Annotated in this window: 87 protein-coding genes and 3 pseudogenes; 61 read left to right on the top strand and 29 right to left on the bottom strand. The window is 42.6% G+C overall.

Annotated features, from left to right (window positions below; genetic code table 11):
- From Aba26S_RS07060 to ribF, 5 genes are all read right to left on the bottom strand, one after another.
- On the bottom strand, positions 1-206 hold a 206-nt coding region (locus Aba26S_RS07060; RefSeq protein WP_043970995.1), incomplete at its 3' end, for an NADPH-dependent FMN reductase.
- Positions 207-311: 105 nt separating this feature from the next.
- Entirely contained in the window at positions 312-794 is a 483-nt protein-coding gene (locus Aba26S_RS07055; RefSeq protein WP_043970993.1) for a peptidylprolyl isomerase, read from the bottom strand.
- A gap of 1 nt (position 795) precedes the next feature.
- Complete coding sequence (lspA, locus tag Aba26S_RS07050; protein WP_162130233.1) at positions 796-1,326, bottom strand: signal peptidase II; 531 nt, start codon at positions 1,324-1,326, stop codon at positions 796-798.
- A gap of 4 nt (positions 1,327-1,330) precedes the next feature.
- A complete protein-coding gene (ileS, locus tag Aba26S_RS07045; RefSeq protein WP_043970990.1) occupies positions 1,331-4,168 on the bottom strand; it encodes an isoleucine--tRNA ligase in 2,838 nt (945 codons plus the stop codon).
- Between the two features lie 62 nt (positions 4,169-4,230).
- On the bottom strand, positions 4,231-5,232 hold the full coding sequence (gene ribF, locus Aba26S_RS07040) for a bifunctional riboflavin kinase/FAD synthetase (RefSeq protein WP_043970988.1): 1,002 nt from the start codon (positions 5,230-5,232) through the stop codon (positions 4,231-4,233).
- Between the two features lie 207 nt (positions 5,233-5,439).
- Here ribF and Aba26S_RS07035 point away from each other — a divergent pair, with 207 nt between their 5' ends.
- Entirely contained in the window at positions 5,440-6,573 is a 1,134-nt protein-coding gene (locus Aba26S_RS07035) for a TDT family transporter (protein ID WP_043970986.1), read from the top strand.
- A 62-nt stretch (positions 6,574-6,635) separates the two neighbouring features.
- Positions 6,636-7,202, top strand: a complete 567-nt coding sequence (locus tag Aba26S_RS07030) for a hypothetical protein (RefSeq protein WP_005277756.1) — start codon at positions 6,636-6,638, stop codon at positions 7,200-7,202.
- A 50-nt stretch (positions 7,203-7,252) separates the two neighbouring features.
- On the opposite strand, the gene Aba26S_RS07025 is transcribed toward Aba26S_RS07030, so the two are convergent.
- The 11 genes from Aba26S_RS07025 to ubiG all read right to left on the bottom strand — a co-directional run bounded on the left by Aba26S_RS07025 (position 7,253) and on the right by ubiG (position 17,450).
- Entirely contained in the window at positions 7,253-7,864 is a 612-nt protein-coding gene (locus tag Aba26S_RS07025; RefSeq protein WP_032862454.1) for a TetR/AcrR family transcriptional regulator, read from the bottom strand.
- A gap of 243 nt (positions 7,865-8,107) precedes the next feature.
- Positions 8,108-8,908 carry an ABC transporter ATP-binding protein gene (locus Aba26S_RS07020; RefSeq protein WP_043970981.1) on the bottom strand — a complete coding sequence of 267 codons (801 nt, stop codon included), beginning with the start codon at positions 8,906-8,908 and terminating at the stop codon, positions 8,108-8,110.
- Between the two features lie 13 nt (positions 8,909-8,921).
- Positions 8,922-9,725, bottom strand: a complete 804-nt coding sequence (ssuC, locus tag Aba26S_RS07015; protein WP_043970979.1) for an aliphatic sulfonate ABC transporter permease SsuC — start codon at positions 9,723-9,725, stop codon at positions 8,922-8,924.
- Positions 9,722-10,897, bottom strand: a complete 1,176-nt coding sequence (ssuD, locus tag Aba26S_RS07010) for an FMNH2-dependent alkanesulfonate monooxygenase (RefSeq protein WP_043970977.1) — start codon at positions 10,895-10,897, stop codon at positions 9,722-9,724. The genes ssuC and ssuD overlap by 4 nt, the downstream gene beginning before the upstream one ends.
- A gap of 21 nt (positions 10,898-10,918) precedes the next feature.
- On the bottom strand, positions 10,919-11,824 hold the full coding sequence (locus Aba26S_RS07005) for a sulfonate ABC transporter substrate-binding protein (protein WP_370538956.1): 906 nt from the start codon (positions 11,822-11,824) through the stop codon (positions 10,919-10,921).
- 94 nt (positions 11,825-11,918) lie between these two features.
- On the bottom strand, positions 11,919-12,908 hold the full coding sequence (locus Aba26S_RS07000) for a sulfonate ABC transporter substrate-binding protein (protein ID WP_043970973.1): 990 nt from the start codon (positions 12,906-12,908) through the stop codon (positions 11,919-11,921).
- Between the two features lie 313 nt (positions 12,909-13,221).
- Complete coding sequence (gene argA, locus Aba26S_RS06995; protein WP_005277772.1) at positions 13,222-14,577, bottom strand: amino-acid N-acetyltransferase; 1,356 nt, start codon at positions 14,575-14,577, stop codon at positions 13,222-13,224.
- 111 nt (positions 14,578-14,688) lie between these two features.
- Positions 14,689-15,072 carry an RcnB family protein gene (locus Aba26S_RS06990; protein ID WP_016653340.1) on the bottom strand — a complete coding sequence of 128 codons (384 nt, stop codon included), beginning with the start codon at positions 15,070-15,072 and terminating at the stop codon, positions 14,689-14,691.
- Between the two features lie 182 nt (positions 15,073-15,254).
- Positions 15,255-16,001, bottom strand: a complete 747-nt coding sequence (locus Aba26S_RS06985; protein WP_005277775.1) for a YciK family oxidoreductase — start codon at positions 15,999-16,001, stop codon at positions 15,255-15,257.
- A 31-nt stretch (positions 16,002-16,032) separates the two neighbouring features.
- Positions 16,033-16,737: an HAD family hydrolase gene (locus Aba26S_RS06980; protein WP_043970971.1), complete on the bottom strand. Its 705-nt coding sequence runs from the start codon at positions 16,735-16,737 to the stop codon at positions 16,033-16,035.
- Entirely contained in the window at positions 16,734-17,450 is a 717-nt protein-coding gene (ubiG, locus tag Aba26S_RS06975; RefSeq protein ID WP_016542486.1) for a bifunctional 2-polyprenyl-6-hydroxyphenol methylase/3-demethylubiquinol 3-O-methyltransferase UbiG, read from the bottom strand. The genes Aba26S_RS06980 and ubiG overlap by 4 nt, the downstream gene beginning before the upstream one ends.
- A 178-nt stretch (positions 17,451-17,628) precedes the next feature.
- Here ubiG and Aba26S_RS06970 point away from each other — a divergent pair, with 178 nt between their 5' ends.
- Complete coding sequence (locus tag Aba26S_RS06970) at positions 17,629-18,249, top strand: thiol:disulfide interchange protein DsbA/DsbL (RefSeq protein WP_043970964.1); 621 nt, start codon at positions 17,629-17,631, stop codon at positions 18,247-18,249.
- Positions 18,250-18,300: 51 nt separating this feature from the next.
- Here Aba26S_RS06970 and Aba26S_RS06965 read toward each other — a convergent pair whose 3' ends face one another.
- A complete protein-coding gene (locus tag Aba26S_RS06965; protein ID WP_004801761.1) occupies positions 18,301-18,936 on the bottom strand; it encodes a TetR/AcrR family transcriptional regulator in 636 nt (211 codons plus the stop codon).
- Positions 18,937-19,043: 107 nt separating this feature from the next.
- Positions 19,044-19,694 carry a TetR family transcriptional regulator gene (locus tag Aba26S_RS06960; RefSeq protein WP_016653338.1) on the bottom strand — a complete coding sequence of 217 codons (651 nt, stop codon included), beginning with the start codon at positions 19,692-19,694 and terminating at the stop codon, positions 19,044-19,046.
- A gap of 312 nt (positions 19,695-20,006) precedes the next feature.
- On the opposite strand from Aba26S_RS06960, the gene Aba26S_RS06955 reads away from it, so the two are divergent.
- The 5 genes from Aba26S_RS06955 to Aba26S_RS06935 all read left to right on the top strand — a co-directional run bounded on the left by Aba26S_RS06955 (position 20,007) and on the right by Aba26S_RS06935 (position 25,946).
- The gene (locus Aba26S_RS06955) at positions 20,007-21,032 is read left to right on the top strand and encodes a flavin reductase family protein (protein ID WP_043970960.1); all 1,026 of its coding nucleotides are present in this window, start codon (positions 20,007-20,009) and stop codon (positions 21,030-21,032) included.
- 33 nt (positions 21,033-21,065) lie between these two features.
- A complete protein-coding gene (locus Aba26S_RS06950; protein ID WP_171248929.1) occupies positions 21,066-22,208 on the top strand; it encodes an acyl-CoA desaturase in 1,143 nt (380 codons plus the stop codon).
- A 97-nt stretch (positions 22,209-22,305) separates the two neighbouring features.
- Positions 22,306-23,022, top strand: coding sequence for a ribonuclease PH (gene rph, locus Aba26S_RS06945; protein ID WP_005277792.1), 717 nt, complete (start codon positions 22,306-22,308; stop codon positions 23,020-23,022).
- Between the two features lie 307 nt (positions 23,023-23,329).
- Positions 23,330-25,510 carry a phosphocholine-specific phospholipase C gene (locus Aba26S_RS06940; RefSeq protein ID WP_043970955.1) on the top strand — a complete coding sequence of 727 codons (2,181 nt, stop codon included), beginning with the start codon at positions 23,330-23,332 and terminating at the stop codon, positions 25,508-25,510.
- Positions 25,511-25,754: 244 nt separating this feature from the next.
- Entirely contained in the window at positions 25,755-25,946 is a 192-nt protein-coding gene (locus tag Aba26S_RS06935) for a hypothetical protein (protein WP_016653334.1), read from the top strand.
- On the opposite strand, the gene nadC is transcribed toward Aba26S_RS06935, so the two are convergent.
- A complete protein-coding gene (nadC, locus tag Aba26S_RS06930; protein ID WP_005277801.1) occupies positions 25,943-26,788 on the bottom strand; it encodes a carboxylating nicotinate-nucleotide diphosphorylase in 846 nt (281 codons plus the stop codon). The two genes, Aba26S_RS06935 and nadC, sit on opposite strands and share 4 nt — an antisense overlap.
- A 145-nt stretch (positions 26,789-26,933) precedes the next feature.
- On the opposite strand from nadC, the gene ampD reads away from it, so the two are divergent.
- Complete coding sequence (ampD, locus tag Aba26S_RS06925; RefSeq protein ID WP_043971005.1) at positions 26,934-27,527, top strand: 1,6-anhydro-N-acetylmuramyl-L-alanine amidase AmpD; 594 nt, start codon at positions 26,934-26,936, stop codon at positions 27,525-27,527.
- Positions 27,528-27,589: 62 nt separating this feature from the next.
- Complete coding sequence (gene murJ / locus Aba26S_RS06920) at positions 27,590-29,140, top strand: murein biosynthesis integral membrane protein MurJ (RefSeq protein ID WP_171248928.1); 1,551 nt, start codon at positions 27,590-27,592, stop codon at positions 29,138-29,140.
- A gap of 46 nt (positions 29,141-29,186) precedes the next feature.
- On the opposite strand, the gene Aba26S_RS06915 is transcribed toward murJ, so the two are convergent.
- The 5 genes from Aba26S_RS06915 to Aba26S_RS06895 form a co-directional block, all read right to left on the bottom strand.
- On the bottom strand, positions 29,187-29,870 hold the full coding sequence (locus Aba26S_RS06915; protein WP_043970950.1) for an FKBP-type peptidyl-prolyl cis-trans isomerase: 684 nt from the start codon (positions 29,868-29,870) through the stop codon (positions 29,187-29,189).
- Positions 29,871-29,918: 48 nt separating this feature from the next.
- Positions 29,919-30,626 carry an FKBP-type peptidyl-prolyl cis-trans isomerase gene (locus tag Aba26S_RS06910; protein WP_043970948.1) on the bottom strand — a complete coding sequence of 236 codons (708 nt, stop codon included), beginning with the start codon at positions 30,624-30,626 and terminating at the stop codon, positions 29,919-29,921.
- A 179-nt stretch (positions 30,627-30,805) separates the two neighbouring features.
- Positions 30,806-32,998: a polysaccharide biosynthesis tyrosine autokinase gene (locus Aba26S_RS06905; protein ID WP_043970946.1), complete on the bottom strand. Its 2,193-nt coding sequence runs from the start codon at positions 32,996-32,998 to the stop codon at positions 30,806-30,808.
- Positions 32,999-33,019: 21 nt separating this feature from the next.
- Positions 33,020-33,448 carry a low molecular weight protein-tyrosine-phosphatase gene (locus Aba26S_RS06900; protein WP_043970945.1) on the bottom strand — a complete coding sequence of 143 codons (429 nt, stop codon included), beginning with the start codon at positions 33,446-33,448 and terminating at the stop codon, positions 33,020-33,022.
- Position 33,449: 1 nt separating this feature from the next.
- Entirely contained in the window at positions 33,450-34,556 is a 1,107-nt protein-coding gene (locus Aba26S_RS06895) for a polysaccharide biosynthesis/export family protein (protein ID WP_043970943.1), read from the bottom strand.
- Between the two features lie 740 nt (positions 34,557-35,296).
- Here Aba26S_RS06895 and rfbB point away from each other — a divergent pair.
- The 14 genes from rfbB to galE are packed head-to-tail and all read left to right on the top strand — an operon-like array spanning position 35,297 to position 50,093.
- Positions 35,297-36,355 (top strand): dTDP-glucose 4,6-dehydratase, encoded by a 1,059-nt coding sequence (gene rfbB, locus Aba26S_RS06890; protein WP_043970941.1) that lies wholly within the window; start codon positions 35,297-35,299, stop codon positions 36,353-36,355.
- A complete protein-coding gene (gene rfbA, locus Aba26S_RS06885) occupies positions 36,355-37,227 on the top strand; it encodes a glucose-1-phosphate thymidylyltransferase RfbA (protein ID WP_043970939.1) in 873 nt (290 codons plus the stop codon). Before rfbB ends, rfbA begins: the two co-directional genes overlap by 1 nt.
- A 1-nt stretch (position 37,228) precedes the next feature.
- Positions 37,229-38,083, top strand: a complete 855-nt coding sequence (locus Aba26S_RS06880) for a WxcM-like domain-containing protein (RefSeq protein ID WP_081408438.1) — start codon at positions 37,229-37,231, stop codon at positions 38,081-38,083.
- Positions 38,083-39,198, top strand: a complete 1,116-nt coding sequence (locus Aba26S_RS06875; protein WP_043970937.1) for a DegT/DnrJ/EryC1/StrS aminotransferase family protein — start codon at positions 38,083-38,085, stop codon at positions 39,196-39,198. The genes Aba26S_RS06880 and Aba26S_RS06875 overlap by 1 nt, the downstream gene beginning before the upstream one ends.
- Positions 39,199-40,458 (top strand): O-antigen translocase, encoded by a 1,260-nt coding sequence (locus Aba26S_RS06870; protein ID WP_043970935.1) that lies wholly within the window; start codon positions 39,199-39,201, stop codon positions 40,456-40,458.
- On the top strand, positions 40,455-41,336 hold the full coding sequence (locus Aba26S_RS06865; protein WP_043970933.1) for a glycosyltransferase: 882 nt from the start codon (positions 40,455-40,457) through the stop codon (positions 41,334-41,336). Before Aba26S_RS06870 ends, Aba26S_RS06865 begins: the two co-directional genes overlap by 4 nt.
- A gap of 29 nt (positions 41,337-41,365) precedes the next feature.
- Positions 41,366-42,598: a hypothetical protein gene (locus Aba26S_RS06860; protein WP_145980621.1), complete on the top strand. Its 1,233-nt coding sequence runs from the start codon at positions 41,366-41,368 to the stop codon at positions 42,596-42,598.
- Positions 42,595-43,461, top strand: a complete 867-nt coding sequence (locus Aba26S_RS06855) for a glycosyltransferase family 2 protein (RefSeq protein ID WP_043970928.1) — start codon at positions 42,595-42,597, stop codon at positions 43,459-43,461. Before Aba26S_RS06860 ends, Aba26S_RS06855 begins: the two co-directional genes overlap by 4 nt.
- A gap of 1 nt (position 43,462) precedes the next feature.
- Positions 43,463-44,629 (top strand): glycosyltransferase family 4 protein, encoded by a 1,167-nt coding sequence (locus Aba26S_RS06850; RefSeq protein WP_043970925.1) that lies wholly within the window; start codon positions 43,463-43,465, stop codon positions 44,627-44,629.
- On the top strand, positions 44,613-45,233 hold the full coding sequence (locus Aba26S_RS06845) for a sugar transferase (RefSeq protein WP_043971001.1): 621 nt from the start codon (positions 44,613-44,615) through the stop codon (positions 45,231-45,233). Before Aba26S_RS06850 ends, Aba26S_RS06845 begins: the two co-directional genes overlap by 17 nt.
- Positions 45,234-45,254: 21 nt before the next feature.
- The gene (galU, locus tag Aba26S_RS06840) at positions 45,255-46,130 is read left to right on the top strand and encodes a UTP--glucose-1-phosphate uridylyltransferase GalU (protein ID WP_043970924.1); all 876 of its coding nucleotides are present in this window, start codon (positions 45,255-45,257) and stop codon (positions 46,128-46,130) included.
- An 18-nt stretch (positions 46,131-46,148) separates the two neighbouring features.
- A complete protein-coding gene (locus Aba26S_RS06835; protein ID WP_043970999.1) occupies positions 46,149-47,408 on the top strand; it encodes a nucleotide sugar dehydrogenase in 1,260 nt (419 codons plus the stop codon).
- Positions 47,408-49,084, top strand: coding sequence for a glucose-6-phosphate isomerase (pgi, locus tag Aba26S_RS06830; RefSeq protein WP_043970920.1), 1,677 nt, complete (start codon positions 47,408-47,410; stop codon positions 49,082-49,084). Before Aba26S_RS06835 ends, pgi begins: the two co-directional genes overlap by 1 nt.
- Positions 49,077-50,093: a UDP-glucose 4-epimerase GalE gene (gene galE / locus Aba26S_RS06825; protein ID WP_043970918.1), complete on the top strand. Its 1,017-nt coding sequence runs from the start codon at positions 49,077-49,079 to the stop codon at positions 50,091-50,093. The genes pgi and galE overlap by 8 nt, the downstream gene beginning before the upstream one ends.
- A gap of 51 nt (positions 50,094-50,144) precedes the next feature.
- Here the strand turns inward: galE and Aba26S_RS06820 are convergent, their stop codons facing one another.
- Positions 50,145-51,515 carry a phosphomannomutase/phosphoglucomutase gene (locus Aba26S_RS06820; protein WP_043970917.1) on the bottom strand — a complete coding sequence of 457 codons (1,371 nt, stop codon included), beginning with the start codon at positions 51,513-51,515 and terminating at the stop codon, positions 50,145-50,147.
- Positions 51,516-51,895: 380 nt separating this feature from the next.
- Between Aba26S_RS06820 and lldP the strand changes: the two genes are divergently transcribed.
- The 4 genes from lldP (at position 51,896) to dld (ending at position 57,667) form a co-directional block, all read left to right on the top strand.
- The gene (gene lldP / locus Aba26S_RS06815; RefSeq protein ID WP_171248926.1) at positions 51,896-53,563 is read left to right on the top strand and encodes an L-lactate permease; all 1,668 of its coding nucleotides are present in this window, start codon (positions 51,896-51,898) and stop codon (positions 53,561-53,563) included.
- Positions 53,564-53,582: 19 nt separating this feature from the next.
- Positions 53,583-54,335: a transcriptional regulator LldR gene (gene lldR, locus Aba26S_RS06810; RefSeq protein WP_043970912.1), complete on the top strand. Its 753-nt coding sequence runs from the start codon at positions 53,583-53,585 to the stop codon at positions 54,333-54,335.
- Positions 54,332-55,477, top strand: a complete 1,146-nt coding sequence (gene lldD / locus Aba26S_RS06805) for an FMN-dependent L-lactate dehydrogenase LldD (RefSeq protein WP_005240556.1) — start codon at positions 54,332-54,334, stop codon at positions 55,475-55,477. Before lldR ends, lldD begins: the two co-directional genes overlap by 4 nt.
- 483 nt (positions 55,478-55,960) lie before the next feature.
- Positions 55,961-57,667 carry a D-lactate dehydrogenase gene (dld, locus tag Aba26S_RS06800; protein ID WP_005240554.1) on the top strand — a complete coding sequence of 569 codons (1,707 nt, stop codon included), beginning with the start codon at positions 55,961-55,963 and terminating at the stop codon, positions 57,665-57,667.
- 58 nt (positions 57,668-57,725) lie between these two features.
- Here the strand turns inward: dld and Aba26S_RS06795 are convergent, their stop codons facing one another.
- Positions 57,726-58,940: an amino acid aminotransferase gene (locus Aba26S_RS06795; RefSeq protein WP_005240552.1), complete on the bottom strand. Its 1,215-nt coding sequence runs from the start codon at positions 58,938-58,940 to the stop codon at positions 57,726-57,728.
- A 452-nt stretch (positions 58,941-59,392) separates the two neighbouring features.
- Between Aba26S_RS06795 and Aba26S_RS06790 the strand changes: the two genes are divergently transcribed.
- The 16 genes from Aba26S_RS06790 to Aba26S_RS06715 all read left to right on the top strand — a co-directional run bounded on the left by Aba26S_RS06790 (position 59,393) and on the right by Aba26S_RS06715 (position 72,632).
- Positions 59,393-60,103, top strand: coding sequence for a GntR family transcriptional regulator (locus Aba26S_RS06790; protein WP_005240550.1), 711 nt, complete (start codon positions 59,393-59,395; stop codon positions 60,101-60,103).
- Entirely contained in the window at positions 60,096-60,980 is an 885-nt protein-coding gene (prpB, locus tag Aba26S_RS06785) for a methylisocitrate lyase (RefSeq protein ID WP_005240548.1), read from the top strand. The genes Aba26S_RS06790 and prpB overlap by 8 nt, the downstream gene beginning before the upstream one ends.
- A gap of 269 nt (positions 60,981-61,249) precedes the next feature.
- Positions 61,250-62,407, top strand: a complete 1,158-nt coding sequence (gene prpC / locus Aba26S_RS06780) for a 2-methylcitrate synthase (protein WP_005240547.1) — start codon at positions 61,250-61,252, stop codon at positions 62,405-62,407.
- Positions 62,407-65,025 carry a Fe/S-dependent 2-methylisocitrate dehydratase AcnD gene (gene acnD, locus Aba26S_RS06775; protein WP_005240545.1) on the top strand — a complete coding sequence of 873 codons (2,619 nt, stop codon included), beginning with the start codon at positions 62,407-62,409 and terminating at the stop codon, positions 65,023-65,025. Before prpC ends, acnD begins: the two co-directional genes overlap by 1 nt.
- A gap of 211 nt (positions 65,026-65,236) precedes the next feature.
- Positions 65,237-65,467 (top strand): antitoxin, encoded by a 231-nt coding sequence (locus tag Aba26S_RS06770; RefSeq protein WP_005240543.1) that lies wholly within the window; start codon positions 65,237-65,239, stop codon positions 65,465-65,467.
- Positions 65,467-65,886: a type II toxin-antitoxin system VapC family toxin gene (locus Aba26S_RS06765; protein WP_010589822.1), complete on the top strand. Its 420-nt coding sequence runs from the start codon at positions 65,467-65,469 to the stop codon at positions 65,884-65,886. Before Aba26S_RS06770 ends, Aba26S_RS06765 begins: the two co-directional genes overlap by 1 nt.
- A 130-nt stretch (positions 65,887-66,016) precedes the next feature.
- Complete coding sequence (locus tag Aba26S_RS06760) at positions 66,017-66,160, top strand: zinc ribbon-containing protein (protein WP_004637424.1); 144 nt, start codon at positions 66,017-66,019, stop codon at positions 66,158-66,160.
- Positions 66,161-66,287: 127 nt separating this feature from the next.
- Positions 66,288-66,863: a DUF4126 domain-containing protein gene (locus Aba26S_RS06755; RefSeq protein ID WP_010589821.1), complete on the top strand. Its 576-nt coding sequence runs from the start codon at positions 66,288-66,290 to the stop codon at positions 66,861-66,863.
- Between the two features lie 43 nt (positions 66,864-66,906).
- On the top strand, positions 66,907-67,608 hold the full coding sequence (locus Aba26S_RS06750) for a hypothetical protein (protein ID WP_005240538.1): 702 nt from the start codon (positions 66,907-66,909) through the stop codon (positions 67,606-67,608).
- 148 nt (positions 67,609-67,756) lie between these two features.
- Positions 67,757-67,996, top strand: a complete 240-nt coding sequence (locus Aba26S_RS06745; protein ID WP_016653311.1) for a DUF6868 family protein — start codon at positions 67,757-67,759, stop codon at positions 67,994-67,996.
- Between the two features lie 119 nt (positions 67,997-68,115).
- Positions 68,116-68,820, top strand: coding sequence for a DUF1003 domain-containing protein (locus tag Aba26S_RS06740; protein WP_004656662.1), 705 nt, complete (start codon positions 68,116-68,118; stop codon positions 68,818-68,820).
- 140 nt (positions 68,821-68,960) lie between these two features.
- Positions 68,961-69,848: a DMT family transporter gene (locus Aba26S_RS06735; RefSeq protein ID WP_005240534.1), complete on the top strand. Its 888-nt coding sequence runs from the start codon at positions 68,961-68,963 to the stop codon at positions 69,846-69,848.
- Positions 69,849-70,416: 568 nt separating this feature from the next.
- A complete protein-coding gene (locus Aba26S_RS06730; RefSeq protein ID WP_026040145.1) occupies positions 70,417-70,854 on the top strand; it encodes a hypothetical protein in 438 nt (145 codons plus the stop codon).
- Between the two features lie 111 nt (positions 70,855-70,965).
- Complete coding sequence (locus tag Aba26S_RS06725) at positions 70,966-71,631, top strand: pseudouridine synthase (protein ID WP_026040144.1); 666 nt, start codon at positions 70,966-70,968, stop codon at positions 71,629-71,631.
- A gap of 24 nt (positions 71,632-71,655) precedes the next feature.
- The gene (locus Aba26S_RS06720) at positions 71,656-72,132 is read left to right on the top strand and encodes an N-acetyltransferase (protein ID WP_005240528.1); all 477 of its coding nucleotides are present in this window, start codon (positions 71,656-71,658) and stop codon (positions 72,130-72,132) included.
- A 134-nt stretch (positions 72,133-72,266) separates the two neighbouring features.
- Positions 72,267-72,632: a ribonuclease E inhibitor RraB gene (locus Aba26S_RS06715; RefSeq protein ID WP_005240526.1), complete on the top strand. Its 366-nt coding sequence runs from the start codon at positions 72,267-72,269 to the stop codon at positions 72,630-72,632.
- Between the two features lie 61 nt (positions 72,633-72,693).
- Here the strand turns inward: Aba26S_RS06715 and Aba26S_RS06710 are convergent, their stop codons facing one another.
- Positions 72,694-73,161, bottom strand: coding sequence for an Lrp/AsnC ligand binding domain-containing protein (locus tag Aba26S_RS06710; RefSeq protein WP_004773316.1), 468 nt, complete (start codon positions 73,159-73,161; stop codon positions 72,694-72,696).
- 139 nt (positions 73,162-73,300) lie between these two features.
- On the opposite strand from Aba26S_RS06710, the gene Aba26S_RS06705 reads away from it, so the two are divergent.
- The 4 genes from Aba26S_RS06705 (at position 73,301) to Aba26S_RS06690 (ending at position 77,681) form a co-directional block, all read left to right on the top strand.
- The gene (locus tag Aba26S_RS06705) at positions 73,301-74,557 is read left to right on the top strand and encodes a D-amino acid dehydrogenase (RefSeq protein WP_005240523.1); all 1,257 of its coding nucleotides are present in this window, start codon (positions 73,301-73,303) and stop codon (positions 74,555-74,557) included.
- A gap of 23 nt (positions 74,558-74,580) precedes the next feature.
- Positions 74,581-75,684: an alanine racemase gene (alr, locus tag Aba26S_RS06700; RefSeq protein ID WP_016653310.1), complete on the top strand. Its 1,104-nt coding sequence runs from the start codon at positions 74,581-74,583 to the stop codon at positions 75,682-75,684.
- Positions 75,685-75,693: 9 nt separating this feature from the next.
- Positions 75,694-76,053 carry a RidA family protein gene (locus Aba26S_RS06695; RefSeq protein WP_005240519.1) on the top strand — a complete coding sequence of 120 codons (360 nt, stop codon included), beginning with the start codon at positions 75,694-75,696 and terminating at the stop codon, positions 76,051-76,053.
- Between the two features lie 191 nt (positions 76,054-76,244).
- On the top strand, positions 76,245-77,681 hold the full coding sequence (locus Aba26S_RS06690; RefSeq protein WP_043970906.1) for an amino acid permease: 1,437 nt from the start codon (positions 76,245-76,247) through the stop codon (positions 77,679-77,681).
- Positions 77,682-77,746: 65 nt separating this feature from the next.
- Here the strand turns inward: Aba26S_RS06690 and Aba26S_RS06685 are convergent, their stop codons facing one another.
- On the bottom strand, positions 77,747-78,628 hold the full coding sequence (locus tag Aba26S_RS06685) for a LysR family transcriptional regulator (RefSeq protein WP_043970904.1): 882 nt from the start codon (positions 78,626-78,628) through the stop codon (positions 77,747-77,749).
- Between the two features lie 165 nt (positions 78,629-78,793).
- Here Aba26S_RS06685 and Aba26S_RS06680 point away from each other — a divergent pair, with 165 nt between their 5' ends.
- The 12 genes and pseudogenes from Aba26S_RS06680 to Aba26S_RS06625 all read left to right on the top strand — a co-directional run bounded on the left by Aba26S_RS06680 (position 78,794) and on the right by Aba26S_RS06625 (position 94,017).
- Entirely contained in the window at positions 78,794-80,311 is a 1,518-nt protein-coding gene (locus Aba26S_RS06680; protein WP_043970902.1) for a CoA-acylating methylmalonate-semialdehyde dehydrogenase, read from the top strand.
- An 11-nt stretch (positions 80,312-80,322) separates the two neighbouring features.
- Entirely contained in the window at positions 80,323-81,213 is an 891-nt protein-coding gene (mmsB, locus tag Aba26S_RS06675) for a 3-hydroxyisobutyrate dehydrogenase (RefSeq protein WP_043970900.1), read from the top strand.
- A gap of 79 nt (positions 81,214-81,292) precedes the next feature.
- Positions 81,293-82,942, top strand: a complete 1,650-nt coding sequence (locus Aba26S_RS06670) for an AMP-binding protein (protein WP_043970898.1) — start codon at positions 81,293-81,295, stop codon at positions 82,940-82,942.
- 10 nt (positions 82,943-82,952) lie between these two features.
- Positions 82,953-84,080, top strand: coding sequence for an acyl-CoA dehydrogenase family protein (locus tag Aba26S_RS06665; RefSeq protein ID WP_043970896.1), 1,128 nt, complete (start codon positions 82,953-82,955; stop codon positions 84,078-84,080).
- A 21-nt stretch (positions 84,081-84,101) separates the two neighbouring features.
- Entirely contained in the window at positions 84,102-84,875 is a 774-nt protein-coding gene (locus tag Aba26S_RS06660; RefSeq protein WP_043970894.1) for an enoyl-CoA hydratase, read from the top strand.
- A 12-nt stretch (positions 84,876-84,887) separates the two neighbouring features.
- Positions 84,888-85,913, top strand: a complete 1,026-nt coding sequence (locus tag Aba26S_RS06655; RefSeq protein ID WP_043970892.1) for an enoyl-CoA hydratase/isomerase family protein — start codon at positions 84,888-84,890, stop codon at positions 85,911-85,913.
- Between the two features lie 117 nt (positions 85,914-86,030).
- Positions 86,031-87,389, top strand: a complete 1,359-nt coding sequence (locus tag Aba26S_RS06650; RefSeq protein ID WP_043970891.1) for an MFS transporter — start codon at positions 86,031-86,033, stop codon at positions 87,387-87,389.
- A gap of 211 nt (positions 87,390-87,600) precedes the next feature.
- Complete coding sequence (locus Aba26S_RS06645; protein ID WP_043970888.1) at positions 87,601-87,972, top strand: rhodanese-like domain-containing protein; 372 nt, start codon at positions 87,601-87,603, stop codon at positions 87,970-87,972.
- Positions 87,973-88,525: 553 nt separating this feature from the next.
- Positions 88,526-89,654, top strand: a pseudogene (gene fruB / locus Aba26S_RS21625) (fused PTS fructose transporter subunit IIA/HPr protein); the annotation flags it as partial.
- Positions 89,655-89,740: 86 nt separating this feature from the next.
- Positions 89,741-91,390, top strand: a pseudogene (ptsP, locus tag Aba26S_RS21620) (phosphoenolpyruvate--protein phosphotransferase); the annotation flags it as partial.
- Between the two features lie 7 nt (positions 91,391-91,397).
- On the top strand, positions 91,398-92,330 hold the full coding sequence (gene pfkB, locus Aba26S_RS06630) for a 1-phosphofructokinase (protein WP_005403886.1): 933 nt from the start codon (positions 91,398-91,400) through the stop codon (positions 92,328-92,330).
- 4 nt (positions 92,331-92,334) lie between these two features.
- Complete coding sequence (locus Aba26S_RS06625) at positions 92,335-94,017, top strand: fructose-specific PTS transporter subunit EIIC (RefSeq protein ID WP_004684344.1); 1,683 nt, start codon at positions 92,335-92,337, stop codon at positions 94,015-94,017.
- A gap of 30 nt (positions 94,018-94,047) precedes the next feature.
- On the opposite strand, the pseudogene Aba26S_RS21615 reads toward Aba26S_RS06625, so the two are convergent.
- Positions 94,048-94,178, bottom strand: a pseudogene (locus Aba26S_RS21615) (serine/threonine-protein kinase HipA); the annotation flags it as partial.
- Between the two features lie 141 nt (positions 94,179-94,319).
- Here Aba26S_RS21615 and Aba26S_RS06620 point away from each other — a divergent pair.
- Positions 94,320-97,667, top strand: a complete 3,348-nt coding sequence (locus tag Aba26S_RS06620; RefSeq protein ID WP_043970884.1) for a DEAD/DEAH box helicase — start codon at positions 94,320-94,322, stop codon at positions 97,665-97,667.
- The last annotated feature ends 5 nt before the right edge of the window (positions 97,668-97,672 follow it).

Raw genomic sequence — 97,672 nt, 5'->3', positions numbered from 1 at the left:
CACTGTTGTTGTTTAGGTTGATCATAAATGCCTGTCGCAGGTGGGTGAGAACCGGCAAATAGGGGTAAGTCCCATTCCTTAAGATCAACAACTTCAGTTTGAATATCTTTTAAAGCAAATTCAGTTGTTGCTTGTTGTACCCAATTGGCGACTTTAATCGCGGTACGCCCTTCGCGTACACTACCAACAATAATATAAATGAGCATATTGAAATTCCTGTGTTATTGCTTTGATTCTAAAAATAAATAGTTGTTTATGATCTTATACTTTTCTTTAGCGTAAAAAAAAGCTCTCATTTGAGAGCTTTTTTGTTACATCAATTTGATGCCTTGCTGACCCGCAGGGGTGACTTTGAAGATTTCCACTTCAAAGGTAATATTTTTTCCTGCGAGTGGATGGTTAAAATCGATTTCTGTGGTGTCATCATTGACCGATTTTACAATACCAAACAAGGTTGCTTTGGCTTTATCTTCAAATTCAATCATATGTCCAACGATCGGACGCTGCTCAAATTTAACCGTATCGAAGATTTGGATATTTTCAGGATTCCAAGGTCCAAAAGCATCTTCAGGTGGTAAATGTACAGTACGACGGTCGCCTGCACGTAAACCAAAGAGTGCCTTTTCAAATCCTGGCAGTAAGTTACCATCGCCAATCACGAGGCTGACGGGTTCTTCACGACCACGGGTATTGTCGATTTCAACACCATTTTCAACCGAGACAGAAAAATGTAAGTCGACTTTTGAGCCATCTTGAATACGGATTTCTTCGTTTGGTTGGATAATTTCGTTCATCTTATGCATCCACGTTTTGGTTACGTTTCTTCTCAAGGAAGAAGGTATCAATCAGCAGTAAAATCGTGCCTAGCGTAATTGAGCTATCCGCAAGGTTGAAGGCTGGGAAATGGCTGTTTTGATAGTAAACATGAATAAAATCGACCACATAGCCTAAGCTGACACGATCAATCAGATTGCCAATTGCACCACCGAGAATCAACGCAATCGCCATCGGTAACACGATCATTTTCTTTGGCATACGCATCAGCCAGAAAATGAAAATCAGCGATACCACACCTGCTAAAGAGGTGAAGAAGTAGCGTTGCCAGCCGCCTGCGTCAGACAAAAAGCTGAATGCAGCCCCGTAGTTATGCAACAGCGTCCAATTTAAAAAGGGCAGTACAGGAACAGGATCTGCATAATTTAAATGTGAACTGGCAATCCATTTAGTCCATTGGTCCAGCACAATGGCGAGGACTGAAAGTCCAAGCCAAAGCAGGTTATGTGGATAAAATTGGAATAAGCCTTTTTTTGCTGGGCTAGTTTGCACAGAATTATGCATATTTTCTCACTTCGCCACTGCCAGTGACGTTGATAATACAACGAGCGCATAAACCAGGATGACCAACATGTGTATTTACATCTGGCAGTACATGCCAGCAACGTACACATTTTTCACCATCTGCTGCGGAGACTTGGACACGTAATCCTGCAAGATCCGTGCTTTCACCTTGTTCAGCATAAGGGTGAACGATGACTTGAGAGGTGATCAAGACAAAACGTAATTCATCAGCCAATTGGTTTAACAATGTCTGTAAGGCTTCATCTGCCCAAAGTTCAACTTTGGCAGATAAGTTACTGCCGATGAGTTTAGCGTTACGTGCGGCTTCAATCTGTTTATTTACTGCTGATTTTACGCTAATCAATGTTTGCCAATCTGCTTCAGACAGTAAGTTTGCTGTTGATGCGGTTGGGATGTCATACCATTCAGCCGTGAACACATATTTACCGGTTTGTTCAGGAATCAATGGCCAAGCTTCTTGTGCGGTAAAGCTCAAGATCGGTGACATCCAGCGAACAAAGGCTTGTACGATGTGATATAGCGCTGTTTGTGCAGAATGACGTGCTTGAGAATCTGCTTTAGTGGTGTACTGACGATCTTTGATGATGTCGAGATAGAAACCACCTAAGTCGTTAATACAGAAGTTGGTCAATGCATTGGTGACGATATGGAAATTCATCTCTTCATAGGCTTGCTGGATGGTTTTTTGAACCTCAGCAGCGCGTTGCAAGATGTATTGATCCAATGCAATCAGTTGGTCGACTGGCAAAGCATCTGTCGATGGTTTGAAACCATTCAAGTTGGCCAACAGGAAACGTAAGGTATTACGGATACGACGATAACCATCAGAGGCACGGCTAAAGATTTCCTTACCAGCCGTCATTTCATAGCGATAGTCCGCAGATGCGATCCAGAAACGTAAGCCATCTGCCCCCATATCTTTAATGATGTCTTGTGGGGTAATGATATTCCCCAAGGATTTAGACATCTTGCGGCCTTTCTCATCGACCACGAAACCATGCGTGAGCAGACCTTTATATGGCGCACGTTCATTGATGGCAATTGAGGTTAATAACGATGATTGGAACCAGCCACGATGTTGATCTGAACCTTCTAGATATAGGTCTGCTGGATCTTGTAGATCATCACGCTCGCGTAACACGGCATAGTGTGTTGTCCCAGAGTCAAACCAGACATCTAAGGTGTCACGAATGGCATTGTATTGCTCAGCATCAGCACCGATGAATTCGCTGGCTTCACGGTTATACCAGCCATCAATGCCTTCTTGTTCGATCAGTTTAGCCACTTCTTCGATCAATTCAGGTGTACGTGGATGCAGGGCATTGGTGTCTTTGTGTACGAAGAATGGGATTGGCACACCCCAAGTCCGTTGACGTGAGATACACCAGTCTGGACGACCTTCGATCATCGACTGAATACGGCTTTGGCCCCAATCAGGCACAAATTCGATCTCGTTTTCAATTGCATTCAAGGCATTTTGGCGCAGACCATTGGCATCCATGCTGATAAACCATTGTGGTGTTGCACGGAAGATAATTGGAGTCTTGTGGCGCCAGCAGTGAGGGTAGCTGTGTTTAATTGGCTGATGCGCCCATAGACGACCAACGGCACCCAATGCCTCAATGATTTGAGGGTTGGCTTTATAGATATGTTCCCCTGCAAAAATTGGCGATGTTGGTAAATAAACACCATTACCACCGACAGGGTTTTCAACTTTTAATTGATACAACAAACCGACTTTATAATCGTCCACACCATGGCCAGGTGCAGTATGAACGGCACCTGTACCACTGGTTGCAATCACGTGCTCGCCTAAAATGACAGGGACTTGACGATCTGCCAACAGCGGATGTTGTAAAAGAAGGTTCTCAATTGCAGCACCTTTGAAATCAGCGAGTACAACTGGATTTTCCAGTTTGTAACGTTCGATTGCTGATTCAACCAAGTCTTTGGCTAGAATAAAATTTTGCGTACCACGGTCAGTGGTCACTTGAACCAATTGATAGTCGATATCTGCGTGTAGCGCAACTGCTTGGTTGGCAGGTAAGGTCCATGGTGTAGTGGTCCAGATCACGATATCTGTCGCATCTTGAACCTCGACATTCAAACGTGTGCTGAGTTCTTTGAGATCAACTACGGTAAAGCCAACATCAATCGCATCGGATTTTTTATCTTCGTATTCAACTTCGGCTTCAGCCAATGATGAACCACAGTCCATACACCAGTTCACTGGTTTTAGACCCGGTTCGATATGACCTGCTTTGGCAATGGCACCGAGTGCACGCACGATATCCGCTTCTTGCTTGAAGTTCATGGTCAGGTACGGATTGTCCCAATCACCAAAAACGCCCATACGCACAAAGTCTTTCTTCTGTAATTCGACTTGGGTGTAGGCATATTCACGACAAGCTTTACGGAAGGTTGAAGCATCGACTTTAACGCCCACTTTACCGACTTTTTCTTCGACTTTCAGTTCGATTGGCAGGCCGTGACAGTCCCAACCCGGCACATAAGGTGCATCGAAGCCGTCTAAAACGCGGCTTTTAATGATGATGTCTTTGAGGACTTTATTGACAGCATGACCTAAATGAATTTGACCATTGGCATAGGGAGGGCCGTCGTGCAATACATATTTTTTCTTGCCAATACGCGCTTCACGAATCTGCTGATAAATGTTGTCGGCATACCACTCTTCTAACCATTTGGCTTCACGCACAGCCAAGTTTGCCTTCATGGCAAATTCAGTCGCTGGCAAATTGAGTGTGGCTTTATAATCCACTGCATTTTCAGGAGTTTGCTTATCGCTCATGCAAGTTTTCTTCCAGTTTGATCAGTTTGTAAACTGACACGTATTACAAATGAAAATTAAATTTAAAATGGAAATTCTGGTGTACTCGTCCGATAGTCTCGTAACTGTTGCACATCATGATTAATTCCAGCTTTGAGGGCTTCAAGCGAAGGGTAATTCAGTTCACCATGTAAATAGTGAAGGAAAGTGACCCGCATCAATAAGCCATACAGATTAGCAGAAACATCAGGGAAATGTACCTCTAATCGCCATTCAGGATGGACTTGTTTGATGGCTGGGCGTGTCCCTACATGACCTGCACCAAACAAACTGTCGGCTTGATAGCCTGTAATCCCGTTCAGGGCAGGATCGACATGTTTTACTTTTGCATTCAAGGATGCATTTTCACACACCACATCCACCGCATAAATCCCGTTTAAACATGGCTTATGGCGGTTTAAACGGACATTAATGGTTGGAAAGTCTAGGGTACGGCCAATCTGGTCACCATATTGCACACGACCTGTGATGCTATATGGACGGCCCAATAGTTTTGCCGCTAATGCCAGATCACCTTCTTGTAAAACCTGACGAATACGGGTTGAACTGACACGTTCATTATTTAAAGCCACGGTATTTAAATTGGTGATATCAAAACCATAGTCTCGTAAGAATTCACTGTTACCTTGACGGTCTTTGCCAAAATGGAAGTCATCACCCAACACTAGGCTTTGTGCATTGAGTTTTAATTTAAGTAGGTCAGCAAATTCAGTGGCATTTAAGCTTCTAAAATATTGGTCGAATTTCGCAACAGCAATGTAGTCCACACCGAGCTCAGTTAAATATTCTACTTTTTCTCTGAGTGAGCTGATACGCGGTGGAGCTTCATAACCTTTAAAAAATTCAAGTGGTTGTGGCTCAAAAATCATCACCAGTGTTTTTAGGCCTTGTGCCTCAGCCAACGTTTTGAGTTGAGCAATCATCGCCTGATGGCCAAGATGGACACCATCAAAATTGCCAATCGTTACCGCAGTTGGGGGTAACTGAAAGTCTGGCGATAATGCGTTGAGACGAAGCAACTTCATGGGCGTTAAATACAGTGATTTTTGCAAAGGCTATATATTGCCATATTCTCAGCGTTTCGTCTTGTTGTTGTGTTTTTACACAGAAAAATTTCAATATTTAAAGTTTTTATATCAATTAAATTGATTCATCAAATAAAAATAAATCAATTTTTCTTATTTAAGGATTGATCTAAAATAGCTTCATAGTCGCTTGATATCGAGATAGAGATGAAAAAGCCGTTTTATCAACTAGAGCAGAGCACCGATGTGATTCGCCATTTTACCCCAAACTGGTTTACTGCAACCATGGGTACGGGTGTGGTCGCAATGATTTTAGCACAGCTGCCTTTCGCTTCATCGATCTTATTTATGCTTGCGACCAAATTATGGCAGTTTAATATTCTGTTATTTAGCACCTTTAGTGTGCTCTATATCTTACGCTGGATTTTGTTCCCAACTGAAGCCAAGCAGATTTTTAGTCATCCGAATATGAGCCTGTTTTTAGGAGCGATTCCGATGGGTTTAGCCACCATTGCCAATGGTTTTCTCAGTTTTGGTACGCATTTATATGGTGATATTGCCATCCAGATTGCGACCTATCTCTGGTATCTGGATGTGTTTCTGGCAGTGGTAATTGCATGGGTGGTGCCATTTTGCATGTTTAGCTGCCAAGATCATCAATTACAACGCATGACTGCGGTGTGGTTACTCCCAATTGTGGCCTGTGAGGTCGCTGCCAGCTCTGCGGGGCTGTTATTACAGCACTTAGCAGCAGATCAGCATGCTTTAACCATCTTGATCACAGGCTATGTATTGTGGGGTATTTCTGTACTACCTGCGTTTGCAATCTTAACCATTTTGATGCTACGTCTAGCTTTGCATCAATTACCTGAGAAAGAAGTCGCGATTTCTAGCTGGTTATGTTTAGGGCCGATTGGAACAGGGGCATTAGCGTTATTATTATTGGGTGAACAAGCCCCACGTATTATGCAGGCGATGGGTTTCGAAGGCTTAGCGACATTACTTCCAGCCTTGGGCATCGTGGCAAGTTTGGTGCTATTAGGTTTTGGTTTATGGTGGTTTGGGATTGCGATTTTGACCACACTGCGTCATATGCGTACAGGGATTCCATTTAACTTGGGTTGGTGGGGACTGACTTTCCCATTCGGTGTGTTTATCTTGGCGATCTTTAACTTGGCGCATCAACTGCATCTCGACTTCTTACAGTATGTGGCCGTGGTTTTAAGCGTGTTGCTGGTGGGTCTGTGGGCACTGGTAATGAAGAAAACGCTGGCAGGAGCCTATAGCGGTCAACTATTTTTCTCTCCTTGTTTGGTCGCCTTACAGCAGAAGATGCAATAATATCAAGGTGTGCTAAAGCACACCTTTTTTGTGTCTCTATTTTGATTTGAACGAGTCTTTTTATGAATGCTGATGTTGCTCTGATTATGGCTTTGCCGAATGAATCTAAAGGCTTGTTTGAACAAGCTGGTATTGACGTTCATTACAGTGGCATCGGTAAAATTAATGCAGCATTCAAGGCCTTTGAAGTGATTCAAAAGACAGGCTGTAAAACGCTGATCAATCTAGGCAGTGCAGGTAGTTCACATTTCGACGCGCACAGTCTGGTTGAGGTGGTTACTTTTGTACAGCGCGATATGGATGTGTCTCCACTCGGTTTCGCAGTTGGAGTGACCCCGATGGATGACGAAATTCCTGCAGAGATTCATACCCAGCCCCATTTTGAGCTTTTACCCAAAGGGATCTGTGGTACGGGGGATTCGTTTGAAACAGGGATTCCAAAGGTTAGTTGTAATCTCGTCGATATGGAGGCCTATGCCTTAGCCAAAGTGTGCCAAAAGCTTGGGGTGCGTTTGATTTCAGTGAAATATATTACTGATGGCGCCAATGATACTGCGCATCTGGATTGGGAAGAAAATCTGCTGCTTGGAGCACAGAAACTCTTGGCACTGTATCAGGCGCATTTTTAAATCAAAAAGCCCATCAAATCGATGGGCTTCTTGGACAATATTTTGAGTGTTTAGCGTGGCAATACGCCGTATAACATCACATGTACAGTATGTTCGATCGTACGCTGGTACATACTACGGTTACGTAAGGTTTTACCTGTCACCATTTCAATCTGTGTTGAGAAATCCGCATAATTCTGTGTAATAGCCCAGATATTAAGAATCAACAATTCAGGATCAATTTCAGCTGATAACTTGCCTTGTTCTTGCCAGGTTTGAATGACTTTGGCTTTACGTTTAAACAGCTTTTTCAAAGGGCCTTTTAAGATCGGCAAAATATGTGGGGCACCTTGAATGATCTCAAGTGCAAATAAACGTGAGGCTTTGGGCTGGTCACGTGAGCTTTCGATTTTTTGAATTAAATAATGCGTGAGTGCTTCTGTTGGTTCAAGCTCTGACTCTAGGGTTTGCAAGGGTGCAAGCCACTTTTGTAAGACCGTGGTGAGCACTTCGACATACAGTGACTCTTTATTTTCATAGTAGTAGAAAATATTAGACTTGTGCATATTTGCGAGCTGTGCAATCTCATCCAGACTCGCGCCACTAAACCCATAGACGGAAAAAACATCGAGGGCAGCATTCAGCAGTTGATTGCGCTTTTGTGTACTTTTTTTCTGTTCCATCTGCGAGCTTAATTCAAAAAATGTCATTGACATTGTAAGATAAATTGTCGGATTTGTGCACAGTAACATAATTTTTTTATCGAAAAATCTATGCTTCTTAGACCAATGGTGACGATGTATTTGATAATTATTGAAATCTAAAACAGCGCATACATATTTTGTAAATAATTCATCAATTGTTCATAAAGCTGAACGGGCTTTTTGGTGGCTTGTATGGGGCTTTTCGGGGGGGATGAAACGGTTTTAGGTGGCTAAAACCGCATCAAGTACTTGCTGCTCAAGTTGCGCAAAGGCAATGCTCTTTTTCCGTGGGCGCGGTAGATTGACTTGAAAACTCTGTGCAATATGCCCCTGATCTAACAGAATAATTCGATCTGCCAATTGCACTGCTTCACTGACATCATGCGTAACCAAGATGGCGGTAAACCCTTGTTCTCTCCATAAACGTTCAATCAGGTTCTGCATCTCTAAGCGAGTCAATGCATCTAAGGCTCCCAGAGGTTCGTCTAAGAGTAAAATACGTGGGGTATGGGATAAGGCACGTGCCAGTGCAGCACGTTGCCGTTGTCCGCCAGAAAGCTGTGCCGGCCATTGATTGGCTTTGTCTTTTAAACCCACTTTTTCCAATAGTGTTGCGGCAAGTTGCTGCTGATCTTTCGGCAAGCCCAGTTGCACATTGTGTAAAACATTTTTCCAAGGCAGAAGGCGAGGGTCTTGGAACATGACACGGATATCTGCATTGGTAATCCCTTCACGAAAATTACGGGCAGATTGGAATTTGATTTCGCCATAACTGGCTTTTTCCAGTTGGGCAATCAAGCGCAACAGGGTACTTTTACCACAACCGCTACGTCCGACGATTGCCAGAAACTCACCTGCTTGAATTTTCAGGTCTAAGTCTTCAAGCACCTTGACGTCGCCATAAAATTTATACAGTTGCTCAATCAGAATATCTGCGCCATTGGCGGGTGTCGTTGTACTTTCTGGCTCAGTAATCGGTTGAATGAGATTGTTGTCATAAAAATTTAAATTGAGGTTACTCATCTTGATCTCCCTTTTATTTTTGATAGCCTGCATGCCAGCGCAGTAGATAACGTTCCAACACTTGAGCCAATACATCTGCTAATTTTCCGAGCAGGGCATACAGTAAAATCCCAACCAAGACGATATCTGTTTGTAAAAACTCTCGTGCATTCATGGTCATATACCCAATGCCTGCTTGTGCCGAAATGGTTTCAGCCACGATTAACAACACCCAAACCAGACCGAGTGCAAAGCGCAGTCCAACCAGAATGGATGGCATCGCCCCTGGTAAAATAATGTCTTTATAGAGTTGCCAGCGATTCAGTCCATAGCTTTTGCCCATTTCGATCAGTTGTGGGTCGACCGAGCGGATACCATGATAAGTGTTGATGTACATTGGGAAAAACACACCAACTGCTACTAAAAATAGCTTGGCAGTTTCATCAATCCCAAACCATAAAATCACCAGTGGAATCAGGGCTAGCGCAGGGATATTACGGATCATTTGTAAGGTAGTATCCAGCAAAGTTGAGGCAATACGTGATGAACCATTTAATAACCCTAAAATCAGACCTAAACCACCACCAACCAGTAAACCAAGTAGGGCACGACCTGCACTGACTTTGACATGTTGCCAAAGTTCTCCACTGATCAATAAATGCCAGAAGGCACTTACGACAGCAGTTGGGGCAGGCAATACTCTGCTTTGCAATACACCTGAACTTGAAGCTGCCTGCCAAATGAAAATCAATAAAATCGGGAACAGCCAAGGTAGCAGACCTTTGCCTATTTTTTGTGTTCCACGTGAAACATCATTCAAAAAAGGTTTTGTACTCATGCGTCCTCCTTGATCAAGCTTTTTGCTTCCTTGGTCTCAGGGACATAGTTATTGGCAATGATTTCTCCGAAAGGCCCAGTTAAATGCGGTTGTGCCAGTTTTTCACGGGTTTGAAGCGGTAATAGCGGGAACACCAGTTCAGCAAAACGGATGGATTCTTCCAAATGTGGGTAACCTGAGAAAATAAAGGTATCAATGCCTAAGTCGGCATATTCCTGAATTCTTGCAGCAACGGTTTCTGGGTCACCCACTAAAGCTGTTCCTGCACCACCACGAACCAGACCAATGCCTGCCCAAAGATTTGGTGAAACCTCCAGTTGATCTTTACGTCCGCCGTGTAACGCAGCCATACGCTGCTGACCGACTGAGTCCATTTGTGCAAATTTTTTCTGTGCTGCGGCAATCGTTGCATCATCTAAGTATTGAATCAGTTCATCTGCAGCGGCCCAAGCCTGCTCATTGGTCTCGCGCACAATCACGTGTAAGCGAATGCCATAATTCAGGCTACGGCCTTTGGCCGCCGCTTTGGCACGTAAATGTTCAATTTTCTGTTTGACTGCGGCAGGAGGCTCGCCCCAGGTTAAATAGGTATCGACCTGTTCAGCCGCCAGCTCCGTTGCCGCTTCGGAAGATCCCCCAAACCAGAGTGGTGGATAAGGCTGTTGCACTGGTGGATAAAGTAATTTGGCATCATCGACGCTTAAGCGTTCGCCGTGAAAAGTAAAAGCTTCACCTGTGTGTGAACGGGTGAGAATTTCACGCCAGATTTTGACATACTCGGAGGCGGTCTGATAACGGGTGCTGTGATCTTCATATAGACCATCACCTTTGAGTTCTTGTTCATCCCCGCCAGTCACCAGATTCAATAAAATACGACCATTCGACAGGCGATCAAAGGTGGCTGCCATGCGTGCTGCGAGTGCTGGTGTGGTGATACCGGGACGCAGTGCAACCAGAAATTTAAGCTGTTTGGTGGCATCAATCAGGCTGGCAGCGGTGATCCAAGGGTCTTCGCAAGAGCGTCCTGTTGGAATCAGTACCCCTGCATACCCCAGATTGTCTACGGCAACGGCAATCTGTTTCATATAAGCATGATCGACCTGACGAGCACCCTTGCTGGTGCCTAAATAACGACTATCACCATGAGTGGGAATAAACCAGAAAATATTCATATGCTTACCTATCTGTTGAAGTTATTTGGCTTGCCAAACAGCTTGTTTGATGCTGATGCTATTCGGGATAATGCCTTGCTGGGTAAAAATGTCGGCGAGCTGTTGTTGCTCCGCAATCACTTTGGCATTGAGTGGCGCAGCAGCAGAAGGCCGTGGACGGCGCTGCACAAATAAATTGCTGACCGCAGGTTTCAGGCCGGTACTTTTCCCAATCAGGTCAGCTGTTTCGCTTTGATGTTGTTGTACCCAACGATCTGCTTGGTTAATTTGTTTTAAGAGACCTGCAACTGCTTGAGGCGATTGCTGCACAAAATTTGGTGCAGCCAGATAAAAGGTATAATTTGGACTGAGATTTTGTCCTGTTGCCAAAACTTTGGCCTGATCTTCTAACTGGGTCGATGCATAATAAGGATCCCAAATGGCCCAAGCATCGACAGCACCTTTTTGAAAAGCGGCACGTGCATCGGCTGGGGTTAACCAGATCGGCTGAATATCACTCCACTTCAATCCTGCTTTACGTACGGCTTGTACCAATAAGAAATGTGCACTGGAACCTTTTTGTAGAGCGATACGTTTACCTTTAAGCTCACTCAGTTGCTTCAAGTTTGAGTTCTTTGGAATTAAAATAGCAGAAGCCAAAGGTTTTGCCGTTTCATAAGCGATATAGTAAAGCGGTTTTCCTGCCGCCTGCGCATAAACTGGAGGTGCATCTCCAGTCACACCGACATCAATTGAACCGACTGCGAGCGCTTCTAAAATCTGTGGACCTGCGGGAAATTCATTCCAGCTGACCTTGGCATTTGGGAATTCTTGTTCCAATAGTTTTTGTTGTTTGGCGATTGCAAAGTTAATCGAGCTTTTTTGAAAACCAATGCGCAGTTGCTTGACCGTTGGATCAACCGCCCAAACCGGAGTAGAAAGCAACATACTCAGGCTCGCCAAGGCGATGAGGCATTTGAATCGGTGGGCTTGTTGTTGCATTGCAATCTCCTTGAACTCGTATCTACTGATGAAAGGTCGGTTATTTTTTTGTGGTCAATAAGGCATCTTGAATGACGAGCTGCTTTGGAATGAGTTGTTGAGCGAAGAAGGCATCAGCAACATATTGCTGTTCTTTTGCAACTTTTTCAGAAATCGGCAGGACGCCAAAACCCATGCGGGAAATGGATGTTTTTAAGATGTCAAGCTCAAGTGCAGTTGGTTTTTCTAATAACTGTGCAGCAGCATCAGGATGGGTTTTGACCCAATCTGTAGTTTGGTTGAGTGTCGTTACCAAGGTGTTGAGAACTGCTGGATGACTTTCTGCAAATTGACGATCAGATAAATAGAATTGATGGTTACTGACCAAGTGTTCACCATTGGCAATCTGACGTGCATGAATTTGCTGCTCTGCTGCGGCAAGGAATGGATCCCAAATCACCCAAGCATCAACCGCACCTTTTTCAAAAGCAGCACGTGCATCTGCGGGGGGGAGATAAACAGGCTGAATATCCTTTAACGTCAGATTATTGGCTTCGAGTAATTTGAGTAACAAGTAATGAACATTAGAACCTTTATTCAACGCAACCCGTTTACCTTTCAGATCCTGAATTGATTGAATCGGAGAGTCCTTTGGAACAATCAAAGCCTCAGCAGTTGCTGCTGCAGGCTGGTTGGCGACATAAACCAAGTTTGGGTTGGCTGCTTGGGCAAAGATGGGCGGGGCTTCACCCGCTTCACCAAAGACCACACTACCGACATTTAATCCTTCTAACAGTTGTGGTCCAGCAGGAAATTCCACCCATTTTACGGTCACGCCTTGAGCAGCAAGATTTTTTTCTAATTCACCTTTTGCTTTGAGAATCGGCAAGATGCCATACTTTTGAAAGCCGATATTTAATGTTGTGGTTTCTTGTTTTGTTGTGGCTTGCTGCTCTGGTTTTTTTGCACAACCTACAACACCAATCACACTGGCAAGGCTTGCTGCAATGAGGGTCGATGTTGTCCATGAACGATGGATTGAAATAGCCATGTTGGTTATGCTCCCCGACAAATCAAAAGATTTAAATAAGATGAGCAACTAAGCTAAAGCTTTTTTTATTGCATAAAAAATAAGTAATCAGGCTTTGCTTATGATGAAAAGTGCAAAATAGAAGATTGCATAATCTTATCGATAAATGGAATAAGTGTTAAAAAATAAAGAATTATAAATGTTTGTTTTTTATTTATATTTCATGGTTTTTTTGTTTAATGAATTTATTCTTTATACAGACTTAAGCAAAGATAATGATGATGAAGAGAGATCTTTATCAAAAATAAACATATCTCTTCATCGTGCTGGAGATTTAGCGCAGTCTCTTTTTAAAGACTAAGGAATTACGTTGATAGTTATACAAGGCCTGACGTGCATTGGGTAAATCATCCACACTGGCAGGGATAAAGCCTTGTTCTAAAAACCAGTGTGCGGTTCGCGTGGTGAGGACAAACAGCTGTTGAATCCCTTGTTGTTTGGCCTTGCTTTCCAAAAATTGCAGAATTTGGCTACCGCGGTTGGATTTTCGGTAACTTGAATCGACGGCAACACAGGCGATTTCAGCTGAACGAATTTCACTGGTCTCTGCTGGGATCGGATAAAGCGCTGCGCAAGCCAAGATCATGCCATCTCGTTCAATGACAGCAAACTGTTCAATTTCACTTTCAAGACGTTCACGTGAGCGATAAACCAGAATGCCTTCTTGTTCCAGTGGTCGAAGTAGATTAATCAAGCCACCGACATCGTGAATATTGGCAATACGTACTTCTTCATAGTGTGCATCGGTAATTAATGTTCCAATACCATCGCGGGTAAACAGCTCTTCAATCAAGGCACCGTCATAGGCATAAGAGATTAAATGCACGCGATGCACACCAGATAAAGACGCTTGTTGAGCTTGTTTGAGATGTAAAGCGAACTCGGGGTATTGTTGCTGATTTTGCTGAATATAGGGTTCGAGCTGGCGTGGACTTAATTCACGCAGTAATTGCTGTTGAGCATTCATCAACCCTTGTTTTTCACCCAGAAAAATTAACTTATCTGCCTTTAAGGAGATTGCGGTTTTGGTCGCAACCTCTTCTGCCAGTAAATTAAAAACTTCTCCTGTGGTTGAATAACCTGTTGGTCCCAACAAGACAATATTATGATTATCTAAATGGCGCTGAATGGCATCGGTATCAATTGAACGCACTTCCCCAGTGAGCTGGAAATCAATGCCATCCCGAATCCCGTACGGTTTCGCCGTGACAAAATTACCAGAGACCACATCAATGCGAGCACCGTACATCGGAGAGTTGGCCAATCCCATGGAAAGCAGGGCTTCAATCTCTAGGCGGATCGAACCGACTGCATTCATGACACCACGCAGGGATTCACGTGTGGTCACACGACGATTGTGATGAAATGGAGCTTCGATATTACGATCACGTAGATTCTGATTGATTTGCGGACGTGCGCCATAGACCAAGATCAGGCGGATGCCCAAAGAGTGCAGCAGGGCAATATCATGGATAATGTGTTGAAAATTTTCGTGCTGAACTGCTTCACCTGCAAACATCAGTACAAAGGTTTTATCGCGATGCGCATTGATATACGGGGCGGAGTGGCGAAACCAATGCACATAATCTTTGGTTGTACTATGTGAGGTTTCAATCATTTGGTTCGCCATGTTGTTCTCAGATTTACATCAATTGCTTTGATTCTAACGAAAAAAAAGAAAAGATAAATCTCTTCGTAAAGTCAGCATTCAACTTTCTTTCGTGGCGGCATCGAAAACAGTCTAAAAACCCATGATCCGGATAATACTGTTGTCATCCGAGTTGACTAAAATATAGTCGTTGTTGATTTTATACCACTGTTCGTTGCGACTTGGGCGAGGCAGATTGTTGTCTTTATAATCGACTTTATAGCCATTACCACGGTAATGTTGGGGCATGACATAGCCTTCTTGCCAACGATGTTGTTTTAAGCGCTCAACACCACGTTCTTCACGCATGCGACGTTCACGTTGACGATTTTCACCATCCGGGCGATCAAAGTTACGACCACCACCTTGCCAGCCGCCACGCGAATCATCATCGCGATCATGTGGACCTGCGAAAGTCCCCAGACTACTGAACAGGGTTGTCGAACCTAAAACCAAGATAATGAAAATTTTTTTCATGATGCACCTTATGGACTTCGGATGTCTCTCATGTGAACTACTGTACGTTAAAAATGCAGAGAAACTGTGAAGATCGATTCATTATTCCATTAAAACAATGAAGATTCTTCACATATTTCTCTTAAAAAAGCAGTTTTAGGCACAGTGTCCAATGTTATTTAGAATTATTTTAATGATTAAATTTAAGCTTGAGCATCAATACTTTGCCCATTCATCTCTAAACTATCATCGCCCATGAGGTACAGATAGGCTGGCATAATGCTATCTGGCGTTGGAAGAACCTTTGGATCTTCTTCTGGGTAGGCTTTGGCCCGCATTGCGGTACGGGTACCGCCTGGGTTGATGCAGTTAAAACGAATATTCGGGTAGGTATTTTCTGCGGCAAAAATTTTGCTCATGGCTTCAGTGGCCACTTTAGACACCGAATAAGCGCCCCATAAAGCACGTGCCTCACGACCGACACTTGAACTGGTAAAAACCACAGAAGCGTGCTCAGATTTTTCCAGTAAAGGCAACAAGGCCTGAGTCAGGGCAAAAGGAGCACGTAAATTCACAGCCAGTACATCATCCCAAACATCGACAGGATAGTGCGCCAGTTCAACCCGATCACCCAACATGCCTGCATTATGCAAGATACCATCCAGACGACCGAATTGTTGCTCTAGCGTGCTCACCAACAGCTCATAATCATGGGTTGATGCAGTTGAAAGCTGTAAGGGTAAAATCGCAGGCTGTGGTGCACCTAAGCCTTCAATTTCATCATAGATCACTTCAAGTTTATTTAACGTACGGCCATGCAAGACCACCGTTGCGCCGTGCAAGGCATAGCTCATCGCTGCAGCCCGGCCAATCCCATCACCCGCACCTGTAATGAGAATAATACGATCTTTCAGTAAATCTGGACGAGGTTGATATTCTGAATAGTTCATTGTTATGCCTCCTGTTCTTATCTGCAAAAATTTAAATTGAGCCCATCATACCCTGATTTTCTGACAACACCGTGATTTTCTGTTTAAGCAGTTGGTGCAGTTCAGCAGTGCTATGAATGATGGCATCAGCCTGCCAAGCAGCAAGATCATCACGTGATTCTACCGGTAAATAGCCGTAGGCTGCCAAGATGGTATACATATTGGCATGGCGACCTGCATCAATATCGCGTGGATGATCACCGACATAGATAATCTCTTGAGCATCGATCTCGAGCTGTTTGGCAGCCAAATACATGGGTTCAGGATCGGGTTTGGTCTTGCGGACATCTTCTGGGCAGACCAAGACCGCACAGCGTTCAGTCAGATCCAGTTTGGCCAATAACGACTCACTTAAACCACGTGGTTTGTTGGTTACAATGCCCCACGGAATCTGATGCGCTTCAAGTTCCTCAAGCAACGGATACATCCCTGAAAACAGGTCGGTATCGACCACAATATTGTCACCATACACATCTAGAAAGCGTTGCCGATGTGCTAAAAATACTGGGTCTGTGACCTCTAATTCTGGATAGACCAGTTTCACCATGGCACGCGCGCCTTCCGACACTTGAGTACGAATGGTATCGGCATCGACCACGGGGCGTTGTTCATCACGGCACATTTGCTGGATGATACGAATAAAGTCCGCAGCGGTGTCGATCAGGGTGCCATCGAGGTCAAATAAAACAGCTTTCATTCGGCACCTGCATTGGTGGTATGCACCATGTAATTCACATCCACATTCGGCGCTAACCAGTAGTGTTTGGTAATCGGGTTGTAGTGCAAGCCGGTCATTTCTTTCAGGCTAAGCCCTGCATTACGAATATCATGCGCCATTTCTGAAGGGCGAATGAATTTATGATAGTCATGCGTGCCTTTAGGCAATAAACGCAGCACATATTCCGCGCCAATAATCGCAAATAAATACGATTTAGGGTTACGGTTAATGGTCGAAAAGAACACATGGCCGCCTGGTTTGACCAGTGTTTGGCACGCTTTCACGATTGAGGCTGGATCAGGCACGTGTTCCATCATTTCCATACAGGTCACCACATCGTATTGACCTGCTTGCTCTTGCGCCAGTTGCTCAACTGGGATTTGACGATATTCAATGTTTTGCACATTGTCTTGTTGTGCATGCAAGCGACCGACAGCAAGAGGGGCTTCACCCATATCGATACCGAGGACATCGGCACCACGACGCGCCATGCTTTCAGCCAAAATACCGCCACCGCAGCCGACATCGAGTACTTTCTTGCCCGCCAAGCCACCAACACGTTCATCGACCCAATTGAGACGTAAGGGATTGATTTGATGAAGTGGGCGGAATTCAGAATGTTGATCCCACCATTTGGCAGCCAATGCTTCAAATTTTGCGATTTCTTGCGGGTCAACATTCAATTGCGACATGGTGTCACCTCTATATTAGGATGATTATTTCGGTTTAATCTGTTGGTAGTGTAGCGATTCTGGCAAAAAAAGCGATAAATCCAATAAAAAACTTCACAGAAGCAAAACGAATTGCTCGTGTTTGTTTTATATTTAGCATATAAACTTACGAAAAATGCTTAGAGGAAAAGCAAAGCCAATGAAAAAGTTAGTATTAGGTGGTTTAAGTGCAGTTGCGTTGGCATTCTCAATGAATGCAATGGCAGCAGATTTTGTGGCTGGTAAAGACTATACCGTGATTGCCAATCCAGGCAAAACCTCAGCACCTGCTGGACAACTCGAAGTACGTGAGTTCTTCTGGTATGGCTGCCCGCACTGCTTCAAGCTTGAGCCACATATGCAAACATGGTTAAAGCAAATTCCAAAAGACGTTTATTTCTTACGTACGCCTGCGGCGATGAATAAAGTCTGGGAACAAGGGGCACGCGGTTACTATGTGTCGGAAGCACTGGGTATCCGCAAGAAAACCCATATTCCATTGTTCCATGCGATTCATGACGGCAATCAGCAGATTTTTGACCAAGCATCGCAAGCAAAATTCTTTGCGCGTTATGGTGTGCCAGAGCAGAAATTTAACAGCATGTTTAACTCATTCCCGATCACGGCAAAAATTGCCGAATCAAATAAGTTGGCACAGCAATACCAGTTGACGGGCGTGCCAGCCGTAGTCGTGAATGGTAAATATGTGGTGCAGGGTGAAGATGGCAAAGTAACCCAGGTGGTTGATTATTTATTGGAAAAAGAGCGTCAAGCGAAATAACTTAGAGCTGTCTCCAACAAAAAAGGACTGCGATTGCAGTCCTTTTTTGATTTAGTTTTGATCGATCTGTAAGTCTTTTAAATCAATCTGAACTTTTTGTGTTGGTAGTGACAAGGCCTGATTGACATAGAGGTTGATTAACTTCTCGCGTGAGCCGATTGAACGCTGGTAATAGCTTGAGTTCAGTAATAAGGCAGCACCATAGGTCAGTGACCAGATATAAGACAGGTAGTCCCGAATCGACATATCGTAATTTTGTGATTTTAAATATTTTTCGGTCATGTCTTTTAATGACACAATGCGTTGCTGACGGATGGCGTAAAGTTCATCAAACAGATGCTTTAACTTCGACTCGGTCATGGTGAGGTGTTCTTCTAACTGATGCAGCAGAATGGTACGACTTGGTGAGGTTAAATGATAAAGCATATAGCGTGGCGCGTATTCTTTGACATCAGTATTGTATTTGTCTGAAATCTTTAAAATTTCTTTTTCATTTTGAATAATGAGCTCCAACAGCAATTCATTCTTGCTGCGAAAATGTTTGTATAAGGTGCCCTTGGCAATATCCAGTTCAGCAACCAGTTCATCTAGGGTCATTTCTTGGTTGTTTTCTAATAACAGCTTTTCCGCAACCTGCAAAATTTTTTCTTTACGAATTAAGAACTGAGTATGACGATCAGGATTCATGATGCTTATAAGCTCCTCATAGTGTTCTACACTGCATTTGCATTTGTGTCTAATTCATCATAACGCTAAGCAATGCTTTTATATATCAAACTTTGGTTTGTATCGGGTCAGGCGTTTTGGGGTTCCCAATTCGAGATCCCACTGAATAATAAGCGGACTTGAGTCGCGGCATTGTCAATAAACAGGTTTTGTTGTTCAAGCAAATGATCAATGGTGAATTGTTTGGGTAGATTGATCCAGGTCATGGCCCACGTAAACGACATATTAATCAAAATGGTCGAGAGTACCTGTAAGTCCTTGGCTTCTTTGATATGTTTGAAGGTTTCAAGTTTGCACAGATCGATCGCAAGATCTTCGATCAAAAATTCAATTTCACGGGCAATCGCGATACGCACCGTCTCTGAACCGCCCCAACGTTCTGCAATCATAAACTGCCATTGTTGTGGGCTGTGATTGACGGCTTGTACAAACATTTCAATGCTGGTTCGGGTTTTGGCTGAACCGCTATGGAGTAAATAGCTTTGTCCCAATTGATGAATCAAACTTTTTAAATGCAAAGAGACTTGATCAACCAGCTCTTGCCCAAGTGCGTCCATATCTTGAAAATGACGATAAAACGCCGTAGGCACCAAGCCCACTTCGCGAGCAACTTCGCGCAAACTAATACTACTGAATGAGCGCCCAGCAGTGCTGAGATGAAGTGCTGCATCGAGTAAAGCCTGCCGACTCTGTTGTTTTCGTTCATCTCTAATCGACATGAATAAGACTCATTGAAACCGTACAGCAGAGTCTAGCAAAAAAAACAGAAACTTTTTAGTCCTTGTCCATTGCTAAAGACCAATGTTTTTGATCTTTCCCTGATCAGGGCCTGCTAGATATGAGCTCATGGCATGCGTATTTTTTTAATTTTTCCCTTATTTTAAACGGCTTATCAAAAAGTATAAAAAATACCCAAAAAATTAGTGAACAAGTGTTGACTCAGTGAACACAAATAAATATAGTGTACACATGTTCACTACATGAACATTTGTTCACTCAATATAAATAGCCAGATACAAAACGAGGAACGTATGAACGCAGAGTTAAGTTATCAACCCCATTGGATTCGTGAAGATTTTGTTGATTTTATTTTGCAAAAAATCAAACCAAGCTTTGCTTGGAAGCGTACGCTTGCAGAAGTCACTGCGGTACAGCCACTCAGTGCAGATATGGTGTTATTGACCTTAAAGCCCAATCATAATTTTGATGTTCGCCAAGTCCAGGCGGGGCAAAGCGTGTTGATTACCCTGATGATTCATGGGGTGTATCAGCAACGTAGTTATTCAATTATTGATGTGACGTCTCAAGGCGAAATTCGTTTGGGCATCAAAGTCCAAGGTGTGGTGTCTAAAGCTGCTCAGCAACTTCGTGTTGGCGATCACTTTGAGATTTCACAGGCACAGGGAGACTTTGTCTTGCATCATGGGCAGCAACCCGCTGTTCTGATTGCATCAGGTTCAGGCATTACCGCGATCTATTCTTTATTGCAACAAGCATTACAACAGCAACTCGAAGACATTCATGTGTTGTACTTCAATCGCGCTGAAGTGTTTCATCAAGAGATTTTAGCTTTAGCTGAACAATATCCACAGTTGCATTATCACTTCTTTAATACATCGGCACAGAAACAACATTTAGATGCTGCATTGTTAGAAAAGTTAGTTCCGAATTTTAAAGATCTAAAAGCCTATGCCTGTGGTCATCACAGCATGATGCGCCAAGCACAAGACATTTATACACAGCAGGGTGCCGCGGAAAACTTCCATCAAGAATTTTTCCAACCTGTACAAATCGAGCATTCTAGTGAGGCTCAACCGATTAGTTTCCGTCGTGCGCAACAGAATTTTATTGCCACGACCAATCTGCTGAGTAGTGCAGAGCAAGCAGGTTTACGCCCACAACATGGTTGCCGCATGGGCGTATGTAACCGTTGTAGTTGCACCAAAGTCAGTGGCGTTACCCAGAACGTCATCACGGGTGAAATTGATGATCAACCGAATCGTCCGATCAAGTTATGTGTCAGCCAGGCCTTAAGCCCAGTCACCATTGATCTATAAAAACAAAGATATTTGAGGATGAACACCATGAATATGGCATTAGAATTTAAAACCGTATCAAAGTCAGCGCATTTAACCCCTGAACAAGTCGAGGCGTTCGGTCGCCGTGTTGAGGAAATTCGCTTAGAAGTGATGCAGAATCTCGGCGAGCAGGATTCAAAATATATCTATAAAGTCCGTAATTTTGTACGTTATACCGAAATCGCGTCACGTGGCATGTTGATGTTCGGTGGCTGGATTCCACCGGTATGGTTATTGGGAACCGCGATGCTCGGTGTCTCTAAAATCGTCGAGAATATGGAGTTGGGGCATAATGTGATGCATGGTCAGTTTGACTGGCTGAATGACCCAAGCTTGCGTGGCGAAGACTACGATTGGGATAACACCTGTTCAGGCAATGACTGGCGCTACACGCATAACTACATGCACCACACCTATACTAATATTGTCGGTAAAGATCATGACGTCGGCTATGGCATTTTACGCGTGACTGAAGATCAGAAGTGGGAGGTGCGTCATTTGGCCAATATTCCATTGGCCTTACAGTTGATGTTCTTTTTCCAGTGGTATGTCGGTGTACAAAATCTGCATTTAGAAGATGCGTTGGTGTATAAAACCAAAACCTGGAAACAGGTTTGGGCAGATGCGGCCGAGTTCCGTAAAAAAGCCAGACGCCAAGTGTTGAAAGACTATGTGTTCTTCCCAGCGATTGCGACCATCAACTTTATTCCGGTGTTAGCAGGCAATGCAGTGGCGAATATCATGCGCAACGTGTGGTCATCTGCGGTGATTTTTAATGGTCACTTTACTGAAGATGCTGAAACCTTTGAAGCGGATAATACCGAGAACGAAACCAAGGCGCAGTGGTACCTTCGCCAGATTCGGGGTTCAAGTAACTTCACGGGTGGCAAATGGATGCACTTTATGAGTGGAAACTTAAGCCATCAGATTGAACATCATTTATTCCCCGATATGCCAGCCAATCGTTATGAGCAAGTTGCACCACAAATCAGAGCCTTATGTGCTGAATATGGGGTGAACTACAACGAAGCCAACTTTATGAAACAGTTCTGGACGGTGTGGGTGCGTTTAGCCAAATGTTCATTGCCAAATGATCTGTCAGCACAGTTGGGACAAGGCTGGAGCAATCTCAAGGCCAAGTTCAAGTTTGCTTAATTCGGTGAATTGTAACCAATAAGTAAAACTGAAAGCACGTGTAATTGAGCTATACTATGGCGCAATGATATTTGAGCCATAGTTTTAAGGAAACGTTATGCGTATTGACCAAAGAACATTAGACCAATTACGTGAGGTCAAAATTACCCGTAACTATACTCGTTACGCAGAAGGCTCAGTTTTGGTTGAGTTTGGTCATACCAAAGTGTTGTGTACCGCAAGCATTGAGAACTCAGTCCCTCGTTTCTTGAAAGGTCAGGGTCAAGGTTGGGTCACTGCGGAATACGGCATGTTACCGCGTTCAACCCATACTCGTAGTGATCGTGAAGCGGCGCGTGGTAAGCAAACGGGTCGTACCCAAGAAATTCAACGCCTGATTGGTCGTAGTTTACGTGCCATGGTGGATTTGAAGAAATTGGGTGAGAACACGATTACCATCGACTGTGATGTCATCCAAGCCGATGGTGGTACTCGTACTGCAGCGATTACCGGTGCAGCCGTGGCTTTGGTTGATGCCATGAATGTATTGCTCAGCAATAAGAAAATTAAACAAGATCCATTAAAAAGCTTAGTCGCAGCAATCTCTGTCGGGATGTATCAAGACGAAGTGCTACTCGATTTATGCTACGAAGAAGATTCAAATTGCCAAACTGATTTAAACGTGGTGATGACACAGGCGGGTGAATTTATTGAAATTCAAGGAACGGCAGAAGACAAACCGTTTACGCGCCAACAGTGCAATGCCATGTTAGAGCTTGCCGAAAAAGGAATCGCAGAATTGATTCAAAAGCAACAGCAGGCACTCGGTTGGTAAGTTCCAGTTGATAGTGCGGGCGGTCTGGTTTTTTTAGATCGCCTTTTTTTTATCTGTTTTTTGTCATCGAATTGCGATCAAATCATCATCGAACTGTCATTTAGATTGTATTGACTATCTGCACTGATATTTAACGGATAGTCAAATGCGAAATTTCTTTTTAGCGTTACTTGCTGGGAGCTGCTTGTTACTGAGTGCCTGTAACGATAGTGACGACAATAATAATTCAACGTCAAACCCGCAGCCGCCACAGCCTAGCTGCAAAATCCACTGTGCACCCTAACAATAAAAATAAGGAAATCGATAAATGAATCGTCGTGACTTTTTACTAAATTCAACCAAAGCCTTATTTGGTACAGCCGCGTTGACCAGCTTCCCGATGAGTATTCAAAAAGCGCTTGCGATTGATGCCAAGGTAGAAACTGGCACCATTAAAGATGTCAAACATGTGGTGATCTTGACTCAGGAAAACCGCTCTTTTGATAATTATTTTGGTACTTTGAAGGGAGTACGCGGTTTCGGTGATCGATTCACCATTCCGCTGAGCCAAGGCCGAAAAGTGTGGGAACAATACGATGCCAAGCAGAATAAAGTTTATCCCTATCACTTGGACAGTAGCCGTGGCAATGCGCAACGGGTGAGCGGTACACCGCATTCATGGACTGATGGGCAATATGCCTGGGATCATGGGCGCATGGGTAATTGGGTGCAATACAAGCAACCCCAATCGATGGGTTATTACAAACAACAGGAAGTTGAATTCCAGTTTGCCTTAGCCAATGCTTTTACCCTATGTGATGCTTATCACTGTGCCATGCATACCGGTACTAATTCCAACCGTATGTTTATCTGGACAGGAACCAATGGTCCAACAGGGGCCAACGTTGCCAGTGTGGTGAATGATCTCGATGCGATTGGTCCATCAATAACAGGCTATGACTGGACCACTTATCCAGAACGTTTGCAGCAAGCTGGCGTGAGCTGGAAAGTTTATCAGAACATGCCTGACAACTTTACCGATAATCCATTGGCAGGGTTTAAACAATATCGTCGTGCCAATGAGTTATCTGGCAAGCCCGTGAATAACAGCACCATTTGCCCAGCCTATGACCCAGCGATTGATGCTAGCCAACCGTTGTATAAAGGCATTGCCAATACCATGCCCGATGGTGGTTTTCTCGGAACATTTAAAGAAGACATTGCCAAGGATCAATTACCACAAGTGAGCTGGTTGGTCGCACCTGCGACCTATAGTGAACATCCTGGTCCATCGAGCCCTGTACAAGGGGCATGGTATATCCAAGAAGTCCTGAATGCCCTCACTGCACGCCCAGAACTTTGGAGCCAAACGGTTTTCTTAATCAACTTTGATGAAAATGATGGTTTCTTTGACCATGTGCCTTCACCAAGTGCACCCTCGATGGATACGGCTGGGACGGTCTATGGCAAGTCGACGCTGAGCAAAGAACAAATGTCCTATGAATATGCAACACATGCTAAAGCCTCTACGGGACAACCGAACTTTACTGATCCTAAAGTCAGTAATGGTGTCGGGGTCTATGGACCAGGGATTCGTGTGCCGATGTATATCATTTCACCGTGGAGCCGCGGTGGCTGGGTGAATTCACAGGTCTTTGACCATTCCTCGGTGATTCGTTTCCTCGAGCAATGTTTTGGGGTACAAGAGCCGAATATTAGCCCATACCGCCGTGCTGTATGCGGAGATTTAACCTCGGCATTTAATTTCAAAACACCTAATTTACTGCCTGTACCAGACTTATCTGGTAAAAAGAGTCAGGCTGAAGCAGATGCGATTCGTAAAGCGCAGGAGCGTTTAGCACAGGTCAGCCGTCCTTTAAGTCAGACTTATCCTGTACAGGAGATGGGGATTCGCCCATCGCGTGCATTGCCTTATGTCTTACACACCAGTGCCAAAGTAGATGCCACAGCGAAAACCGTCAAACTGATGTTCTTGAATACAGGCACGCATGCTGCAGTTTTCCATGTCTATGATAAGTTGAATCTAGATGCTGTACCACGCCGCTATATGGTGGAGGCAGGCAAGCAACTGGATGATGTTTGGCAGAGCAAAGACAATCAGTATGATTTGTGGGTATTGGGGCCAAATGGTTTCCATCGCAGTTTTGCGGGTAACCTGACGCAGGCGGCACAGATTCAGGCGCTGCCAGAAATTCGTGTCTGTATGGAAGCGTGTGATCCGAAGCTGTTCTTAAAAGTCCGTAATGATGCGGCCCAAACCGCTAAACTGGTCATTAAAGCGAATGCTTACTTACCGAAGAAGATCTGGACCATTCAAACGGCAACGACGGAAAAAGAACTGAGCTGGGATATGTCTGAATTCGGTGGCTGGTATGATTTTACCGTCACGATTGAAAATGATCCAAGTTATAGTCGCCGTTTTGCGGGTCGTATGGAGACCCATGAAGACTCAATTTCTGATCCGTATATGGGATTTACGGATTCATAAAAGCATTTCAATCCAGTTGAACAAGGAGCAGCCTAAGAATGTTTGGGCTGCTTTTGTGTTGAAGGAATAGACCTGTTTCTTGATGTGGCTTTACATACATTTAATGAATGCCGACAAAACCCTATCATCTTCAACAAGAGATCACGGTGCGTTTGCATGCTGTAACACAGTCCTCAGATTTGGCTCATTTTACTTTGATAGATTAGGCAAAAATTGAAACGAAGATCATGAAGGGATAATAATGATGCTACAAATTTTTCTGGTTTTACTTACTGCAGTCACTTTTGTCTTAATGGCTGCGGATCCACGACCGACTGATTCGACCGAAGCCAAATCAGCGTGGAGTGAGCGAGTTGCAACAACCCAATTGATTCAGACAGAGACTGTTGCTCAGCAACAGCCTGTAAAGCAAGAAAAAGACCTTGATCAGGCTTAAGCGTTAAAACGCATTGATAAATCAACTGCGCGTACGTCTTTGGTCAACACGCCCATAGAGATGTAATCGACCCCGGTGGTCGCAACTTCGCGTAAATTGTCGATGGTGATATTGCCTGAGGCTTCGAGTTTACAACGACCTGCTACATGCTTGACCGCATCAATCATCTGCTGCTGGCTGAAATTATCCAGCATGACAATATCAGCACCTGCTTCAAGCGCTTGATTCAGTTCATCCCAAGTTTCCACTTCGACTTCGACTGGCTTGCCCGGTGCAATGTCATGCGCTTGACGAATCGCTTGCGCAATACCGCCTGCGGCCATGATGTGATTTTCTTTAATTAAGAAAGCATCAAACAAACCTAAACGATGATTTTGTCCACCCCCTACGGCAACAGCATACTTCTGTGCAATGCGCAGGCCTGGTAAGGTTTTACGTGTATCCAGTAGTTTGGTATGTAAACCCTCGAGTTGTTTGAGATAGCTTGCAGTCTTGGTAGCAACCGCGGACAGGGTTTGAATGAAATTTAATGCTGGACGTTCTACGGTGAGCAAACTGCGCGCCGAGCCAGCCAATTTTAAAAAGGCTTCATTGGCGGCAACAACATCACCTTCCTGTTTTAACCAGGTGACTTGGACTGAGCTGTCATAGGCCTGAATTAAGGCATTCACCCAAGGTTGGCCTGCCAGAATCATCTCTTCACGACTAATAATGGTGGCTGTGGCTTGTTCATCGGCTGGTGTGAGTAGGGCCGTGATATCGCCATCCCCAATATCTTCTTGTAATGCTTGTTGAATATTGATTTGAATAGAGTGTTCAAGCAAAGATTGAGCGATACTCATACCAGTTCCAGTGTATGTTTGACTAAAAAACGTGTGCGTTATATTAGCACTCCCATCGTAAAAAATAAGCATTTCATCTCGATTATTCTAGATAAAGCATGGCAGAATGGCTGCTGTAAAGATTAAATTGCTGATTCGAGTCCTCATGCAACACGCTAGATTTGCTCAAGTACAAGACGGTGTATTGGCAGGTGCAACACAGATTGCATCGCCCAATTTTAATGCACGTCCTGCCGATACCGAGATTCAACTGATTGTCATCCACAATATCAGTTTGCCACCTTCACAGTTCGGTGGTGGTTATATTCAGCAATTCTTTCAAAATCAACTGGATTGGTCTGTGCATCCGTATTTCCAAACGATTGAGGGAATGAAAGTGTCTACTCATCTGCTGATTTTGCGGACAGGTGAGGTGATTCAGTTTGTGAATTTTAATGATCGTTCTTGGCATGCAGGGCGTTCAAGTTATTTAGCTCAGAAAGAATGTAATGATTATTCCATCGGGATTGAGCTAGAAGGCAGTGATGATTTACCTTTCGAGCCTGAACAATATCAAGCTTTAGTTGAAGTGGTCAGCACGTTGCAACAGGCTTATCCAAAGATTCAACAGCATCTTGCAGGTCATTCTGACATTGCGCCAAATCGTAAAACCGATCCAGGCGAACATTTTGATTGGCAATTATTCCGAAATTTGTTGGCTAAACAAAAGTTATCTAAAAAAATCTCGTCGGATTTATGATTTGATAACAAAATCTATTTGGACTTTCATTACAATAACGCTTTTTAAAAGATAAGCCGTAGGTGAATGCGATGGCATTGTGGCGATCGACTGTAATTGTCAGTGCAATGACGATGTTATCTCGAGTGTTGGGTTTAGTACGTGATGTGGTACTGCTCAATGTATTTGGTGCCGGTAAGGACTTCGATACTTTTGTCGTTGCCTTTCGTATTCCCAATTTTTTCAGGCGTTTATTTGCCGAGGGGGCTTTCTCTCAGGCTTTCATTCCTGTTTTAACGGAATACAAAACCAGTCGAGCGCATGCCGAAGTCCAGATTTTAATTAGTCGGGTATTTGGTTGTTTGCTTACAGCAATGTCATTGCTGACCTTTGTGGCGATGGTGGCGGCACCCGCAATTATTTATATTTATGCGCCAGGTTTCCATAACGATCCAGAGAAGTTTGAGCTCGCTGTGGATATGTTCCGCTTGACCATTCCCTACTTAATGTTTATGTCATTGACGGCTTTTGCCAGCAGTATCCTAAACAGTTATGGTTCATTTGCATCGCCTGCATTTTCACCTGTATTGCTGAATGTCGCAATGATTGCAGGGGCGTGGTGGCTGACGCCGTACATGGCGGAACCGATTATGGCCTTGGGTTGGGCTGTCGTCGTTGCAGGCGTTTTACAATTAGCGATCCAGATTCCTGAATTATGGAAGAAGAATTTACTGATTCCGCCTAAAGTGGACTTCAAACATGAAGGCGTGGATCGCATTTTAAAATTAATGCTTCCTGCTTTGTTTGGTGTTTCGGTCACGCAGATTAATTTATTACTGAACACTATTTGGGCTTCATTCATGCAGGATGGCTCGGTGTCTTGGTTATACAGTGCAGAACGTATGACTGAACTGCCACTCGGTTTGATTGGCGTAGCAATTGGCACCGTGATTTTACCTTCACTGTCTGCGCGTCATGCGGAACAAGATCAAGCTAAATTTAGAAATATGATTGATTGGGCTGCCAAGATTATTCTGTTGGTGGGTATTCCATCGAGTATTGCACTATTTATGCTCTCGACACCAATTATTCAGGCCTTGTTCCAACGAGGTGAGTTCACTTTAGAAGATACCCGAATGACAGCATTGGCCTTGCAATGTATGAGTGCAGGCGTCATCTCGTTTATGTTAATCAAAGTATTTGCACCTGGTTTTTATGCACAGCAAGATACCAAAACACCCGTTCGTGTCGGTTTAATGGCGGTCGCAGCCAATGCCATTTTAAACGTGATCTTCATTGGCTTGTTTAAGTTGATTGATTGGCATGCAGAGCATATGGCCTTAGCGCTTGCTTCTTCAGGTTCTGCTTTGGTGAATGCAGGAATGCTGTATTTCTATTTACATAAACGTAATATTTATCGTTTTGGTGGGCACTGGAAGAAATTGGCATTCCAATATGCCGTGGCCAATATCACCATGATTGCTGCGCTTTGGTATGGTTTAACGTGGTACCAAGGCGATATCTCGCAATGGTTACGTATCGCAGAGGTGGTCGGTTTGTGTGTGGTCGGCGTAATGGCTTATGTGATTGGATTGTTGGTGACCGGTTTCCGTCCTCGACATTTAAAAGCTTAAGGATATGACTGAAAAGTTAAACCCTCCGTGAAGGAGGGTTTTTTTATTATTTAACTTCGAGCAGTTCAATATCAAAAATTAAAGTACTGTTAGGACCAATTGCATCACCAGAGCCAACATCACCGTATGCTAAATTGGCAGGAATAAAGAAACGGCTTTTGCCCCCTTCTTTCATGGTTTGCACACCTTCGGTCCAGCCTGAAATCACTTGGCTAAGCTTAAACTCAAGCGGATGGTTGCGTGCAATAGAACTATCGAAGACTGTACCATCCAATAGACGTCCTTCATAGTTTACTTTCACTGTAGATGTTGCCTTTGGTGTTTTGCCTTTGCCTTGCTGTAAAACTTGATATTGCAGGCCTGATTTGGTTGTGACAATATCAGCTTTCTTTGCATTTTCAGCTAAAAAGGCTTTACCTGCCTGATCATTTTTTTGTGCCTGTTCTTGAAACTCAACCAGTTGCTTTGCTTCCAAGCGCTTTTTATATTGGCTGAGAACATTGGCCATTTCCTCATCCGTTAAGGAGGCATTTTTCCCTTGAATCGCTTCTTGTAAGCCCTGTACAAAGGCATCCATATTCAAATCTTTTAAAGTTTCAGCATTACCTCGACCCATCAGATAACCATAGCTATAGCCAAGTTGATCTTTTTGTGGACTTTTTTGAGTAATAGGTGCCGCGTGAACCGTTCCGATGGTTGAGGCAATTAAAATTAAACTTAGTTTTTTCATTATTTCTTCCAAAAAATAAAGGAGAGCACAAGCTCTCCTTATATCAGTTTATTTTACCGCGATTAATTCTACATCAAAAATTAATGTGCTATTTGGTGGGATTGAACCAGGAACACCTTGCTCACCGTAACCTAAGTTCGCAGGAATATAAAGCGTTGCTTTACCGCCTTCTTTCATCAGTTGCAAGCCTTCAGTCCAACCTGGAATCACTTGGTTCAGTGGGAACTCAATTGGTTCACCACGATCATAAGAGCTGTCAAAGACTTTACCATCGGTGAGTTGGCCTTTGTAATGAACTTTTACCACAGAACTGGCAGTCGGTTGTTTACCTGTACCTTCTTTGGTGATTTTATATTGTAGACCTGAAGCCGTAGTTTTCACGCCTTCTTTTTTCGCATTTTCTGCTAGGAAGCTATTGTTAGTTGCTTCAACTTTTTTACTGTCATTGAGCTGTTTTTGTTGCATTTCTTTCTGGAATTCAACATAAGCGGCTTGTAATTCCTCTTCTGTATAGGCAGCAGGTTTTTGCCCATGTCCATCACGGAAACCGGTAATGAAGGCACTGGTTTCTAATTCAGGAGGTGTTTGTTTAGCAACTTCATAGCCCAATGCGTAACTGATTTTTGCGACAGGCGCTGCATTTTTATCAGCTTTGGCCCCAAGTTCAGTTGCCGGATGTTTAGTCGCATAATATACAGGAACGAGCGCTGCACCGCCTAAAACGACCGCGACAACGAAAGGTAAAGCTTTACTCATGAGATGTCCCAAAGTGAGATTTTAATAAAAAATATGGCATTGATCTTAGCATGTATAGGTTGGGGCATTGAATAATTAACCGCAAAAATGCGTGTGTTTTTTATAAGATTTATGTTTTACAGGTATCAAATAAAAAGCCAGATCCGGAGATCTGGCTTTGCACATTCAGTTAGAAGGTATTAATTATCTTTTTGCGCCGTGTAGGCATAAGCATAATTATATCCACCCCCAGCACTCGAACGTTGAATGTCATTGAGAATAAAGCCATTGACTTTAACCCCAGCTTGTTCAAAGCGATTAACACTCAGTTCTAGCTCTTTCATTTGCGATTTTGCGAAGCGGGCAATCATCAAATTCACACCGACATATTGAGAAATAATAATCCCATCGGTAACCGCTAAAACAGGCGGTGTATCAATAATAATATGATCGTAGAGCGGACTTAGTTGTTCTAAAAGTTCTTTAAAGAAAGTAGAGCTCAACATCTCAGATGGATTGGTTGGGCTTTTACCACGACTAATCACATCCAAGTTTTCAACATTCGTTTTATGCAGAACCTGTTCTAAGCTAACTTGTTGGCTTAACAGTTCTGATAGGCCTGGGGTTACCTCTAGATTAAAGTATTTATGCATATAACCGCGGCGCATATCGGCGTCGATTAGTAATACACGTTTATTACTTTGCGCAAATATCGTTGCCAGGTTAGTCGAGACAAATGATTTACCGACTTCTGGTGCTGGACCAGAAATCATGATGATATTATTTTTTGCATTGCTCAAAGCAAAATGAATCGCGGTTCGAATACTTCTTAAGCTTTCAATCGCAATATCATCGCTATGTTTGACCGCCAAAATAGGAATCGATTTTTTCTTTTTCAAGATACTCATACGAGTTTCCTGAATAGGTGAACGGGGTACAGTGGCGTAAACAGGCAAATCAAACTCATTCTCGATTTGCGCCGAATCTTTAACACCAGTTTGGAACATATTCCGAATCAGGGCGATTAAGACTCCAATAAAGCCACCAACTAAAATTGATAAAATTAAGACAATTAACTTTTGTGGCTTAACTGGTTTAACTGGTTCAACTGCTGTATCAATAATGCGGACACTGCCAATTTCACCTGCATTGGCAATTTTTAATTGTTGGTAAGAGTTGAGTAATGAGGTATATAACTCCGTATTTACCTTTACATCGCGGTAGAGCTGTAAATAGAGGCGCTGTGTTTCTGGGAGTTGGGTAAGACGATTGTTTAAATCGGCTATTTTTTTATTCAGTTCAGTAACTTGCGCATCAATTTGACGAATTAATGGATGGTCATTGGTATATTTGGCTGATAGTTCAGCTTGTTTTTGTTGTAATTCAATTTTTAACTTTTCTAAATCAATGTTTTGTTTTAGAAGAAGTTCTGATTCAGCATTGACGTCAACAGTTTTATATTTTTCGCGGAACTGATTGAATTTAATTTCAGAATCTTCGAGCTGTTTTCGAAGCTCAGGAAGTTGTTTTTCTAAAAACACTAACGTTTGTTTAGATTCCAATGATTTACGTTCAATATTTTGCTGATGGTATACATCTAAGACGTTATTTAAAATTTGAGTGATTTGTTCAGGGTCTTGACCAAGATAGCTTAGCCCAATGACGCCAGTCATTTTTCCTTTTTCTGAAACAGAGTATATTTCATTAAACTTTTTAACGGCTGTTGGTAGTGCAAATTTAGACAAGGTGTAACTTTGCTTTGACAGATCTCCTTGAGCATTAATTTCAACAGCCCATAAGCCTTTGTTAGTTTCTAATATATTTTTTTGGTTAAGTTTGCCATTAAATACGATTTGGTTTTTATATATAAAATTGAAGTGATTAGAATCTTTAAACTCTAATTTCAATGGCTTATCTAAATAATATTCAGGCACAGTCAATTTTTTAATGATTAAGCTATTCTGCTGATTTGTATAGGTTACAGCATCATGTTGATATGTGAGCCTACTTTTACTCTGAGATAGCATCCGATCTATAATACCTGATGTATTATCTTTAATTGCAATATCAAGATTAAGATTATAAATAACTTTTCCTAAAACCATTCTTGAATGTAGGATTTCAATCTCCGCATCAGCAGGCGATTTTTGACCTATACCACCGGTCACTTTAGAGAGATCTCCAAGAAGAGCAGCAGATGCTGCACCTTTACTTTCCTCAACTTGTACCATTGCATCTACAGAATAGATATCTGATGTAATGCGTAAATACAATATTGCACAAATCAAACTTAAAATCACACAGAGTGTAATTATTTTCCATTGTGCAATTAAAGAAAAGAATAACTCTTTTAAATCAATCGTATCTTCACTAATTTTAGAATTTTGGTTCATAATGTTGCAACTAATACAGAATTATAATCGGTTACGCCAATCTTGCACATAGCTTTGGATGTTATGACAAGTTTGATCAAAAAATGCTTGGTCATGTTGGTAGGGATCAGGAACATTTTTTTCTTGCCAATGCCCTAATCGGAAAACTTTACCTTTTGCAAATGGCCAAGTTTGTTCAATATGCTTTTGTTGATTATTACTCATGACTAGAATAAGATCATTTTGCTTGATTAATTCAGCATTCAGCTGACGAGCAATATGCGATCGCATATCGATATTCAATTTGTCCATACAATAAATCGCTTTGGCATCAGCAGGATTGCCAACTAGGGCAGCAATACCTGCTGATGAAATATTTAATGTTGGATGCTGAACTTTTAAGTAATACTCTGCCATAGGGCTTCGGCAGATATTACCGACACAGACGACTAAGATATTTTGTAATTGCATTCTAGTTCTTACCAAGTCGATCAAAGCTATATAGAGCACTAGAGAATGGAATGACCTGATTCATGATACGCTGCCAGCGTGTTAAACCAGTTGCATCGATATAGACAATATCATTTTTCTGCATTGCAAATTGATTGGCTAATGCCAGGTTACCGAAGTTACTAAGATTTAAATGGTAGACTGTAGATTTATGAGTGTTGAGGTCTGTACGCATTACGTAAATTCGTGCTGCGCTTGCTGAATAAGGATTAATACCTTCACTTTCGCCAAGGACATCACTTAAGGTCATACCTTGATCACGCAGACTGATCGCTTGGCTACGACTAGACTCACCCATGACATAAAGTTTTTGATTTTGCTTGGTATTCACAAAAATGGTATCGTTGGGTTGAATTAATAGCTTGTGTAAAGAGTAGCCATTTTTTTCAAGCGAAATGAGATCTAGATCATAGGTAAGGCCATTACGAATCAGTTGAATTGCTGTGCTATCCCCAGTCTCAGTTTTGATACCACCAGCCATACTTAATGCGGTATATAAACTAATCGGTTGGTCTTTTAAGGTATATTGCCCGCTACGCATAACCTGACCATTTACAAAATAGCGATTGCCTTCATAGGATAGAACGCGAACAACAATGTCTGGTGCTTTTAAATATTTTGCGAATTGACTATGTAAAAAGCGATTGATTTCAGGGAGTGTTTTACCTGCAACATGCACTTGACCGACTAGAGGAAGCTGTACATTTCCACTGGTATCAATAGGATATCCGCTTGCTTGAGCCGATTCAGTATTATTAATATTATTTACTGGTGGTGTGATTTCAGGATAAGCCCATAATTGAATAGAAAGTACATCACCAGCGCTTAAGCGATATTGATAATGCTGTGTGTTAAATAAGGGGCCGAGATTTTTTTGAGGAGAATTCTTCTCATTAATTTGATTGAGTAAGTTTTCTTGTGTAAGTTGAACAACGGCAATATTGGCACCTTGGTCAGTCTTATAGCTTCCCTCACTTGGTAAATCATATGTTTGAAGGCCAGAAGTTATTGCACAACTCACTGTGCTGAGACTGACTGCAAGAATTGAGAAAAGCTGTTTGTACTTCACATGAAACCCTTAATTATATTTTATCTGTTAAACCCTAACTCGCTATTGCCAATCAATAGGGAACACAAAGTGCATCGATTTTAGCTGAAAAGCGGGAGAAATCATAACACTCTTTTAAACTAGTAAAAGTTATAAATGTGTTCAACTAATTTAAAGATTGTAGAAGTTCTAAACAATTGCTAGAAGTTACTTCTGTAGGAAACGGAGGGTGCTTTTTTATAAGTTCGTAGCAAGGTGAATTTTTTTAAATATTTAATAATAGTGAACTTTTTTTGATTTTATTCGACTCTTAGTCTGGTTTTTTTTCTTTTATCACCTCTATTTGAGTCATTGTAATATTCGCTTGATGATTAGAATTACTAATGATTTGGTTCCCGCTCGTACAGTTTTTGTGAAGGTACTATTTTTAAAAAAACAAGTTATTTGTAGCTACATTAAGGCCTTCTTTGATTCGCACTGATCTATCTATTTGATCTGATTTCAATACCATAATGAAATATATAATTCGTTAGCATTAGAAAAGTAGGCAATTGCTGAGTATATCTTCTACAACCTTAATGTTTAAAAGTAAAGAAATGATAAGAAAGATAGCCTAACAAAGTGACAAAATTTGTTATATGATGTCGTGAAATAGGGCTCGACCGCTAAAACTTAACTTAAAACTGTGTAATTTTAATGTCTAAATAATTTAATGTTGAAAGTATAAGATGTGGTCAAATTTTAAGATGTGGTAAGAAAGTATGCGAATATTGTTAACAGGTGGGGCTGGATTCATTGGTTCTGCCGTGGTACGTCACATTATAAAAAATACGAGTGATGAAGTACTCAATGTAGATAAGCTTACCTATGCTGGGAATTTGGAATCATTAAAAGAAATTGATCAGGATCCACGGTATCATTTTCAACAAGTTGATATTTGCGATGCTGAAAAATTAGAACATGTTTTTGAACAGTTCCAGCCAGATGCTATTATGCATCTGGCTGCTGAGTCACATGTTGATCGATCTATTGATGGTCCTGCTGAATTTATTACAACAAATATTGTTGGAACTTATACAATATTAGAAGTTACACGCAAGTACTGGTTACAATTAAGTGAAGAGAAGAAAACTTCTTTTAAATTTCATCATATCTCAACAGATGAAGTTTATGGTGATCTAGAAGGTACAACGGACCTATTTACTGAAACAACCTCTTATGCACCAAGTTCACCTTATTCAGCGAGTAAAGCAAGCTCTGATCATTTAGTGCGTGCTTGGCATAGAACGTATGACTTACCAACGGTGGTAACGAATTGTTCAAACAATTATGGGCCATACCACTTCCCTGAAAAGTTGATACCTTTGGTGATCTTAAATGCGCTGGATGGCAAAGCTTTACCGATTTATGGTAAAGGTGACCAGATTCGTGATTGGCTATATGTCGAAGATCATGCCAAAGCCTTGTATAAAGTTGTGACTGAAGGGAAAGTTGGAGAAACTTATAATATTGGTGGTCATAATGAGAAACAAAATATAGAAGTTGTAAAAACAATTTGTAAAATTTTAGATGAATTAAAACCACAAAATAATCATCAGCCTTATGAGACATTAATTACTCTCGTAAAGGACCGTCCAGGACATGACTTACGTTATGCAATTGATGCTGCAAAAATTGAAAGAGATCTAGGCTGGAAGCCTGAGGAAACATTTGAAACAGGTATTAGAAAGACTGTTGAGTGGTATTTAAATAACTTGGAATGGTGCCGTCGAGTACAAGATGGTAGTTACCAAAGAGAAAGACTAGGTGTAAGTGCATAATGAGTACAAAGGGTATAATTCTGGCAGGTGGTTCAGGGACACGTTTGTATCCAATCACAAAAGGTGTTTCAAAACAATTGTTACCAATTTATGATAAACCAATGGTTTATTATCCATTGTCTGTGTTGATGTTGGCTGGTATTTGTGAAGTCCTTATTATTAGTACACCAGAAGATATAGATGGTTTTAAACGATTATTGGGTGATGGCTCACAGTTCGGTGTAGAGCTAAGCTATGCGATTCAGCCAAGCCCAGATGGCTTGGCTCAAGCATTTATTCTTGGTGAAGAATTTATTGGTGACAGTAATGTCTGTTTAGTCCTTGGTGATAATATTTTCTATGGTCAAGGTTTTACACCAATGTTACGTCAAGCCGTAGCACGCCAAAAAGGTGCAACTGTCTTTGGTTATCAAGTAAAAGATCCTGAGCGCTTTGGTGTTGTTGAGTTTGATGAGCAAAAACGAGCAGTTTCATTAGAAGAGAAACCAAAACAGCCAAAATCGAACTTTGCGGTTACGGGTCTTTATTTTTACGATAAGGATGTTGTAAAAATTGCTAAACAAGTAAAACCTTCAGATCGTGGTGAACTTGAAATTACGACAGTGAACCAGATGTATTTAGATCGTGGTGATCTTAATGTAGAGTTACTTGGACGTGGTTTTGCTTGGTTAGACACAGGTACGCATGCCAGTCTGCTCGAAGCAGCACAGTTTGTTGAAACCATTGAAAAGCGTCAAGGTTATAAAGTAGCTTGCCTCGAAGAAATTGCACTCCATAATGGTTGGTTGACGAAAGCTCAGGTGTTAGAGATTGGCCAAAGTATGAGTAAAAATGACTATGGACAGTATTTGATTTCGTTGGTAACTGAATAAAATGAGCCTTGTAAAATTAATTGACTTGCCGAGTTTTGGCGATGAAAGAGGTGGCTTGGTTGCGATTGAATCTAATCAATCAATTCCTTTTGATGTAAAACGTTTGTATTACATCTTTAAAACCTCAACAAAACCGCGTGGCTTTCATGCCCATATTGGTCTAAAACAAGTTGCAATATGCTTGAAAGGCAGTTGCAGATTTATTTTGGATAATGGGTTTGTCAAAGAAGACGTTATTTTAGATAACCCCACCCAAGGCCTTGTTATTGAAGGGCTAATTTGGCGTGAAATGCATGATTTTTCAGAAGATTGTGTATTGTTGGTGTTGGCGAGTGAGCATTTTACAGAGCAAGATTATATTCGAAATTATGATGAATTTCTTCAGGTTGTAAATCAGCCTTATATTCATCCATTATCAGATGTTAAATCTAAGAACATTGGTCAAAAAACAAAAGTTTGGCAATATAGTGTGATTTTCCCACAAGCAGTTATTGGTGAAAATTGTAATATTTGTGCACATACGATGATCGAAAATGATGTACAAATCGGCGATAACGTCACAATCAAATCTGGTGTTTACGTTTGGGATGGGATTACATTAGAAGATAATGTCTTTATTGGTCCTAGCGTTACTTTTACAAATGATAAAACCCCCCGCTCAAAACAATATCCCGATGAATTCTTAAAAACTGTAGTTGAACAAGGTGCAAGTGTCGGCGCCAATGCTACTATTTTACCGGGTATAAGAATTGGTCAGAATGCATTGGTTGGTGCTGGTGCAGTTGTAACCAGAGATGTCCCAGAAAATGCAATTGTGGTAGGAAATCCTGCGATTATTAAAGGCTATGTGAAATAATGATTCCCTTCTTAGATTTAAAAAGTATAAACGGCCAATATCGTGCAGAGTTAATTGAAGCTTGTACTCGTGTTATAGACTCTGGATGGTATATAGGTGGTAATGAGTTAGCCCAATTTGAGCAAAGCTTTGCGGACTACTGTGGAGCGAAATTTGCAATTGGTGTAGCAAATGGTTTAGATGCCTTGATTCTGACTCTTCGTGCGTGGAAAGAGTTGGGGAAATTGGAAGATGGTGATGAAGTAATCGTTCCATCAAATACTTATATTGCAAGTATTTTGGCAATTACCGCAAATAATCTGACCCCGGTTTTGGTTGAACCAGATATTAATACTTATAATATCGATCCCAAAAAGATTGAAGCGGCAATCACTCCGAAAACAAAAGTCATTTTACCCGTTCATTTATACGGACAATTGGCAGAAATGCCTGAAATTATGACAATTGCAAATCAACATAATTTGCTCGTTTTAGAGGATTCCGCACAGTCTCATGGTGCTGAAATCAACGGAACAAGGGCTGGAAACTGGGGGGATGCTTCTGGCTTTAGCTTTTACCCTGGAAAAAATCTGGGGGCGCTAGGAGATGCAGGTGCTGTAACAACGAATAATGAAGAGCTTGCAAAGATGTTACGCGCTCTTCGAAATTATGGTTCCCACGAAAAATATAAAAATTTAGTGCCTGGCGTAAATAGCCGCCTTGATGAGATTCAGGCTGCCATGCTGGATATAAAATTGAAATATTTGGATCAAGATGTGGAACATCGTCGTAAAATTGCACAATGGTATTTACAGAATATATCAAACCCTTTAATTAAGCTGCCATTGGAACATAAACATGCTGAGAAATATCAGCAGCATGTTTGGCATTTATTTGTAATCCGTACACAACATCGAGAGGCTTTGCAAGAATATCTGGCTGAACATGGCGTACAGACTTTAATTCATTATCCTATTCCACCACATAAACAGCAGGCTTATAAAGAATGGAGTGATTTAAGTTATCCTGTATCTGAACAGATTCATGCTGAAATAATGAGTTTACCTATTGGCCCTACTTTAAGTGTGGAAGAAGCTGAAAAAGTAATTCAGCTCTGTAATAGTTTTAAAGCTTAAATGAATTTATTAAAAACAAGTATATTAAATGGAGTTGCTGTTTTAATTAAAACAGCAACTATGTTTATACTTAATAAAATTTTGGCTGTTTATGTTGGTCCAGCTGGTTATGCGGCTATTGGACAGTTTCAAAATTTTATACAAATGGTGACAACTTTTGCTGGCAGCGCTATTAATACTGCAGTTATCAAATATACTGCCGAGTATTATGAAGATGAAACCAAACAAAAGGATGTATGGAAAACAGCAGGCAGTATTGTTTTACTTTTTAGTTTAATTTTTTCATTAATTATACTAATTTTTCAAAAACAGCTTTCTGTTTATATTTTTCATACTGATCTTTATCAAACGGTTTTTGTTTGGTTTGCTGTATTTTTGACCTTTTTTACCTTTAATGCACTTTTTTTAGCTATTTTAAATGGTAAAAAAGAGGTTTTAAGATTAGTTACCGCAAATATTGTAGGCAGTATTTTTTCTTTAGTGGTAACAAGCCTTTTAGCTGTAAAATATGGTTTATATGGTGCTTTGGTTGCACTTTCAATTTATCAATCTTTAGCTTTCTTAATAACCCTATTTTTATGTTACAAAGCTAATTGGTTTAAGTTGTCTTATCTATTTGGGAAAATAGATAAAGTGATTGCTAAAAAAATTGCAGCTTTTGCTTTTATGGCGTTGGTCAGTGCAGTTTGTGTTCCTCTTTCCCAAATGGCTATTCGAAGTTATTTAACATATGAGTATGGTTCAACCTACGCAGGGTATTGGGAAGCGATGATACGCCTAAGCGCCGCGTATCTTATGTTAGTTACTACAACGTTAGGCGTGTACTATTTACCTAGACTTTCTGAGCTTTCAAAAATTGAAGAGATAAGGAAAGAAATTTTCTTAGGATATAAATTTATATTTCCATTGGCTATCGTCGGTGGTTGGGTTGTCTATTTGCTAAGAGATTGGATCGTAGCTATTTTGTTTACTAAAACTTTTTTGCCAATGCGTGACTTATTTCTTTGGCAGATGATAGGTGATTCTTTAAAAATTGGAAGCTGGGTCTTAGCATATCTGATGCTAAGCAAAGCAATGACTCGCTTATTTGTAACAACTGAAATTATTTTTGCAATAACCTCTATTCTACTAACTTATGTATGTACACACATTTTTGGTTTTGAGGGCGTATCAATTGCTCATTTAGTCAATTATGGGATGTATTGGCTAGTAATGAGTTTTTTTGTTTTTAGGGTTTTAAAAGAAAGGTTTGATCAATGAATGAAGTGGCAGCCCCTTTAGTTTCTATTGTTATACCATGCTATAACCATATAGATTTCGTTCAAGATTCTATTCAGAGTGTAATTGATCAAACGTACCAAAATATCGAGCTTATCATTATAGATGATGGTTCAAAAGATGAATCAGTCTTAAAAATAAAGGAAATGATAGAAAAATGTGAGAGACGTTTTACTCGTTTTGAATTTAGGCATAGATCAAATAAAGGATTAAGTGCTACATTAAACGAAGCATTGGAATGGTGTCAGGGTGAGTATTTTTCGGTTATAGCATCTGATGATAGAATGTTGGAGGATAAAACACAGGTTCAGGTTCATCATTTTTTGGACAATAAAAATTGTATAGGTGTATGTGGTGGTACTGAAATAATTGATGAAAGTGGAACAGTCCTTAATCGTATAATATCAAAGAAGAAATCATATAGCTTTGATGAAATTATAATGTTAAAGCATGACCTACCTGCACCAACTCAGATGGTAAGATTAAAATGTGTAAAGGAAACAGGTGGATATAATGTAAAAGTTAAGCTTGAAGATTGGTATATGTGGTTATTATTATCAAAAAAAGGCGAATTACATTATATTCCTCAAATTTTATCACAATATAGGTCGCATGAAAATAATACATTCAAGCAAATTAGTACTATGTATGATGGACGGATACAGGTTTTAAGTTTTTATACTGATGAGCCATTATATCAACGAGCAAAAAAAAGAGTAGGCTGGTTAAAAGCTTGTGAATTAAGTTTACAGTCCAAAGGGAAAGCATTTAAAGAAATGGCTAAAATTTTAAAAGAGTCACCTCTAGATGTTTTTTCTTATGATTTTATTCGTTTTGTATATTGGCTTTCTATTAAATAGAGTATTTATAAATGTTGGTGGTTAATAAGTTGAATAAAGAAAGTATGATAAATTCTGCTATTGTCTTTATGTTTGTATTATTCCATATTTTTAATTTAAAAATTAATTTTCCACCATATAATCTCATATTGATTAGTGCTTTTTTTTCATTTTTTTTCATTTTTTTAAAAAAATTTAATTTTAATCCTAAATTTTATATTGTACTTTTTTTTATTTTTATACAGCTTTTAGTGTTGTTGGTTTCTTTTTTAATTAATCAGAATGTAGATTTTTTCTTTTTTAAAGAAATTATTTTATATGAAATAGTAAGTGTATTTTCATCATACTTTATTACGAATGCTTTTTTTGGGAAAAGTGAGGATAGATTTAATAGGGTTTGCTTTTTTATATTTATTGCTGTTGCCTTTCAATTGGTTCTATCTTTTTTAGGATATATAAACTCCAGTATCTTTAATGTTTTATTTGCAATTTTTGATCTTGGAGATGAAAATATTATAAGTCATTTAAGTGAAGAAAGGATGGTAGGTGTTGGAGCCTCTTTTTTTGGTTCTGGAGTAATTGATTGTTTGATACTAGTTTTAATAGCTAGTTTTATTGTAACAGAAAAAAAGTCAAGAAAGAAAATATATCTATTAATGGTATATTTTATTGTTGCGATATTGGGGATGTTAAGTGCGAGAACAACAAGTGTTGGTATTGTTTTAAGTCTTATCATAATATTTGTGAATTTTAAAAACATTAAGTTAAAGTTTTTTTTATTTAGTTGTTTGTTATTTTTTATATTTTTACTAAGTAATGTTAATAGCTTTAGTGATACAAAGTTAGGAAATTTGCTAAATTTTTCTATAGGATTTTTAATGGATTTTAAGGGTTCTAATGCATCAAATTCAACTTCAGATTTAGTAACTATGTATTCCAAACTTCCTGATAATATTAAAACTTGGTTAATCGGCGATACATTATATAGGGATGGATATGGTTATTATAAAGGAACAGATATAGGGTATTTTAGATTTATTTTTGCAACTGGCCTATTAGGTCTTGTGATTTACTGCTTGTTTATTATTTATTTGGTTTTTAATATTGACTCTGAAAGAGTTACTTTGTTTTCAAAGTTTTTAATAATTTTGCTTTTTTTTGTTTTAATGGGTAAAGGTGTAACTATATTTTTCCCAATTTTATTGCTACTATATTTTTCATCAAATCGCTATGCTACTAAAAGTGGTAAGAGAAAAATAGCTTATAAAGGTTTAGATAAATGATTTCAATTGGTATTCCTATTTATAATGCTGAGGATTATTTGGAAGATGCTATTAAGTCAGTTTTAGCTCAGTCATTTAAAAATTTTGAGCTAATTTTGATAGACGATGGGTCTACAGATAATTCTTTAGCTATTGCAAAATCGTTTAATGATCCTAGAATCCGAATTTATACCGATGGTACAAATAAAAAATTACCATTTCGTTTGAATCAAATTATTCAGTTAGCAAAATATGATTATATTGCTCGTATGGATGCAGATGATCTTATGGATGTTGATCGATTAAAAAAACAATTCGAATATTTAAAAAATAACCCTGGTATAGATTTGGTTACTACTGGAATGTATTCTATAGGTAAGCATAATGAGATTTTAGGTAAACGTATTCCTAATAATAAAATGATGACAGCTAGTGAAATTCTAGGTGGAATAACAAATTTATTACATGCATCAATGTTGGCAAGAAAAGAGTGGTGTTTGAGAAATCCGTATCGTGTTGATAATGCATTGGCAGAAGATTATGAGTTATGGCTGTCTGCTGCAATTAAAAAAGATTTAAAATATAATGTTATTCAAGAGCCATTGTATTATTATAGAGAAGTTGAAAATGTAAAAATTGAAAAAATGATCAAGGGTTATAATACACAAATTGAGGTTATTAACCATTATTCAGATGGTGTTATTTCAGATCATGATCGAAAAAAAATAATAAGAAAATTTCAAGTTAAAAAAATAATTGTAAAAATATTAAATGCAATAAAATTAATGTCGATTTTACAAAAACATCGCGTTGCTAAGATTTCTGAAGATGATTTAAACAGATATACTCAAAATATGGATTATATTCAACAAGTGGGGAAATGAAATGACCACTAAAGTTGTTTTTATTGGAAATACTTCTACAAGTGTTTTGGGTTTTCGTATTGATTTGATTAAGAAGTTGAAAAGTAAAAACTTTATGGTTTATACTTTTGTTTGTGAATATAATGATAAAGACTTAAAGGCTATAAAAGATTTGGGTGCAATACCTATTATATATAATATGAAGAGAGGTGGGCTTAATCCTTTTGCAGATATAAAGTCTTTATTTGAGCTTAAAAGTAAAATTAAGGAAATTAATCCTGATATCGTTTTCTCATATTTTACAAAACCTGTGGTATATGGCTCATTGGCTGCAAAAATGAGTAAAATACCTAAAATTATTGGAATGGTTGAAGGGTTGGGTACACCTTTTACTATTCATAAACATGGACAAAGTATTAAAGTTAAAATTATTCGCTTTATACAAGTGTGTTTATATAAATTTATATTTCCATTTTTAGATAAAATCATTTTTTTAAATCCTGATGATCCAATCGATTTAATTGAAAAAAATAATATTAGGCATAAGGAAAATGCAGTAATAATGTTAGGTCCAATAGGATTAAATCTTGAAGATTATTCTTATAGTTGCTGGAACGAAACTAAAAATGTATCATTTATATTTATTGCAAGGCTTTTGGCTGAAAAAGGAATTTTTGAATATCTTGCTGCTGCAAAGATAGTGAAACAGAAATATCCTAATGTTACATTTAAGATCATCGGTGGCTTGGATCAAGAAAATCCATACGGTTTGACCAAAAAAGATTTAGATGAGGTGATAGCCACAGGCGTAATCGAATATCCAGGTTTTGTGAAAGATGTTGCAAAGAGAATACAAGATAGTGCTGTATTTGTATTACCATCTTATTATCGTGAAGGTGTACCACGCAGTACACAAGAAGCGATGGCTATAGGACGTCCCGTTATTACTACGGATGTGCCAGGGTGTAGGGAAACTGTAATAGACGGTGTGAACGGGTTTCTTGTTCCCAAATGGGATCCTGAAGCTTTAGCTAAAAGAATGTGTTATTTTATTGAAAATCCAGAACAGATAAATATTATGGGTTTAGAAAGTTACAAAATTGCGCAAAAAACCTTTGATGTTCACAAGGTGAATAAAAAACTATTTGGAATTATGGGTTTAAATGATACAGATGAAAAGACTAGTTGATATCATTATTGCTTCAATAGCATTGATTTTGCTTTCACCAGTTTTTTTATTGGTTGCTTATAAGGTTCGTAGAAATTTGGGGTCGCCAATTTTCTTTTATCAAGAACGGCCAGGTAGAGATGGTAGACTCTTTAAAATGATTAAATTTAGGTCAATGAGGGATGCTGTTGATAATGATGGCAAGCCTTTACCTGATGAGCTTAGAATTACGCCATTTGGCAAAAAACTTAGATCGACGAGTCTAGATGAAATGCCACAGTTATTAAATGTGCTTAAAGGTGATATGAGTATTGTTGGCCCTCGACCACAACTTCCTGAATTTGTAGAACATTATACACCCCATCAGATGCGTCGGCATGAAGTTAAACCTGGGATGACTGGACTTGCACAAGTCAGTGGGCGTAATAATTTGTCTTGGGAAGAGAAATTTGATTTAGATGTCGAATATGTTGAAAGCCATTCCATTTTATTTGACTTTAAGATCATGTTTAAAACTGTTGAAGTCATGCTTAAAAAAGAAGGCATAGACTCGCCCGATCAAGTGATCGGGGCAAGTCGATTCTCAGGTTCTAGACCGTCGGATCGTAAATCTACACATCAATAACTTAGTTTGAAAGAAATTGTAATGATCAAAAAAGCTATTTTACCTGTCGCAGGTTTAGGTACACGTTTTCTACCCGCAAGTAAGTCCATTCCTAAAGAAATGGTGACCGTTGTTGATCGTCCCGCGATTGAGTATGTGGTACGTGAAGCGGTCGAAGCGGGTATTGAACAAATTATTTTGGTCACGCATTCATCTAAAGCGTCGATTGAAAACTATTTTGATCGTAATTTTGAGTTAGAAACAACCTTAGAACAAAAAAAGAAATTTGATCTACTCAAAGAAATTACTAATATTTTACCAAAACACGTCAGTGTCGTGAGCGTACGTCAACCACAGCCACTTGGACTTGGACATGCGGTACTTTGTGCTAAAGATATTGTCGGTGATGAAGCCTTTGCTGTGTTATTACCAGATGTACTCGTAAAAAATAAAAGCCATACAAATGATTTATCCTTGATGATTCAACGTTTTGAGCAGTCTAAGGCTGCACAAATTATGGTGGAAGCAGTGCCAGACCATTTGGTTGACCAATATGGTATCGTGGATGTTATTGCATCACCGAATGAAGGTGAAAGTATCGTTATGCAGGGTATTGTAGAAAAACCTGCTGTAGGGACAGCCCCTTCAAATTTGTCTGTTGTCGGTCGTTATATTCTGCCTGCCCAGATTATGGAACTTCTAGAACACACCCAACGTGGAGCGGGAAATGAAATTCAGCTCACTGATGCGATTGCAGCATTGCAGCAATCGGAAATGGTTGAAGCGTATCGTATGAAGGGACAGACCTTTGACTGTGGTAGTAAGCTAGGTTATCTAAAAGCTGTATTGCACTATGGTATTGAACATCCAAAACTAGGCACAGATTTTAAGAGCTTAATCCAAGAATTGGCTCTCTAGATTGGGGAGCAAATGTTAATGAAAGTTGCAATTTTTGGTAATACTTTATATGCAGGCGTGATGTCTGCATTATTGTCTGAATCTGGGCACTTTGTTTATTGGTGTTCACAACTCGATAAAGCTGTAGAAGGGCAACAATATTCATTTCATGATGAGCATGTCAGCCAGCTATTAGAGAAGCAATTAAGTACTGGTTTTTTGAGTTATCGTGATTTGGATGGTATCCCTCTCGATATTGATGCTTATCTCTTTAGTTTTAATCAGACACAAGAACAACAGGTTTTTCAACTCTTACAGGCGTTAAAACAACGACCGATTATTCATCCCAAACTCATGATTAATGCTTCAACCTTTGGTTTACATGGCACAGAGCGTTTTAAGCAGATTCTATCTGAGGATGATTGGGTCTATTTGCCAGATACGATTCAAGAAGGAAATGCTCTACATAGTTTAACTCAAGCTAAACAACTCATTGTCGGATGTATCCAGACGGACGTTCAGATTAAAGTAAAAGAATTGCTTAGACCTTTCTTTCCTTTGGAACAACAATATCTGTTTATGCCGATTTTAGATGCGGAATTTACTAAACTCAGTATTTCAGGAATGTTAGCAACACGCATTAGCTATATTAATGATCTGGCTGTTGTTGCTGAGAAACTCGGTATTGATATTGCTTCAGTGCGTCAGGGTATGGCCGCTGATAGCCGTATTGGTTCAGCTTATTTAGCGCCAGGTGCTGGTTTTGGTGGTGAAAACTTTTCTCATGATATTTTGACGCTTTCCAATACGGTGGCAAATACTGGGGTAAAAAGCCAGTTGCTGGGTCAAGTCTGGGAAATTAATGAGCAACAGAAAGAAATTCTGTTTCGTAAACTATGGAATTATTACCATGGTGATTTGCAAGGGAAATCTGTTGCAATTTGGGGCGCTTCTTTTAAGGAAAATACCTCCAGCATTCAACAATCACCAATTCATCAAATGTTGGCTGCACTTTGGGCACAAGGGGTGATAGTTCACTTACATGATCCACAAGCCTTAGATGAAATTCAATTGATGTATGGACAGAGAATGGATTTGGTTTTACATCATGACCAATATGATGCGGTCAAGAATGTGCATGGTCTTTGCGTGCTGACTGCATGGAAACAGTACTGGAGCCCAGAGTTTAAGCAGCTTGAACAGTTGATGGTACATCCATTAATTCTGGATGGTCGCAATATTTATGATCCAGATTATGTTAAAGCGCAAGGTTTTGCGTATATGGGGGTGGGACGTTAATGATGATTAAGCAGATTCAACCCTTTGCAATCAAGGCGCCAGCTACAGTGCTTGAGCATTTGTCCTCTTTACAACAACAGTTTAAAGAGACCCATCTAAAAACATTATTCAAAACCGATCCTACACGCTTTAAACACTTTTCAGTTGAATATGATCAAATTGTTTTAGATTTTAGTAAGCATCGGATTGATCAAACTATTTTAAATGGTTTGGTTGATTTGGCACAGGCCCAAGACTTAAAACAATGGATCAAAAAGCTCTTTTCATCTGAACCGATTAATTATACTGAACACCGCGCAGCAATGCATTGGGCTTTACGTTTACCCCAATCGAGTCCAGATTTTACTGAAGTGAATCATCCGGTACAGCAGCAGTTAGAACGTATGTATGCCTTGGTGGATAAAATCCATGCAGGGCAGTATCGTGGTGCGACGGGTGAGGTGATTCAAGATGTGGTGAATATTGGTGTGGGTGGCTCTGATCTCGGCCCGTTAATGGTGACGCATGCACTCTCCGATTTTAAGGTCGCGACTACAAAACCTTTAGATGTGCATTTTGTTTCGACCATGGATGGCAGTCAGCTATCTGAGTTATTGCATCAACTCCGTCCTGAAACAACTTTATTTATTATCTCGTCAAAGTCCTTTGGTACCATTGATACACTGTCTAATGCGCAAACAGTACGTCAATGGCTAGAAAAGGCATTGGGCAATAATGACAAGATCCTGCAAAACCATTTTATCGGGGTCTCGACCAAACCTGAAAAAATGACGGAATGGGGCATTGCTGCTGATAAGCAGCTATTGCTATGGGATTGGGTTGGTGGTCGTTATTCACTATGGTCATGTATTGGTTTACCAATCGCACTGACCATCGGTGTTGAGGGCTTTAAGCAACTACTTGCAGGAGCGCATGCCATTGATCAGCATTTCCAGACCGCACCATTTCAGCAGAATATTCCTGTCCTGATGGGGCTATTAGGCGCGTGGAATAATAATTTTCTTGATATTCAGACCCACGCTGTATTGCCCTATGATGGCCGGCTTAAATATTTCGCGGCTTATTTGCAGCAGCTGGAAATGGAATCGAATGGTAAATCCATTCAACGTAATGGGGAAAAGGTCAATACAGCGACTTGTCCAATTGTTTGGGGTGAGGTAGGGCCAAATGCACAACATGCCTTTTATCAGTTGCTTCATCAAGGTACCCATTCGGTCAGTTGTGACTTTATTGCCCCTGTAAAACGTTATAATGCGAACCAATTTACCTATGCCGAAAGCGCAGAGGCCTTGATTGAGCAGCATCATTTGGCCTTATCAAACTGTTTGGCGCAGTCGCGCTTATTGGCTTTTGGTAATCAAGCGCTTGCGGCAGATGAGCTAAAAGATTTACCAGCTTATAAGCAATATGAAGGTAATCAACCGAGTTCAACCATTTTACTCAAAGAACTAAATCCTTATAGTTTAGGCATGCTGATTGCGATGTATGAACATAAAGTATTCGTGCAATCGGTACTCTGGAATATTAATCCCTTTGACCAATGGGGGGTTGAAAAAGGTAAAGAGATTGCCAATCAACTTTTGCCGATTTTAAATCGTGAGCAGGATGATGTATCTACTTTTGATACATCGACGCAAGGTCTACTTAAAATATTATTGGGAAAGACAAATGGCTAAGATCTTAGTGACTGGTGGAGCAGGTTATATCGGTTCACATACCTGCTTAGAATTACTTCATGCAGGTCATGAGGTTATTGTTTTTGACAATCTCTCGAATAGCTGTGAAGAGTCACTAATTCGTGTACAACAGTTAGCGAATAAAACACTGGTTTTTGTGAAGGGTGATATTCGTAATCAGGATGTGTTAGATCAGGTCTTTCAGGACTATTCTATTGAAGCGGTCATTCATTTTGCAGGTCTCAAAGCTGTCGGTGAAAGTCAACAGGTTCCATTGACTTATTTTGATAATAACATTGCTGGCAGTGCTCAATTGGTTAAGGCGATGGAACGTGCTGGCGTATTTAACTTGGTATTTAGTTCATCTGCAACGGTATATGATGAAGCCAATAGTTCTCCGTTAAATGAAGAGATGCCAACAGGTATGCCAAATAACAATTATGGTTATACCAAACTGATTGTCGAGCAAATGTTGCAAAAACTGGCACAGGCAGACTCGCGTTGGTCGATTGCTTTACTTCGTTATTTTAACCCTGTCGGTGCCCATAAAAGCGGTCAGATTGGTGAAGATCCGCAGGGGATTCCAAATAATCTCATGCCGTATGTTACACAAGTCGCAGTCGGTCGTCGTGAAAAGCTGGCAATTTATGGCAATGATTATGACACCGTCGATGGTACAGGGGTTCGTGATTATATCCATGTGGTCGATTTGGCCAATGCGCATTTATGTGCCTTAAATAATCGCTTATCTGCGCAAGGCTGTCGTGCTTGGAACATTGGGACGGGCAATGGCTCATCCGTATTACAAGTCAAAAACACCTTTGAACAAATCAATGGTGTGCCTGTTGCATTTGAATTTGCACCACGTCGTGCAGGCGATGTTGCCACTTCATTTGCAGACAACACGCGTGCATTGAGCGAGCTCGGTTGGCAGCCTCAATATACCTTGGAAGATATGCTGGCGGATAGCTGGAATTGGCAGAAACAGAATCCCAACGGCTTTAACTGAATAGCAAAGCAATAAAAAAGGAGCAATATGCTCCTTTTTTATTAGGCTGAATTAACCCTGAATTAACCCAGTTAATTCATCAACATAATGCTGCATCGGTTGCGGATTTTGATCGGCGCGGCTCTCAATATTTAAGCGCAATAATGGCTCAGTATTCGAAGCACGAACATTTAAACGCCATGCGCCAAAATCAAGGCTGACGCCATCAGTACGATCGACCTGCGGATTTTGGTCGGCATAATGGTCAAAGATTTTTTGTACAGTCTTTTGCGTGTCTGCCACTTTAAAGTTGATTTCACCGCTGCATGGGAATTTGGCAATCATGTTTTCAACCAATGTTGAAAGTGATTGTCCCGTTTCTGAGAGCAGAGCGATGGCGAGCAACCAAGGAATCATGCCACTATCACAGTAAGCAAAATCACGGAAATAGTGATGGGCACTCATTTCCCCGCCATACACGGCATTGTGTTCACGCATGACATCCTTAATAAACGCATGTCCTGATTTAGATTGTACTGCGATGCCTTGGTATTGATCGACGATGTCAAAGGTATTCCAGACCAAACGTGGATCATGCACAATCTTTTCACCGGCCTGTTTGATCAGGAAGGCCTGTGCCAATAAACCAACGATGTAATAGCCTTCGATAAACTGGCCTTTTTCATCGAATAGGAAGCAACGGTCAAAGTCGCCATCCCAGGCAATGCCCATATCCGCTTGATGCTGAAGCACTGCATCACGGGTACTGTCGCGGTTTTCAATCAAGATTGGGTTCGGAATACCATTCGGGAACGTGCCATCGGCTTCATGGTGAATTTTAATGAACTCAACTGGAATATTCAGTTGCTGGAATTTTTGTTCGATGGCATCAATCACATGACCCGCTGCGCCATTGCCTGCATTCACGACCAGTTTAAGCGGTTTGATTTTCTGTGGATCAATATAGGTCAGTAGATGCTCAATGAATTCAGGCAAAATATTATAGTTTTGAGTTGTGCCTTTTTGCGATACTTCGACAAATTGACCAGTTTCAGCCAATGCCTGAATTTCTTTTAATCCCGTCTCTGCACTGATTGGGCGTGCATTCTCACGCACCAATTTCATCCCGTTATAATCCATCGGATTATGGCTGGCAGTCACTTCAATGCCACCTTGTACATCCAGATGGAAGGCAGCGAAATAGACCTCTTCCGTCCCAGTCATACCGAGATCAAGTACATCCACGCCTGCATCATTCAAACCACGAATCGTCGCTTGTTTTAGGCCCTCACTACTTAAACGGATATCACAACCGATCACCACGGTTTTAGGCTGGTAGATTTGTCCATAGGCACGACCAATGTTATAGGCAATCTCTTCATTCAGTTCTGTGCCGAGTTTGCCGCGAATATCGTAGGCTTTAAAGCAAGTCAGTTGCGTCATATTGTTCAATTCAATTGCTGTTTTGAGTTGTGAACAGATTATACAGATATCGTCTAAAAGTCATATTTATAGTTTTGTCTTTCGCGATTGGTAACCCGAAGTACACAAATGGAATACTGCTCGGGATATTTTTTATCAGACTTTAGTCGAATGCTGAAAGCCCGCGGCAACAGAAAAGGGTTGATTTGATTTTAATTATTATTGGTCTTACCAATATTGGTGAGCGATTGATGGTTGCGCCTGATAATTCATGTAATTAAGATGGGCGACTTGTGTAAATGGATAAATTTTGCCAATAAAATTTATATTGGTCATACCAATATTCGTGATGATGTTTTATCTCGAAGTGAAAACAAAATAGCGCCCAGCATTTCAAGGAGATGAGAATGCTTAATGTGTGGCAACAACTTTATGATCCTTTGAATAATATTTGGTTATCCAGTGCCGTTGCGCTGATCCCGATTATTTTCTTCTTTTTGGCTTTGGCGGTCTTTCGTATGAAAGGCAGTGTCGCAGGGACTTGTACCGTGATCATTGCCTTGCTGATTGCATTGTTTTTTTATCAAATGCCAGCTGAAATGGCATTTGCTTCTGGTGTTTATGGTTTTTTTTATGGTTTGTGTCCGATTTCATGGATCATTATCGGGGCGGTATTTCTGTATAAAATTTCGGTGAAGACAGGGCAGTTCGATGTGATTCGTTCCAGTATCCTATCGATTACCGAAGACCAGCGCTTGCAAATGCTATTGGTCGGTTTTGCTTTTGGTACTTTTTTAGAAGGTGCGGCAGGTTTTGGTGCACCTGTGGCGATTACCGCAGCCCTGTTGGTCGGTTTAGGTTTTAAACCGCTATATGCTGCGGGTCTTTGTCTGATTGTGAATACGGCACCTGTGGCCTTTGGTGCGATGGGGATTCCAATTATTGTGGCAGGGCAGGTTTCGGGTGTTGATACCATGGAAATCAGCCAGATGGTCGGTCGCCAATTGCCTTTTTTAACCATCATTGTGCTGTTCTGGATTATGGCGATCATGGACGGTTGGCGTGGTGTGAAAGAAACGTGGCCAGCTGTACTGATCGGTGGTAGTGCTTTTGCCATTGCGCAATATCTGACCTCGAATTTTCTGGGACCCGAACTGCCTGATATTACCGCTGCGATTGCTTCATTGGCCAGCCTGACCTTGCTATTCCGTGTTTGGAAACCGAAACATATTTTCCGTTTTGATATGACCGATGAACAAGCCGCCAGTCATGCGGCCTCATCACAACAGCGCTATAGCATTGCCCAGATTGCCAAAGCATGGTCGCCGTTTATGATTTTGACCGTGATGGTGACCATTTGGAGTGTGAAACCATTTAAAGCGCTGTTTGCCAAAAACGGTGCCTTGGCGGACTGGATGTTTAAAATCGAAGTCCCGTACCTGCATAAACTGGTGGAAAAAATGGCGCCGATTGTGCCCGAAACCACCGCTTATGAAGCGATCTATAAATTTGATTGGTTCTCAGCGACAGGTACAGCTATTTTTATTGCGGCCATTATCACCATCATTTTTCTGAAAATGAAAACCCGTGAGGCGGTCAGTACTTTTGCGGAAACTTTAAATGAGCTAAAAACCCCGATTTATTCGATTGGCATGGTATTGGCCTTTGCCTTTATTGCCAATTACTCAGGCCTGTCTGCGACCTTGGCTTTAGCGTTATCGCATACAGGGCATGCCTTTACTTTTTTCTCACCATTTTTGGGTTGGCTGGGTGTCTTCCTGACCGGTTCCGATACCTCATCCAATGCCTTGTTCTCTGCATTGCAAGCCACCACAGCGCAGCAAATTGGTATTCCAGAAGTGTTACTGGTGGCTGCCAATACCAGTGGAGGCGTAACCGGCAAGATGATTTCACCGCAATCGATTGCGATCGCCTGTGCCGCGGTGGGTTTGGTTGGAAAAGAATCGGACTTGTTTCGTTTCACGGTAAAACATAGCATCATATTTACTGTCTTTGTCGGCATCATCGTCACGGTTCAGGCTTATCTGGTGCCGTGGATGATTCCATAACGCTAATCAAGGAAATGTGATGAGAATCTCCGATCAAGTGGTCATGAAATTACAGGCACTCATTGAGCAACGCCAGATGAAACAAGGTGATCGCTTACCTGCCGAGCGTCAACTGGCGGCCAGCTTAGGCGTATCTCGTCCGTCCTTGCGTGAAGCGATCCAACAGTTGAATAGTCAGGGCGTGCTCAGTAGCCGCCGTGGTGATGGCACTTATATCCAACAGTTACCTGAGCAATGGCCGCAACAGCTCATCGTCAATCCGATCAGTCCTTTGATTGAAGAAGATCCACTGTATCGTTTTGATGTACAAGAAGCCCGTTTATTACTGGAAGGCGGCACGGCATGGTATGCGGCATTGCGTTCAACCGCTGAAGATCGTGCCAAAATCCATCATTATTTTGATGAGATCAGCCGTTATCAAAATGCAGGCGATTCAGCCCGAGCGGCGGTTGCAGATGCAGAATTTCATCTGGCGATTGCGGAAGCTTCACACAATATTGTGTTGATCCAGATGATGCGCGGTTTGTTTGACTTGTTGCAATACAACGTCTTGCTCGGGCGTAACAAAGTTTATAACCATCCTGTCAATGGTGACTTGCTCAGTGAGCAGCATTTTCAGGTGATGGATGCGATTGATCGTCAAGATCCCGAGGCTGCGCGCCAGGCGGTGTGTGGGCATATTGAATTTGTGATTAATCATGTACGTGCTCTGGGCGAAGACGAAGCGCGCCAGAAACGTGCAACACGTTTAACGAGAGTGGACTTAAAATGATTATTTCTTCTGGCAATGATTATCGTGCTGCGGCACAGCGTCGTTTACCGCCATTTTTATTTCACTATATCGATGGCGGTGCCTATTCTGAACATACCTTAAAGCGCAATGTACAGGATCTTTCTGAGATTGCCTTGCGTCAACGGGTATTGAATGACATGTCCGCGCTGAGTCTGGAAACCAAACTGTTTAATGAAACTCTGTCGATGCCAGTGGCATTAGCACCTGTGGGCTTAACCGGTATGTACGCACGTCGTGGTGAAGTACAAGCAGCGGTAGCAGCAGATCAAAAGGGTATTCCATTTACTTTATCAACGGTTTCCGTCTGTCCGATTGAAGAAGTGGCACCTGCAATTCAGCGTCCAATGTGGTTCCAACTGTACGTGCTGCGTGATCGTGGCTTTATGCGTAATGCCTTGGAACGTGCGAAAGCGGCAGGTTGTTCAACACTAGTGTTTACCGTGGATATGCCAGTGCCGGGTGCGCGCTATCGCGATGCGCATTCAGGGATGAGTGGTCCAAATGCGGCGATGCGTCGTTATATGCAGTCTATGTTTCATCCGCATTGGGCATGGAATGTCGGGATGTGTGGTCGTCCGCATGATTTGGGCAATATCTCGAAATACTTAGGTAAACCGACTGGGCTTGAAGATTATATCGGCTGGTTAGGTTCTAATTTCGATCCGTCGATTTCATGGAAAGATCTGGAGTGGATTCGTGAGTTTTGGGATGGTCCGATGGTGATTAAGGGTATTCTGGACCCTGAGGATGCTAAAGATGCAGTCCGTTTTGGTGCAGATGGCATCGTAGTCTCCAATCATGGTGGGCGGCAACTGGATGGGGTGCTGTCTTCTGCACGTGCTTTGCCTGCAATTGCCGATGCAGTGAAAGGCGATTTGGCGATTCTGGCAGACTCTGGCATTCGTAATGGTCTGGATGTGGTGCGGATGTTGGCCTTGGGTGCGGATACGGTGTTATTGGGCCGTGCCTTTGTTTATGCCTTGGCGGCAGCAGGTGGGCAAGGGGTATCAAACTTGCTGGATTTGATTGAGAAGGAAATGCGTGTGGCGATGACCTTAACAGGGGCTAAGTCGATTCAGGAGATTAATGCGGATTGTTTGGTACAGGCTTTGAGACTCTAAATTTTCGTATTAATACGTTGTGTGTCTATTTCTGATGAGATTGGCGAGACAGAGTCTTATCGAGAAAATTTCAATGTAAGGCACTAATTGGCGTTACTTTTTTAAAAAAGTAACCAAAAACCTTTGTTTCGATGACGGTACGTCCTTGCTACCGCATCGAAACAGGCGGCATCCTTGCCGCCGACGTGTAGCCACTTAGGTTAAGAAATTAGTTGCTGGTGCTAAACGTCACTTACAGCCTGTGTTTTGTTGGTAAGATATTGTTTTTGCAGTATAACTTTGAAAATGGATGCAATAAACAGGTTCTGTAATTGACTGCCTTTGGTCTTGCGTGCCTTTAGCCGCCACTCAGGGCAAAACCAAAGTAACAGAATGAGTTGCTTTCGTCATAACTTATATACCGTAAGACTCTGCCGTGCTGATCTAGTTTTAGCATGCATAAGATATAGCTAGATTTTATATGGATGATCCAAAGGAGCCATCATGCAAACATTTTCTCCCAAAGCGGTGATTGATCGTTTACAGCAGATTGTTGGGCGGCAACATGTGCTGAGCGATGATCAAAGTACCCGCCAGTATCGACAAGGTCGTCGTTTTGGTGAGGGTAAAGTCTTTGCAGTGGTGATCCCTGGCACCTTGCTGGAACAATGGCAGGTGCTGCAAGCAGCGATTGAAGCAGATTGTATTGTCATCATGCAAGCGGCCAATACAGGCCTGACTGGTGGTTCAACCCCCTATGGTGATGATTATGACCGCCCTGTGTTGGTAATGAGTACGCGCCGTTTAAAAGGCATTCAGGTGATTCATGACGGTCAGCAGGTGATTTGTTTACCTGGCGCGACCTTGGATAATCTGGAACAAGTCCTGAAAGGCTATGATCGTGAGCCGCATTCGGTGATTGGTTCTTCTTGTATTGGCGCTTCGGTATTGGGTGGGGTGTGTAACAATTCAGGTGGTGCCTTGGTACGCCGTGGTCCTGCTTATACGGAGTTAGCACTGTATGCGCAGGTCAATGCCCAAGGTCAGTTGGAGTTGGTGAATCATCTGGGCGTGAATTTGGGCGCAACGCCAGAAGAAATCCTGACCCGTTTAGAACAGCAGCAATATCAAGCCACAGATATTTTAGATCATGCAGAAAAACAGGCATCCGATCAGCGTTATGCGCAAGATGTCACCCAAGTCGATGCCGATAGCCCTGCACGTTTTAATGCCGATCCATCCCGTTTGTTTGAAGCCTCAGGTTCGGCAGGGAAAGTCTGCGTGTTTGCGGTACGTCTGGATACCTATGAAAAGGTAGAGAGCAATGTCTTTTATATTGGCAGCAATGATGCCGACGACCTGACTGCGATCCGTCGTTATTTATTGACTTCATTGCCAAGCTTGCCGATCGCAGGCGAATATATTCATCGTGATGCGTATCATATTGGTGAAAAATATGGCAAAGATACCTTTTTGTTTATTGAGAAATTTGGCACGGCCAATGTGCCCAAAGCTTTTGCACTGAAAGACAAGGTCGATGGCTTTTTAGAAAAATTTAAAATCAAAGGACTTACTGATCATCTTTTACAAGCCATCACTAGTTTGTTACCGAGCCATTTACCCAAACGGATGACTGAATATCGTGATCGTTATGAACATCATCTGATGTTACGCGTTGAAAATAATTGCAAAGCCCAGACCGAGCAATTTTTACAAGATTATTTTAAAGTCCATCCCTCTGGCAATTTTTTCCTTTGTGATGCGGATGAAGGGCGTAAAGCCTTTTTGCATCGTTTTGCCGTGGCAGGTGCTGCGATTCGTTATCGGGATACCCATCGGGATGAGGTTGAGGATATTGTGGCTTTGGACATTGCCTTACGTCGTAATGATCGTGAGTGGGTCGAGCAATTGCCTGCGGAGATGGAACAGCAGATCATGCATAAGCTTTATTATGGACACTTTTTCTGTCATGTGTTTCATCAGGATTATATTCTTAAAAAGGGCAATGATCCTTTAGCGATGGAACATCAAATGTGGCATTTGCTGGATGCTCGTCGTGCGGAATATCCTGCCGAACACAATGTCGGTCATTTGTATATTGCCAAGCCTGCATTGGTCAATTTTTACCAGAAACTTGATCCGAATAATTGTTTTAATGTCGGGATTGGGCACACTTCTAAATTGAAGTATTGGGGCAAGGCCAAGTCCTGACTTTAAATAAAACAGGCAATAAAAAAGGCGCCGTAGCGCCTTTTTAAATCGTTACAACTTAAGCTTTTGCAGCAGATTTTGCTAAAACTTCAGCCATAGCTTTGGCAACTTTGTATACGTTATTCATGTTCAGGCCTGCAACACAGATACGACCACTGCGTACCAAGTAGATTGCATATTCTTCACGAAGAATGTCCACTTGCTCAGCGGTTAAACCTGTATAGCTGAACATGCCTTTTTGATTCACAAGGTAGCTAAAGTCACGCTCAGGAAGGGCTTTAGTTAGCTCATCTTTTAAGATGCTACGCATTTTGATAATACGTTCACGCATCTCTTTCACTTCGCCTTGCCATTGTTGATTGAGATCAGCGTCATTTAACACTTGATCGACCAACCATGCACCTGTTGTTGGCGGGCTAGAGTAGATACGACGTACTGTTGCTTTCAACTGACCGAATGTGCATTTTGCTGCTTCAGCATCGTCACATACGAAAGTCAGACCGCCAACACGCTCACCGTAAAGTGAGAAGATTTTTGAGAACGAGTTGCTGACAATAAAGTTCAGACCTGCTTGGTCTAGGGCACGGATGGCATAAGCATCTTGTTCCATACCATCGCCAAAACCTTGATACGCGATGTCGAGGAATGGAATCAGGTTACGTTCTTTTAATACCACAATCACTTGATCCCATTGTGCTGGGTTCAAGTCTGCACCTGTTGGGTTATGGCAGCATGGGTGCAATAACACAATGCTTTGTTCTGGCAATGTTTTTAACGTAGACAACATCCCATCAAAATCAACACCACGTGTTTCAGCATCGAAGTATGGATAGAAGTTGCTCTTGATACCAGCACCATTGAAGATGGCAACGTGGTTATCCCAAGTTGGTTGGCTGACCCAAACTTCTGAATTTGGGAAGTAGGTTTTTAAGAAGTCTGCACCGACTTTTAATGCACCAGAACCACCCAATGTTTGAATTGTAGCAACACGACCTTGTTGAATTGCAGGGCTATTGGCACCAAACAATAAGGCTTGAATCGCATCACGGTAAGGTTTGAAACCTTCCATTGGTAAATAAAGCTTGGTTTGCGTATTTTTAGGGGCAATACGTTTTTGCGCTTCGATGATGGTATCAAGCTGAGGAACAATACTGTCTTCGTTATAGTACAAACCAATACTGAGGTTGACCTTTTCAGCACGTGGATCAGCATTAAACTGTTCCATCAATGAAAGGATCGGATCGCCTGCATAAGGTGGGATATGTTGAAACATTAACAATGTCCTTTTCTTCAACAAAGTGCATAGATGTCTGGGGAGGTCGGCGCTTTAGAAGCGGAACCTTTGATGCCCAATAATGTATCAATAAAGACTGCATGAAGCACGCTGTTATTTACATTTTGGTGCAGTATTTACTTACAAAATTTGTCGCTACAAGCTGATTATAAAGATTGTCTACAATCAAGCTGTCATACCATGGTCGTAGCATGAACAGTCTAAGCCTGCTCAGCCGATCAAAGCTTAGGTTTATGTGATGATTTTAAACATCATAACCTATTGTTTTATCTATTTTTATATGAGATTTTTGGCCGTGTGTTGATCAGCCGCTGAGTGATCACAATCCAGTAGAATTGAAAGCACTAGTCTAACTTACTGTCGACAATCCTATTGCATTTTTTCTTTTATCTGGTTATAAAATCATAAAAATTGTAGAGATTGTCGACAATATGCAAGATACCCTTGTTCCTCAAGCCCTCAGCACCAGTCAGGGAATGACCCTGACGGAACACGTATTCAAGCAAATTCAGTCGGCGATTGTATTGGGACATATTCCTGCGGGCAGCAAGATTTCAGAACCTGAACTGGCACGGATATATGGCATCAGTCGCGGGCCTTTACGTGAAGCGATTCACCGTCTGGAAGGGCAGAAACTGGTAGAGCGAACTGCCCATGTCGGTGCCCGTGCGGTGTCACTGTCGCTACAGCAGTTTCAAGAACTCTATCAAATTCGTGCTTCTTTAGAAGGCTTAGCCTGCAAACTCGCAGCACAGCATATTGATAAAAAACAGATTCTGGCCTTGCGTGATGTATTGCGGATGCATGCCGAGGATGAAAACTTTAAAGCAGGTAAGGGCTACTATCTACAAGAAGGCCAAGACGATTTCCATTACTGCATCATCAAAAGCAGTGGCAATAAAACCCTCGAAAAAATGTTATGCGATGAGCTGTATCACCTCATCCGGATGTATCGAATCCAGTTTTCAAATACCCCAGATCGACCAAGCAAAGCTTGGGACGAACATATCCGCATATTAGATGCGATTGCTGAAGGTGACGGTGAGCTTGCCGAAATGCTGATGCACCGTCACATCAATGCATCCTACAAAATTGTTGAGCAAACATTGCTACAAAATCAAGGAGAACAACAACATGGCTAAACAGTCTGCTGGTCAGCTATTCCGCGACGCGGTCGCAAATGAAAAACCATTACAAGTGGTCGGTGCGATCAATGCCAACCATGCGTTATTGGCAAAACGTGCAGGCTACAAAGCGATTTATTTGTCTGGTGGCGGTGTGGCGGCGGGTTCTTTGGGTTTACCAGATTTGGGTATCAGTAACCTTGATGATGTATTGACCGATGTACGCCGTATTACCGATGTCTGTGACCTGCCGTTATTGGTCGATGTCGATACAGGTTTTGGTGCTTCCGCATTTAATATCGCACGTACCACCAAGTCGATGATCAAATTCGGTGCTGCTGCGATGCATATCGAAGACCAAGTCGGTGCCAAGCGTTGTGGTCATCGTCCGAATAAAGCCATCGTGACTCAGCAAGAAATGGTCGATCGTATTAAAGCTGCGGTCGATGCACGTACCGATGACAGCTTTGTGATCATGGCACGTACTGATGCACTTGCAGTTGAAGGCTTGCAGGCAGCGATTGACCGTGCAGGGGCGTATATCGAAGCGGGTGCGGACATGCTGTTCCCAGAAGCGATCACTGAATTGGCCATGTATAAGCAATTTGCTGATCTGACCAAGGTGCCTGTTTTAGCCAATATCACCGAATTTGGTTCAACGCCATTATTTACGACGGAAGAATTGGCTTCTGCCGATGTCAGCATTGCGCTCTATCCACTGTCTGCATTCCGTGCCATGAATAAAGCAGCAGAAAATGTTTATGAGACTTTGCGTAAAGAAGGCACACAAAAGAATGTGGTTGACACCATGCAAACCCGTCAAGAACTGTATGAACGCATTAATTACCATGCGTTTGAACAATATCTTGATGGAACTTTTGCGAAGAGTAAATAATTTTACCCCCTCCTAACCTCCCCCAGAGGGAGAGGGATTTCACGAATTTAAGCCCTTCTTTCATGAAAGTCTTAGTAATCGTGAAGGCGGCATGGATGCCGCCACGTTGGGCTGCGGTAGCAGGGAAGCACCGTCAGGCCAACAAAGGATTTTTGCTTACTTTTGATCCCTCAAAAGTAAGTCCAGCCGAAGGCTTATCCTCAAATAAGATGAGAGTTCGGTAAGACACCGCTACGAAATTCACCAAAGGATATAAAAAGGACAATCTTATGAGTAGTAATGAAACAACAACAGGCTTCAAACCAAAAAAATCAGTTGCCCTCAGCGGACAAGTTGCAGGCAACACCGCACTCTGTACCGTAGGCCGCAGCGGCAACGACTTGCACTACCGTGGCTATGACATTCTTGACCTTGCCGTCGGTAGCCAATTTGAAGAAGTGGCACACCTTCTGGTACACGGCAAGCTTCCAAACAAAGCCGAACTCAAAGCCTATAAAGCAAAATTAAAAGCACTGCGTGGTTTACCCGCAGCATTGAAAACCGCACTAGAGCAACTGCCACCGTCTGCACACCCAATGGATGTGATGCGTACAGGCGTATCTGTACTCGGTTGCTTAACCCCAGAACATGAAGACCATAACGAAGCAGGTGCAAAAGACATCGCGGATAAATTAATGGCAAGCCTAGGCTCAATGTTGTTGTACTGGTATCACTTCAGCAACAATGGTCGTCGTATCGAAGTTGAAACCAATGATGACTCGATTGCTGCGCATTTCTTGCATCTATTGCATGGCGAAGCACCATCGGAAGAATGGATTCAAGCCATGCATACGTCTTTGATTCTGTACGCAGAGCATGAATTCAATGCCTCAACCTTTACGTCACGTGTGGTGGCAGGGACAGGTTCAGACATGTACTCGGCAATCACAGGCGGTATCGGGGCGTTACGTGGCCCTAAACATGGTGGTGCAAATGAAGTGGCGTTTGTGATTCAACAGCGTTATGACAATGCAGATGAAGCAGAAGCAGATATTCGTAGCCGTGTGGAGAAAAAAGAAGTGGTGATCGGTTTTGGTCACCCAGTCTATACCGTTTCTGATCCACGTAATGAAGTGATCAAGCAAGTGGCGCGTGAACTTGCTGAAGCACAAGAAAATACCAAGATGTATCTGATCGCTGAACGTTTAGAAGCGGTGATGAAAGAAGTGAAGAACATGTTCCCGAACCTCGACTGGTTCAGTGCAGTGAGCTATCACTTGATGGGCGTTCCAACGGCAATGTTTACCCCATTATTCGTGATTGCTCGTACTGCGGGCTGGTCTGCACACGTGATTGAGCAACGTCAGGACGGCAAAATCATTCGTCCAAGCGCCAACTATACTGGCCCTGAAAATCTTGAATTCAAACCATTGGCGGAGCGTGGTTAATGAACACAAAATATCGTAAACCGCTGGCGGGTACCCAGCTCGAATACTATGACGTGCGTCAAGCCGTTGAAGATATTCAGCCAGGCGCATATGCGACTTTGCCGTACACCTCGAAAGTGTTGGCTGAACAGCTGGTGCGTAAAGCTGATACAGAAAATTTAACTGAATACTTAAAACAACTGATTGAACGCCGTCAAGATACTGATTTCCCTTGGTATCCAGCGCGCGTGGTCTGTCACGACATTTTAGGTCAAACCGCATTGGTGGATCTTGCGGGTCTGCGTGATGCGATTGCAGACAAAGGCGGTGATCCTTCCAAGGTGAACCCCGTTGTGCCAACCCAGTTGATCGTTGATCACTCTTTGGCAGTGGAGTTTGGTGGCTTTGATCCTGACGCGTTTGAGAAAAACCGTGCAATCGAAGATCGTCGTAACGAAGACCGTTTCCACTTTATTGAGTGGACCAAAACCGCTTTTAAAAATGTCGACGTGATTCCTGCGGGCAACGGCATTATGCATCAGATCAACTTGGAGAAAATGTCTCCAGTGATTCAAAACCGTGACGGCTTGGCTTTCCCTGATACCTGTGTTGGTACCGATTCACATACGCCACATACCGATGCGCTTGGGGTGATTTCAGTCGGTGTCGGTGGTTTGGAAGCGGAAAACGTCATGCTCGGTCGCGCGTCTTGGATGCGTCTGCCAGACATCATTGGGGTTGAATTTATCGGTCAGCGTCAAGCAGGGATTACTGCAACCGATATCGTCTTGGCATTAACCGAGTTCTTGCGTAAAGAACGTGTGGTCGGTGCATATCTTGAGTTCTTCGGTGAAGGTGCTGACAGCATGTCTGTGGGCGACCGTGCCACCATTTCAAATATGACCCCAGAATATGGCGCAACCGCGGCAATGTTCTACATCGACCAGAACACCATCGACTATTTACGCCTAACAGGTCGTGAAGATGCGCAGGTGGCTTTGGTTGAACAATATGCCAAAGAAATTGGTCTTTGGGCATCGGATATGACCCAAGCACAATACCCACGTGTACTTCGTTTTGATCTTTCAGCAGTGACGCGTAACATTGCAGGGCCATCAAACCCGCATGCGCGTGTTTCTACCGCTGATTTGAAAGCCAAAGGTATTGCAGGGAATTTAGAGCTTGCCAAGGCACAAGAAGCAGAAGGTTTAATTCCTGATGGTGCGGTGATTATTGCTGCGATCACATCTTGTACCAATACTTCTAACCCACGTAATACCGTTGCTGCAGGTCTATTGGCACGTAAAGCCAATGAGCTGGGGTTGGTACGTAAACCTTGGGTGAAATCATCATTTGCACCGGGTTCAAAAGCAGCTGCGCTGTATCTTGAAGAAGCAGGTGTGTTGGGCGATCTAGAGAAACTTGGTTTTGGTATCGTGGCCTATGCATGTACTACGTGTAATGGCATGTCAGGCGCACTTGATCCCGTGATTCAACAAGAGATCATCGATCGTGATTTGTATGCGACTGCTGTGCTTTCGGGTAACCGTAACTTCGATGGACGTATCCATCCCTATGCAAAACAAGCGTTCTTGGCATCTCCGCCACTGGTGGTGGCGTATGCGATTGCAGGAACCATTCGTTTTGACATCGAAACAGATTCGCTTGGCAATGACAAAGACGGTAATCCAATTTACCTGAAAGATATCTGGCCTTCGGATGCTGAGATTGATGCGCTGGTGAAAGAAGCTGTGAAGCCTGAACAGTTCCGTAAAGTCTACATTCCAATGTTTGATCTGGGTGTGACAGTAGAGGCTGAAAGCCCGCTATATGACTGGCGTCTGCAAAGTACTTACATCCGCCGCCCACCGTATTGGGAAGGGGCATTGGCCGCACCACGTACCTTAGCCAATATGCGTCCATTGGCGATCTTAGGCGACAACATCACTACTGATCATTTGTCACCATCCAATGCAATCTTGATGGATTCGGCTGCGGGTGAATACCTGCACAAAATGGGCGTACCTGAGGAAGACTTTAACTCATACGCTACCCATCGTGGTGACCATTTAACGGCACAACGTGCCACATTTGCGAATCCGAAACTGTTTAATGAAATGGTGGTTCGTTCAGACGGCAGCATTAAGCAGGGTTCAAAAGCACGTGTCGAGCCAGAAGGCGAAGTGATGCGTATGTGGGAAGCGATTGAAACCTATATGAACCGTAAGCAACCGTTGATCATTGTGGCGGGTGCAGATTATGGTCAAGGTTCAAGTCGTGACTGGGCAGCGAAAGGTGTTCGTCTTGCAGGTGTGGAAGCGATTGTTGCCGAAGGTTTTGAGCGTATTCATCGTACTAACTTAGTGGGTATGGGGGTTTTACCGCTTGAGTTTAAAGCTGGTGTAAACCGTAAAACTTTAAAGCTGGATGGTACTGAGCTATATAGTGTGATTGGTAATATTGCACCGCGTTCGACTTTAACTTTAGTGATTGAGCGTGCTACAGCGGATGGTAAGGAAGAGATTCTGGAAGTGCCTGTGACTTGTCGCTTAGATACTGAAGAAGAAGTGTCTGTTTATGAAGCGGGTGGGGTATTACAGCGTTTTGCGCAAGACTTTTTAGAAGGTCAAGTGGCTTAATACTTTGATCTGAAAGTGATTGATATTGTGATGAAAAGACTCTACTTCGTGTAGGGTCTTTTATTTTTTATAAGAGGAGGATACTTAGGGTTGAAGTGAAGGATTATAGTGTTAGTCAGTATTGTGCTTTTATTTTAATTAAATTTTGTTGGTAAAATGATCAAATAGTATCTATCATAAGGTATATATCAAAACGGTTGGAGTAGCGACAATGTCTACCGCAAAAGTTTTTATGACCGGGCGCAGCCAAGCGATTCGTTTACCTAAAGAATTTCGATTTGAAGGTACAGAAGTTGAAATATTTCGCCGTGGTGATGAAGTGATCCTACGTGAAAAGCCAATTACCGCGGAACACTTATTCAATGTATTGGCACAAATGCCAGATGATTTTTATGCAGAAGAAAGAGTGGATCAACCACCACAAGAACGAGAAGAATTGTAATGCAGGCACAATATTTATTGGATACCAATATTTGTATCTATATCAGCAAACATCAGCCTGAAAGTGTCCGTCAGCATTTTGAAAAACATCTTCCCAATCGGAATATTTTAATCTCGGTGATTACCTTGGGCGAACTACGTTTTGGCGCTGAAAAAAGTCAAAGCAAAGAAAAAGCATTAAAAGTCATTGATGAGTTTACCTCAATGATTCAAGTCGCCGAATTAGATGAAGATGTTGCGGATCATTATGCACAAATACGTCAAGCGCTTTCTTCTAGAGGTCAGATCATTGGATCTAATGATTTATGGTTGGCAGCGCATGCCAGAGCAAATAATTGGGTAATGGTCACCAATAATGAAAAAGAGTTTTTACGTGTTGATGGATTGCGTGTGGAGAATTGGGTATCGAATCCCTTGTAACTCGTTTAAATTTTAAATAATCATCAAACTTCACCTTTCCGCCACCACCACTTGTCGGGAAGGTCAATAAATAATCAAAACTATCACGCTATAGTATATGTACCATTTCTAAAATCTATGGAGAACAAAGATGGTCACTGCTGGCGAAAAACCTGGAACAGGCTTCTATTTTTGTGTTCAATGCGGACACCGCACCTATTTAGAAATTGGTACTGATCGTTTACCTCCGTGTACCAAATGCCTTGGCAATCAATTCAACAGTAAGAATGCCTAAGCCGCAAAATACCAAATAGTTACCCACTGTTTGAATAAAAGCCCTATCCCTTGATAGGGCTTTTTGTTACCTTAAAAATAAGATGTAAATAACAAGACCTGTCATAGGCATAGAAAGGAAATCCATGATGGAAACAATTTTAGGACTGTGTATTGGCGTGGGCCTAAGTGCAGCCTGTGGTTTTCGTGTCTTTGTGCCGCTCTTGGCCATGAGTATTGCCACCTTAATGGGTTGGTATCAACCTACCCAAGGCTTTGAATGGCTGGCACTTCCATCGGTCTGTATGGCATTGGGTTTTGCGACCATTTGTGAAATTGCAGCTTACTATGTGCCGTGGGTGGATAACCTGTTAGATAGCATTGCCACATCAGCGGCTGTGGTGGCAGGTACACTGACCACAATGGCAGTCAGTAGTGGTGAAATGTCCCAGTTTGCCACTTGGGCTGCCGCGCTAATCGTTGGTGGTGGAACAGCAGGCGTAGTACAAATGAGCACGGTTGCGGCACGTGGGGTTTCGACGGCAACTACAGGTGGGTTGGGTAATTTTGTGATCTCGACAGGTGAGTTGATAGGCTCAATTGTGTTATCGATTCTGGCCTTTATCATGCCTGTGCTGATTGCGGTCTTGGTGATCGTTTTTATTATCGTTGCTGCACGCTGGATTCGTGCAAAAAAACAAGAGAAACTCAGCCATTCCTCATAAAAACAAGAACACCGTTAATAACTTGAATGGAGCGATATAAAAGATGATAAAGACTCAAATACTTGCAACATTATTAGCATTCTCAAGCCTATCTGCACTGCCGCAAGTCAGCTTTGCCCAAGAGCCACCCACAGCAGAAGAGCTTCAATTAAGCAAAGACAAAGTCACCTATAAAGCCTATATCCCTGCAAAATACCAACTTTTTAAAGCCATTGAAGGCGACCTGAATAAAGACGGCTTAAAGGATGTGGTGCTGATCGTCAAAGCCACTGATCCCAAAGCCTTTGTCGATCATGAATATTATGGACAGTTAGATCGTAACCGCCGTGGCGTCATTGTTTTACTCAATGAAAAAGGCAAATACATACCTATTGTCAGTAACCTCAGCTGTTTTAGCTCTGAAAATGAAGATGGCGGCGTCTATTTTCCACCTGAGCTATGGATGGAAATTAAAAATAACCTACTCAGTATTTATTATTCACATGGACGTTATGGCTATTGGCGTTATCTGTTTCGGTTAGACGGTAATGATCTGCGTCTGATTGGCTATGATGATTCAAGCAATCATGGGCCTCTCATTCAAAGCCAAACCAGTATTAATTTTTTAACAGGCAAAAAAGTTTTTCGTGAAAATTTAAGCCAAGACCCAGAACAAGATCCAAGCTTTAAAGAAACATGGAGCAAAATCAATCAGGCACCGATCTATCTGTCCAAAGTAAAGGACTTTGATGATTTAAATTTTTAAGAGCGGGTGATTATTTTGATGATTGCTGCCATGCACTGGCACCGCTCAAACTGCCAAGAGAAAGAGATTGATTTGCGCTAAGTATTTTAAGTTTCAGATCATAAAAACCGCTTAAAATAACAACAATAGCCAATGGAGGGAAACCGTCATGAATGCTTTCCAACTCACACAATTTTTTCTTTACATGACGATCTTGAATTATATCGTTTTAATCCTTTGGTTATTGGCCTTTGTCTTTGCAAAAGACTCGATTAAACGCCTACATAGACACTGGTTCAGCTTATCTGAGCAGCAGTTTGATGCAATTCACTATGGTGGGATGGCGATCTATAAAATTGCTATTTTATTATTCGGTCTCGTGCCTTATCTTGCTTTAAAGCTGCTCTAACAGACGATCTTTTTTCGGTTTAAGCTTACAAAAGCATCACGGGCAACTCGATGCCGCAGGATAAAATTGAATAACAATAACCAGATAAATGAATAAATCTCACAAAGAGAGGATAGAGCATGAATGGGAAAACAGAGTGTCAAAACTGTATTGTTTGTAAAAAAAGCTTTTCTATTAAAAGCTTGATTCCACTTGGAACGCTACGTCGGGTCATTACAGAAGAAATTGAACAAGATTTTCCAGAATGTGGGGCACAGGATTATATTTGCCTGCCAGATTTGACCAAGTATCGAATGCAATATGTACATTCACTATTAAACTCAGAACAAGGTGAAGTTTCAAATCTAGAAAATGATGTATTACAGAGCATGCAACATCATGATTTAATTAATAAGAATATAGAAACTAAATTTGACCAAGACTGGACCTTGGGAGAGCGACTGGCAGATAAAATCGCATCATTTGGTGGGAGTTGGACATTTCTGATTTGTTTTGCCGCTTTTCTGGCGATTTGGATCTTGGTCAATACCGTGGTCATGGTGAAACATCCTGCGGACCCTTATCCCTTTATTCTGTTGAACCTGATTTTGTCCTGTTTGGCTGCAGTACAGGCCCCTATTATTATGATGAGCCAAAACCGTCAGGAAGCTAAAGACCGTTTACGCTCAGAAAATGACTATAAGGTGAATCTCAAAGCAGAGCTGGAAATCCATAATTTACATGAAAAAATGGATCATCTGCTGATGCATCAATGGGATAGACTGGCAAAAATTCAGGAAATACAGCTCGACCTACTGACTGAAATGAGCAAGAAGAAACAATAGATGATGGATTGAATCAACACAGGCTAGTGTTGCATTGCTTGTGAAAAAGATGCACTAGAACTTAAGATTTGAAGATGACCATCGAAAAAATAAGCAGAACAGCGTAAATTAGCGGCACTTATAATATTGCGCTCAAGCTTATGATGATGACTTGGATTCTGTTCACGCTCATGGCTGCATTTATGCAGGCTTGGCGCAATGCTTTTCAAAAACAGCTCAGTACAACGGTGGATGTCTATGGCACCACACTGGCGCGCTTTATCTTTTCACCGATCTTTGCCTTTAGCTATTTGGCCTTTCTCTATTGGCATCAGCCTGTCACAACATCGGTGCATTTTACCGATAAATTCTGGCTGTATATTGTGATTGCAGGCATTAGCCAGATCTATGCCACTGCCTTGATGGTGAAACTGTTTCAGCAAAAGAACTATGCCATCGGTGTCGGACTTGCCAAAAGTGAAGCGATCTTGGCAGCCTTGGTCGCTGTTTTGTTCTTGCAAGAACATCTCAGTGCGTGGGGTTGGGTCGGCGTGGTGATGGGTGCATTTGCGGTATTTTTACTGAGTAAAGGAAAACAGCAGTCTGATCTGTCCTTGAAAACCTTGATGATTGGACTGGGTAGTGGGCTGTGTTTTGCCATTACTTCTCTATTGGTGCGTGAAGCCAGTCTAGAACTGAGCGTATTGCCATTCTTGCACCGCGCTGCTTGGGTACTGTGCAGTTTGATCAGCTTTCAATGTATTGTACTGTTGATCTATCTCGGATTTTTTAGCCGACCGACGCTGTATAAAATGTGGCAGCGCATGGGTTTAACTTTAAGAGTCAGTATCTGTAGCTTTTTGGCTTCAGTCGGCTGGTTTAGTGCCATGAGTATGCAGACCGTGGCAATTGTCAAAACGCTGGGTCAGGTGGAGATTCTATTTAGTTTGTTGATTTCAGCTTTTTTCTTTAAAGAAAAACTCGCCAAGACCGATCACTTAGGTCTGTGGCTGGTGATTGTGGCGGCCATTATGGTGATTTGGGCCTAAACTAGAAGCTGTATTTGAAAAAATACACATGTAAATTTGAATTTATCGGAATATAAATCGTCATTTTTTATTGGATATGGAAAATATTTCAACTTTTAGCAATCGGTGTGCAAAATTATTTCATTGATAATCGAAAATAGCTGTTTTTAGGAAAACAATCCCGCCGTGATCTGCCTAAACTATGTCTCAAGGGTGTGAAAGGGATCGAAAAGAGTAGCATGCACCGACGCTTATAAAGCAAGTGTGTACGAACCCAAAAGGTCTCGATTCGGCTTAGGACGCTATAGATCAAAAGTTTATAGGCAAAGGTTATGGCTTACAAAGTCATAGGTGTTGAAGTAAACAACCTCTGTTTTCCCTTGATACCCTAAAAATTTAAGTAAATAGAAAAGAATAATCAGACCTAAATAATAAAAACTGTATCAATAAAATAAAAAATGAATGTGAAATGAATCCTGAAATCCTGCCATTGTGAATATAGGTCGATATTTTTATATTAAAAAACAAAATGATATAATTACTTCGTATTTAAAAATTAAAAAAAATGACAGTAATAGGTCACAGCATGATGAATCAGTTCGAGCTTAAAATCCGCTATCCGCATCAAATGAATCACAATGAAATCGATCATGTGGGCAGATTCGATTTGGCAACTATTTTAACCAAATTTGACGAGATGACGTGGCGTCAGCAGTTGGTGCGTCAATTGCAACTCAATGGTGTAGATACCCATTTTATTGTGACAGATCACCGTACTGAACAGACCTGTGTGATTACTCTGGATGCCTATGCCAAATCACAACAGCTTGAATTTAAATTGGACAGTGATATTCCCACCATCATTGCGAAAAAAGATCTGTTTGGTTTGCTGACACGTAAAAGTAAAGAGCATATTTCATTTAAACAACTGAGTCTTGCACGAGTTAAAGATTATCTGATTGCTTTTTTAAATCAGGATATTGCAACACTGGAACAGCATTATCAACAAGGTCTGAGCAAGGGGTAAAGACAGCCTCTTGATTGTGCGGGTATCGCATTGAAATGAGATGTTGCGAAAGCCAATGACACTACTATAATCGTTCCCCATCCAGAACCTGATTCAATGTATGCTGCACTCATGCCTTTAAATGACAACTTTGTTTATGCACCCCCGCAAACACCCCTTGAGATCGCCTATGAAGATGAAGATTTGCTGGTGATCAATAAGCCCGCAGGTTTATTGTCGGTGATGGGGCGTTTACCAGAACATCAGGACAGTGCTTATTTACGGGTTTTGGAACAGTATCCTGCGGCCAAAGTCACGCATCGACTGGATATGGCAACCTCAGGCCTGTTGATGTTTGCCAAACATCGCGATGCGGAAGTGGCGATCAGTAAAATGTTTCAGGCACGGACTGTCAAAAAATATTATCAAGCACTGGTGCAGGGTCAGATTCAGACAGAAGGCTGCGTGGAAGTGCCCTTGATTACGGATTGGGAAAACCGTCCGCGTCAGATGGTGCATTTTGAATTGGGCAAGCCCGCCAAAACGCTATTTCAGTGTATGGCATATGATGCAGCAACTGACCAGAGCCGCGTGCGTTTAGAGCCGGTGACAGGACGTTCTCATCAATTACGGGTACATATGATGCATATCGGTCATCCGATCATGGGCGATAAGCTTTATCATCCAGAACCCGCCAAGTTCCATTTAACACGTATGGCGCTGCATGCGGCTTATCTGGCCTTCAAGCATCCGTTAAAATTGCATGATGTTGAAATTCATTCTCAGGTAAAGTTCTAAATCGAACCATCAATAGGCAAGTCCATGTATGCACCTCAACAAGCTGAATGGTCAACACTCTCCGAGATACAGCAACTACAACTCAAGGCACTTTTATTAGATGCCGATCCAAGCTGGGAGCAGGTGTCGCGCTATCTGTTCCAGTCAAAGCTCTTTATCATGTTAAATGATCAGGCACACATAATTGCCCAGCTCTGTTTATGGCAAAGTGATGATGAGCAAGCTGAAATTAAAAATCTGGCTGTAGATCCACACTATCAAGGGCAGGGCTTAGCCAAAGTATTGATTCAGCAGGTCATTGAAAGCGCCAAACTGCTCAATATCCAGACCCTATGGGTGAAAACGGGCAACTCGAGTCTGGACCAATTGGCGTTGTATCAGAAATGTGGCTTCCGTCTGTCCCATATCGAGCCAGATGTTTTTAAAGATTACCCAACACCGATGTATGAAAATGGCATTCGTTGTCTCGACCAAGTGGTACTTTCCATCGGTTTATCTTAAACAGCCGCGAGCGGATGTTTTAGCTTGATTATTTTTTGACTACAATATTGCTATTCACACGTCTAAAAACTGCAATAAAAATCGGTTACTCTATAGCCAAATACCAATTCCAAAACACAACAAAGGATATGCATATGACACGTGACTATGAGCAATTTCCAGACAACGATAATGGCAATGTACTGTGGCAGATGGTTGAAGATGGCAATGACCTGAATGAGCCACATGAGGTTGAATTTTCCATTGTTTTTGAAAAACAGGAACAAATTGAAAAATGTGCCTTACATCTTTTACATCAAGAACAGAAAATTTCCTTGTTTCAGGAAGAGCAGCACTCGGACGGGTCTGATCTGTGGGTGCTGAATATTCATGTCAATATGACGCTGGAATATGAAGACATCGCTGATCTGGAAGAATGGATGACCAAGATCGCGAAAGAGTTTAATGGCGAATATGATGGCTGGGGCTGTATGAGCTATATTTACGATGAAGATGAATAATCCATCTTGCTATTTAAAAAAGCCCGGAATTTCGGGCTTTTTTATTGTAAGGGAGGTGGCTTTAAACGCCCATATCCAGATATAACGATTCTTTCACCTCTTCCATCACCACATAACTATGCGAGGATGCAGAGGCAGGCAGTTTTTTCAGTAAATCACCTAATAGGCGGCGATAGGCGCTCATTTCTTTAAGACGGGCTTTGACCAGATAATCAAACTCACCTGAGATCAGATGGCATTCCAGCACTTCGGGGATATCGACTAAATCCCGAGCCACCTGATCAAATACATCACCCGATTTAGCTGAAAGTTTGATCTCCAAAAACACCAACAAGTTGCGATCCACATATTCTGGATTGAGACGGGCGTAATAGCCCATGATGATGCCTTCACGTTCCAAACGCTTGACCCGCTCTGAGCAAGGCGTGGTGGATAAGTTGACCCGTGACGCCAATTCACTGATGGCAATCCGGCCTTCACGTTGCAAAATGTCCAAAATCAGGCGATCAATACGGTCTAATTTACGCATCATTTATTCCCTTTTATTTTAATTTTTCCGTGACGAAAACATTAAATTACCTAGATTATAGCGATAAAATCAGTGAAAAAAACTATTGATCCAAAAATATACTAGTTAAATAACCTAGTGTGTGCTTGAGGGATCTATTATGCGCGTAATTGTTTTAGGAAGTGGCGTCATTGGTGTGGCAAGTGCCTATTATCTTGCACAACAAGGTGCGCAAGTGACGGTACTTGACCGTCAATCAGGGCCTGCCAAAGAAACCAGTTTTGGTAATGCAGGCCAAATCTCTCCAGGATATTCAACCCCGTGGGCAGCGCCGGGCATTCCATTCAAAGCCGTGAAGTGGATGTTCCAGCATCATGCGCCATTGGCGATCAATATTGATGGCAGTATGTGGCAGTTGCAGTGGATGGCACAGATGCTGAAAAACTGTAACCCACACAGCTATGCCGTGAATAAAGAACGCATGATGCGTGTGGCAGAATACAGCCGTGACTGTTTGCGTGATTTAAGAGCACAAACTGGCATCAACTACGAAAACCGCTCTAAGGGCACCTTACAAGTGTTTCGTAGCGAGGCGCAACTTGAAGCAGTACAACGTGATATTCAAGTGTTGCAAGAATGTGGCGTCGACTTCGCTTTACTCAATGCGCAAGAATTGGCCAGTGTTGAACCCGCTTTAGGGTATACCGATAAATTGGTCGGTGGCCTCCATTTACCCAATGATGAAACGGGAGATTGCTATTTATTTACCAATGCTTTGGCAAAATTGGCCCAAGATTTGGGTGTGGAATTTAAGTTCGATCAAAATGTCGAAAACCTGATTGTTGAAGGCGATGAGATCAAAGGCGTCAAGGTTAATGGTGAAATCCTCACAGCGGATCGTTATGTCTTGGCCTTTGGTAGCTATTCTCGTGATTTCTTAAAACCACTGCAACTGAATTTACCAGTTTACCCTGTGAAAGGGTATTCACTGACCATTCCGATTGTCGAGCCAAAATTTGCACCACAATCAACGGTACTGGACGAAACCTACAAAGTGGCACTGACACGTTTTGACCAACGGATTCGCGTTGGGGGCATGGCAGAACTCAGTGGTTTTAATCTAGGGTTAAAAGAAGATCGTCGTGCCACTTTAGAGATGGTGACACAGGACTTGTTCCCGGGTGGGGATTTAGCTCAAGCTTCATTCTGGACAGGCCTACGTCCAATGACCCCAGACAGCACTCCAATCATCGGTGCAACCCAGTACAAGAACCTGTTCCTGAATACGGGACACGGGACTTTAGGTTGGACCATGGCTTGTGGTTCAGGCAAATTGATCAGTGATCTGGTCATGAACCACCGTCCTGACATTAGCACGGATGGTTTGTCGATTCAACGTTATTCACACGCTGCTTAATTGCACAGACAGGGAAGTGAATTATGCCTCGTCCAATTACTGCGGTGATCCATGCCCAAGCCTTACGCCAAAATCTTGCGGTGGTAAGGCAAGCAATGCCAAACAGCAAAGTGTTTGCGGTGGTTAAAGCCAATGCTTATGGGCATGGCATTGAACGTGTTTACGAATCATTTAAAAGTGCGGATGGCTTTGCCTTGCTCGATCTGGACGAAGCAAAACGTCTGCGGGCTCTGGGTTGGACAGGCCCAATTCTATTGCTGGAAGGAATTTTCTCGGCCCAAGACCTGTTTGATTGTGCCCAATACCAACTCAGTTTTACCGTGCACAATACGCAACAGGTGGCGTGGATACAGCAGCATGCTTATCCAGCCCAGTTCGATATTTTCCTGAAAATGAACAGTGGTATGAACCGTTTAGGTTTCAAGCCGCAACAATATCGGGACATTTGGCAGCAGCTGAGCCAGTCGGACAACATTGCCAGCATCACTCATATGATGCATTTCTCCGACGCTGATGGTGACCGTTTTGGTGAAACCGGAATTGACTATCAACTGCAGCAGTTCGACGCCGCGATTGCAGGCTTGCCTGGCGAAAGATCGGTCAGTAACAGTGCTGCAATTTTAAGATATCAGACCCAATTACAATCGGACTATGTACGTGGCGGCATCATGCTGTACGGCAGTTCTCCCGATTATCCCAAACATACCATTCAGGACTGGGGCCTTGCTCCGGGCATGAGCTTGCGCAGCGAGATTATCGCCGTGCAACAGCTCGATGCGCAGGAAAGTGTCGGCTATGGTTCCAGTTATGTAGCCGAGCAACCGATCCGAATTGGCATCGTAGCCTGTGGCTATGCCGATGGTTATCAACGTATTTCAGCAACAGGAACCCCTGTTCTGGTCAATGGGATTCGGACCCAGATCATTGGACGGGTCAGCATGGATATGCTGGCGGTAGACCTCAGCCCGATCCGCGATGCCGATGTCGGCAGTGAGGTGGTGCTTTGGGGTCAGTCCAGTTCAGGCACAGTTTTAGCCATTGATGAAGTGGCAGCAGGTTCAGGCACCATCGGTTATGAACTGATGTGTGGCGTGACTGCACGTGTTTCATTTATTACTCAGGAATAAGGATTTCTTATGTCTAACTCAGATATTCAAAAGCTCAATACCAATGAAGTCATGAGCGCAGTGACGGTCTTCAATCAAGTGGTATATTTATCAGGACAAGTACCTAAAAATGCCGAACTGGATATTGAAGGGCAAACCCGTGAAGTGTTGGCAACCATTGAACAACTTTTGGCTTCAGCAGGAACCGATAAATCACGTTTATTGTCTGCGCAATTATTTTTAAAAGATCTTTCAGATTTCCCTGTGGTGAATACTATCTGGATTGACTGGTTAAAAGGTCATGTTGCGCCTTCGCGTGCCACCATTCAGGCAGACTTGGTCAATCCGAAGTGGTTGATTGAAATTGCAGTCGTTGCAGCACAAAAATAAAGCGATCCGCTTTATTTTTGTTTAAAAAATATAAAAAAAGAAGAAAAGTAACGTATTTGCAGTAGATAAAACGTAGTCAGATACGTATTTTCTTGCAATCGAAATGAGTCAGCCGTCTTTAAAAGACAGCTAGGGTATGGCGTATAAATCAAGTGCTGACTCATTTAGGAAAAAAGTAAAAGGAACTTTATATGACGGTGACATCTCATCAGTCAGAAGGCGAACAGTCGCCCCAAGACTTACAACGTAAACTCTCCAATCGCCATTTGCAGTTGATCGCCATCGGCGGTGCCATTGGTACAGGGCTCTTTATGGGCTCAGGCAAAACCATCTCTTTGGCAGGCCCATCAATTCTGTTTATTTACATGATTATTGGTGGCATGTTCTTCTTCTTAATGCGGGCGCTCGGTGAATTGTTACTTGCCAACCTGCATTACAAATCCTTTGTCGATATGGCGCATGATCTGATTGGGCCATGGGCTGGCTATTACATGGGCTGGACCTATTGGTTGGGTTGGGTGCTGGTTGGTATTGCCGATCTGGCTGCTGTGATTAATTATCTCACCTTTTGGCTGCCCGAAGGCACCATGTTTACCCCGATTGGACAGGCCGCCATTAGTGCCGGCTGTGTATTGTTTGTGCTGTTCTTAAACTTGCTCACTGTACGCATGTTTGGTGAAATTGAATTCTGGTTTGCGCTGATCAAGATTCTGGCCATCATTGGATTGATTGGTGTCGGTGGCTATATGATTTTTAGTCATTTTCAGGCACCGCATGGCACGGTCGCTTCATTGAGTAATGTTTGGTCGCATGGTGGTATGTTTCCGAAAGGCTTGGATGGTTTCTTGGCAGGCTTCCAGATCGCGGTCTTTGCCTTTGTTGGGGTGGAACTGATTGGAACCACTGCAGCTGAAACCAAAGATCCGCATAAGAATTTGCCCAAAGCCATTAATGCGATTCCGATTCGGATTATCTTGTTCTATGTCTTGGCCTTATTGGTGGTGATGTCAGTGACACCTTGGAATATTATCCGTGCCGATAAGAGTCCGTTTGTGGAGTTGTTCCTGAATGCAGGGATTGTGACCTCAGCGATCATCATGAATTTGGTGGTATTGTCTTCGGTGATGTCTTCTATGAACAGTGGCGTGTTCTCCACCAGTCGGATGCTGTTTGGTTTATCTAAAGATGGTCAGGCACCCAATGCCTTTGGTCGTTTATCGAAAAGTGCTGTGCCTGCCAATGGTCTGATCTTCTCGTGTGTGTTCATCATGGGCGGGGCGGTGTTGCAATACTTTGTGCCGAATACCCTTGAGGCTTTCACTTTAGCCAGTTCACTGTGCGTGATTCTATTCATTAGTGTCTGGAGTCTGATCATGGTGTGCTATCTGCGCTACCGTAAATTACGTCCAGAATTACATGCTCAATCCAAGTTTAAAATGCCAGGTGGGGTGTTGATGTCTTATGTGGTAATCGCTTTCTTGCTGTTTGCATTGGTGATTTTGGCACTTGAACCAGATACCTTAAAAGCACTGTATGTTAGCCCATTGTGGGTGGTCATTTTGGCGGTGACCTACCAGCTGTTGTATAAACCCCGCATGAAAAAATTGGGGCGTGAATTGGCACAATAGTTCATGTCTATTGAGTAAAAAACCGATCTCCATTGATCGGTTTTTTTATGTTCTGGTCATGGTGCTTAATCCACCAATAAGTGCTGATATTGATCGGCCTGTTTACGTAGATAATCCCAGACCAACTTGATACGGGGTTCATGCTGCAAATCGACAAAGGTCAGCATCCAAAAGGTATGCGTGTAGCGCACCTGTTGCTCTAATACGGTCTCCAGTTCAGGTTTATCATCAGCCAGAAACTTGGGCAAAATTGCCAATCCTGCACCCGCACTTACGGCAATCTGCTGCGCTAAAATACTACTGCTGCGAAAGTTGGCATTCAGTTTTAACGGTAAACGTTCCAGACAGTACAACTCGGGGCTATACACCAGATCATCAATATAATTGACAAAGCGATGTGGAGTTAAATCCTGCAAATGCCGAATCGGTGGATGCTGAGACAGATAGCTTTTGCTGCCATAAATTTTTAAACAATAATCCGAGAGTCGCGTAATGATATAGGGCCCTGAGGTTGGTCGTTCAATGGAGACCACAATATCGGCTTCGCGATGTGACAGCTTGATCATTTTCGGTACTGGAATCAGGTCAATGGTGAGCGAGGGATATTGTATGGAAAACTCCGCTAATAAGCGTGCCAAAAATGCAGTACCAAAGCCTTCAGGTGTGCCAATTCGCACACGCCCTTGCAAAGGTTGATCAGGCTTTTCAATTTGCAAGAAGGCATATTCCATTTGCTCAACCCGTGGCACCAATGCCAAACCTTCTAGCGTGAGTTCATAACCCGAGGCTTCACGTTTAAATAAGGTCACCCCTAAAGCTTGCTCTAAGGCCTGAATCCGCCGTGCCACGGTACTGTGTTCCACCCCGATGATCCGTGCCGCATTGGTCAGGGTTTTGGTGCGTGCCAGTACTAAAAAAAACTGTAGATGATCCCAATCCACTTTCATTGTTATGGTCGTCCATGTGCATATTTGCACAACGATCGTGCATTAATTTGCGTTGGTGGTCAAAGCTTTCTTTGTTAGTCTCGAATAAAAGCTGAATAAAGAAAATACGACGATCGATATTTTCTGAACATTGAACACAATAAAAATACGGCCTATGGAGAGGTTATGAACACAATCCAAAATATTCAATTGGAAACAGCCAAGTTACTCATTAACGGCAGTTTTATCGAATCAGAAACCCAACGATGGCAAGACATTATTAATCCTGCAACGCAGGAAGTGATTGGTCGTGTGCCATTTGCGACGGTGCAAGAAGTTGATGCAGCAATTCAATCTGCACAAGCAGCATTTGCTTCTTGGCGTCAAACCCCGATTCAGGCGCGCATGCGCATCATGCTGAAACTGCAAGATTTGATTCGTACCAATATGAAAGCGATTGCACAGGTGCTGACCGCTGAACAGGGTAAGACCTTGGCCGATGCGGAAGGCGATATTCAACGTGGTCTGGAAGTGGTTGAGCATGCCTGTTCAGTTGGCACTTTGCAGATGGGTGAATACGTTGAAGGTGTGGCGCGTGGCGTCGATACCTATACGGTACAGCAGCCTTTGGGCGTATGTGCGGGGATAACCCCATTTAATTTCCCCGCCATGATTCCGTTGTGGATGTTCCCGATGGCGATCGTCTGTGGCAATACCTTTGTGTTGAAGCCTTCTGAACAAGATCCGCTTTCGACCATGATGTTGGTGGAACTCGCGATTCAGGCCGGTATTCCAGCAGGGGTGCTGAATGTGGTGCATGGTGGTAAAGAAGTGGTTGATCGCCTGTGTACCCATCCAGATATTAAAGCGATTTCCTTTGTTGGTTCGACTGCAGTGGGCACCCATGTCTATAACCTTGCAGGGCAGCATGGTAAACGTGTGCAATCGATGATGGGCGCGAAAAACCATGTGGCGGTAATGCCCGATGCCAATAAAGAACAAACCTTAAATGCTTTAGTTGGTGCGGCATTTGGTGCAGCAGGGCAACGTTGTATGGCACTGTCGGTCGCTGTGATGGTTGGTGAAAGTAAACACTGGATTCCCGAGTTGGTTGAAAAAGCCAAAACCCTAACTGTGAATGCAGGCCATGAACCCAATACCGATATTGGCCCGGTCATTTCAAAACGTGCCAAAGCCCGTGTACTGGATTTGATCAATAGCGGAGTCGAGCAAGGTGCAGAACTGTTGCTGGATGGTCGTGATGTTCAGGTGTTGGGTTATGAGGACGGTAATTTTGTCGGTGCAACCATTTTCAGTGGTGTAAGCACGGATATGCGCATTTATAAAGAAGAAATCTTTGGACCTGTACTGGCGATTATTTGTGTCGACACGCTGGAGCAGGCGATCGCATTGATCAATGCCAATCCATTTGGTAACGGTGTGGGATTATTCACGCAAAGTGGCGCAACAGCACGGACTTTCCAGAACCTGATTGATATCGGTCAAGTCGGCATCAATATTCCAATTCCTGTCCCTGTACCGTTTTTTAGTTTTACCGGTTCACGTGGTTCAAAACTGGGTGATTTAGGCCCTTATGGTAAACAGGCGGTGCAGTTCTATACTCAAACTAAAACCATTACCAGCCGCTGGTTTGAAGACAGTCACGAAGTGGGTAGTGTCAACACCACCATCAATTTACGTTAAGGGGATCATGGATGAATATCGCCTTTATCGGTCTAGGGAATATGGGCGGCAGAATGGCCCAAAATCTGCTTAAAGCCGGACTAACCGTCTATGGGTATGACCTCAGCGAAGTGGCCATTCAGCACTTTGCCGAGGCAGGTGGTGTGGTTTGTGACAGCCCTCAAGCGGCTGCCAAACAAGCCGATGTGCTGATCAGTATGTTACCTGCGGCCAAACATGTCAAAGAAGTCTATCTCGGTGAAAATGGCGTACTTCAAGTACTGAAAGCAGGCAGCTTATGCATCGATAGCAGTACCATTGACCCACAAACCATCAAGGACATTGCAGCGGTTGCCCAAAGTAAAAATATCCATATTTGCGATGCGCCTGTGTCAGGTGGCACCATCGGCGCACAAGCAGGGACTTTGACTTTTATGGTCGGTGCCAATGACCAGACTTTTGATGAAGTCAAACCTGTACTCAGTCACATGGGCAAAAACGTGGTGCATTGCGGCGAGGTGGGTGCAGGTCAAATTGCCAAAATCTGCAATAACCTGATTCTCGGGATTTCCATGGCCGCGGTCGCCGAAGGCATGGCACTCGGTGCCAAACTCGGTATTGATCCACATGCTTTGGCAGGGGTGATTAACACTTCAAGCGGGCGTTGCTGGAGTTCGGAAGTCTGTAATCCATGGCCGCAGATTAACGAAAATGCACCCGCTTCACGTGGCTATCAAGATGGTTTTGCGACTCAGTTGATGTTGAAAGACTTGGGGCTTGCGGTAGAAGCGGCAGGACAGGTCAAACAACCGATTGTGTTGGGTGGGATGGTGCAACAGCTGTATCAGCAAATGTGTATGCGTGGCAATGCGCATCTCGATTTTTCCAGCATTATTCAGCAATACCTGCCGCCAGAGGCATAACAGCTCAAGCCAAAGGATGGCTGATCAAAAAATTAAACTCTGTCATGAATAACAATCAAACCAGACTGAGGGAACACAGATGTTGAATTATAAAGAGACGGTACGGGCTTTTGATCTGCACAGTACAGCAACACAAATGCTGTCAGGTTCAGTCGATGCGTTGAATGCCTGTTATGAATGTTGTGATCGCCATGCGCATGACGACAAGATCGCCTTGTATTGGCAAGGCAAAGATGGTCGTAAAGAACAATACACTTTTCGCCAGTTACAACAATGGTCGAGTCAATTTGCCAATTTCTTAAAATCTCAGGGTGTAAAAGCAGGTGATCGTATTTCAGGATTATTGCCGAGAACCCCCGAGCTGTTGGTGACGATTTTCGCGGCATGGCGGATTGGTGCGGTATATCAACCTTTGTTTACTGCATTTGGCCCCAAGGCAATCGAGCATCGTCTGCAACTGGCACAAAGTAAGTTGGTGGTGACAGATACGGGTAACCGCAGCAAACTGGATGAAGTTGAGCGTTGTCCAGCAATTGTCACGGTTGCAGATCAGCAAGCTACACCGTTAAATCCAGAAGACTTTAATTTCTGGGATGAAGTACAGCAGCAACCTGAGCACTGTGACTTGGTGATGCGAACCCTGCAAGATCCATTTTTATTGATGTTTACCTCGGGAACCACAGGCCCCGCCAAACCATTAGAAGTGCCGTTAAAAGCCTTACTGGCTTTTGCTCGCTATATGCAAGATGCGGTTGGTTTAAGGGAAGAGGATTCGTTCTGGAATATTGCCGATCCAGGTTGGGCATATGGCTTGTACTTTGGTATTACTGGGCCGTTATTTTTGGGTCATGCTATCTTGTTCTATGACGGTGGTTTTAGTACCGACAGTCTGTGTCAGATTGTCAAGGATTATCAGATTACCAATCTGGCGGGTGCACCCACCGCTTACCGCATGATGATGGCGGCGGATCCTGCTCAGATGGCAGCACTGAAAGGCCAGTTCCGTGTGGTCAGCAGTGCAGGAGAGCCGTTGAATCCAGAAGTGATTCGCTGGTTTAAACAGGAGCTAGATGCACCGATTTATGACCATTATGGACAGACGGAGGTGGGCATGGTGGTGTGCAATCACCATGGTTTAAGCCATGAGGTTCGTGCGGGTTCAGCAGGTTTTGCCAGCGCAGGTTATCGTGTTGCCGTGGTCAATGAACAGGGCGAAGAATTGCCCGCAGATACGCCGGGCATTTTAGCCGTGGATATCAGCCAGTCACCGATGATGTGGTTTGGTGGCTATCATGAAACCCGTAAATCGCCTTTTATTGGTCAGTACTATTTGACGGGTGATACTGCCGAGTTGCATGCCGATGGCAGCATGAGTTTTGTCGGACGCAGTGATGATGTGATCACCACGTCGGGCTATCGGATTGGCCCCTTTGATGTGGAAAGTGCCTTGCTGGAACACGATGCGGTAGTTGAAGCGGCAGTGATCGGGGTGCCTGATCCAGAGCGGACCGAAGTGGTGAAAGCCTTTGTAATTTTATCGGCAGGCATTCAGCCCTTGGAACAACTGGCGGAAGAACTGAGTCAGTTTGTGAAAAAACGCCTGTCTGCGCATGCCTATCCGCGACTGGTCGAGTTCGTCACTGAACTGCCAAAAACCCCAAGCGGCAAAATTCAGCGCTTTTTATTGCGCAATCAGGAAATTGCGAAACAGCAAGCCAAAGTAGGATAGGGAAGACAAGATGCAATTGACTGAAGAACAAGGTCTCATTCGAGATATGGCGAAAAGCTTCGCCCAAGAACAGATTAAACCGAATGCCAGTGACTGGGATCGGCATGGTACTTTCCCAAAAGCAGCACTGGCACAGATGGGACAGCTTGGCTTTATGGGCATGTTGATTCCCGAGCAATGGGGTGGTTCCGATACGGGCAATCTTGCTTATGTCTTGGCACTTGAAGAAGTTGCTGCAGCTGATGGTGCCACTTCGACCATCATGAGTGTGCATAATTCAGTAGGCTGTGTACCGATTTTAAAATTTGGAACGGATGAACAAAAACAGCGTTTTCTGTTGCCTCTGGCGCAGGGAGAAATGATCGGTGCTTTTGCCCTGACGGAGCCGCATACCGGTTCAGATGCCGCGGCGATTAAAACCCGTGCGGTCAAAGATGGCGATGACTATATTCTCAATGGCGCCAAGCAGTTTATTACCTCGGGTGATAACGCTGGGGTGATTATCGTATTTGCCGTGACTGATCCAAGTGCAGGCAAGAAGGGCATTAGTGCTTTTCTCGTGCCACGTGATACAGCGGGATACGAAGTGATTCGGGTCGAAGAGAAACTGGGTTTACATGCCTTAGATACCTGTCAGATTGCGCTGACTGATGTGCGTATTCATAAAAGCCTGATGTTGGGTGCGGAAGGTGAGGGGCTGAAAATTGCGCTTGCCAATCTGGAAGGTGGACGTATCGGCATTGCGGCACAGGCGGTCGGGTTGGCACGTGCAGCATTGGAAGAAGCCACGCGCTACGCGAAAGAGCGTCTGACCTTTGGCAAAGCAATTTTTGAGCATCAGGCACTGGCTTTCCGTCTGGCCAGTATGGCGACCGAGATCGAAGCAGCACGACAATTGGTGCATTACGCTGCACGTCTTAAAGAAGCAGGGCAACCTTGTTTGAATGAGGCTTCCATGGCCAAGCTGTTTGCTTCGGAAATGACCGAACGTGTCTGTTCGGCTGCGCTACAGGTGTTTGGTGGCTATGGTTATCTCAAAGATTTTCCCATTGAACGGATCTATCGAGATGCCCGAATTTGCCAGATTTATGAAGGCACTAGCGATATTCAACGCTTAGTGATCGCACGTAGCTTATAACAATATAACAAGGAATCCATGATGCAGTGGCAAACCATCTTATTCGAAAAACGCAATGGCGTGGGATTGATTACCCTGAATCGTCCCCAAGCCCTCAATGCCTTAAATACTGAGTTGATCAGTGAAATCAATCAGGCGCTAGATGAGTTAGAGAAAGATCGCGAGATTGGCTGTATGGTGTTGGCAGGTTCAGAAAAAGCCTTTGCCGCGGGGGCTGACATTAAGGAAATGGCCGAGCTGAACTTTCCCGATATTTATTTTGATGATTTTTTCCATCTGGCCGATCGTATTGCGCAACGCCGTAAACCGTTGATTGCTGCGGTCAGTGGTTATGCGCTTGGCGGTGGTTGTGAGTTGGCATTGATGTGCGACGTTATCTATTGTGCGGACAATGCCAAGTTCGGTTTGCCCGAAATTACCTTGGGGGTGATTCCCGGGATTGGCGGTACACAACGTTTAACCCATGCGATTGGCAAAGCCAAAGCTATGGAAATGTGCCTCACTGCACGGCAAATGGGTGCGGTTGAAGCTGAGCAAAGTGGTTTGGTCGCACGCGTGTTTGATAAACACGAATTATTGAAACAGACCTTGCAAGCGGCAGAAAACATTGCTGCGCGCTCTTTAACCGCCAATATGATGCTGAAAGAAAGCATTAATCGTGCCTTTGAGGTCAATTTGACCGAAGGCTTACGTTTTGAACGACGCATGTTTCACTCCATTTTTGCGACATCCGATCAGAAAGAAGGCATGCAGGCCTTTGTGGAAAAACGTCAGGCCAAATTTAATCATCGATAAGAGATCAATAAAATGAATATCGAACAGCAGTTAATGATTGAGCAAAAAGGTAGTCTTGGCCTGATTAGCTTAGATCGGGTCAAACATTTAAATGCACTGTCACTGGAGATGATTGAGGGTATTTGTAATCAACTGGAATTGTGGCGCGATGATGCGTCGATTCAAGCGGTTTTGATTAAGTCGAATAGCCCGAAAGCCTTCTGTGCAGGTGGAGATATTCGCTATCTGTATGACAGTTATAAAAATGATACGGCTGATTATACGGGCTATTTTAGCGCCGAATATAAAATGCTGAACCTGCTGCGTGAATATGAAAAACCTATCGTTGTTGTGCTGGATGGTTATGTACTGGGAGGTGGTTTTGGCTTGGCGCAAGCCTGTCATATTGTGGTGAGCAGTGAAAAATCTCGATTTGCCATGCCTGAAACTGCAATTGGCTTTTTCCCTGATGTCGGTGCCACCCATTTCCTGTCTCGACTGGATGACATTGGCGTGTATCTGGCGCTTACAGGCGAGCAGATCAGCAGCAGTGATGCGCTTTATTTGGACTTGATTGATTACCATGTGCCGAGCGACAAATTAGAGGCTTTGCAACAGGCGCTGATCAATGAGCCGAATTTAAGCAAACAGAATATTGAGCATATTGTCGCTTGCTTTATTACCCGACCGGCTGAAAGTGAACTGAAACCGTTGGCAGATGGCATACGCAAGCATTTCGGTTTTCAGCATGTGGATGAAATTGAACATAGTCTGGCACAAGAACAGGATGAACAGTTGCGACCTTGGGCAGAAAAAATGCTGAGCATTTTGCAACAGCGTTCATCTATCGCCAAACAAACTAGTTTGAAGCTGCAACATTTAGGTCGAGGTCTGTCTTTAGCACAGTGCATGCAACTGGAACGGGATCTGCAAGATATTTGGTTTGATCATGGCGATTTCATTGAAGGGGTACGTGCCTTGATCGTTGATAAAGATAAACAACCACAGTGGCAACAACGGAATCCAGAACTGGAACAGATTCTGGAAAAACTCAGCTAAATCTAATCATTCATATTGACTCATCTAAGGAGTATTAAGCAGTCTGAAATGCGGATGATCAGGACTGATGGTCCGCAAAAAATATAAAACAAGAAAATCCAAGAAAGGAACATGATGATGCAAACAATACATGGAAACGGTTCATCTCCTAAAAAGTCATCTCATCGCTTGGCGGGTATCTCAAGTATGGTGGGCACTACGATTGAGTGGTATGACTTTTTTATCTACGGTGCTGCAGCAGCTTTAATTTTTAATAAATTGTTTTTCCCTAATCTTGACCCGCTGACGGGTGTGCTTGCCGCATTCGCCACCTATGCCGTGGGTTTCATTGGGCGACCCTTGGGTGGTTTGGTGTTTGGACATTTTGGTGACAAGATCGGGCGAAAATCGATGTTGCTGCTGACCCTGATGCTAATGGGGATTCCCACCGTCCTGATTGGCCTGTTACCGACCTATGAATCAATCGGTTACTGGGCTGCCATCTGTTTGGTGATCTTGCGCTTTGTCCAAGGTATGGCCATGGGGGGCGAGTGGGGCGGTGCCGTGTTAATGGCGGTGGAACATGCGCCAGAGGGCAAAAAGGGGTTTTGGGGTAGCCTGCCTCAAGCCAGTACTGGCGGTGGTTTGATGCTGGCCTCACTTGCATTGGGATTGGTATCTTTATTGCCCGAACAGGCTTTGTTTAGTTGGGGTTGGCGGATTCCGTTTCTTGCCAGCATCGTGTTACTGGCAGTCGGTTGGTACATTCGAGTCAAAGTGCCAGAGTCTCCCGATTTTGAAAAAGTGAAGCAGCAGGCGGAAGAAGTTAAAGTCCCGGCTTTACAGGTCTTTAAAAAGCATCCGAAGCAACTGATCACCATTATTGTGGCGCGTGCAGCCGAGAATGCATGGTTTTATATTGCCTCGACCTTTACTTTGGCCTACACCACCACACAGTTGGGGATTGACAGACAAGAGATCCTATTTGCCACCATTTGTGGGGCCATTGTGATTATGTTTATGACCCCATTATGTGGACATTTGTCCGATAAAGTCGGTCAGCGTAATATGTTTATGTTTGGCCTATGTGTACTGGCGCTGTATGGCTATCCGTTCTTTAGCATGCTCAATACCAAAGACCCCGTGTTGGTCTGGACTGCAATCGTGTTGGCGATTGGCGTAGTGTTCCCAATTATGTACGCACCGCAAGCGCAGCTGTTTGCACGGCAGTTTCCGGCAGAAATCCGTTATAGCGGGATCTCAATTTCGGTGCAGTTGGCGGGGGTATTGGGTGGTGGACTAGCGCCGTTGATTGCGACGAAGCTACTCAGTGTTGGGGGCGGTAGTCCGCATCTGATTATGATATATATTGGTAGTATGGCGGTGATTGCGATTATCTCGACCACCTTTATGCCACGGGATGGACTGCTGGCTGGGATGGAAACTGAGCGCAAAAAAGCAGTCAATGTACAGACCAAAGTCACAGAACCGTCTTAAGGATAAGGAATGAATCTGAAAAGGTGTTTCCAAGTAATTGGAAGCACCTTTTTCTTTGAGGAATGTAAAAGGTTCCACGTGGAGCATTCAATTTTAGTGATTGTTTGAGTGATTCATTATTAATCTTTGTTTTAAAGTGTATTTATGCACACTTATAGAAACGAAGGTGCGTTAGTATTTTGAGTGACGTACATACAAGTGGGTGATGACAATGAATTCAGTCGCTGAATGGGTTAAACAGGCAAAATCAGACATTGAAAATCTGACGCCAGATCAAGTTGAACAGGAATTAGCTTCGGGACAGGCTATTCTGATTGATGTCCGAGATGCAGAAGAGCGCGTTGCTGGAACAATACCAAGCGCATTGCATATCTCCCGTGGCACTTTAGAGTTTGCTGCTGATCCGAGTAGTCCGATGTATAAGTCTGAATTGCAACCGAATATCAGAACGATTTTGCATTGTGCAGGTGGTGGACGTTCGGCACTGGCAGTAAAGACATTACAGGCATTGGGCTATCGCAATGTGGCGCATCTGGATGGTGGCTTTAAAGCGTGGGTAGAGGCGAATAAACCCGTGATTTAAAATAAGGTATGAATTAAAACACAAGAAAAAAGCCCTAATCTTTCGACTAGGGCTTTTTTGAATCTGGAGCGGGAAAGGAGGCTCGAACTCCTGACCCCAACCTTGGCAAGAGTCACCGACATAAAATACACTAAATAACATAATTTGTATGTTAATAAACTCTATATATAACAGTTATATAGGGTTTTTATTTTGTGTGACGTAATTTAAGGTGGGATGGGGTACTTTGATTTTTGGTCACTAATTTATTGTGATAATCAACAATAATAACCAACATACATATGCTTAATCTAAGGGTATTTTACTGACTGGTATAATTTTATGATGAGAGGGGTGTTGTCTGAGGCTACGGTTCAATTAGGATTAAATCCAACTATCGCAACGCTGAATTCTGAAGAATCTCGTCGTTTCTTAATTACGTTGTAATGATGATCATGAAGATAAAATCAAAAAATACAGATTTTCGGGTAAATCCTGAGTAGAATTCGACTTTTATTTTTTTTCCAGTAAAAAAGGCATGGCTTCTCACTATGCTGCTTTGCAAGGACGTTTTATGCTCGCGCTAGATATACAACATGTTCGAATGAAACAACACGCCACTGATAAAGCACAAGCGTTGCAATGTCTAGTCGATATCTTGGTCGAAGACCAGTTGGTTACACCTGATTATATTCATGGGTTGACCGGGCGCGAACAACAAAGTGCAACGTATTTAGGGCAAGGAATTGCCATTCCGCATGGGACGCCTCAGTCTCGCCAATATATTTTAAAAACTGGTATTCGTCTGGCGCACTTTCCTGAAGGAGTTGTTTGGGACGGTGAAAATAAAATTTATTTAGCAGTAGTGATTGCTGCGAAATCAGATGAGCATTTGCAAGTCTTACAAATTTTGACGCGGGCTTTAATTAATGATGTCGCTGATCAAGTGAAACAGGCTCAATCCGCAGAGCAAATTATTGCATTATTACAAGCCCAACCTGCATCTTTGGCATTGCATGAAAATTTAATCGCCACTCAAGTTCCCGCACTTGATGTAGAAGATTTAATTTGGCACGCAACACAGTTGCTGAAACAGCAAAAAATGGTGGAGTGTGGTTTTCTGTCGGGTTTAAACCTAAACAGCATGATTCATTTAGGGGAGGGGGTCTGGTCGATCACTTCTAACCAGCATGTTTTGAGCCCAGCTGTAAGTTTGGTAAAAGCGGAACAGGTTTTAAGCCATCAGCAGGAAATGCTCAAGACTTTGGTGTGTATTGCCAGTAATGAGCAACTGGATATGCAACGGTTTCAACGGTTAATGGATATTTTGTTTGATACTGAACAAGTTCATACCCTCAACCAAGAGCAAGATAGTCACCAGTTGGCGCAGTTAATTGGTGCTGAACTGATTCCTGATTGGCCATCTCGTCGTATTGTCTTAGCTAATGCTCATGGTCTACATGCGCGTCCCGCGACACACTTGGTCAATATGACTAAGAAATTTGCAGGGGATATTCTCGTTGCTGTAGATGAGGGGGCTTACGTTTCGGCAAAAAGTTTAACCAAATTATTAGCTATGGGATGTCGTCGTGGTCAAACTCTGACTTTTATTGCACAACCCGATACCGATGCTGTAGCAGGCTTAGAACAGATTATTGATGCAGTTAAACAGGGCTTAGGAGAAGAGGTTGAAGCTGTTGATTTTGTATCTCATCAGCACAGCAGTAGTGACCCAGTCGTAAATACTTTGGAATTAATGCCTTTTGAATCACATGGCGATACGGGTAGCTGCGGTATTGCGGCATCAACTGGCCTTGCTTTTGGTCCTGCTCATGTGGTGAAGCCACGCGAATTTAGTTATGAACGTCGCGGACAGAGTTTTAAAGCTGAGAATGAAAAGCTTGAAATTGCGCTTCATCAGGTGAAAAATAGCTTACGTCAATTCATTGCACATACTGAATCTACTGCCATTAAGCAGATCTTCATGGCACATTTGGAAATGCTGGATGATCCAGACCTCCTCCAAAGTGTACAACGCGGTTTAAAACAGGGGTTGTCTGCTGCTGCAGCTTGGCATGATCATATTGAAGTGGCTGCTACCGCACAGGCTGCACTTAGCGATCGTTTACTGGCAGAGCGTGCGGCTGATTTAAGGGATATTGGTGAGCGTGTTTTGGCTGCTTTGTGCGGTGTGGCCGATGTCACAGAACCCGAGCAACCTTATATCTTAATTATGCATGATGTTGGTCCGAGTGATGTAGCGCGTCTGAATAAAGATCGTGTTGCAGGCATTTTGACCGCGGTTGGTGGAGCGAGTGCCCATAGTGCTATTGTGGCACGTGCTCTGGCTATTCCAGCAGTCGTAGGTGCGGGTGTAGCTGTTTTAAATATTGAGAACCATGCTACCGTGCTAATTAATGGGGATACTGGTGAGTATGTGGTCTCACCCGAGCAAACTCAGATTGATCATGCCATTGCAGAGCGCCAACGCCAGCGTGAGTTGCGAGAACAAGCGGAACAGCATTGTTTAGAACCTGCCATCACACTGGATCAACATCAAGTTGAAATCGCAGCCAATATTGGCAAAGTGGGCGCTACGATACAGGCTGTGGCCGATGGGGCAGAAGCAATTGGTTTGCTACGCACAGAATTGGTCTTTATGTCACACAGCAGTGCGCCTGATGAGGCTACACAAGAAGCTGATTATCGGGTGGTGTTAGATGCTTTGGCGGGTCGTCCATTGGTGGTACGTACACTTGATGTGGGCGGGGACAAACCTTTGCCGTATTTGCCTATTGAAAAGGAAGAAAATCCATTCTTGGGCTTACGTGGTATTCGTCTGACTTTACGTAAGCCAGAATTGTTACGTCAGCAATTGGTTGCTTTACTTAAAGCAGCAGATAATCGCCCATTAAGAATTATGTTTCCGATGATTGGGCGGGTTGAAGAATGGCGAGCAGCAAAAGCAATTTTGGATGAGGTTCGCATACAGCATCCATGTGCAAACTTACAAGTCGGTATTATGATTGAGGTTCCTGCGGCAGCATTGTTGGCTCCAATTCTTGCTCAAGAAGTTGATTTTTTTAGTATTGGAACCAATGACTTGACTCAATATACTCTGGCGATTGACCGTGGTCATCCACTGTTGTCTGCTGAAGCTGATGGCTTACATCCGAGTATTTTGCTATTGATTGATCAAACGGTTCGGGCAGCGCATCAGCATGGTAAATGGGTGGGCATTTGTGGTGAATTGGCTGCTGATCCAAAAGCTGTGCCTGTATTGATAGGCTTGGGCGTGGATGAGTTGAGTATGTCGAGTACCAGTATTCCATTGGTGAAGGCGCAAATTCGTGGTTTGAACTATATAAATTGCCAACAGGTCGCACAGCAAGCCTTAAGTTGTGACAGTGCGTCTGCCGTACGTGAATTGGTGGAGTAATTACCGAATGGCTAAGATATTAAGCATTACTCTGAATCCTGCAATTGACCTCACCGTGCAATTGGATCAACTAAAAGTTGGCGAGGTCAATCGTCAGTTAACGGCCCAAAGTCATGCAGCCGGTAAAGGCTTAAACGTGGCTCAGGTCCTTAAGGATTTGGGACATGAACTGATTGTGAGTGGCTTTTTGGGGCAAGAAAACCGTCAAATTTTTGACCATCATATCCAACAAGAGCAATTTGATAACCAATTTATTTATGTTGCAGGTGAAACACGACAAAACATTAAAGTTGCAGAAGCTTCTGGTCGGATGACTGACATCAATGGCAAGGGCTTTTTTTTAGATACCTCAGCAAAACAACAATTACGTGAACGCCTATCTCAACTGATTTTAGAGGTTGATGTGATTGTGATTGCAGGCAGTTTGCCACAAGGTTTTTCTGCAGAAGAGCTTTCAACACTGATTCTATGGTTACAGTCTGCTGGAAAAAAAGTCGCAGTAGATACCAGTGGTGTTGCGTTGAAAGCAGCAATTGCTGCGCATCCTTGGTTGATCAAGCCGAATACAGATGAGTTGACGGAAACCTACCATTTGCCAGCAGAAACGTTTGCAGAACAGCAGCATCTTTTTGCCAGTTTAAATAGTCAGATCGAACATATTGTGGTCTCGATGGGTGAAAACGGAGTGAACTGGCTTCACCACACGCAACCCCTGCATGCTACTGCACCGAAAGTCACCGTCCAAAGTACGGTGGGTGCGGGAGATTCCTTGCTGGCAGGTATGATTCATGGCTTGTTGAGTTCAACTTCCCCAGAAGAAACATTGAAAACAGCAACCGCAATTGCGAGCAACGCTGTGACCCAAATTGGGTTTGCCCTTCCAGACTTTGCTGTTATTGAAGATTTGAAATCGCAAATCTCAGTCCAATCATTGAGTTAATACGATGCAAGAGATAAAACATATTTTATTTGTGCCACATAGTCCCGAGCAGCCGATTAATGCAGTGATTTTGGCCAAAAAACTCTCCAAAGCAGCAACAGCACTTGGTATTTCCAATGATGTGGCGACATCAGTCGAGCATCTCGATTTATCAAATGTTATTGATACGGTTGTTTTTGTTGGACAGAAGTCGGCAGATGCGGATCAACTGCGTGGCAAGGTTGTGAAAGTCATTGGTTTGAATAATGCACAACACGATGCGATCATGCTTTTGCAACAAGTTCTTGAGCATTCAGATGCTGTAGATGAACCTATTGCAGACAATGCTGAGGTTACACGGTTTGTCGCCATTACAGCATGTCCAACTGGTGTTGCGCATACGTTTATGGCGGCCGAAGCCTTACAACAAGGTGCAGTAAAGCACGGTTATCAGATTGATGTTGAAACCCAAGGATCGGTTGGGGCTAAAAATATTTTATCGGCAGAAAGTATTGCCAAAGCAGATGTGGTGATCTTAGCAACGGATATTGAGGTCAATACAGATCGCTTTGTAGGCAAACGTGTATATCGCTGCAGTACAGGATTTGCCCTTAAACAAACGGATAAGACTTTTGCAAATGCAATTGCTGAGGCCAAAGTGCTTGAAACGGGTAAGCAAACAGCCACTAAGACAGAAAATGAAAACAAAGAAAAAACTGGAATTTATAAACACCTTTTAACAGGGGTGTCTTTCATGCTGCCGATGGTGGTGGCGGGCGGTTTGATCATTGCCATCTCGTTTATGTTCGGCCTCAATCCTGTTGAAGGAAGCTTTGCCGCATCCTTAAAGCAAATAGGTGCTGCAGCATTTACTCTTATGGTACCTATGCTGGCAGGTTACATTGCTTATTCTATTGCGGATCGTCCGGGTTTAACTCCAGGTTTGATTGGCGGTTTACTTGCTACACAATTAGAGGCAGGCTTTCTCGGTGGATTAGTTGCAGGTTTTATTGCAGGTTATATTGCGTTATTTTTATCGAAACAGCTTAAACTCCCAAGTAGCCTAGAAGCATTAAAACCAATTTTGATTATTCCACTATTGGCCAGTTTAGCTGTTGGTTTAATCATGATTTATGTGGTTGGACAGCCTGTTGCACAATTGTTTGAATTACTCACACACTTCCTTGCCAATATGGGGACGACCAATGCCATGATCATGGGGGTTATCCTTGGGAGTATGATGTGTATTGATGTTGGGGGGCCAATAAATAAAGCAGCTTATGCCTTTACGGTAGGCTTACTTACGTCACAAACATACGGACCGATGGCGATTACCATGGCTGCGGGTATGGTACCACCGTTGGGTATGGCAATTGCAACTTTTCTGGCAAAGCATAAATTTGCCAAACCTGAGCAAGATGCAGGGAAGGCTGCTGTAGTTCTGGGCCTATGTTTCATCTCGGAAGGGGCTATTCCGTTTGCTGCCAAAGACCCGATTCGAGTGCTTCCATGCGCGATCGCAGGTGGTGCTGTAACTGGGGCTTTGGTTGCATTATTTAAATGTGAACTAGTCACTCCGCATGGCGGTGTAATGGTACTGATCATTCCGAATGCGATGAATTATCCATTAAAATATTTATTGGCGATTGCGATTGGAAGTGTGGTGACTGGTGTAGCTTATGCCGTGATAAAACAACGGTTAAAATAAAGCCCTTCATAGAAGCTTTGTGAAAGTTATTCAGTGCAATAAATGAATATTATGCTCAATCCTATTTTGGATCAGTTGGAGAGTCTCACTTGAATTTGTCCAGGTAATAGATCATGAGCGATATTGCTGAATAGGATTGCAACCTTACAAATCGAGCCAATGTTCACCCCATCCATTGTAGTAAACATTAAGTTTTTTTTGAGCATGGATTTATTTTCTTCTGATACGTTGGCGAGCCCTACTGTTCTGAAATGACAGCTTTGTCCGTTATAATTGTATAAACATTTTGGTGTCTGGTAATTATGTCCTTATTGATCAATTTTCTATCTCGCTTTAGTACTGCAACTCTTCAGCGCAGTCTGAGCTATGCTAAACACATTGATAGGGAAACAATTGAGTTCTTTGAGGAAAATGATGATGTCACGATGTATGCTCAAATTGAAGGGACAGATTATTACGATACCGCGATTACCTATAATCTTAAAAAAGACCGTTTAATCGATGATGACTGCACTTGTCCAGTTGGATATAACTGTAAACATGCTGCTGCTTTAGCGCGGTTATTCTTTCAAGAATATCGTCAGGAATTTCAACAGCATTATGCTGAATCTCAATCTCCGCAGGGAATCGCAAAACGCCGATGGGGGGATGATCAGGCGCAGCGCTGGTTGAATGATTTTAAACGGTATTTACAACAGACTGAACCAGAGCAATCTGTCAAAACAAACAATTATTTAATTTACCTGCTAGATCAGTCGATCAGCTTAAAGAAATTGACAGTTGATGTTCAGAAGGCCAGACGCAATAAGAACGGCTCAATTGCAGGGGAAAGTTATTATACCCAATATGAAAATATCACCAGAAAGCATCTGACTTTACCTGAACAAAAACGACAATTATTTAACCAGATTTATTATTATGCCAAAATAAACAGTGACGAACGCTTTTATCAAAGCAATCTTGATATCTCAAGCATTTTATTGGAGCATTTCAAATCTTTTATTCAAAGTGGCGATGTGTACTGGCAAAAAAAGAGCCATACTGCACTTAAATGGTCAGAACAAGGCTATCACATCGAACTGATCTGGCAACAAGGTATAAACAAACAGACAGAGCATTTAAACATTGAATTGGTCAATGGTGATATTCGACTCGATTTAAAATCAAATCCACATATTCAGATTCTCGCGAGCCAGCCACCGTGTTATGTGGATATTCAACAGAATACGGTGGGCCAGTTATATGGTGAATATACGGCAAATCTTCTGTACCATTTTTTACAGATGCCTGATCTTCCATCTATGCTCTTGCCAGAGTTTGAGAAACTGACTCATCAATATTCAGACGTGAAAAATCTGCCTCAGCCCGAGTCTATTCAGCATATTGATGTCCTTGAGGGTAGTCCCCAGCCAATTTTACGCTTCGGTGTTTTAGATAAATTTGATTGGAAATGGGAAGAGTCTGTTTGTGCTGAAATTGAATTCTCCTATGCAGGCGGAAGAATAAAAGCAGGTACATCAGGCGACAGTTTTATTGGTGAGCAGCATGACAAAATGGTACGACAGCTTCGGGACTTAGTTCAGGAACAACAGTCAATCCAACGTTTACAGCTATTGGTCGAATCACTGAAGTGGGTGAAAGATCTTAGTTATGACCATCAATTAAAACTGGATAAACAACGTCTTGATTCTATGGTTTTTGCTTTCTATGGAGATTGGATTAAACAGCTGATGCCCATCAATCAAATTGAGTTGATGGGCTGGCAGATAGAGCATCTGAAAAACAGCCCCTTTAATCTGCAATATGTTGAAAATTTAAATATTTCTATCACTGAATCTGAAGGTCAGCAGGACTGGTTCAATATCGGGGCGACGGTTCAAGACAGTGCAGGCAATTCTTATAATTTGCTTGATGCGCTCGTAGCTTTGGTGCGAGTAAATCCCGATTTACTTGATCCACGGACTTTTATTCATCTGCATGACAGTCAAATTTTCACAGTGAAAACTGCAGTTGATCAACCTGATTTGGCTCTATCCGCTAGGGATATTAAGCCGGTATTGTTGCATCTGCAGAGCATTTTACAGCAAGAAGAGCGCAGTATTGATCGCTATGATGCGAGTCAATTATTAGAATTGCAGCATAATCTTGGGATGACATGGCAGGTCAGTGATCGCCTGCAGCAATTTGTACAGAAATTCAAACAAGGCTACCAGCAACAACTGCCGACACCACAAGGTTTTCAGGGGGAGTTGCGTCCATACCAGCAGCAGGGCTTAGGCTGGTTGCAGTTTTTAAGGGAAACCCAGCATGGCGGGATTCTGGCAGATGATATGGGCTTGGGGAAAACAGCACAAACTTTAGCCCATTTACTCATGGAAAAGCAGGCTGGATATTTACAGGACAGTCCCGCCTTAATTGTTGCACCCACATCGCTGATGCATAACTGGTTCAAAGAAGCGGAGAAATTTACCCCTGAGCTCAAGGTATTGCTGCTACAGGGGCCCGATCGCCATCAGTATTTTGAGCAGATTCCGCACTATGATATTGTGTTAACCACATATCCGCTTCTGGCGAGAGATGAAGAGCAACTAAAGCAATATGAATATCATCAACTCATTTTGGATGAGGCGCAGAATATCAAAAATCCGCGTGCCAAAGCTGCACAGGTAGTACGGCAATTAACAGCGCGACATCGTCTATGTCTAACCGGTACACCTATGGAAAATCATTTGGGTGAGCTGTGGGCACTATTTTATTTCCTGATGCCAGGATTTTTATATTCACAAGAAATTTTTAATAAAAAGTACCGTCATCCGATTGAAAAACGCGGTGATCAGCAGTTAAGGCAAAAGTTGGTCAACCGGATTAAGCCCTTCATTTTACGTCGCTTGAAAACTGACGTAGCCAAAGAGTTGCCAGAAAAAACCACGATTGAAGTCAATATTGATATGAATGACCAGCAATCCAAGTTATATGAGGCTGTTCGTGCCACGATGCAGGCAAGCATTCAGAAAATTGTGGCAGAAAAAGGCTTTAAACGTAGTCAAATTCAAATTTTAGATGCCTTACTGAAGCTACGTCAGGTGTGCTGCCATCCTAGCTTACTAAAGCTGGATTCAGTGAAAATTGGGCAGGCAAACTCTGCCAAACTTGAACAGTTGATGGATATGGTCGTTCCAATGGTTGAAGAGGGGAGAAAAATTCTTATCTTCTCTCAATTTACCTCAATGTTGGAACTGATTGAGCAACACCTCCATCACGCAGAAATTGGCTATGTGAAGCTGACTGGAAAGACCAAAAAGCGAGATGAAGTCATTACAGCATTTCAGTCTGGACAAGTGCCGATATTTTTAATCAGTCTGAAAGCAGGAGGGGTCGGTCTGAATCTAACTGCCGCAGATACGGTCATTCACTATGATCCATGGTGGAACCCTGCTGCTGAAGATCAAGCTTCAGATCGTGCATGGCGGATTGGACAGGACAAGCCAGTATTTGTGTATAAGCTGATTACCAATAAAAGCATAGAAGAAAAAATTCTTGCCTTACAGCAAAATAAAGCAGAACTGGCACAGTCTATTCTAAGTACCGATCATGAGGGCGAAGCGAAACTGACGAAAAATGACGTGATGAACTTGTTTGAGAAATTTTAGTTTGG

The sequence above is a fragment of the Acinetobacter sp. NBRC 110496 genome, assembly GCF_000876115.1.
In the GTDB taxonomy this organism is placed as follows: domain Bacteria; phylum Pseudomonadota; class Gammaproteobacteria; order Pseudomonadales; family Moraxellaceae; genus Acinetobacter.
The sequence above is the reverse complement of the archived record's forward strand: the minus strand, read 5'-3'. Positions and strand labels throughout refer to the sequence as shown.

Excerpts from the sequence above, each read along its gene's own strand:
- Aba26S_RS07055 (WP_043970993.1), bottom strand. The coding sequence starts at position 794 with ATGAACGAAATTATCCAACCAAACGAAGAAATCCGTATTCAAGATGGC.
- ileS (WP_043970990.1), bottom strand. The coding sequence starts at position 4,168 with ATGAGCGATAAGCAAACTCCTGAAAATGCAGTGGATTATAAAGCCACA.
- ribF (WP_043970988.1), bottom strand. The coding sequence starts at position 5,232 with ATGAAGTTGCTTCGTCTCAACGCATTATCGCCAGACTTTCAGTTACCC.
- Aba26S_RS07035 (WP_043970986.1), top strand. The coding sequence starts at position 5,440 with ATGAAAAAGCCGTTTTATCAACTAGAGCAGAGCACCGATGTGATTCGC.
- Aba26S_RS07030 (WP_005277756.1), top strand. The coding sequence starts at position 6,636 with ATGAATGCTGATGTTGCTCTGATTATGGCTTTGCCGAATGAATCTAAA.
- Aba26S_RS07025 (WP_032862454.1), bottom strand. The coding sequence starts at position 7,864 with ATGGAACAGAAAAAAAGTACACAAAAGCGCAATCAACTGCTGAATGCT.
- Aba26S_RS07020 (WP_043970981.1), bottom strand. The coding sequence starts at position 8,908 with ATGAGTAACCTCAATTTAAATTTTTATGACAACAATCTCATTCAACCG.
- ssuC (WP_043970979.1), bottom strand. The coding sequence starts at position 9,725 with ATGAGTACAAAACCTTTTTTGAATGATGTTTCACGTGGAACACAAAAA.
- ssuD (WP_043970977.1), bottom strand. The coding sequence starts at position 10,897 with ATGAATATTTTCTGGTTTATTCCCACTCATGGTGATAGTCGTTATTTA.
- Aba26S_RS07005 (WP_370538956.1), bottom strand. The coding sequence starts at position 11,824 with ATGTTGCTTTCTACTCCGGTTTGGGCGGTTGATCCAACGGTCAAGCAA.
- Aba26S_RS07000 (WP_043970973.1), bottom strand. The coding sequence starts at position 12,908 with ATGGCTATTTCAATCCATCGTTCATGGACAACATCGACCCTCATTGCA.
- argA (WP_005277772.1), bottom strand. The coding sequence starts at position 14,577 with ATGGCGAACCAAATGATTGAAACCTCACATAGTACAACCAAAGATTAT.
- Aba26S_RS06990 (WP_016653340.1), bottom strand. The coding sequence starts at position 15,072 with ATGAAAAAAATTTTCATTATCTTGGTTTTAGGTTCGACAACCCTGTTC.
- Aba26S_RS06985 (WP_005277775.1), bottom strand. The coding sequence starts at position 16,001 with ATGAACTATTCAGAATATCAACCTCGTCCAGATTTACTGAAAGATCGT.
- Aba26S_RS06980 (WP_043970971.1), bottom strand. The coding sequence starts at position 16,737 with ATGAAAGCTGTTTTATTTGACCTCGATGGCACCCTGATCGACACCGCT.
- ubiG (WP_016542486.1), bottom strand. The coding sequence starts at position 17,450 with ATGTCGCAATTGAATGTTGACCCGCAAGAAATCGCAAAATTTGAAGCA.
- Aba26S_RS06970 (WP_043970964.1), top strand. The coding sequence starts at position 17,629 with ATGAAAAAGTTAGTATTAGGTGGTTTAAGTGCAGTTGCGTTGGCATTC.
- Aba26S_RS06965 (WP_004801761.1), bottom strand. The coding sequence starts at position 18,936 with ATGAATCCTGATCGTCATACTCAGTTCTTAATTCGTAAAGAAAAAATT.
- Aba26S_RS06960 (WP_016653338.1), bottom strand. The coding sequence starts at position 19,694 with ATGTCGATTAGAGATGAACGAAAACAACAGAGTCGGCAGGCTTTACTC.
- Aba26S_RS06955 (WP_043970960.1), top strand. The coding sequence starts at position 20,007 with ATGAACGCAGAGTTAAGTTATCAACCCCATTGGATTCGTGAAGATTTT.
- Aba26S_RS06950 (WP_171248929.1), top strand. The coding sequence starts at position 21,066 with ATGGCATTAGAATTTAAAACCGTATCAAAGTCAGCGCATTTAACCCCT.
- rph (WP_005277792.1), top strand. The coding sequence starts at position 22,306 with ATGCGTATTGACCAAAGAACATTAGACCAATTACGTGAGGTCAAAATT.
- Aba26S_RS06940 (WP_043970955.1), top strand. The coding sequence starts at position 23,330 with ATGAATCGTCGTGACTTTTTACTAAATTCAACCAAAGCCTTATTTGGT.
- Aba26S_RS06935 (WP_016653334.1), top strand. The coding sequence starts at position 25,755 with ATGCTACAAATTTTTCTGGTTTTACTTACTGCAGTCACTTTTGTCTTA.
- nadC (WP_005277801.1), bottom strand. The coding sequence starts at position 26,788 with ATGAGTATCGCTCAATCTTTGCTTGAACACTCTATTCAAATCAATATT.
- ampD (WP_043971005.1), top strand. The coding sequence starts at position 26,934 with ATGCAACACGCTAGATTTGCTCAAGTACAAGACGGTGTATTGGCAGGT.
- Aba26S_RS06915 (WP_043970950.1), bottom strand. The coding sequence starts at position 29,870 with ATGAAAAAACTAAGTTTAATTTTAATTGCCTCAACCATCGGAACGGTT.
- Aba26S_RS06910 (WP_043970948.1), bottom strand. The coding sequence starts at position 30,626 with ATGAGTAAAGCTTTACCTTTCGTTGTCGCGGTCGTTTTAGGCGGTGCA.
- Aba26S_RS06905 (WP_043970946.1), bottom strand. The coding sequence starts at position 32,998 with ATGAACCAAAATTCTAAAATTAGTGAAGATACGATTGATTTAAAAGAG.
- Aba26S_RS06900 (WP_043970945.1), bottom strand. The coding sequence starts at position 33,448 with ATGCAATTACAAAATATCTTAGTCGTCTGTGTCGGTAATATCTGCCGA.
- rfbB (WP_043970941.1), top strand. The coding sequence starts at position 35,297 with ATGCGAATATTGTTAACAGGTGGGGCTGGATTCATTGGTTCTGCCGTG.
- rfbA (WP_043970939.1), top strand. The coding sequence starts at position 36,355 with ATGAGTACAAAGGGTATAATTCTGGCAGGTGGTTCAGGGACACGTTTG.
- Aba26S_RS06880 (WP_081408438.1), top strand. The coding sequence starts at position 37,229 with ATGAGCCTTGTAAAATTAATTGACTTGCCGAGTTTTGGCGATGAAAGA.
- Aba26S_RS06875 (WP_043970937.1), top strand. The coding sequence starts at position 38,083 with ATGATTCCCTTCTTAGATTTAAAAAGTATAAACGGCCAATATCGTGCA.
- Aba26S_RS06870 (WP_043970935.1), top strand. The coding sequence starts at position 39,199 with ATGAATTTATTAAAAACAAGTATATTAAATGGAGTTGCTGTTTTAATT.
- Aba26S_RS06865 (WP_043970933.1), top strand. The coding sequence starts at position 40,455 with ATGAATGAAGTGGCAGCCCCTTTAGTTTCTATTGTTATACCATGCTAT.
- Aba26S_RS06855 (WP_043970928.1), top strand. The coding sequence starts at position 42,595 with ATGATTTCAATTGGTATTCCTATTTATAATGCTGAGGATTATTTGGAA.
- Aba26S_RS06850 (WP_043970925.1), top strand. The coding sequence starts at position 43,463 with ATGACCACTAAAGTTGTTTTTATTGGAAATACTTCTACAAGTGTTTTG.
- Aba26S_RS06845 (WP_043971001.1), top strand. The coding sequence starts at position 44,613 with ATGAAAAGACTAGTTGATATCATTATTGCTTCAATAGCATTGATTTTG.
- galU (WP_043970924.1), top strand. The coding sequence starts at position 45,255 with ATGATCAAAAAAGCTATTTTACCTGTCGCAGGTTTAGGTACACGTTTT.
- Aba26S_RS06835 (WP_043970999.1), top strand. The coding sequence starts at position 46,149 with ATGAAAGTTGCAATTTTTGGTAATACTTTATATGCAGGCGTGATGTCT.
- pgi (WP_043970920.1), top strand. The coding sequence starts at position 47,408 with ATGATGATTAAGCAGATTCAACCCTTTGCAATCAAGGCGCCAGCTACA.
- galE (WP_043970918.1), top strand. The coding sequence starts at position 49,077 with ATGGCTAAGATCTTAGTGACTGGTGGAGCAGGTTATATCGGTTCACAT.
- Aba26S_RS06820 (WP_043970917.1), bottom strand. The coding sequence starts at position 51,515 with ATGACGCAACTGACTTGCTTTAAAGCCTACGATATTCGCGGCAAACTC.
- lldP (WP_171248926.1), top strand. The coding sequence starts at position 51,896 with ATGAGAATGCTTAATGTGTGGCAACAACTTTATGATCCTTTGAATAAT.
- lldR (WP_043970912.1), top strand. The coding sequence starts at position 53,583 with ATGAGAATCTCCGATCAAGTGGTCATGAAATTACAGGCACTCATTGAG.
- lldD (WP_005240556.1), top strand. The coding sequence starts at position 54,332 with ATGATTATTTCTTCTGGCAATGATTATCGTGCTGCGGCACAGCGTCGT.
- dld (WP_005240554.1), top strand. The coding sequence starts at position 55,961 with ATGCAAACATTTTCTCCCAAAGCGGTGATTGATCGTTTACAGCAGATT.
- Aba26S_RS06795 (WP_005240552.1), bottom strand. The coding sequence starts at position 58,940 with ATGTTTCAACATATCCCACCTTATGCAGGCGATCCGATCCTTTCATTG.
- Aba26S_RS06790 (WP_005240550.1), top strand. The coding sequence starts at position 59,393 with ATGCAAGATACCCTTGTTCCTCAAGCCCTCAGCACCAGTCAGGGAATG.
- prpB (WP_005240548.1), top strand. The coding sequence starts at position 60,096 with ATGGCTAAACAGTCTGCTGGTCAGCTATTCCGCGACGCGGTCGCAAAT.
- prpC (WP_005240547.1), top strand. The coding sequence starts at position 61,250 with ATGAGTAGTAATGAAACAACAACAGGCTTCAAACCAAAAAAATCAGTT.
- acnD (WP_005240545.1), top strand. The coding sequence starts at position 62,407 with ATGAACACAAAATATCGTAAACCGCTGGCGGGTACCCAGCTCGAATAC.
- Aba26S_RS06770 (WP_005240543.1), top strand. The coding sequence starts at position 65,237 with ATGTCTACCGCAAAAGTTTTTATGACCGGGCGCAGCCAAGCGATTCGT.
- Aba26S_RS06765 (WP_010589822.1), top strand. The coding sequence starts at position 65,467 with ATGCAGGCACAATATTTATTGGATACCAATATTTGTATCTATATCAGC.
- Aba26S_RS06760 (WP_004637424.1), top strand. The coding sequence starts at position 66,017 with ATGGTCACTGCTGGCGAAAAACCTGGAACAGGCTTCTATTTTTGTGTT.
- Aba26S_RS06755 (WP_010589821.1), top strand. The coding sequence starts at position 66,288 with ATGGAAACAATTTTAGGACTGTGTATTGGCGTGGGCCTAAGTGCAGCC.
- Aba26S_RS06750 (WP_005240538.1), top strand. The coding sequence starts at position 66,907 with ATGATAAAGACTCAAATACTTGCAACATTATTAGCATTCTCAAGCCTA.
- Aba26S_RS06745 (WP_016653311.1), top strand. The coding sequence starts at position 67,757 with ATGAATGCTTTCCAACTCACACAATTTTTTCTTTACATGACGATCTTG.
- Aba26S_RS06740 (WP_004656662.1), top strand. The coding sequence starts at position 68,116 with ATGAATGGGAAAACAGAGTGTCAAAACTGTATTGTTTGTAAAAAAAGC.
- Aba26S_RS06735 (WP_005240534.1), top strand. The coding sequence starts at position 68,961 with ATGATGATGACTTGGATTCTGTTCACGCTCATGGCTGCATTTATGCAG.
- Aba26S_RS06730 (WP_026040145.1), top strand. The coding sequence starts at position 70,417 with ATGAATCAGTTCGAGCTTAAAATCCGCTATCCGCATCAAATGAATCAC.
- Aba26S_RS06725 (WP_026040144.1), top strand. The coding sequence starts at position 70,966 with ATGCCTTTAAATGACAACTTTGTTTATGCACCCCCGCAAACACCCCTT.
- Aba26S_RS06720 (WP_005240528.1), top strand. The coding sequence starts at position 71,656 with ATGTATGCACCTCAACAAGCTGAATGGTCAACACTCTCCGAGATACAG.
- Aba26S_RS06715 (WP_005240526.1), top strand. The coding sequence starts at position 72,267 with ATGACACGTGACTATGAGCAATTTCCAGACAACGATAATGGCAATGTA.
- Aba26S_RS06710 (WP_004773316.1), bottom strand. The coding sequence starts at position 73,161 with ATGCGTAAATTAGACCGTATTGATCGCCTGATTTTGGACATTTTGCAA.
- Aba26S_RS06705 (WP_005240523.1), top strand. The coding sequence starts at position 73,301 with ATGCGCGTAATTGTTTTAGGAAGTGGCGTCATTGGTGTGGCAAGTGCC.
- alr (WP_016653310.1), top strand. The coding sequence starts at position 74,581 with ATGCCTCGTCCAATTACTGCGGTGATCCATGCCCAAGCCTTACGCCAA.
- Aba26S_RS06695 (WP_005240519.1), top strand. The coding sequence starts at position 75,694 with ATGTCTAACTCAGATATTCAAAAGCTCAATACCAATGAAGTCATGAGC.
- Aba26S_RS06690 (WP_043970906.1), top strand. The coding sequence starts at position 76,245 with ATGACGGTGACATCTCATCAGTCAGAAGGCGAACAGTCGCCCCAAGAC.
- Aba26S_RS06685 (WP_043970904.1), bottom strand. The coding sequence starts at position 78,628 with ATGAAAGTGGATTGGGATCATCTACAGTTTTTTTTAGTACTGGCACGC.
- Aba26S_RS06680 (WP_043970902.1), top strand. The coding sequence starts at position 78,794 with ATGAACACAATCCAAAATATTCAATTGGAAACAGCCAAGTTACTCATT.
- mmsB (WP_043970900.1), top strand. The coding sequence starts at position 80,323 with ATGAATATCGCCTTTATCGGTCTAGGGAATATGGGCGGCAGAATGGCC.
- Aba26S_RS06670 (WP_043970898.1), top strand. The coding sequence starts at position 81,293 with ATGTTGAATTATAAAGAGACGGTACGGGCTTTTGATCTGCACAGTACA.
- Aba26S_RS06665 (WP_043970896.1), top strand. The coding sequence starts at position 82,953 with ATGCAATTGACTGAAGAACAAGGTCTCATTCGAGATATGGCGAAAAGC.
- Aba26S_RS06660 (WP_043970894.1), top strand. The coding sequence starts at position 84,102 with ATGCAGTGGCAAACCATCTTATTCGAAAAACGCAATGGCGTGGGATTG.
- Aba26S_RS06655 (WP_043970892.1), top strand. The coding sequence starts at position 84,888 with ATGAATATCGAACAGCAGTTAATGATTGAGCAAAAAGGTAGTCTTGGC.
- Aba26S_RS06650 (WP_043970891.1), top strand. The coding sequence starts at position 86,031 with ATGCAAACAATACATGGAAACGGTTCATCTCCTAAAAAGTCATCTCAT.
- Aba26S_RS06645 (WP_043970888.1), top strand. The coding sequence starts at position 87,601 with ATGAATTCAGTCGCTGAATGGGTTAAACAGGCAAAATCAGACATTGAA.
- pfkB (WP_005403886.1), top strand. The coding sequence starts at position 91,398 with ATGGCTAAGATATTAAGCATTACTCTGAATCCTGCAATTGACCTCACC.
- Aba26S_RS06625 (WP_004684344.1), top strand. The coding sequence starts at position 92,335 with ATGCAAGAGATAAAACATATTTTATTTGTGCCACATAGTCCCGAGCAG.
- Aba26S_RS06620 (WP_043970884.1), top strand. The coding sequence starts at position 94,320 with ATGTCCTTATTGATCAATTTTCTATCTCGCTTTAGTACTGCAACTCTT.